Annotated in this window: 99 protein-coding genes (2 of these 99 only partly in view); 50 read left to right on the top strand and 49 right to left on the bottom strand. The window is 66.7% G+C overall.

All coding sequences use genetic code 11. The annotated features are described in order from the left end of the window. Positions 1–248 carry the 5' portion of a gluconokinase gene (locus AB8808_RS19430; protein ID WP_369931154.1) on the bottom strand. It extends 268 nt beyond the left edge of the window, so 248 of the gene's 516 nt are visible here — the first part of the coding sequence; its start codon is at positions 246–248; its stop codon lies off the left edge, out of view. An 87-nt stretch (positions 249–335) separates the two neighbouring features. On the opposite strand from AB8808_RS19430, the gene ltaE reads away from it, so the two are divergent. After that, complete coding sequence (gene ltaE / locus AB8808_RS19425; RefSeq protein ID WP_369931293.1) at positions 336–1,349, top strand: low-specificity L-threonine aldolase; 1,014 nt, start codon at positions 336–338, stop codon at positions 1,347–1,349. On the opposite strand, the gene AB8808_RS19420 is transcribed toward ltaE, so the two are convergent. From AB8808_RS19420 to AB8808_RS19405, 4 genes are all read right to left on the bottom strand, one after another. Beyond that, on the bottom strand, positions 1,343–2,122 hold the full coding sequence (locus AB8808_RS19420) for an N-acetylmuramoyl-L-alanine amidase (RefSeq protein WP_369931153.1): 780 nt from the start codon (positions 2,120–2,122) through the stop codon (positions 1,343–1,345). The two genes, ltaE and AB8808_RS19420, sit on opposite strands and share 7 nt — an antisense overlap. After that, positions 2,119–2,559, bottom strand: coding sequence for a hypothetical protein (locus AB8808_RS19415; protein ID WP_369931152.1), 441 nt, complete (start codon positions 2,557–2,559; stop codon positions 2,119–2,121). Before AB8808_RS19415 ends, AB8808_RS19420 begins: the two co-directional genes overlap by 4 nt. A gap of 90 nt (positions 2,560–2,649) precedes the next feature. Then, entirely contained in the window at positions 2,650–3,765 is a 1,116-nt protein-coding gene (gene zapE, locus AB8808_RS19410) for a cell division protein ZapE (protein ID WP_369931151.1), read from the bottom strand. Then, a complete protein-coding gene (locus AB8808_RS19405) occupies positions 3,762–4,460 on the bottom strand; it encodes an alpha/beta hydrolase (protein ID WP_369931150.1) in 699 nt (232 codons plus the stop codon). Before AB8808_RS19405 ends, zapE begins: the two co-directional genes overlap by 4 nt. 48 nt (positions 4,461–4,508) lie before the next feature. On the opposite strand from AB8808_RS19405, the gene AB8808_RS19400 reads away from it, so the two are divergent. After that, positions 4,509–5,144 (top strand): acyl carrier protein phosphodiesterase, encoded by a 636-nt coding sequence (locus AB8808_RS19400; RefSeq protein ID WP_369931149.1) that lies wholly within the window; start codon positions 4,509–4,511, stop codon positions 5,142–5,144. Here the strand turns inward: AB8808_RS19400 and AB8808_RS19395 are convergent. Next, the gene (locus AB8808_RS19395; RefSeq protein ID WP_369931292.1) at positions 5,116–5,613 is read right to left on the bottom strand and encodes a c-type cytochrome; all 498 of its coding nucleotides are present in this window, start codon (positions 5,611–5,613) and stop codon (positions 5,116–5,118) included. The two genes, AB8808_RS19400 and AB8808_RS19395, sit on opposite strands and share 29 nt — an antisense overlap. A gap of 348 nt (positions 5,614–5,961) precedes the next feature. Here AB8808_RS19395 and AB8808_RS19390 point away from each other — a divergent pair, with 348 nt between their 5' ends. The 4 genes from AB8808_RS19390 (at position 5,962) to AB8808_RS19375 (ending at position 16,284) form a co-directional block, all read left to right on the top strand. Beyond that, positions 5,962–7,221 carry an efflux RND transporter periplasmic adaptor subunit gene (locus tag AB8808_RS19390; RefSeq protein WP_369931148.1) on the top strand — a complete coding sequence of 420 codons (1,260 nt, stop codon included), beginning with the start codon at positions 5,962–5,964 and terminating at the stop codon, positions 7,219–7,221. Between the two features lie 69 nt (positions 7,222–7,290). Further along, positions 7,291–10,539, top strand: coding sequence for an efflux RND transporter permease subunit (locus AB8808_RS19385; RefSeq protein WP_369931147.1), 3,249 nt, complete (start codon positions 7,291–7,293; stop codon positions 10,537–10,539). Positions 10,540–10,672: 133 nt separating this feature from the next. Further along, positions 10,673–13,798: an efflux RND transporter permease subunit gene (locus AB8808_RS19380; protein WP_036139221.1), complete on the top strand. Its 3,126-nt coding sequence runs from the start codon at positions 10,673–10,675 to the stop codon at positions 13,796–13,798. Between the two features lie 248 nt (positions 13,799–14,046). After that, positions 14,047–16,284: an NADP-dependent isocitrate dehydrogenase gene (locus AB8808_RS19375; RefSeq protein ID WP_369931146.1), complete on the top strand. Its 2,238-nt coding sequence runs from the start codon at positions 14,047–14,049 to the stop codon at positions 16,282–16,284. 37 nt (positions 16,285–16,321) lie between these two features. Here the strand turns inward: AB8808_RS19375 and AB8808_RS19370 are convergent, their stop codons facing one another. The 3 genes from AB8808_RS19370 to AB8808_RS19360 form a co-directional block, all read right to left on the bottom strand. Then, positions 16,322–17,563, bottom strand: a complete 1,242-nt coding sequence (locus AB8808_RS19370; protein WP_369931145.1) for an SGNH/GDSL hydrolase family protein — start codon at positions 17,561–17,563, stop codon at positions 16,322–16,324. Between the two features lie 112 nt (positions 17,564–17,675). Then, positions 17,676–18,881, bottom strand: a complete 1,206-nt coding sequence (locus AB8808_RS19365; RefSeq protein WP_369931144.1) for an SGNH/GDSL hydrolase family protein — start codon at positions 18,879–18,881, stop codon at positions 17,676–17,678. 186 nt (positions 18,882–19,067) lie between these two features. Continuing rightward, entirely contained in the window at positions 19,068–20,015 is a 948-nt protein-coding gene (locus AB8808_RS19360) for an aldo/keto reductase (protein WP_369931143.1), read from the bottom strand. A 270-nt stretch (positions 20,016–20,285) separates the two neighbouring features. On the opposite strand from AB8808_RS19360, the gene AB8808_RS19355 reads away from it, so the two are divergent. The 5 genes from AB8808_RS19355 (at position 20,286) to AB8808_RS19335 (ending at position 26,326) form a co-directional block, all read left to right on the top strand. Next, a complete protein-coding gene (locus AB8808_RS19355; RefSeq protein ID WP_369931142.1) occupies positions 20,286–21,194 on the top strand; it encodes a LysR substrate-binding domain-containing protein in 909 nt (302 codons plus the stop codon). Positions 21,195–21,451: 257 nt separating this feature from the next. Continuing rightward, entirely contained in the window at positions 21,452–21,625 is a 174-nt protein-coding gene (locus AB8808_RS19350; protein WP_369931141.1) for a hypothetical protein, read from the top strand. Between the two features lie 159 nt (positions 21,626–21,784). Then, on the top strand, positions 21,785–24,409 hold the full coding sequence (mgtA, locus tag AB8808_RS19345; RefSeq protein ID WP_369931140.1) for a magnesium-translocating P-type ATPase: 2,625 nt from the start codon (positions 21,785–21,787) through the stop codon (positions 24,407–24,409). Positions 24,410–24,550: 141 nt separating this feature from the next. Further along, positions 24,551–25,030 (top strand): hypothetical protein, encoded by a 480-nt coding sequence (locus tag AB8808_RS19340; protein WP_369931139.1) that lies wholly within the window; start codon positions 24,551–24,553, stop codon positions 25,028–25,030. 171 nt (positions 25,031–25,201) lie between these two features. After that, positions 25,202–26,326 (top strand): acyltransferase family protein, encoded by a 1,125-nt coding sequence (locus AB8808_RS19335; RefSeq protein WP_369931138.1) that lies wholly within the window; start codon positions 25,202–25,204, stop codon positions 26,324–26,326. Here AB8808_RS19335 and AB8808_RS19330 read toward each other — a convergent pair. Continuing rightward, positions 26,291–27,316: an MBL fold metallo-hydrolase gene (locus AB8808_RS19330; protein WP_369931137.1), complete on the bottom strand. Its 1,026-nt coding sequence runs from the start codon at positions 27,314–27,316 to the stop codon at positions 26,291–26,293. The genes AB8808_RS19335 and AB8808_RS19330 overlap by 36 nt on opposite strands. Positions 27,317–28,980: 1,664 nt before the next feature. Here AB8808_RS19330 and AB8808_RS19325 point away from each other — a divergent pair. Together AB8808_RS19325 and AB8808_RS19320 are read left to right on the top strand one after the other, a co-directional pair. Beyond that, positions 28,981–33,471 (top strand): RHS repeat-associated core domain-containing protein, encoded by a 4,491-nt coding sequence (locus tag AB8808_RS19325; RefSeq protein ID WP_369931136.1) that lies wholly within the window; start codon positions 28,981–28,983, stop codon positions 33,469–33,471. An 83-nt stretch (positions 33,472–33,554) separates the two neighbouring features. Continuing rightward, a complete protein-coding gene (locus AB8808_RS19320; RefSeq protein ID WP_369931135.1) occupies positions 33,555–33,842 on the top strand; it encodes a hypothetical protein in 288 nt (95 codons plus the stop codon). 1,112 nt (positions 33,843–34,954) lie between these two features. Here the strand turns inward: AB8808_RS19320 and grxD are convergent. The 4 genes from grxD to AB8808_RS19300 all read right to left on the bottom strand — a co-directional run bounded on the left by grxD (position 34,955) and on the right by AB8808_RS19300 (position 38,816). Further along, positions 34,955–35,878, bottom strand: a complete 924-nt coding sequence (gene grxD, locus AB8808_RS19315; RefSeq protein WP_369931134.1) for a Grx4 family monothiol glutaredoxin — start codon at positions 35,876–35,878, stop codon at positions 34,955–34,957. Positions 35,879–35,950: 72 nt separating this feature from the next. Next, on the bottom strand, positions 35,951–36,820 hold the full coding sequence (locus tag AB8808_RS19310; RefSeq protein ID WP_369931133.1) for a UDP-2,3-diacylglucosamine diphosphatase: 870 nt from the start codon (positions 36,818–36,820) through the stop codon (positions 35,951–35,953). A 118-nt stretch (positions 36,821–36,938) separates the two neighbouring features. Then, on the bottom strand, positions 36,939–37,562 hold the full coding sequence (locus AB8808_RS19305) for an SGNH/GDSL hydrolase family protein (RefSeq protein WP_354516163.1): 624 nt from the start codon (positions 37,560–37,562) through the stop codon (positions 36,939–36,941). 3 nt (positions 37,563–37,565) lie between these two features. After that, positions 37,566–38,816, bottom strand: coding sequence for an aminotransferase class I/II-fold pyridoxal phosphate-dependent enzyme (locus AB8808_RS19300; protein WP_369931132.1), 1,251 nt, complete (start codon positions 38,814–38,816; stop codon positions 37,566–37,568). Positions 38,817–38,933: 117 nt separating this feature from the next. Here AB8808_RS19300 and rsgA point away from each other — a divergent pair, with 117 nt between their 5' ends. Beyond that, positions 38,934–39,989: a ribosome small subunit-dependent GTPase A gene (rsgA, locus tag AB8808_RS19295; RefSeq protein ID WP_369931131.1), complete on the top strand. Its 1,056-nt coding sequence runs from the start codon at positions 38,934–38,936 to the stop codon at positions 39,987–39,989. 89 nt (positions 39,990–40,078) lie between these two features. Next, a complete protein-coding gene (locus tag AB8808_RS19290; RefSeq protein WP_369931130.1) occupies positions 40,079–42,538 on the top strand; it encodes an autotransporter outer membrane beta-barrel domain-containing protein in 2,460 nt (819 codons plus the stop codon). A gap of 18 nt (positions 42,539–42,556) precedes the next feature. Here AB8808_RS19290 and AB8808_RS19285 read toward each other — a convergent pair whose 3' ends face one another. The 4 genes from AB8808_RS19285 to AB8808_RS19270 are packed head-to-tail and all read right to left on the bottom strand — an operon-like array spanning position 42,557 to position 47,121. Continuing rightward, positions 42,557–43,573: a Csu type fimbrial protein gene (locus AB8808_RS19285; protein ID WP_369931129.1), complete on the bottom strand. Its 1,017-nt coding sequence runs from the start codon at positions 43,571–43,573 to the stop codon at positions 42,557–42,559. Further along, on the bottom strand, positions 43,570–45,882 hold the full coding sequence (locus AB8808_RS19280; protein ID WP_369931128.1) for a fimbria/pilus outer membrane usher protein: 2,313 nt from the start codon (positions 45,880–45,882) through the stop codon (positions 43,570–43,572). Before AB8808_RS19280 ends, AB8808_RS19285 begins: the two co-directional genes overlap by 4 nt. Before the next feature lies 1 nt (position 45,883). After that, on the bottom strand, positions 45,884–46,612 hold the full coding sequence (locus AB8808_RS19275) for a fimbrial biogenesis chaperone (RefSeq protein ID WP_369931127.1): 729 nt from the start codon (positions 46,610–46,612) through the stop codon (positions 45,884–45,886). A gap of 2 nt (positions 46,613–46,614) precedes the next feature. After that, complete coding sequence (locus tag AB8808_RS19270) at positions 46,615–47,121, bottom strand: Csu type fimbrial protein (protein WP_369931126.1); 507 nt, start codon at positions 47,119–47,121, stop codon at positions 46,615–46,617. A gap of 247 nt (positions 47,122–47,368) precedes the next feature. On the opposite strand from AB8808_RS19270, the gene AB8808_RS19265 reads away from it, so the two are divergent. Genes AB8808_RS19265 through AB8808_RS19240 form a run of 6 tightly spaced genes read left to right on the top strand, consistent with a single transcriptional unit; the run spans position 47,369 to position 52,448 of the window. Next, positions 47,369–48,346 carry an alpha/beta fold hydrolase gene (locus AB8808_RS19265; RefSeq protein WP_369931125.1) on the top strand — a complete coding sequence of 326 codons (978 nt, stop codon included), beginning with the start codon at positions 47,369–47,371 and terminating at the stop codon, positions 48,344–48,346. A 19-nt stretch (positions 48,347–48,365) separates the two neighbouring features. Next, positions 48,366–48,770, top strand: a complete 405-nt coding sequence (locus AB8808_RS19260; protein WP_369931124.1) for a hypothetical protein — start codon at positions 48,366–48,368, stop codon at positions 48,768–48,770. Then, on the top strand, positions 48,763–48,957 hold the full coding sequence (locus AB8808_RS19255) for a helix-turn-helix transcriptional regulator (RefSeq protein WP_285402762.1): 195 nt from the start codon (positions 48,763–48,765) through the stop codon (positions 48,955–48,957). The genes AB8808_RS19260 and AB8808_RS19255 overlap by 8 nt, the downstream gene beginning before the upstream one ends. A 4-nt stretch (positions 48,958–48,961) precedes the next feature. Beyond that, entirely contained in the window at positions 48,962–50,545 is a 1,584-nt protein-coding gene (locus AB8808_RS19250) for an alpha/beta hydrolase (RefSeq protein WP_369931123.1), read from the top strand. Beyond that, the gene (locus AB8808_RS19245) at positions 50,542–51,276 is read left to right on the top strand and encodes an ABC transporter ATP-binding protein (RefSeq protein ID WP_369931122.1); all 735 of its coding nucleotides are present in this window, start codon (positions 50,542–50,544) and stop codon (positions 51,274–51,276) included. Before AB8808_RS19250 ends, AB8808_RS19245 begins: the two co-directional genes overlap by 4 nt. After that, positions 51,273–52,448 carry an ABC transporter permease gene (locus AB8808_RS19240; protein ID WP_369931121.1) on the top strand — a complete coding sequence of 392 codons (1,176 nt, stop codon included), beginning with the start codon at positions 51,273–51,275 and terminating at the stop codon, positions 52,446–52,448. The genes AB8808_RS19245 and AB8808_RS19240 overlap by 4 nt, the downstream gene beginning before the upstream one ends. On the opposite strand, the gene AB8808_RS19235 is transcribed toward AB8808_RS19240, so the two are convergent. Further along, complete coding sequence (locus AB8808_RS19235) at positions 52,445–54,556, bottom strand: TonB-dependent receptor family protein (RefSeq protein WP_369931120.1); 2,112 nt, start codon at positions 54,554–54,556, stop codon at positions 52,445–52,447. The two genes, AB8808_RS19240 and AB8808_RS19235, sit on opposite strands and share 4 nt — an antisense overlap. A gap of 119 nt (positions 54,557–54,675) precedes the next feature. Between AB8808_RS19235 and AB8808_RS19230 the strand changes: the two genes are divergently transcribed. Together AB8808_RS19230 and AB8808_RS19225 are read left to right on the top strand one after the other, a co-directional pair. Beyond that, positions 54,676–55,524 (top strand): class I SAM-dependent methyltransferase, encoded by an 849-nt coding sequence (locus tag AB8808_RS19230; protein ID WP_369931119.1) that lies wholly within the window; start codon positions 54,676–54,678, stop codon positions 55,522–55,524. A gap of 1 nt (position 55,525) precedes the next feature. Further along, positions 55,526–56,080: a pseudouridine synthase gene (locus tag AB8808_RS19225; protein WP_369931118.1), complete on the top strand. Its 555-nt coding sequence runs from the start codon at positions 55,526–55,528 to the stop codon at positions 56,078–56,080. On the opposite strand, the gene AB8808_RS19220 is transcribed toward AB8808_RS19225, so the two are convergent. The 8 genes from AB8808_RS19220 to rpsU form a co-directional block, all read right to left on the bottom strand. Further along, a complete protein-coding gene (locus tag AB8808_RS19220; RefSeq protein WP_369931117.1) occupies positions 56,065–56,676 on the bottom strand; it encodes a 2-dehydro-3-deoxy-6-phosphogalactonate aldolase in 612 nt (203 codons plus the stop codon). The genes AB8808_RS19225 and AB8808_RS19220 overlap by 16 nt on opposite strands. After that, a complete protein-coding gene (locus AB8808_RS19215) occupies positions 56,673–57,566 on the bottom strand; it encodes an SMP-30/gluconolactonase/LRE family protein (protein ID WP_369931116.1) in 894 nt (297 codons plus the stop codon). Before AB8808_RS19215 ends, AB8808_RS19220 begins: the two co-directional genes overlap by 4 nt. Positions 57,567–57,600: 34 nt before the next feature. Continuing rightward, the gene (locus AB8808_RS19210) at positions 57,601–58,599 is read right to left on the bottom strand and encodes a 2-dehydro-3-deoxygalactonokinase (RefSeq protein ID WP_369931114.1); all 999 of its coding nucleotides are present in this window, start codon (positions 58,597–58,599) and stop codon (positions 57,601–57,603) included. 52 nt (positions 58,600–58,651) lie between these two features. Next, positions 58,652–59,266 (bottom strand): DedA family protein, encoded by a 615-nt coding sequence (locus tag AB8808_RS19205; protein WP_036139282.1) that lies wholly within the window; start codon positions 59,264–59,266, stop codon positions 58,652–58,654. 91 nt (positions 59,267–59,357) lie between these two features. Next, positions 59,358–61,100 (bottom strand): DNA primase, encoded by a 1,743-nt coding sequence (dnaG, locus tag AB8808_RS19200; RefSeq protein WP_369931113.1) that lies wholly within the window; start codon positions 61,098–61,100, stop codon positions 59,358–59,360. A 61-nt stretch (positions 61,101–61,161) separates the two neighbouring features. Continuing rightward, a complete protein-coding gene (locus tag AB8808_RS19195; protein ID WP_036139288.1) occupies positions 61,162–61,335 on the bottom strand; it encodes a DUF1328 domain-containing protein in 174 nt (57 codons plus the stop codon). Positions 61,336–61,654: 319 nt separating this feature from the next. Then, complete coding sequence (locus tag AB8808_RS19190) at positions 61,655–62,098, bottom strand: GatB/YqeY domain-containing protein (protein WP_369931112.1); 444 nt, start codon at positions 62,096–62,098, stop codon at positions 61,655–61,657. Between the two features lie 135 nt (positions 62,099–62,233). Next, positions 62,234–62,449 (bottom strand): 30S ribosomal protein S21, encoded by a 216-nt coding sequence (rpsU, locus tag AB8808_RS19185; protein ID WP_029213735.1) that lies wholly within the window; start codon positions 62,447–62,449, stop codon positions 62,234–62,236. A gap of 83 nt (positions 62,450–62,532) precedes the next feature. Between rpsU and tsaD the strand changes: the two genes are divergently transcribed. The 5 genes from tsaD to AB8808_RS19160 all read left to right on the top strand — a co-directional run bounded on the left by tsaD (position 62,533) and on the right by AB8808_RS19160 (position 66,720). After that, positions 62,533–63,555: a tRNA (adenosine(37)-N6)-threonylcarbamoyltransferase complex transferase subunit TsaD gene (gene tsaD, locus AB8808_RS19180; protein ID WP_369931291.1), complete on the top strand. Its 1,023-nt coding sequence runs from the start codon at positions 62,533–62,535 to the stop codon at positions 63,553–63,555. A 75-nt stretch (positions 63,556–63,630) separates the two neighbouring features. Beyond that, on the top strand, positions 63,631–63,990 hold the full coding sequence (folB, locus tag AB8808_RS19175; protein ID WP_036139290.1) for a dihydroneopterin aldolase: 360 nt from the start codon (positions 63,631–63,633) through the stop codon (positions 63,988–63,990). 26 nt (positions 63,991–64,016) lie between these two features. After that, positions 64,017–65,270: a mechanosensitive ion channel family protein gene (locus AB8808_RS19170; protein ID WP_369931111.1), complete on the top strand. Its 1,254-nt coding sequence runs from the start codon at positions 64,017–64,019 to the stop codon at positions 65,268–65,270. Continuing rightward, positions 65,270–65,794, top strand: a complete 525-nt coding sequence (folK, locus tag AB8808_RS19165; protein WP_369931110.1) for a 2-amino-4-hydroxy-6-hydroxymethyldihydropteridine diphosphokinase — start codon at positions 65,270–65,272, stop codon at positions 65,792–65,794. The genes AB8808_RS19170 and folK overlap by 1 nt, the downstream gene beginning before the upstream one ends. Positions 65,795–65,865: 71 nt before the next feature. After that, on the top strand, positions 65,866–66,720 hold the full coding sequence (locus AB8808_RS19160; RefSeq protein ID WP_369931109.1) for a DUF6159 family protein: 855 nt from the start codon (positions 65,866–65,868) through the stop codon (positions 66,718–66,720). Between the two features lie 16 nt (positions 66,721–66,736). On the opposite strand, the gene AB8808_RS19155 is transcribed toward AB8808_RS19160, so the two are convergent. Together AB8808_RS19155 and AB8808_RS19150 are read right to left on the bottom strand one after the other, a co-directional pair. Next, complete coding sequence (locus tag AB8808_RS19155) at positions 66,737–67,474, bottom strand: pteridine reductase (RefSeq protein ID WP_369931108.1); 738 nt, start codon at positions 67,472–67,474, stop codon at positions 66,737–66,739. 52 nt (positions 67,475–67,526) lie between these two features. Further along, positions 67,527–68,201: a hypothetical protein gene (locus AB8808_RS19150; protein WP_369931107.1), complete on the bottom strand. Its 675-nt coding sequence runs from the start codon at positions 68,199–68,201 to the stop codon at positions 67,527–67,529. Between the two features lie 203 nt (positions 68,202–68,404). Between AB8808_RS19150 and AB8808_RS19145 the strand changes: the two genes are divergently transcribed. After that, on the top strand, positions 68,405–70,513 hold the full coding sequence (locus AB8808_RS19145) for a TonB-dependent receptor (protein ID WP_369931106.1): 2,109 nt from the start codon (positions 68,405–68,407) through the stop codon (positions 70,511–70,513). Positions 70,514–70,563: 50 nt separating this feature from the next. Then, the gene (locus tag AB8808_RS19140) at positions 70,564–71,757 is read left to right on the top strand and encodes a class I SAM-dependent methyltransferase (protein WP_369931105.1); all 1,194 of its coding nucleotides are present in this window, start codon (positions 70,564–70,566) and stop codon (positions 71,755–71,757) included. 29 nt (positions 71,758–71,786) lie between these two features. Here the strand turns inward: AB8808_RS19140 and AB8808_RS19135 are convergent, their stop codons facing one another. Genes AB8808_RS19135 through AB8808_RS19125 form a run of 3 tightly spaced genes read right to left on the bottom strand, consistent with a single transcriptional unit; the run spans position 71,787 to position 76,111 of the window. Further along, entirely contained in the window at positions 71,787–73,016 is a 1,230-nt protein-coding gene (locus AB8808_RS19135) for a multifunctional CCA addition/repair protein (RefSeq protein WP_369931104.1), read from the bottom strand. Positions 73,017–73,023: 7 nt separating this feature from the next. After that, positions 73,024–73,965, bottom strand: coding sequence for a complex I NDUFA9 subunit family protein (locus AB8808_RS19130; protein WP_369931103.1), 942 nt, complete (start codon positions 73,963–73,965; stop codon positions 73,024–73,026). A gap of 40 nt (positions 73,966–74,005) precedes the next feature. Then, the gene (locus tag AB8808_RS19125; RefSeq protein ID WP_369931102.1) at positions 74,006–76,111 is read right to left on the bottom strand and encodes a transglycosylase SLT domain-containing protein; all 2,106 of its coding nucleotides are present in this window, start codon (positions 76,109–76,111) and stop codon (positions 74,006–74,008) included. Between the two features lie 151 nt (positions 76,112–76,262). Here AB8808_RS19125 and AB8808_RS19120 point away from each other — a divergent pair, with 151 nt between their 5' ends. After that, positions 76,263–77,915, top strand: coding sequence for a glycoside hydrolase family 17 protein (locus AB8808_RS19120; protein ID WP_369931101.1), 1,653 nt, complete (start codon positions 76,263–76,265; stop codon positions 77,913–77,915). A gap of 72 nt (positions 77,916–77,987) precedes the next feature. Here the strand turns inward: AB8808_RS19120 and AB8808_RS19115 are convergent, their stop codons facing one another. The 5 genes from AB8808_RS19115 to AB8808_RS19095 form a co-directional block, all read right to left on the bottom strand. After that, complete coding sequence (locus AB8808_RS19115) at positions 77,988–78,377, bottom strand: hypothetical protein (RefSeq protein WP_369931100.1); 390 nt, start codon at positions 78,375–78,377, stop codon at positions 77,988–77,990. A 7-nt stretch (positions 78,378–78,384) separates the two neighbouring features. Then, positions 78,385–79,197 carry an endonuclease/exonuclease/phosphatase family protein gene (locus tag AB8808_RS19110; protein WP_369931099.1) on the bottom strand — a complete coding sequence of 271 codons (813 nt, stop codon included), beginning with the start codon at positions 79,195–79,197 and terminating at the stop codon, positions 78,385–78,387. Positions 79,198–79,284: 87 nt separating this feature from the next. Continuing rightward, complete coding sequence (locus tag AB8808_RS19105; protein ID WP_036139321.1) at positions 79,285–79,938, bottom strand: thiol:disulfide interchange protein DsbA/DsbL; 654 nt, start codon at positions 79,936–79,938, stop codon at positions 79,285–79,287. 30 nt (positions 79,939–79,968) lie between these two features. Beyond that, positions 79,969–80,853 (bottom strand): thiol:disulfide interchange protein DsbA/DsbL, encoded by an 885-nt coding sequence (locus AB8808_RS19100; RefSeq protein WP_369931098.1) that lies wholly within the window; start codon positions 80,851–80,853, stop codon positions 79,969–79,971. Between the two features lie 75 nt (positions 80,854–80,928). Continuing rightward, entirely contained in the window at positions 80,929–81,732 is an 804-nt protein-coding gene (locus tag AB8808_RS19095; RefSeq protein ID WP_369931097.1) for a c-type cytochrome, read from the bottom strand. A 169-nt stretch (positions 81,733–81,901) separates the two neighbouring features. Here AB8808_RS19095 and yihA point away from each other — a divergent pair, with 169 nt between their 5' ends. Beyond that, positions 81,902–82,549, top strand: a complete 648-nt coding sequence (yihA, locus tag AB8808_RS19090) for a ribosome biogenesis GTP-binding protein YihA/YsxC (RefSeq protein ID WP_369931096.1) — start codon at positions 81,902–81,904, stop codon at positions 82,547–82,549. Between the two features lie 19 nt (positions 82,550–82,568). Here yihA and msrC read toward each other — a convergent pair whose 3' ends face one another. Next, entirely contained in the window at positions 82,569–83,057 is a 489-nt protein-coding gene (gene msrC, locus AB8808_RS19085; RefSeq protein ID WP_369931095.1) for a free L-methionine (R)-S-oxide reductase MsrC, read from the bottom strand. 74 nt (positions 83,058–83,131) lie between these two features. Here msrC and bioD point away from each other — a divergent pair, with 74 nt between their 5' ends. From bioD to dcp, 3 genes are all read left to right on the top strand, one after another. Next, positions 83,132–83,803, top strand: coding sequence for a dethiobiotin synthase (gene bioD, locus AB8808_RS19080; RefSeq protein WP_369931094.1), 672 nt, complete (start codon positions 83,132–83,134; stop codon positions 83,801–83,803). Between the two features lie 35 nt (positions 83,804–83,838). Then, a complete protein-coding gene (locus AB8808_RS19075) occupies positions 83,839–84,174 on the top strand; it encodes a hypothetical protein (protein WP_369931093.1) in 336 nt (111 codons plus the stop codon). Between the two features lie 84 nt (positions 84,175–84,258). Further along, on the top strand, positions 84,259–86,457 hold the full coding sequence (gene dcp, locus AB8808_RS19070) for a peptidyl-dipeptidase Dcp (RefSeq protein WP_369931092.1): 2,199 nt from the start codon (positions 84,259–84,261) through the stop codon (positions 86,455–86,457). A 324-nt stretch (positions 86,458–86,781) separates the two neighbouring features. Here the strand turns inward: dcp and AB8808_RS19065 are convergent, their stop codons facing one another. The 4 genes from AB8808_RS19065 to AB8808_RS19050 all read right to left on the bottom strand — a co-directional run bounded on the left by AB8808_RS19065 (position 86,782) and on the right by AB8808_RS19050 (position 93,601). After that, positions 86,782–87,450: a hypothetical protein gene (locus AB8808_RS19065; protein WP_369931091.1), complete on the bottom strand. Its 669-nt coding sequence runs from the start codon at positions 87,448–87,450 to the stop codon at positions 86,782–86,784. A 134-nt stretch (positions 87,451–87,584) separates the two neighbouring features. After that, on the bottom strand, positions 87,585–90,770 hold the full coding sequence (gene putA, locus AB8808_RS19060; RefSeq protein WP_369931090.1) for a bifunctional proline dehydrogenase/L-glutamate gamma-semialdehyde dehydrogenase PutA: 3,186 nt from the start codon (positions 90,768–90,770) through the stop codon (positions 87,585–87,587). 78 nt (positions 90,771–90,848) lie between these two features. Further along, positions 90,849–93,185, bottom strand: coding sequence for a zeta toxin family protein (locus tag AB8808_RS19055; RefSeq protein WP_369931089.1), 2,337 nt, complete (start codon positions 93,183–93,185; stop codon positions 90,849–90,851). A gap of 8 nt (positions 93,186–93,193) precedes the next feature. Next, on the bottom strand, positions 93,194–93,601 hold the full coding sequence (locus AB8808_RS19050) for a hypothetical protein (RefSeq protein ID WP_369931088.1): 408 nt from the start codon (positions 93,599–93,601) through the stop codon (positions 93,194–93,196). A 148-nt stretch (positions 93,602–93,749) separates the two neighbouring features. Between AB8808_RS19050 and AB8808_RS19045 the strand changes: the two genes are divergently transcribed. The 6 genes from AB8808_RS19045 to AB8808_RS19020 all read left to right on the top strand — a co-directional run bounded on the left by AB8808_RS19045 (position 93,750) and on the right by AB8808_RS19020 (position 99,454). After that, positions 93,750–94,232, top strand: a complete 483-nt coding sequence (locus AB8808_RS19045; protein WP_369931087.1) for a DUF2244 domain-containing protein — start codon at positions 93,750–93,752, stop codon at positions 94,230–94,232. A 20-nt stretch (positions 94,233–94,252) separates the two neighbouring features. Further along, positions 94,253–95,152 (top strand): cytochrome c oxidase subunit II, encoded by a 900-nt coding sequence (gene coxB, locus AB8808_RS19040; protein ID WP_369931086.1) that lies wholly within the window; start codon positions 94,253–94,255, stop codon positions 95,150–95,152. A gap of 32 nt (positions 95,153–95,184) precedes the next feature. Beyond that, positions 95,185–96,798, top strand: a complete 1,614-nt coding sequence (gene ctaD / locus AB8808_RS19035; RefSeq protein ID WP_369931085.1) for a cytochrome c oxidase subunit I — start codon at positions 95,185–95,187, stop codon at positions 96,796–96,798. A 3-nt stretch (positions 96,799–96,801) separates the two neighbouring features. Next, positions 96,802–96,927: a hypothetical protein gene (locus AB8808_RS19030; protein WP_255349634.1), complete on the top strand. Its 126-nt coding sequence runs from the start codon at positions 96,802–96,804 to the stop codon at positions 96,925–96,927. Between the two features lie 33 nt (positions 96,928–96,960). Continuing rightward, positions 96,961–97,854 carry a cytochrome c oxidase subunit 3 gene (locus tag AB8808_RS19025; RefSeq protein WP_285402848.1) on the top strand — a complete coding sequence of 298 codons (894 nt, stop codon included), beginning with the start codon at positions 96,961–96,963 and terminating at the stop codon, positions 97,852–97,854. Between the two features lie 115 nt (positions 97,855–97,969). Next, a complete protein-coding gene (locus AB8808_RS19020) occupies positions 97,970–99,454 on the top strand; it encodes a trypsin-like serine peptidase (RefSeq protein WP_369931084.1) in 1,485 nt (494 codons plus the stop codon). A 9-nt stretch (positions 99,455–99,463) separates the two neighbouring features. Here AB8808_RS19020 and ilvA read toward each other — a convergent pair whose 3' ends face one another. Then, the gene (ilvA, locus tag AB8808_RS19015; RefSeq protein WP_369931083.1) at positions 99,464–101,044 is read right to left on the bottom strand and encodes a threonine ammonia-lyase, biosynthetic; all 1,581 of its coding nucleotides are present in this window, start codon (positions 101,042–101,044) and stop codon (positions 99,464–99,466) included. A 278-nt stretch (positions 101,045–101,322) separates the two neighbouring features. Here ilvA and AB8808_RS19010 point away from each other — a divergent pair, with 278 nt between their 5' ends. Next, positions 101,323–101,607, top strand: a complete 285-nt coding sequence (locus AB8808_RS19010; RefSeq protein WP_369931082.1) for a helix-turn-helix domain-containing protein — start codon at positions 101,323–101,325, stop codon at positions 101,605–101,607. A 54-nt stretch (positions 101,608–101,661) separates the two neighbouring features. Here the strand turns inward: AB8808_RS19010 and AB8808_RS19005 are convergent, their stop codons facing one another. Further along, the gene (locus tag AB8808_RS19005) at positions 101,662–101,880 is read right to left on the bottom strand and encodes a twin transmembrane helix small protein (protein WP_036139356.1); all 219 of its coding nucleotides are present in this window, start codon (positions 101,878–101,880) and stop codon (positions 101,662–101,664) included. Positions 101,881–101,939: 59 nt separating this feature from the next. Between AB8808_RS19005 and AB8808_RS19000 the strand changes: the two genes are divergently transcribed. From AB8808_RS19000 to cyoE, 4 genes are read left to right on the top strand one after another with little or no spacing between them, the layout of a single operon-like run. Next, positions 101,940–102,671: an SURF1 family protein gene (locus tag AB8808_RS19000; protein ID WP_369931081.1), complete on the top strand. Its 732-nt coding sequence runs from the start codon at positions 101,940–101,942 to the stop codon at positions 102,669–102,671. Continuing rightward, a complete protein-coding gene (locus AB8808_RS18995; RefSeq protein ID WP_369931080.1) occupies positions 102,668–103,234 on the top strand; it encodes a redox-active disulfide-containing membrane protein in 567 nt (188 codons plus the stop codon). The genes AB8808_RS19000 and AB8808_RS18995 overlap by 4 nt, the downstream gene beginning before the upstream one ends. Continuing rightward, positions 103,234–104,385 carry a COX15/CtaA family protein gene (locus tag AB8808_RS18990; RefSeq protein ID WP_369931079.1) on the top strand — a complete coding sequence of 384 codons (1,152 nt, stop codon included), beginning with the start codon at positions 103,234–103,236 and terminating at the stop codon, positions 104,383–104,385. The genes AB8808_RS18995 and AB8808_RS18990 overlap by 1 nt, the downstream gene beginning before the upstream one ends. Positions 104,386–104,432: 47 nt before the next feature. Further along, positions 104,433–105,299, top strand: a complete 867-nt coding sequence (gene cyoE, locus AB8808_RS18985; protein ID WP_506193278.1) for a heme o synthase — start codon at positions 104,433–104,435, stop codon at positions 105,297–105,299. 14 nt (positions 105,300–105,313) lie between these two features. Here the strand turns inward: cyoE and panS are convergent, their stop codons facing one another. Genes panS through hemH form a run of 3 tightly spaced genes read right to left on the bottom strand, consistent with a single transcriptional unit; the run spans position 105,314 to position 108,202 of the window. Continuing rightward, positions 105,314–106,255: a ketopantoate/pantoate/pantothenate transporter PanS gene (gene panS / locus AB8808_RS18980; RefSeq protein ID WP_369931077.1), complete on the bottom strand. Its 942-nt coding sequence runs from the start codon at positions 106,253–106,255 to the stop codon at positions 105,314–105,316. Beyond that, positions 106,252–107,088 (bottom strand): alpha/beta fold hydrolase, encoded by an 837-nt coding sequence (locus AB8808_RS18975; RefSeq protein ID WP_369931076.1) that lies wholly within the window; start codon positions 107,086–107,088, stop codon positions 106,252–106,254. Before AB8808_RS18975 ends, panS begins: the two co-directional genes overlap by 4 nt. Further along, positions 107,081–108,202 carry a ferrochelatase gene (gene hemH, locus AB8808_RS18970; protein WP_369931075.1) on the bottom strand — a complete coding sequence of 374 codons (1,122 nt, stop codon included), beginning with the start codon at positions 108,200–108,202 and terminating at the stop codon, positions 107,081–107,083. Before hemH ends, AB8808_RS18975 begins: the two co-directional genes overlap by 8 nt. A 110-nt stretch (positions 108,203–108,312) precedes the next feature. On the opposite strand from hemH, the gene AB8808_RS18965 reads away from it, so the two are divergent. From AB8808_RS18965 to tatC, 4 genes are all read left to right on the top strand, one after another. After that, on the top strand, positions 108,313–109,002 hold the full coding sequence (locus AB8808_RS18965) for a lipid-binding SYLF domain-containing protein (protein WP_369931074.1): 690 nt from the start codon (positions 108,313–108,315) through the stop codon (positions 109,000–109,002). 78 nt (positions 109,003–109,080) lie between these two features. Then, the gene (gene tatA / locus AB8808_RS18960) at positions 109,081–109,326 is read left to right on the top strand and encodes a twin-arginine translocase TatA/TatE family subunit (protein WP_036139371.1); all 246 of its coding nucleotides are present in this window, start codon (positions 109,081–109,083) and stop codon (positions 109,324–109,326) included. Positions 109,327–109,339: 13 nt separating this feature from the next. Next, positions 109,340–109,786 carry a Sec-independent protein translocase protein TatB gene (tatB, locus tag AB8808_RS18955; protein WP_369931073.1) on the top strand — a complete coding sequence of 149 codons (447 nt, stop codon included), beginning with the start codon at positions 109,340–109,342 and terminating at the stop codon, positions 109,784–109,786. Beyond that, a complete protein-coding gene (gene tatC, locus AB8808_RS18950) occupies positions 109,773–110,540 on the top strand; it encodes a twin-arginine translocase subunit TatC (RefSeq protein WP_369931072.1) in 768 nt (255 codons plus the stop codon). The genes tatB and tatC overlap by 14 nt, the downstream gene beginning before the upstream one ends. A gap of 63 nt (positions 110,541–110,603) precedes the next feature. On the opposite strand, the gene AB8808_RS18945 is transcribed toward tatC, so the two are convergent. Together AB8808_RS18945 and AB8808_RS18940 are read right to left on the bottom strand one after the other, a co-directional pair. Next, complete coding sequence (locus tag AB8808_RS18945; RefSeq protein ID WP_369931071.1) at positions 110,604–111,971, bottom strand: S41 family peptidase; 1,368 nt, start codon at positions 111,969–111,971, stop codon at positions 110,604–110,606. 14 nt (positions 111,972–111,985) lie between these two features. Then, positions 111,986–112,858, bottom strand: partial view of a murein hydrolase activator EnvC family protein gene (locus AB8808_RS18940; RefSeq protein WP_369931070.1) — the 3' portion only. The gene runs 300 nt beyond the window's last position; 873 of the gene's 1,173 nt are visible here — the last part of the coding sequence; the start codon falls outside the window, past its right edge — the gene reads right to left on this strand; the stop codon is at positions 111,986–111,988.

Raw genomic sequence — 112,858 nt, 5'->3', positions numbered from 1 at the left:
TTCAGGGCCGAGCACGCCAGCACCATCGACTCGCCGCTGGCCCGGTGCCGGTCCATCACGGCGACGATCGCTTCCAGCCACGGTTTTCGGTCGGCATCGTCGAGGGGAATGCCGCGTGCCATCTTGCCGCGATTGGCCTGCGGGTGAAGCGCATCGGCATCGACGAACGGTTGGCCCAGCCGCATGGCCAGGCCCTCGCCGATCGTGCTCTTGCCGCTGCCGGAGACGCCCATGACGATGGTGATCATGCCTCCATGATGCCGCGGCCCCGGCTACGGATTCGTGAACGGCTCGCGTACCATCGGGAGACCGATATCTCCTTGCGTGCCTTGCTCATGAAAACCGTCGACCTGCGCAGCGATACCGTTACCCAGCCCTCCGAGGCCATGCGCGAGGCCATGTGGCGCGCACCGGTCGGCGACGACGTCTACGGCGAAGACCCCACCGTGAATGCGCTGCAGGAACGCCTCGCCGGCGAGTTGGGTTTTGCCGCCGCGCTGTTCGTGCCGACCGGAACGCAGAGCAACCTGCTCGCGCTGATGAGCCACTGCGAGCGCGGCGACGAGTACATCGTCGGCGCCGACGCCCACACCTATCGTTTCGAAGGTGGCGGCGCGGCCGTGCTGGGGTCGATCCAGCCGCAGCCCATTCCCCAGGCCGACGACGGCACGCTGCCGCTGGACCGGGTCGAGGCCGCGATCAAGCCAGTGGACCCGCACTTCGCCCGTTCACGCCTGCTGGCGCTGGAAAACACCTGGCATGGTCGCGCCTTGCCCTTCGACTACCTGGCGCAGGCGCGTGAGGTGGCCACTCGCCGAAACCTCGGCCTGCACCTCGACGGTGCACGCCTCTACAACGCGGCGATCGCCTATGGTCGGCCGGCCCGCGAGGTCACGGCGGGCTTCGACAGCGTATCCGTCTGCCTGTCCAAGGGGCTGGGGGCGCCGGTGGGTTCGGTGTTGCTCGGCGACGCCGCGTTGATCGAGCGCGCCAGGCGCTGGCGTAAGGTCGCGGGCGGCGGCTGGCGCCAGGCCGGCATGCTGGCTGCCGCGTGCATGTACGCGCTCGACCACCACGTGGCCCGCCTGGCGGAGGATCACACGCGTGCCGTCCGTCTTGCCGATGGGCTGCGTGCCGTCGACGGGCTTGTCGTCACGGGCTGCCATACCAACATGGTGTTCGTCGACGTTCCGGCGGATCGGTTGAAGGATCTCGCCGCGCACATGGCCAGAGCGGGTATACGGCTGAGCATCGGTTACCTGCCTTCGGTCCGGCTGGTGACCCATCGGGACGTCGACGACGAAGGCGTCGAGCGGGCCATTGGCGCGTTCGCGGACTTCGCCTACTGACGCGGAGCCATCAGCTTGCGTTGCAGCGAGTAGAGGATGGCCGCATCGGTGGCGTCAAGCGCGGGCGACTCCATGCCGCGGTAGTGGCGATGGAAGGCGATGATGGCGTTGCGGGGATTGGACACGTCGTAGCCCACGAGCCGGATGGCGGCGAGGCTGTCGAAGCCCGGGGGCGCCGGCAGGAGGGTGGCATCGGGCCACAGGCCGAACCCGTAGCGTGCCAGCGTGGCCCAGGGGAACAGCGCGCTGGGATCGTTCTTGCGACCGGGCGCAATATCGCCATGGCCGACCACGGCCTGGCGGGGAATGCCCAGTCGTGAGGTGATGTCGCCGAGCAGGGCGATCAGTGCCTGGATCTGGGCCGGTGTGAAGGGGGATACGCCGTCGTTGTCGATCTCGATACCGATGGACGACGAGTTGATATCCGTCATGTCGCCCCAGCGGGCCGCCCCCGCATGCCAGGCACGCCGGCTCTCGTCGACGAGCTGGTCGATACGCCCGTCCATCTCCACCAGGTAGTGGGCGCTGACCGGACCTTCGCTGTTGCGGGTGCGCAACACACGCAACGCCGCACCGGCATCACCGATGGACGTGTGGTGAAGGACGATCAGCTGCGCCTTGCGCACGTTGAAGTTCGGAGAAGGTGTCCAGTGGGCAAGCGCACTGCGTTGCGGCGCGACGGTCGGTGCACCGGCACAGGCGGTGAGCAGCAGGGCAAGCGAAACGCCCGCTAGAGTGCGGGCGTGCCTCGCGAGGCGGCTGCCCTGGATCATTCGGTACGGAAATCGCTGCTGGTGATGACCCATTCGATCTCGTCGCCCACATCGCCCACGTCGTTCTTCGAGGCGACGACGATGTGCAGGTCGACGCAGTCATGACCTTCGGAAAGCCATTCTGTTTTTTCCAGGTCCATGTGCGCTTCTTTCAAGGCGGTGCGAAGCGTGGGCATGTCGGTGGGAAAAAGAGTGATGCCTTCGTGGATGAGCGTGCCGCCGATGACCTCGATGTCGCAGAGTTTGTCGTCGAGGAACCGGAGGCGGACCCATTCGGTGCCGCCGGTATCGGTGTATTCGTCTTCGTCGTCCCAGAGGGACTCGCCGCCGGCCTTCCAGCCGAGGGCCTCGCGGAGCTTCTTGCGTGGCATGCCGAAGAAGATATCGATGTTGCCGCGGCGAATGCCGCGACCCGGAATCAGTTCGCAATGGTCCATGGCGTTCCTCGTCAGGTGGCGCGGGATGCCCGCCCGTAAAGCATGAAGCTGCAAGCATGCGGCCTTCCAGCCGTCACTGTCCACGACATATCAGGGCTTATGGTCACGCCCGAGGTAGTCCTCGCTCTGCATCTCGATCAGCCGTGACTCGGTGCGCCCGAATTCCGCGCGCAGCTTCGTGCCGTCGTAGATATCGGTGATCGGCGCGGCGGCCGAGATCACCAGCTTGACGTGGCGGTCGTAGAACTCGTCGACCAGCAGCACGAAACGCTTGGCCTCGTTTTCGGTGAACATGGTGAATTGCGGCACACCGGACAGGATGACGGTGGGGTACGCCTTCGCCAGTTCGATGTAGTCGGCGACGGCGCGAGGGCCCTCGCACAAGGCGGCAAAATCGAACCAGACGACGGTATCGGCGCGCTTGCGTACGGGAATGTCGCGTCCGTTGATGGCGATAGCGCCTCCGTCCACCGTGTCGCCTTGCGCCTGCGTGGAAAAGATCCGCGCCAGCGAAAGCTCGGCCTCGACGCCCGGGGGCACCAGGTAGACCGAGGCCTGGCTGAGCGCGCGCAGGCGCCAGTCGCGCGGGGAGACCATTTCGTGCACGACGCAGTGCGCCTCGATCGCCGCGATGGCGGGCAGGAAGCGGGCGCGTTGCAAGCCGTCGCGGTACAGGCCGGGCGGCGGCGTGTTGGAGGTGGTGACCAGGGCGACCCCGCGCGCGAACAGGCCGTCGAGCAGGCCGGCGAGGATCATCGCGTCGCCGATATCCGAGACGAGGAACTCGTCGAGGCAAAGCACACGGCACTTCAGCGCGATCCGTTCGGCCACTTCGTCCAGCGGATTCTGGCGCTCGCCCAGGTCGCGCAGCATGCCGTGCACTTCCAGCATGAAACGGTGGAAGTGGCGACGAAGCGCCAGGCCGGGTGCGAGGCTGGAAACGAACAGGTCCATCAGGAAGGTCTTGCCACGGCCCACGCTGCCCCACAGGTACAGCCCCGGCACCGCCTGCCGCGGTTCGCTGGCCAGCAGGGTGCGCAGGCGACCGAACAGACCGCCGCCGGTAGAGGGCGCTGGCGTGCACAGGGCGGCATGCAGGCGATCGAACTGGGCAATCACCGGCAACTGGGCAGGGTCCGATTCCCAGCGATGGCCCGCGATGCCGTCCCGGTATCGTTCGCCGGGTGTCGGTTCCGTACAGTTCATGCGGCGTCGGGCTCCGGTGGCCACTGTTTCACCGCATTCTTGATCGCGCCGCGCAGGTCCATCAGGCGCCGATGGAAGAAGTGGCTGGTGTCTTCCATCCGCACGAGGTGCGGCCGCCGGCTTTCGGGCAAGGTCTCGATCCAGTCGAAGACGGCCTGCGGCTCGACGATCTCGTCCGCGTCGCCCATCACCACCAGCCACGGGCAGGCCGGCAGTTCCACCTGCGAGAAGTCCCAGCCGCGGCCCGCGGCGGGTGGGGCCACGCTGATCAGCGCGCCGGCCTGCAGACGAACCGCGTTGCGCAGGGTGACGTAGCTGCCGAAGGAAAACCCCGCCAGCCACAGCGTGGCGTCCGGACGCGCCCGGCGTACCCAGCCGACGACCGCCGCGAGATCCTCGCTTTCACCGATGCCTTGGTCGAACAGGCCTTCGGAGGCACCGACGCTGCGGAAATTGAAGATCACCGTATCCACGCCCGACTCACGCAGCGACCGTTCGATCATGGTCACCACCTTGTTGTGCATGCTGCCCCCGTCGGTGGACAGCGGGTGGCAGATGACGGCGACGGCCTGGCGGCGGTGCTCCGCGTCGCTGGGTTTGGCCTCGCATTCGAGCTTGCCTGCGGGGCCGGCCAGCGCGAAGCTCAGGGTCTCGTCCGGAAAATGCTCCGGCGCTGTAGGTAGATGTGCGCTCATGCCCTCCATGATAACCGGTGACCGTTCACGACGCGGCGGGGCACGCCCGTGAACGTGCTTGCGCACGCGCTGCTGGCGGGGAACGACGCCTCGCTGCGCCTGGGCGGCGCCATGGGCGACTTCGTGCACGGTATGCCGGGCGACCACCTGCCGCCGCGAGTGCGGCAGGGCATCTACCTGCACCGGGCCATCGACAGCTTCACCGACTCGCACGCCGAGGTGCGCGCTGCCCGTGAGCGCATGCCGCCGCCGTTCCGGCGCTATGCCGGCATCCTGCTGGACATGTGGTTCGATCACTGCCTTGCACGCGATTTCGACCGCTGGTCCGACCAGCCGCTGGACCGATATGCCGTGGGCCTGCGCAAGGAGCTTCACGACGCGGCACCGATGCTGCCTGACGCCCTTAAGCGTTTCCTGGGATACATGGACGCCAACGACCTGCCGGCGGGCTACCGGGATGCGGCCGCCATCGGCAAGGCGCTGCGTGGTATCTCGCAGCGGCTGTCCCGGGCCAACCCCCTGGCCGAGGCGATGCCGCTGATGCTGGCCGAGGACGACGCCCTGAAGGCCACCTTTGATCGGTTCTTCCCGCAGTTGCAGGCCTTTGCCGCGCACTGGGTGGCCGAGCGCATGGCGGGGCCACCGGCGGACGCCCTTACTTGGCCTGGTCGGCCATCCACTTGACGGTGTTGGTGACCTGCTCGTCCGTCAGCGACGGATTGCCGCCCTTGGCGGGCATGTGGTTGCCGTCGGGGCCGGTGTAGCCCTCGATCGCGTGCTTGGTCAGCGTGGCGATGCCTTCGGCCAGGCGGGCCGACCACGCGGCCTTGTCGCCCAGCTTCGGCGCGCCGGCCACACCGGCGGTGTGGCAGCTGTGGCAGAGGTTGTCGTAGATGGTCTTGCCGTCGGTGCTGCCGCCGTAGGCCACCTGTGCGGCGGCGGCCTTGGCGGCGGCATCCTGCGCGGCCTGCATGGCGGCACGACCGGTATCGCCCGCGTAGACCGCGCCGATGGGCGCGATGCGTGCTTCGGTGCGCTTGGCGACCGCCGGGTCCTGGTCCTTGGGGATGTGGCTATAGATGATATAGGCCACCACCATCAGGACGAGGGCCAGGACGCTCAGGCCGGCCGTCAGCAGCGAAAACTGACGCATGAAGTTCTGGTCGGACTTGCTTGGAGAACCGCTCACGCATTCACTCCACTGGATTTGGGTGTGCCGTCCCCCTCCCCGGGCTCCGGCGTGCCTGCAAGCCGCGTTGCGGCGCTAACCGGGCGAGTATAACGGAACCTCCGCACGTGTCAGCGGTCCCGGATACGCCCTTTCACGGGCCGACGGCCACGGCCCCGAGGGGCAAACCGTGCCGTCAGTCATGCTGTACCCCTGTCAACCGGCATTGTTCAATGCCGTTCCCGTAACCCTATATTGTCGTCGTCGAACCTTTATCTTCGCGCGAACGGACGGCAACGACCCGTCGTCCGGTTATCCACCTGGGAGTGTTTCATGTCGCGTTTCTGGAAAATCGCGCTGGCCGTCGTTGTCGTCGTGCTGATCGCGGGCTTCTTCATCGCTCGCCACCACCGGGCCAAGGGGAGCGATTCCTCGGCCACCGCCAGTGCACAGGCCAACGGCGAGGGGCAGGGCAAGGACCAGCCGCCGGTGCCGGTCACGGTCGTTCCCGTGGCCAGCCAGGATGTACCGGTCTACCTGACCGCGCTGGGCACCGTCCAGGCGCGCAACACGGTGACGGTGCGCCCGCAGGTCGGCGGCCAGCTGATGAAGCTGAACTTCCAGGAAGGCCAGGAAGTGAAGAAGGGCGACGTGATCGCCGAGATCGATCCCCGCACCATCCAGTCGAACTACGACCAGGCGGTGGCGAGGCTCAAGCAGGACCAGGCCCTCGCGGCCACGGCGAAGAACAACCTCGACCGTTCGCAGAACCTGGTCAGCAAGGGCGGCCAGCAATACGTGTCCAAGCAGGACCTGGACAACCTGAAGAACAGCCTCGACCAGGCCGCGGCCACCGCCAACGCCGACCAGGCCGCCATTCGTGCCGCCCAGGTGCAGTTGGGCTTTACCAAGGTCATCGCGCCGATCGACGGCCTGGCGGGCATCCGCTCGGTGGATGCGGGCAACATCGTGTCCACCACGGACGCCATCGTCACCCTGACCGAGCTGCATCCCATCTACGTGATGTTCTACCTGCCCGAGAAAAACCTCGACATGGTGCGCAGCTCCGTCGGTGGCGAGGGTCTGTCGCAGCTTGAGGTCTCCGCGCTGGATCGCGTCGATGCCCATCCCATCGCCACCGGCCACCTGGACGTCATCGACAACACCATCGACACGACCACGGGCACCTTCCGCCTGCGCTCGCTGTTCGACAACGAGAAGACCCAGCTGTGGCCCGGCCAGTTCGTCAACGTGCAGCTGAAGGTGCGCACGGTGAAGGACGGTCTCGTGGTGCCGTCGCAGGCCGTGCAGCGCGGGCCGGACGGCGACTATGTCTACCTGGTGCAGGGTGACAACACGGTGCGGATGCAGGCGGTGGAAACCGCCAGCGAGGTAGGCGACAGCCACGTGCTGCTGAGCAAGGGCGTGAAGCTGGGCGACAAGATCGTCACCGAGGGCCAGTTCCGTCTCAAGCCCGGCTCCAAGGTGCAGCCGCTGGCCCCGGGCCAGGTGCCCGCCGCGCCCACGGCGGACGAACTGCAGAAATCCAAGACCGGTCAGCAGGGTCGCCAGGGCGGCGGTCGCCGCGGCTGACAAGGCGTGGCGCGCCCACGACGGGCGCGCCGCCACCGGACCGCAAGGTCCCGACACCAGGACTTACCCGTGGGTTTTTCGACACTCTTCATTCGCCGACCGATCGCGACCTCGCTGCTGATGGTGGCGGTGCTGTTGCTCGGCATCCTCGGCTACCGCCAGCTGCCGGTGTCGGCCCTGCCGGAAATCGATGCCCCCAGCCTGGTCGTCACCACGCAGTATCCCGGTGCCAGCGCCTCCACCATGGCGGCCCTGGTCACCACGCCCCTGGAACGCAATTTCGGGCAGATTTCCGGCCTGGGCTCGATGAGTTCGGATTCCTCGGCGGGCCTGTCCACGATCGTCCTGCAGTTCAACATGGACCGGGACATCGACATCGCCGCGCAGGACGTGCAGGCGGCGATCAACCAGGCGCGCGGCACGCTGCCCAACAACCTGCCTTACCCGCCCGTGTACAACCGGGTGAACCCGGCCGACGCGCCGATCATGACCCTGATGCTCACCTCCGACAGCCTGCCGCTGCGTGACGTGAACAACTACGCCGATTCGATCATCGCCCAGAAGCTGGCGCAGGTGCAGGGCGTCGGCCTGGTCTCGATCGCCGGCAACGTGCGCCCCGCCGTGCGCATCCAGGTCAATCCCGCGCAGCTGGCCAACCTCGGCCTGACCATGGAAGACGTGCGCAGCTCGCTCACGCAGGCCAACGTCAACGCGCCCAAGGGCACGCTCAACGGCAAGACCCAGTCCTACAGCATCGGCACCAACGACCAGCTGTCCGATGCCGCGGAATACAAGGGCACGATCATCAGCTACAAGAATGGCGCTCCCGTGCGCCTGTCCGACGTGGCCAACGTGATCGACGGCGTGGAAAACGACCAGCTGGCCGCCTGGGCCAACGGCAAGCCGGCCGTGCTGCTGGATATCCGTCGCCAGCCAGGCGCTAACATCGTGCAGACGGTGCAGCAGATCCGGCAGACCATTCCCGACCTGCAGAAGGTGCTGCCGGCGGATGTGCACCTGAAAATCTTCTCCGACCGCACCATCACCATCCGCGCGTCGGTGGAGGACGTCCAGTTCACGCTGATCCTCACCATCTGCCTGGTGGTGGCGGTGATCTTCGTCTTCCTGCGCCGCCTGTGGGCCACGGTGATCCCGTCGGTCGCGGTGCCGCTGTCGCTGATGGGCACGTTCGGCGTCATGGCGTTCGCCGGCATGTCGCTGGACAACCTCTCGCTGATGGCGCTGGCGGTGGCCACCGGTTTCGTGGTCGACGATGCCATCGTGATGATCGAGAACATCGTCCGCTACATCGAGCAGGGCCAGGACGCCAAGACCGCGGCCGAGGTGGGCGCGAAGGAAATCGGCTTCACGGTGCTGTCGCTGACCGTCTCACTGGTGGCCGTGTTCCTGCCGCTGCTGCTGATGCCGGGCGTCACCGGACGCCTGTTCCACGAGTTCGCCTGGGTGCTGACCATCGCCGTCATCATCTCGATGCTGATCTCGTTGACGCTCACGCCGATGATGTGCGCCTACCTGCTCAAGGCCGACCAGCTGCCGGAAGCGGAGGATGCCCACGAGCACGCCACGGCGTCCGGCAAGCACACGGCCTGGTCGCGCCTGGTCGACGGCTACGGTCGCAGCCTGGACTGGGTGCTCGACCATCGCCCGCTGACGATGATCGTCGCGGCGCTCACCGTGGCGCTGACGGTCGTGCTCTACATCGTGATCCCGAAGGGCCTGTTGCCCGAGCAGGACACCGGGATGATCACGGCCGTGGTGCAGGCCGACCAGAACGTGGCTTTCCCGCAGATGGAAGACCGCACCAAGGCCGTCGCCGATGCGTTGGCGAAGGACCCGGCGGTGGCCGGTGTCGCCGCCTTCATCGGTGCCGGCTCGATCAACCCCACGCTCAACCAGGGCCAGCTGTCGCTGGTGCTGAAGGATCGCGGCGATCGCGATGACCTCGACACCGTGCTGCCGCGCCTGCAGAAGGCCGTCGCCAACATCGCCGGCGTGGCGCTTTACCTCAAGCCCGTGCAGGACGTGACGCTGGATACCCAGGTGTCCGCCACCGAATACCAGTACTCGATGTCCGACGTGAACTCGACCGAGCTGGCCGGCTACGCGCAGCAGATGACGTCCGCGTTGCGCAAGCGCAAGGAACTGGCCGACGTCGACAACAACCTGGCCGACCAGGGCACCGCGCTGAAGCTGACCATCGACCGCGACAGCGCCAGCCGCCTCGGCGTGCCGGTGCAGACCATCGACGACACCCTCTACGACGCCTACGGGCAGCGGCAGATCTCCACCATCTTCACCCAGCTCAACCAGTACCGCGTGGTGCTGGAAGTGGCGCCGGAGTTCCGCAATAGTGCCGACCTGCTCAACAAGCTGACGGTGCGCGGCAACGGCAACGGTGCGCTGACCGGCTCCAACGCCACCAGCTTCGGCCAGCTGGCGTCGAGCAATTCGGCCACGCCCTCGGGCATCGGCAACAGCGGCAACGTCGGCTTCCAGGTCGGTGGCGGCGGCAACATTCCCATCGCCGCGCTGGCCAGCGCCGTGGTCACCACGGCGCCGCTGGTGGTCACCCACCTGCAGCAGCTGCCGGCGGTCACCGTGTCGTTCAACCTCGCGCCGGGTGAGTCGCTGTCCTCGGCCGTGGAAGCGATCCACGAAGTGGAGAAGCAACTCAACTTCCCGCCGCAGGTGCGCGGCCAGTTCATCGGCAAGGCGGCGGAATTCTCCTCCTCGGTCGGCGACGAAGTGCTCCTTCTGCTGGCATCCATCATCGTGATCTACATCGTGCTGGGCGTGCTCTACGAGAGCTACATCCATCCGCTGACGATCATCTCCACCCTGCCGCCCGCGGGCGTGGGCGCCCTGCTTGCGCTGATCCTGTGCGGCATGACCCTGTCGGTCGACGGCATCGTGGGCATCGTGCTGCTGATCGGCATCGTGAAGAAGAACGCGATCATGATGATCGACTTCGCCATCGAGGCGAAGCGCACCGGCCTGAATGCGCACGACGCCATCCGCCGGGCCTGCCTGCTGCGCTTCCGCCCGATCATGATGACCACGGCCGCGGCCTTGCTGGGCGCGTTGCCGCTCGCGCTGGGCAACGGCATCGGTTCGGAGCTGCGCAAGCCGCTGGGCGTCTCCATCGTGGGCGGCCTGCTGCTGTCGCAGCTGGTCACGCTGTACACCACGCCGGTGATCTACCTCTACATGGAGCGGTTCTCCGACTGGCTGGCGGAACGCAAACGGCAGCGCGCCCTGGCCCACGAGGCGGCGTTGCCCCGGCCCACCGGTCGATGACGCCAGTCGCGGGCATGCCTGGAACCACCCCTTTTCGCCGGACGGCACCCCGTCCGGCGAAACCTTTTTCCGGATGGCGCGTTAGGACGGAACCATTCCGCGCCGATCCGAGCACGATGCAGCGTTCTTCGACATGAATATCTCCGGTCCGTTCATCCGCCGTCCGATCGGCACGTCGCTGCTGGCCATCGGCATCTTCGTGATCGGCGTGATCTGCTACTCGTTGCTCGGCGTAGCGGCGTTGCCGGCCATCCAGTTCCCGGCCATCTTCGTGCAGGCGCAGCAGTCCGGCGCGGATGCCAGCACCATGGCCTCCACGGTGGCCGCCCCGCTGGAACGCCACCTGGGTCAGGTGCCCGGCGTCGAGTCCATGCGCTCGAACAGCTCGGAGGGCAGCGCCTTCGTCCTGCTGTTCTTCCAGAACGGCACCAATATCGACGCGGCGGCGCGCGACGTGCAGTCGGCGATCAACGCGGCGCAGCCCGATCTGCCTAGCGGCCTGCTCAACGCCCCGTCCTACGAGAAGGCCAACCCGAACGACGATCCGGTGATCGTGCTGGCGCTCACCTCCGACACGGTGGCACCCACGGCGTTGTACAACGTGGCCGATTCCATCCTCGCGCAGCGGCTGCGCCAGCAGGAAGGCATCGCCTCGGTGGACATCGCCGGTAGCGCGACGCCGGCCATCCGCGTCGACGTCAACCTGCGCGCGCTGAACGCGATGGGCCTGTCGCCGGACCAGCTGCGCAATGCGCTCACCGCCGCCAATGTCACCTCGCCGCAGGGGTTCCTCTCCGACGGCAAGACGACCATGGCGGTGACGGCCACGGATTCGCTGCACACGGCGGACGAATTCGCCAAGCTGATCATCGGCGTGAACAACAGCGTGCCGATCCGCCTGTCCGATGTGGCCAAGGTGTACGACGGCCAGCAGGACGCGTTCCAGGCAGCCTGGTTCAACGGTAAGCCCGGCATCCTGATGTACGTGTTCCGCAAGTCGGACGCCAACGTCATCGATACGGTGGACCGGATCAAGGCGCAGATTCCCACCATGCAGACCTGGCTGCCGGCCGGTGTGCAGCTGCACTCGTTCTTCGACGGCACGCCGACCATCCGGGCGTCGCTGCACGAGGTGCAGGCCACGCTGCTGATCAGCCTGGCGATGGTGATCATGACGATGGCGCTGTTCCTGCGCCGCCTCGCCCCCACGGTGATCGCAGGCCTGACGGTGCCGCTGTCGCTGGCCGGCGCGTTCACGGTCATGTATGCCTTCGGCTACACCCTGAACAACCTGACGCTGCTGGCGCTGGTGATCGCCATCGGCTTCGTGGTGGACGATGCGATCGTGGTGATCGAAAACGTCATCCGCCACATGGACGAGGGCATCCCGCGGTTCGAGGCGGCCTTGCTGGGTGCGCGTGAGATCGGTTTCACCATCGTCTCGATCACCGGTTCGCTGGTGGCGGTGTTCATTCCGCTGTTGCTCGCGCCCGGCGTCATCGGCATGTTCTTCAAGGAATTCACCGTCACACTGGTGGCGGCCATCCTGGTCTCGGCAGTGATCTCGCTGACCCTCACCCCGTCGTTGTGCGCGCATTTCCTTACCGCGCACGCCAACGACGAACCTGAATCGAAGTTCGGTCGCGCGCTGGAGCGCATGCACGAGCGCATGGTCGGTGTCTATCGCCGCGCGCTCGACTGGACCCTGCGCCATGCCCTGTTGATGGCGCTCACGCCGCTGGTGCTGGTCGGCATCACCATCGTGTTGTTCGGCATGATCAAGGCGGGTTTCTTCCCTCCGCAGGACACCGGCCTGATCGGCGCTCGCGCCACGTCCAGTTCCACCGTGTCGTTCGACGAGATGCAGGCGCGCCAGACCCGGCTCACCGACATGCTGCTGGCCGATCCGGCGGTGAAGGCCGTCGGCTCGCGCCTGGGTACCAGCCGCACCGGCTCCACCGGGCAGTTCAACATCGAACTGAAGACGGTGGCGGAAGGGCGCAAGGGCACCACGTTCGACGTGCTGGATCGCCTTTCGGCGGCGGCCAACAAGTACCCCGACCTCAACCTGCGCCTGCGTCCCATCCAGGATCTGCCGACGGGCGGTGGCGGCGGCTCGTCGCAGGGTGGCCAGTATTCGGTGTCGCTCAAGGGCAACGACATCGTCGAGCTGCAGACGTGGCTGCCGAAGCTCGTGGACGCGCTGAAGAAGAACAAGATGCTGACCGATGTCGGCAGCGATATCGACGCGCAGGGCCTGCGCCAGAACATGGTGATCGACCGCGACACGGCCGCACGCCTGGGCGTGTCCATCGGCAACATCGACGGCGCCTTGTACAACGCGTTCGGCCAGCGTGCGGTGTCCACCATCTATTCGGACATCAACCAGTACCGCGTCATCGTCAACGCGCTGCCGCAGATGGCCGCCACGCCGGAATCGCTCAACCAGATCTACGTGCGCTCCGACAGCGGCGCCATGGTGCCCATGTCCGCGGTGGCACGCCAGGAGCCCGGCCTGGCGCCCAGCCAGATCGTGCATGAGGACCAGTACACGAGCATGGGCGTCAGCTTCAACCTCGCTCCCAACGTGAGCATGGGCGAGGCCATGGTCATCATCCAGAAGACCATCGACGGCATGCGCATGCCCGGTGACATCCGCCTGGATGCGGGCAGCGATTTCCGTCGCTTCCAGCAGTCGCAGAGCGACATGCCGCTGCTGATCCTCGCCGCCATCGTCGTGGTCTACCTGCTGATGGGCATGCTGTACGAGAGCCTGATCCATCCCGTGACCATCATCTCGACCCTGCCTGCCGCCGGCGTGGGCGCGCTGGCGGCGCTGGTCATCACCGATACCGAGTTGTCGGTGGTGGCGATGATCGCGCTGGTGCTGCTCATCGGCATCGTCAAGAAGAACGCGATCATGATGATCGACTTCGCGCTGGTGGCGGAGCGCGAGCATCACCTCACCTCGAAGGAAGCGATCCGCGAGGCCTGCCTGGTGCGCTTTCGCCCGATCATGATGACCACCATGGTGGCCATCCTGGCAGCGCTGCCGCTGGCGATCGGCCTCGGCGAAGGTTCCGAGCTGCGACGCCCGCTGGGTATCGCGATGATCGGCGGCCTGCTGATCTCGCAGAGCCTCACCCTGCTGTCGACTCCGGCGCTGTACGTGATCTTCGCCTGCCTTTCCGAGCGCTGGAAGACGCGCAAGGCACGCCGCGCCGAAAAACGCGCACTCCGCCTGAACAAACCCGCGTAACGGTGACCATCACGGCGCAAACTGCAAACGACGCTGTGTAGGAGCGCACGATGTGCGCGATGGGGCTTGCCGTGATGGGGGGTATCGCGTCGCCGCCCTGTTGGTTTTTCGCGCACATCGTGCGCTCCTACCCCTCGGGGGGCAATCGGGCGACAATGGGCGGGTTTCCTGCCCGCCGGTGCGCCCCTTGCGGCCTGCGCCGGCCAGCCCCATGACCTGGCCCACTCAAGCATAAGGCTCGCCGAATCATGTCCAGCACCCCCAAGATCATCTATACGCTCACCGACGAAGCGCCGTTCCTGGCCACCGCCTCCTTCCTGCCCATCGTCGAGGCCTTCGCCGGCACGGCGGGCGTCGCGGTGGAGACCCGCGACATCTCGCTGGCCGGGCGCATCCTGGCCCAGTTCCCGGACCGCCTCACCGAGTCCCAGAAGATCGGCGATCACCTGGCCGAACTGGGCGAGCTGGCCACGCGGCCCGAAGCCAACATCATCAAGCTGCCCAACATCAGCGCCTCCGTGCCGCAGATGAAGGCCGCCATCCGCGAGTTGCAGGCGCAGGGCTACGCCATCCCCGACTATGTGGATGCACCCGCCAGCGATGCGGACAAGGACAGCAACGCCCGCTATGGCAAGGCCATGGGCAGCGCCGTGAATCCGGTGCTGCGCGAGGGCAACTCCGATCGTCGCGCACCGCTCTCGGTCAAGAACTACGCACGCAAGCATCCGCACCGTATGGGCAAGTGGTCGGCGGAATCGAAATCCCACGTGTCGCACATGGACGGCGGCGATTTCTACGGCAGCGAAACCTCGGCAACGATCGCCGCGGCAGGCAGCCTGCGCATCGAGTTCACCGGCAAGGATGGCGGCACCACCGTGCTGAAGGACAAGGTGGCGGTGAAGGTCGGCGAGATCGTCGACGCCGCCGTCATGAGCCGCAAGGCGCTGGCCACGTTCATCGACGTCCAGCTGGCCGATGCGAAGGCGAAGGGCGTGTTGTTCTCGCTGCACCTCAAGGCCACCATGATGAAGGTGTCCGACCCGATCATGTTCGGCATCGCGGTACGCGAGTTCTACAAGAACACGCTCACCCGGCATGCGGATGCCCTGAAGCGGATCGGTTTCGACGCCAACAACGGCATCGGCGACCTGTACGCGCGCCTGGACAAGCTCGACGACGCCACGCGTGCTGCCGTCGAGGCCGATCTCACTGCCGAATACGCGCAGCGTCCCGCCCTGGCCATGGTCAATTCCGACAAGGGCATCACCAACCTGCACGTGCCCAGCGATGTGATCGTCGATGCATCGATGCCGGCGATGATCCGCGACTCCGGTGGTATGTGGAATGCCGAGGGCAAGCTGCAGGATGCCAAGGCGGTCATTCCCGATCGCTCGTACGCGGGCGTATACCAGGTCGTGATCGAGGATTGCATCGCTCACGGTGCGTTCGATCCGTCCACCATGGGCAGCGTGCCCAACGTCGGCCTGATGGCGCAGAAGGCCGAGGAGTACGGCTCGCACGACAAGACGTTCCAGATCGTCGCGGACGGCACGGTACGTGTCGTCGCCGACGACGGTGCCGTGGTGTTCGAGCACGCGGTGGAGCAGGGCGATATCTGGCGCATGTGCCAGACCAAGGATGCGCCGATCCAGGATTGGGTGAAGCTTGCGGTGCAGCGGGCGCGCCTGTCGGACACCCCCGCCGTGTTCTGGCTCGATCGCCAGCGTGCGCACGATGCGCAGGTGATCGCCAAGGTGGAGCGCTACCTCGAGGACCACGACACCGCCGGCCTCGATATCCGTGTACTCGACCCGGTCGCCGCCACACGGCTGTCACTGGAGCGCATCCGCCAGGGCAAGGACACCATCTCCGTCACCGGCAACGTGCTGCGCGACTACCTCACCGATCTCTTCCCCATCATGGAACTGGGCACGTCGGCAAAGATGCTCTCCGTCGTGCCGTTGATGGCCGGTGGCGGGCTGTTCGAGACCGGAGCCGGTGGCTCCGCACCCAAACACGTGCAGCAGTTCGTCGAAGAGGGCTATCTGCGCTGGGATTCGCTGGGCGAATTCCTCGCGCTGGCCGCATCGCTCGAACACCTGGGCGAACGCTACGACAACGCGCATGCGCGCGTGCTGGCGAAGACACTGGACCAGGCCAACGGCCGCTTCCTGGACAGCAACAAGTCGCCGGCGCGCAAGGTCGGTGAGATCGACAACCGCGGCAGCCATTTCTACCTGGCGATGTACTGGGCCGAAGCGCTCGCCGCGCAGCAGGACGATGCCGACCTGAGGGCGAAGTTCGCCGTGGTGGCGAAGACGCTGGCGGACAACGAGGCGACGATCATCGCCGAGTTGAACGGTGCGCAGGGTAAGCCGGTCGAGATCGGCGGCTACTACCACCCCGACATGAAGCGGATCAGTGCCGCCATGCGGCCGAGCGCCACCTTCAATGCGGCGCTGGATGTGCTGAACGCGTCGCGCTGAGCAAAAAGGGGCCGCCTGCGTGCGGCCCCTTCTTCCGTCAGCGCAGCCCCCATCCGTAAGGCATTTCGTCCAGCACCCAGCGGGAAATCAGTTCGTGCGTCCGCGTGGTCGGATGCATCATGTCCCAGAAGACGTGTGTATGGGGATCGCAGTCGCGCCGTACGCCCTGCGGCACGGCATACACCCCCGAGCCCTGTGAGCGCAGATCGAGGCAGGCCGTATCCGTTCCGGTCATGCCGAAACGACCCGGATCGGCCATCAGCTCCCTGAGTTTCGCTTCGGCATCGACGAACACGAACTGCGCGCCGGTGCGCAGCGACATGTCGTGGATCATCCCCGGTATGGCGCGGTTGAACTCACGCACGCTGGCATGCACGGCCTCGCCGTCGGAGCGGCCGCCTTCGCCGGTCCCCGGTATGACGCGGAACGTCGGCACCTGGCTCAGGTCGGGCTGGCCGAGCACGACGATCTTGCGGGCCCCGTCGTCCACCAGGGCATCCAGGGCGTACTTGAGATCGGCCAGCACCTCGGCAGGCTTGCGCGCCGCGGTGACGAAGTCGTTGGCGCCGATCCAGACGGTGAACAAGGTGCGCGAGACATCGTAGGTGTTCCTGTTTTTCTTCCGGTAGCGAAGGAAGGAATCCACCTGGGCCTTCAGGCCGTTGATGATCAGGTAGGCATTGTTCGTCTGCGCACCGCCGGTGGCCCATGTGTTGAGCGGAAGCCCGGTTCGTCTGGCCAGGTATTCCGTCCACACCGGACCGTTGCTGAAACGACCGAGAAACCACGACGTATGGATTGGGAAGGTCTGCCGACTCTCGCCATAAACGTTGCCGGTGTCGCTGAGGCTGTCGCCAAAGGCCACGATCCGTTCGACAGGCATGCCCCGTCGTGACGCGATGTCACCGTCGTACCAGATCTCATGGTTCTGGCCGATATCCGTGCTGGCGGCCGAGGCCTGCACCACCGGAGCGGCACGGCGCTTCGTCAACGTCGTGCGACAGGCCTCATGGATATCCTCCGGCTCCTGGAGCGTGAAGAACATCGAGCCAAGGTAAACGTTGTTTACCGTGCGCCAGTGACCCGTCAGCGTGAAGTCGTCGGCTTCGACCCAGCTCGTGCGCAGGTCACTGGGATCGGCGTACGTTTTGTACCAGCAGCGCAGCTTGGCCTGCGTCGGGCGGTCGAAGACGTTTTCGTGCTGCTGGGCAGGAACGGTACCGGCGGCGATAGCCGCGATAGCCAGGGCGGCCAATCGCCAGCGAGTGGTGCATGTCATGGAGATATCCTTATGGAGTCGTCGGCATCCTGCCGACGACTCGTATCCTCATGGCAATCGCCCAACCGTCGGTATCAGATAAGTCGGATGCCCGTGTCGGCAATGCCCTGGCTCATCGACGAAGACCCCACGAAGCCGGCGTGGCTTCGATCGCCCATTCCGCCATCAACGCATGCGTGCGCGTGGTCGGGTGCAGCGTGTCCCAGAACACGTAGGCGGACGGATCGCAGCCGGCGCGGAGCTTCTGCTTCTTCAGGTAGTTCGTTGAGCTGGGGCTGTCGATCTGCAGGCACGACTCATGGGTGTTGATGAAGCCGAAGCGTTTCGGGTCGCGGATGACCTCGTCGAAGGCGGCGCGTGCGTTGACCACCCTGACCTCCGCGCCCGTGGTGGCGGACAGGCGCTCGGCGATCAGGCCGATCTGCTGGTTGTAGTGCGCCACCTTGCCCTGCACGGTGTGAATATCGCCGGGGCGATGCTTGAAGACCGGCGCGACCGAGACGTCCGGCAGATTCACGATGAGGATCTTGCGCGCACCCTTGTCGATGAGCTTCTTCAGCGAGGCCTCCTGCAGAGCCACGATGGCGGGACCGGTCTTGGTGTCGTTGACGAAGTCGTTGCCGCTGGCGAGGAAGGTGAACAGCGTGCGCGACGGATCGTAGCCCTTGGCATGCCCCATGTAGTTGAAGAAACCATCGATCTGCTTGTCCACGCCGTGGATCAGGCCCAGGTGCGCGTCGCGCGTCTGCGCGCCGCCGATCGCCCAGTTGTTGAGGGTCAGGCCGGTACGCGAGGCGAGGTGCTCGATCCAGGTCGGGCCATTGCTGAAACGGCCCAGGAACCACGACGAGCCCGGCAGTTGCCATTGCGAGGCGTTGTGCATGTTGCCCGTGTCGCTCAGGCTGTCGCCGAAGGACACGATGCGCTCGACCGGCTTGCCGGGGGCCAGGTCGCCGTTGTACCAGATCTCGTAGTTGTAGCTGCGATCGCTATCGGCGGCGCCTACCGCGACCAGTCCGCTGGCGCCCTTGATCGTGGCGACCTTGGACTCGCATGCCTGTCGGGTCTTGGCCGGGCTGGTGTCCGTGAAGAACAGGCTTCGCGAGGGCAGGACACTGGAGCTGCGCCAGTAACCACGCAGCGGCACATCCGCCCTGGTGAAGGCGGTCGCGGTGCCGTGGGGATCGGAACCCAGGCGGTAGTGGCAGCGCAGTCCGGTCGTGCTTTCGCCGAAGGGCGCGGCCTGCGCGGGCAGGGTCAGCGTGGCGGCAAGCGCCGCGAGCGAGGCGAGGATGAGTGGGCGTCCGGTCGTGGACATGGGTAACTCCTGTGAGGGGAAAGGATGTCGGGCTGGCTGCCCGACACCTCACATATTTCCCGCCCAGCACCCACACGACTGCCGGAGTAAGCCGACACATCATGCAGGGCAAGTCCTGCACGATGTGTCTTACGCCTTAGGTATGTCGCCCACGACGGTCGCGACCGAAACCACCCGCCGCAGGGGTCATTCGCCGCTGGCGCTATCCAGTCGGCTCAGGTCGTCCGTCGTCAGTTGCAGCGTCGCCGCCTTGGCCAGCTCGCTCAACTGTTCCACCGTGGTGGCGCTGGCGATGGCTGCGGCGATGGCCGGCTGCGCCATCACCCACGCCAGGGCCACCTGGGCCGGCGTGGCGCCGTGGGCCTCCGCTGTCTGGTCCAGCGCCGCCAGCACACGGTAGCCGCGGTCGGTGAGATACGCCTTGACCTTGCCGCCGCGCGCCTTGCTCTTGGCCAGGTCGGCTTCGCGGCGGTACTTGCCGCTGAGGAAGCCGCTGGCCAGCGAGTAGTAACTGATCACGCCCACGTCCTCCCTCACGCACAGCGGCTGCAGCTCCTTCTCGAAGCCCGCGCGATCCATCAGGTTGTATTCCGGCTGCAGGGATTCGTAACGCGCGATGCCGGCGGACCGACTGGTCTTCAGTGCGTCGTCCAGCCGCGTGGCCTCGAAGTTGGACGCGCCGATGACGCGCACCTTACCCGCCTGCACCAGGTCGTCGAACGCACGCAGCGTCTCTTCCAGCGGCACCTTGGGGTCGTCCTCGTGGGCCTGGTAGAGGTCGATATGGTCGGTCTGCAGGCGGCGGAGGGAATCCTCCACGGCCTCCTTGATGTTCGTCGGCGACAGGCCCGGGTAACGGTCCCACTTGGCCACCTTGGTGGCGATCAGCACCCGGTCGCGTTTACCGGACTGTTTCAGCCAGCGCCCGATGATGGCCTCGGACTCGCCGCCCTCGTTACCTTCCACCCAGCGCGAATAGACGTCAGCCGTGTCGATGAGGTTGAGGCCGTGATCGACGAAGGCATCCAGCAACGCGAACGAGCGGGATTCGTCCGCGCTCCAGCCGAACACGTTACCGCCGAACGCCAGCGGCGCGACCTGCAGGGACGAGCGTCCCAGTTGACGAAGCATCATGCGTGTCTCCGATGAGGGCGAGAGGCGCAGGATGGCCGATGCCAGGTCCAGACGGCGTGTGGGTCGGCAGGCGGCCCAGGCGCAGGACGAGCTCACGGTCGACGATATGGCCGTGCATGAAGGCGAGGCCGGTAAGGATCGATGCCATGGCGGTGCTCCGGTAAAAAAGCGTGTCGCAAAGGCTTGCGACTGTGGGTGAGCTAAAGGGTGTGTGTTCCGCCAAGGCTTAAAAAGCGATATGTTTGCAAGACCGCCTTGAGGTGAATTCACATGTCACGTCTACCGCTCGGCCAGCTTCAAGGGTTTGTCCTGGTCGCCCGCACGGGCAAGCTCTCGCGTGCTGCAGAGCAGCTCAACCTGACCGTGAGCGCGCTCAGCCACCAGGTGCGCAACCTGGAGGAGCGCCTGGGTCGGTCGCTGTTCGATCGCGGGCCGCGTGGCGTGACCCTCACGGCGGAAGGCACTCACCTGCTCGATGCGATCGGGCACCACTTCGAGGGCATCGAGCACGCCCTGAACCGCTATGCCTGCCGGCACCATGACACCGTGACGCTGAGCGTCCTTCCCTCGGTGGCGTCCAGCTGGCTGGTACCGCGGCTGCCCAGGCTGGTCGGTGCCCACCCGGAGCTGGAACTCAGCCTCTCCTCATCGGTGTCGGTGGTCGACTTCGATCGCGAGCCGACCATCGACGTCGCCTTCCGCTATGGCCTGGGTTCGTGGCCGCGTACGAAGGCCGACCGGTTGTTCGGCGAATACATCGTGCCCATCGCCAGTCCCTCGCTGGTACGCAAGATGGGTGGCCTGCCCGATACCTCACTGGCCGGCTGGCCGCTGCTGGGCGATCCGTCCGGCCGCTGGAACGACTGGGCAGAGGCCTTCGGGATGCCCTTGCCCTCGCGCTACGTGGCCCGCTTCGACAACACCGAGCACCTGCAACGCGCCGTGCTCGAAGGCATGGGCGTGGCCCTGGGCCGGCTGGTCATGGCGCGCTCCCTGATCGAGTGCGGCGCACTCACCGTCTTGTGCCAGGAACGCCTGCGGGTGGCCGAGGCGTATTACCTCGTTTACCCCAAGCGCTCGGAGACCCATGCCGGTGTGGGCCGTGTCCGCGAATGGCTACTGAACGAGGCCCGCGAATACGAGGCCGGCATTGCCGACGGATCGTCGCTTTCCCCTTGACCGATTCTCGCTGCGGCGCGACAATCCGCGCGCTACCGAACCGCTTCCGGTCCGGCTGGCACCCTTCTTAGCTTACCCAGGCATATGGACGTCTACCCTAGTCGACGCGCCGGCTCCCGCACGCATCGGGTCCCGGCGCTGGCAAACATCAACGCCTACGGCGACCGTTCCCGGTCGGCCGGCGCTTTCCTCCGCTAGGGAAAGTCCGGCTCTCCCGGCCCGGAAGCCGTGCGCTTCCGCTACCCGAGGATTGAGCCATGAATCTGCAGCTCGAAAAGACCGGTCCCCGCATGTTCGGCCGCCGTCTGGCGTTCGCCATCGTTCGTCGCCGCGCCGTGTCCACCGTTCCCGCCAAGCGCACCATCACCGTTCCCCGTCCGCTGGATGCGCAGGAAAGCCAGGGGAAACCGGCCGTCGTCAAACTCCCGTAACGATGAACAGCGACATAGACACTACGGCGCGGCATCCGCCGTCCGTTACGTCCACCCGGAACACCGAACGTCGGCTCCGCGCCGGCGCGCACGCTTTCAGCTGACGGCTGAGAGCCGCCCGCGCCCTACCGGACGTCACGTCCGGAAAGGCAGCGAGCCATGAAGAAACAGACCTCCCAGGCGGCCGTTGCCGCCAAGACCTTCCAGCAGGTGGCCGCGGACGCGTTCCGTCCGGCCGACGAACTGCTGCACGCTCTCGATACACGGGCGGACGGCCTGGACGAGGAGGCCATCGCGGAGCGGCTCGATCGCGACGGCATCAACGAGGTGGGGCACGAGAAGCCGCCGCACTGGTCCGTGCAACTGCTGCATGCCTTCCGCAACCCGTTCATCATCGTGCTGCTGGTGCTGGCGGTGGTGCAGCTGTTCACCGACGACGACTTCACCGGGCCGATCATCATCGGCGTGATGGTCGGCATCAGTGTGCTGCTTTCGTTCACCCAGGAGTTCCGTTCGTCGCAGGCGGCCGGTCGTCTCAAGGCGATGGTCCGCAACACGTCCACGGTGACCCGCCGTGCCGAGGACGGACACGCCGAGCGCATCGAGGTGCCGGTGGAAGAGCTGGTGGTCGGCGACATCGTGCACCTCGGCGCCGGCGACATGGTGCCCGCGGACCTGCGCCTGCTCGCCACCAAGGACCTGTTCATCAGCCAGGCGATCCTCACCGGCGAATCCCTCCCGGTGGAGAAAATGGCGCCCAACGGCACGCTGACCCTCGGCGACGCCAACGGCCCGCTCGACCTGCCCACCATCTGCTACATGGGCACCAACGTGGTGTCGGGCACCGCCACGGCCGTGGTGATGACCACCGGCGCCCGCACTTACCTCGGCTCGCTGGCGCATACGCTCTCGGGCGAACGCGTGCAGACCAGCTTCGACCGAGGCATCTCCTCGGTGAGCTGGCTGCTGATCCGCTTCATGGCGGTGATGGTGCCGGTGGTGTTCCTGATCAATGGCTTCGACAAGCACGACTGGCTGGGCGCCTTCATGTTCGGCCTGTCGGTGGCCGTGGGCCTGACGCCGGAGATGCTGCCGCTGATCGTCACCGCCAACCTCGGCAAGGGCGCTATCGCCATGTCGAAGCGCAAGGTGGTGGTGAAGCGGCTGAACGCGATCCAGAACTTCGGCGCGATGGACGTGCTGTGCACGGACAAGACCGGCACGCTGACGCTGGACAAGATCGTGCTCGAGCGCCACGTGGATCTCAACGGCGACGATTCCGATGACGCCCTGGAATACGGCTATCTCAACAGCCGTTTCCAGACCGGCCTGCGCAACCTGATGGACAAGGCCGTGCTGGCCCATCGCGACATGGAGCCGGTCGCGCGGCGCTTCCACGTCGTCGACGAGATTCCCTTCGACTTCCAGCGTCGCCGCATGTCGGTGGTGGTGGCGGACGGGCAGGGCGAGCAGCTGCTGGTCTGCAAGGGCGCCGTCGAAGAAATGCTGACCATCTGCACCGAGGCGCGCATCGGCGACGTGGTGGAACCGCTCACGCCGGAGAAGCGTGCGGAGATCCGCGCCATGACCGGCCGCCTCAATGAGGACGGCCTGCGCGTGCTGATCGTGGCGATGCGTCGCGATCCGACGGGAGATCGTGCCTACGGCGTGGCCGATGAGGCCGGCCTGACCGCCGTGGGTTGCCTGGCCTTCCTCGATCCGCCGAAGGATTCCGCCGCCACCGCCATTCGCGCGCTGAACCACCACGGCGTTGCGGTGAAGGTCATCACCGGCGATAACGAGGCGGTCACGCGCAAGATCTGCACCGAGGTCGGCCTGGACGTGCAGGAATCCGTGCTCGGTCGCGACATCGAGCAGATGGACGATGCCGCGCTCGACGCCATGGTCGAGCGCACCACGGTGTTTGCGAAGATGTCGCCGGTGCAGAAGGCCCGCGTGGTCAAGGCATTGCAGCGGCGCGGTCACACCGTGGGCTTCCTCGGTGACGGCATCAACGATGCGCCGGCGCTGCGCGACGCGGACGTGGGCATCTCGGTGGACACGGCCACGGATATCGCCAAGGAGTCGGCCGACATCATCCTGCTCGAGAAGAACCTGATGGTGCTGGAAGAGGGCGTGCTCGAAGGGCGCGTCACCTTCGGCAACATCATGAAGTACATCAAGATGACCGCCAGCTCCAACTTCGGCAACGTGTTCAGCGTACTGGTGGCCAGTGCGTTCCTGCCGTTCCTGCCCATGCTGCCATTGCAGATCCTGGTGCAGAACCTTTTGTACGACCTGTCGCAGCTGTCCATCCCGTTCGATCGCATGGACGAGGAATACCTGCGCCAGCCGCGCAAGTGGGATGCCGGCGACATCGGTCGCTTCATGGTCTGTATCGGCCCGGTCAGCTCCGTGTTCGACATCACCACGTTCTGGCTGATGTGGCATTACTTCGGTGCGCACGACGTGGCCCACCAGTCGCTGTTCCAGTCGGGCTGGTTCATCGAGGGCCTGCTGTCGCAGACGCTGGTGGTGCACATGATCCGCACGCGGCGCATCCCGTTCCTGCAGAGCGTGGCCTCGGCGCCGGTGCTGGCGCTCACGGGCCTGATCATGGTGGTGGGCATGCTGGTGCCGTACTCGGCCATCGGCTCGCGCATCGGCATGCAGCCGCTGCCGGGCATCTACTTCGCCTGGCTGGCGCTGACGCTGGCGTGCTACTGCGTGCTGACCCAGGTGGTGAAGACGATCTACATCCGCCGCTATGGCCACTGGCTGTAGCTGGTGTTGCCGTCCGCTGCCGGGAGAGGGTTCCCACAGCGGACGGCACCCAGCGGCTACGGTGCGGCATGGGCGCGACGGGACAGACCCGCCGCGGCGAAACCGGTGTCATGTGACCTCCCCAACCAAGGAGTCACCACGATGCTTCGAATCACCTCCGTCGCCGCCCTGCTGGTCCTGCCGCTGGCCGCGTTCGCGCAGACGCCGCCCGCCACCGATCGCTACGTCGACATCGCCCACTGGCCCACCGCCGAAGCCGGCCTCGACCGTTTCGTCGGTGCCGAGGCCGCGCTCAACGCCGGCTTCGACAAGATCTGCGGCGATACCTTCTGCGAAGGCGAATACCACAACCTCCGCCCGATGCAGCTCACCTGCTCGGTCGACATGACCAAGAGCACCATGAAGCAGTGCCTGTGGACCTTCGCCGGCACCCGCGCCACGGTGGTTACCAAGTCCGGTGCGGTGCAGGCGGCCGGCAAGCTCTACAAGTGCAAGCTGCTGCTGGCCAAGGACACGCCGGTCGAGGCGTTCTACGAAGCCATGAAGGGCGACGACCCGCTCAACGCCAAGCTGCCCGGGTCGCGTTACTCCGCGTATGACGGCCTGGTCGGCTGCCTCTGATCCATCGCCCACGCTAAGCGTCGTCACGTGCTCCGCCGCTACCTGCGAGGTAGCGGCGGAGTCGTCGTTTACAGCCTTCGGCCCCGATCCTCGCCCGCGAATTGCCATATCCCGGTCGTGCATCGGCCCGCTGGCTCCGGCACAGTCCCGGTATCCAGGGGAATGACGACCATGCACCACACACCCGGCCTCGACACACTGCGCGCGATCGCCATCGTGTGGGTGATGCTGTTCCACAGCTACCTCGTCGGCGGACTGGGCGACGGCTTCGGCAAACTCGAAGCCTCGGGGTGGATGGGCGTGGACCTGTTCTTCGTCCTCAGCGGGTACCTGATCGGCACGCAGGTGCTGTCGGCGTTGAAGACCACGGGCACGCTGGATGCCCGCGACTTCTACCTGCGTCGTGCCGTGCGCATCCTGCCGGCGTTCCTCGTGGTGCTGGCGCTGTATGCCTGCGTGCCGGCATGGCGGGAGACCTCCGGCATGCAGCCGCTATGGCAGTTCCCCACCTTCACCTTCAACCTGTTGTTCGACAATCCGGACAACTACGCTTTCTCGCACGTGTGGTCGCTATGCGTGGAAGAGCATTTCTACCTCGTCTTTCCCTGGCTGGCCTGGTTGCTGACGCGGCGGCCGTCCGTGCGCACCGGTGCGATCGTCGGCGTGGCGCTCGTGCTGGGCGGGATACTGCTGCGCGCGTGGCTGTGGTCGGATCGCATTGGGCCGGCGCTGGACACGGGTACCCGGCCCGGGCTGGTTTACCTGCACAACCTCTACTACCCGACGTGGTCGCGGCTGGATGGCCTGGTGGCGGGCGTGGCGCTGGCCGCCTGTGCCGTGCATCGCCCCGCCTGGATGGCGTGGCTGCACCGGCGCGCGGGCCGGGTTCTCGTGTTGTCGTTCGTGCTGCTGTGCGTATGCCTTGGCCTGTTCGACGAGGCGCGCATGCAGTTCTGGCCGTGCGTGGTCGGGTTCCCGTTGCTTGCGCTGACCATGGCCGGCTTCGTCGTCGCCTTCAGCGGGCCGACGTTCCTGGCGCGCCTGCGCCTGCCCGGCGCACGCTGGCTGGCGGCGGCGTCATACAGTCTCTACCTGAGCCACAAGGGCATGGCCCACCTTACCCAGGGTTTGCTGGGCGACAGCCTCGCCGCGCATCCCCTGCTGCGTTTCGCGATCTTTGCCGCCGCCACGTTGCTCGGCGGTGCGCTGTTGCACGACCTGGTGGAACGCCCATGCCTGCGCTGGCGCGATCGCTACCGCCTACGCGCGCCACCACGGGGTCATGCCGTCGGGTGAGTCCATGGCCACCCGCTCGCCCATCATCGGTGTCGTCAGCGGCACCTGCGCGGCGGCGGCCAGGGCGACGATGCGCTCGAAGGGTTCTTCCCAGGGGTGCAGGGCCAGGTCGAACGTGCCGTTGTGGATCGGCAGCAGCCAGCGGCCGCGGAGGTCCAGGTGCGCCTGCAGCGTTTCTTCCGGCTGCATGTGCACGAAGGCCCATCGTTTGTCGTAGGCGCCGGTTTCCAGCAGCGTGAGGTCGAACGGACCGCAGGCATCGCCGATCGCCTTGAAGCCGTCGAAGTAGCCGCTGTCGCCGCTGAAGAAAACGCGCAGGTCGTCGTCCTGGATCACCCAGGACACCCACAGGCTGCGATCGCTGTCGCGCAACCCGCGTCCGGAGAAGTGCTGCGCGGGCGTGGCGGTCAGGCGCAGGCCCTCCACCTCGGTGGACTGCCACCAGTCCAGTTGCTCGACCTTCGACGCGTCGATGCCCCAGGCGACCAGCTGGTCGCCCACGCCCAGCGGTGCGATGAAGCGGGCGGTCTTGCCGGCCAGCTTCAACACCGCGGCCCGGTCCAGGTGGTCATAGTGGTTGTGCGAGAGGATCACGCCCGCGATGGGCGGCAGGTCGTCGATACCGATCGGGGGTGCGTGGAAGCGTGCCGGCCCGGCCCACATGACCGGCGATGCCCGCTTGGAAAACACCGGGTCGGTCAGCCAGAACCGTCCACGCAATTTCATCAGCATCGTGGAGTGGCCCAGGCGATACAGGCTGCGGTCGGGCGCGGCGTCCAGCGCGGCACGAACGATCACACGCACCGGTATCTCCCAGTCCGGCACGGTGCCCTTCGGTTTGCCACGAACGAACAGCGACATGAGCTTCAGCCCTTCCCACAGGCCCATGGCGGGGCGCGGCCTCGGGTTGCTGAAGCGACCCTCGCGGAACTGCGGGGAATGCTCGTAGCGCGCTTTTTGGCGTGATGGATCGGAGGTGGCGGTGGTCACGGGAGGTCCTGGCGCTGACGATGAGATTCCTTATAACTATACCATTGGGTTTAGTTAATGGATGGCGTGGACGGATGGTGGGGCGATATCGATGAGCGGCTCGGCTCGGCGCGGCGTCGGCGGGCTCGGACGGGTTGGGCTCCGGGGCCTTCGGCGCGGGCCTTCGGCGCGGGCTGTAGCGCCGTTGCCGCGAAAATCGGTGACTGGGCAGCCCTCAGCTCAGGCGGCCCCGGAGCCCAACCCGTCCGAGCCTTCGGCAAGGTGAGGTTGGTGCGGTAAGAGCTCGGGTCGGGAGCGTAGTGGCCGAGGCAACGACACGCTGCATCTGGCGGACTTTATGCCTTTGCCGCCGCGAACCTCAGTGTAAGGGGCGTGGCCGAGTGGGGCCTTGGGGCCGCCTGAGCTGAGCTGCCCAGTCCGCGATCTTCGCGATAACGGTGCTACAGCCCGCACCGAAGGTCCCAGGGGCCACCCGGTGACAGCGCCAGCGCTCCACTACCCATCCGGCGCGCCCCGGCCTTAGGCTGCTTTCCGTCAGCCATTCCAATGACCAAGCGCTATTTATGTGCAAACGCCCGCGACTAAGCGCCATGCCATTCATAGCCTTACTGCATGACATGTAGCGCCCGTTCATCACTTAAGTGTTTGACCGTAAGCCGATCCCGCATTTCACGGCTGATCGACAAGCTGACCGACGAGGAAGCGTCTCCGACAGCTCGCCTTGAGCATGTCAGCGGCCTCCTTCGTGAATTGAGCTATCCGGCGCCGACCGGGAGATTTTATGCGCGACTGGCGGATCGAGCGGCTCCTGGATAAAGCTCGTCACCATGACAGCGCCTCCGAGGCGCTTTGGCGTATTGAGAAGGGCGATGTAAGCCTTGTACGTCGAAAGCCTGGACGGCCACGCCGCCATCAGCCTGAGTAAGCGACGGTCGATAGATTTCGCCAGAAATCAGAATGAGAGCGCGTGTACGTTTCATACGCCTCGCTCACCTGCACAGCATTCGGCTCCAAGTAGGCTGCGCGGTAATTTCGATGATGCAGTCTATGTTGGGCGAGTATCGAAGCATCGATTCCTCATTACCATCGCAACCTTGAGATTGATCATCGGTCGAAAGCGCGAGGCGGCATATCGAGGAGATGACGCGCGGTCGGTGAAGTGAGCGCCGAGGCGGGGGGGCGCGTGGCGCCGGTCTAAGGGAGTGGCGCCAAGCTCTCCGTCGATCCTGCTGATCAGATCACAAGACGCGCGCCGTGTTTAGGATTATCCCTACATACGAATCGGCTTGAACTTGCTAAGTTTCCCCCGGAATCGGAAGGGGGATCCTAATGTCACCAGAGCTCAATCGCGCCGCGCAACGCATGGACATCTGCTCGCGTTCATCATGGCGGACCATTGGTAGTTACATCATTGTTCTCTGGGCACTACTGACGTCATTTTGTGTGACCGCACAGGATCATCTTGTGTGTCCGGGAAACCAGATCAAGATTTACGGTTGGGGAGGCGCGCTATGGGCAGCAGCAAGTCCGAACTGTCCCGGCGGAGGAGTTTTCGAGTATCCCTCAATAGGCGTGTGGGAGACGACCGTGCGATCCACCTGCCTCGCATCGGAGGGTGCCGCCAACCTCGCATGGGGGGCTGTGCGCCCCTGCTCCGACCCGACGTGGGCGGCTGCGGTTTAGGCCCGAATGGCTTCGCCATTGAGCTCTCTTTTGACCATCCCATGGGTTATCGCGCGGACGTTCTTGATGGTGCGGGGGTATTGCCTCAATGCAAGCGCGGTTACTACGTAGCCGTTCCACCGGCCGACCCGAACCCAAAACCAGGCAACCCTTGTGATCGATGCCAAGCGTCAAAAGGCGCTTCGGCATCGGTCGGAGATCCGGCAGATGCACTCTCCGGAAACGAATACCAAAAAAGCACGGACTTCGTCTCTGCTAACAGCCGCTTTACATTCGAACGCAACTACAACAGCGGCTCCAATCAAACGACGAGCATAGGCATTCGATGGCAGACCGAATATGACGCTCGAATAGAGACCACTTGGAACAGCAGTGACTCGGAAACGTACGCATCTATTATCTATGACGCTCCTCAGCAGGCTTGTGAAGAGGGTTGGCTTACGATAGCTGCGGCGGCCAAGACTGTTTGGCCCGACACAGACGGCGCGACAGCGACCTTTCATAGCGATACCACTGCTTGCATGCTTTCGTCTGGGCGGCAGCTCCCACTTGCATTTACGGGTAACAGTGCGGACTACGTCGCGCTCGCCAGCACAGCACCGAACTACATCGGCGGCTACGGCGCCGCTACCGTAGCCTTGATGACAGTACGCCGCCCCGATGGCCGGCTCTACAGGTTCACTTGCCAGGATGCCATATGCGAAGGCGAAAGCAATGCGCCTTTGAAGCTGATTCTGCTCCCTACCGCCTATCGGCTAGATCTCGAAAACGGCACCGTCGAGAACTACGACAATGCCGGGCACCTGATCAGCATTGTTGATCGAGACGGCTATACGCGGACTATTGCCTGGGACGGCGAGCACATGGTTAGCGTGACAGATTCCTCCGGACGAGCTATCGGGCTCACCTATACCAACGACCTCGTGTCAGATGCCGCTTTCCCAGATGGTTCGTCTGCCCATTACACCTATACGAACCGCTACGAACTCCAGTCTGTCACGAGATCAGACGGAACGACACTGACCTACGGATACGACAGCGGCATCACCGCGGGCCTTCTCACGTCCATCACGGATGAGTTGGGTAAGCCGTACTTGACGATTCACTACGATGAGCAGAACCGCGCAGCCGGCGACGCTCGCGCCGGCAACACCAATGCGACGTCGATCACGTACCCCAATGCCGACAGCTCAGCGGTGACCGACCGGTTTGGCGCTCAGCGCACCTACCGATTCACGAGGGTGAACGGCCTTCGTCTCCTGTCCAGCATTGATGGGCCATGGTGCGAGGGCTGCTTGGGATCCAGCGTTTCGTACGACGCAAATGGCTACCCGAGCTCCATCACGGATTTCAAGGGGACCGTGAAGAAGACGATCTATGGATCCGATGGACTTCTCAACCAGCAGGTTGATGCGTTTGGCCTGCCTGAGGAACGCACCATCCAGTTGTCCTGGGACACCGCACATCGAGTCCCGCTGACTCGCACGATAAGCAATCACCAAGGTACCCTCTTAGAAAAGTGGGGGTGGGCGTACGACGACGGCGGTAAGGTGACGGCCAGCTGTCGGGTCGATTTCTCGGCGGCGCCCAACTACGTTTGCGCCGCTACGGGCGCCGCCCCTGCCGGCGTTGCCCGAACAATCTATACGTACTGCACCGCTGTCGACCGGAACACGTGCCCCAGGTCGGGCCTTCTGCTCACGATCGACGGGCCACGTTCCGACGTTGCAGACACTACCTCCTATGTTTATTACGTCGACACCGATGAGTCGGGCTGCGCGACAATCGGTGGGGCATGCCATCGCCCAGGCGACCTTACTTCGGAAACAGAGGGCGGCGTCTTAACGACACGCTATCTGTCTTATGACAAAGCGGGTCGGCTGACTCGTCTGAAAGACCCGTCGGGCGTCATCAAGGACTACGGATACAACGCGCGTGGCTGGCTCGCGAGCATCGCGGTACGAGCCACGGCGAGCGGTCAGCCCAGCACAAACGATGCGATCACTACCATCGAATACGACTCCACGGGTACTGTCCATAAGATGACCGACCCCGATGGCGTAGCGACGACCTTCACCTACGACGATGCACACCGCTTGACTGACGTGGTGGATATGTCGGGTAGCCGAATCCACTACACCTTGGACTCCGCTGGCCAACGAATCGGCGAAACGGTCATGGATAGCACAGGGAAAGTGGCGAGAGGCTTCAGCCGCACATTCAACCGCCTGGGCAATGTCGCAACGCTAACGGATGGCCTGGGGCATGCGCGATTCTCGGCGACGTTTGCCGACAGCTACGACGGTGAGGGCAATCTCGTACATAGTCAAGACGCGATGGCTATTCAGTACAAGCAGGCGTACGACGGGCTCAATCGTTTGGTGAGCAGTCTTCGCGACTACAACGGGGCCAACGCCGCGACCGCCAACACCTCGACGGTAGTCGCCTTCGATGCGCTCGGCAGGGTGAGGAGCGTCACCGATCCCGATGGTTTGTCGACGACCTATGATTTCGACGCCATTGGCAACGGGACTGGTCTGCACAGCCCGGACACCGGCACGACGACGTTTGGCTTCGACGCCGCGGATCATCCGATCAGTTCAAAGGATGCCGCCAACGTCACGACGGCCTCAACGTACGACAATGTTGGACGCATCCTGAGCACTTCATATCCTAATTCGTCTTTCGACATTCAGTACAACTACGACGAGAGCGATGCCGTCACGGGCTGCACAGGCACTTATAGCGGGGGGCGACTGACTCTTGTTAGGGAAAACGTTGCCTCGCTCACGTATTGCTACGATCAGCGAGGCAACGTCGTCACGAAGCGTCAAACTGTGGGGTCGGTTACGACCACAACGCGCTATGCGTGGACACGCGGCGACCGGCTCGCGTCGATTACAACCCCTAATGGGACTTTCATTGCCTATGTTCGGAATAGCAACGGGCAGGTCAGTACCGTAACTGCCACGCCTGCTGGCGGCACGACTGCAACCATAGCGGACTACATCACCTACCGCTCGTTCGGTCCCGTTACCTCCTACACCCTCGGAAATGGCCAAGCGGTAGTGCGGACATTCGACGCCAATGGTCAGATAAGCGACATCAGTAGCCCCGCTTTTTCGCTGCATGTACGACGGGACGCAGCTGGAAACATTGTAGCCCTTGGCAACGCGGCCGGCGTGGCGCAATCGACTGAAACTTACGATTACGACCCGCTGTACCGGCTCGTGGACGTCAAGGACGGTACGGGCGCCGCCATCGAAACCTACACCTACAACAAGACAGGTGACCGTCTATCAAAAACAGCGCCTGGGCTTCTCACCGGTATCTACGGCTACAAGAGCGGAACGCATCAACTGATTGGTGTCGGAACCACGACGCGCGAGATCGATGCTCGCGGCAACACGACGGCCAACGTCATGGTCTGCAGTACGCTGGGATTTGGCTACAACGAGAGGAATCGGTTAACCGTCGTGCAGCGAGACGGCACCACGGTGGGCAGCTATGTCTTAAACCACCTCGGCCAGCGCGTCATGAAGACCGCTGGAGGCAATATATATCGCTTCGACTACACTGAGGCTGGCCAGCTGCTCTCCGAGTCAACCACCGGCGTATCGCGCGACTACGTGTGGCTCGACGATCTGCCACTCGGCATCGTTGACAGGCAAGGTGCTGCTACGTCTGCGGCATATGTCGTCGCGGACGCTTTGCAAACGCCCCGCGCAGTGACCGATGCGTCCGGTGCGACGCTATGGGCGTGGGACTATGTTAGCAATCCATTCGGCGAGAAAGCGCCCATCTCGACTAGCAGGTATGCGTTGAATCTCCGTTTCCCTGGTCAGTACTTCGATGCCGAGAGCGGGCTGAACTACAACGTTAACCGCGACTATGAGACCGCGACGGGGCGGTATATCCAGAGTGACCCGATTGGTCTGTTGGGCGGGGTTGGCACGTTTGGATACGCATTTTCCAGTCCACATAACATCATCGATCCGCTTGGATTGTCTGGCATTCTCGTGATCAATTCGAGCGGTGCTGGCGATGGGATATTGGGAAGCGGCGGGGTTTCTGGGCATAGCTGGGTTTCTTACACGCCCGACGGCCGCCAGACGGCTACGTATGGCACCTGGGGGAACAATCCGCAGGGTCTTCCCAACGGACTTGAGCACAATCTTGAACTTGGGCGAATCGGAGACGCCACGCGCGCAGCAAAATTGACCGACGAAGAAGAAGTTGCCTTTTACGGTGTCGTGAAAAAATATGAAGGGGACGGCGAGAGTGCTTGGGGATATTTGCATCCATGCTCCAGCTTCGCTGCCGATGCGTGGAACTCCTCCACAGGTGAATCGCTAAGTCCCAACGGACCGTACAGCAATCCGTCCTCTTTGAAGCAATCGATCATTGACGCCAATGGGGGAGTGGATCATGGCAGTATTGGACCAACCCCACCGAGCCCGTGGCTGCAATGATGCTCAAGATATCTTTACGAATCGCAACGCTCTTTATTGCTTTGGCCTCAATCGCAATAACGGCTTGCGCCGGAGGAGCACCCATGAACCTTGAGGCAAAGGATGTTCAATTCTTCAAGGTTTCGGCGACGGAGGCCAACTCCCAGATGACGCTTCACTTATCTGGGCTCGCTTTCCACAGCGCATTAGCAGTCGATAAACTTACACAAGCTCAGGATGGAGACACGCTTAGACTAACGATATCGCTCGTTCCCGCGAGACCAGGTTTATCCGGAAGCTTTGACTACAGAGTCAAGATTTCGGCGGCCACATCGCTTGTCACATTCGGTGACGAGCAAAAGGTCATCTGGGAGAAGCACTTAGAGCGGTGAGGCTATCGAAGCACTTGCGGATTCAGTTGGTGCTCATCGGAGAGGCAGCTTAGCTAGCGGTCATTTTATCTAAAGAGTGCCGGGAAACGTGCTGTGGCGGTGGGCGTATGCCAGCAATCTGTTCGGCGAGAATGCCCTGAGGTCGCAAGGTCGATGCGGCATGGACTGGAGCCGTCCTTCGGGTTTTGGATCAGCGAGTTACGCCGGAAGTGATAGCCTCGTACGAAGCCGATGCTCTGCCCTAGCTCGCGCCTGGCACTAGCTTCCGCAATGTGTCGGCGTGTCGCTTTTGGACATGCCGCCGGCCGCCTAGCGACAAGCGCAATGAGTCGCGTATGCATGCTCCCTGCGAGACGATTGCGCAAACGCGGCAACTGTTGGTCGGCTGACCATGGCCATTAGCAGTGCTGTAGAAGTTCTGGCTTCCGTCGAATCCGGTCAGAGCGTTGAAGATCGCCGAGATCATGACTAATCATTAGGAACCATCGTCTTAAGCCGATCAGGCGCTATCGCTGCGCCGCGAGTCAGCCGCGCTGGCCGCCATCCTGAGATTGGGCTGTGGATACCGCATCTTCGAGCCGCCGCGAGCATATCCTGGTGGACGCCGCCCAAACACAACCTTGAAAACTTCGGGATGTACGTAGGCGCGACGATTGGTTCGCCGAACAATGACGTGTTCCATACAAATCAATCGATTCCCACGGTTTGACAGTCCCGCGCGGGAAGCTAGGTCGGCGTAATGCCGATGAGTGACCATGGTCAAGCCTAGATCCATCGACGCTCCATACCCTTTTCCTTGTTTTCCACCCCAGGCAATCCTTTCCGCAGGCACTTGAGCGGCCAATCGGGGTCTTGTGGATTGGGGAAAGGGGCTGCCGTGCCTTGGAGTGGCATAGAGTCCACCACCATCCGCCGCCCACGGCTTCCAAGGGCCACCGGCTCAATGAGTGCGCGCCGATTGCAAAACTAGAGGTGCCTGGGGAGGATTTGTTTTTACAAGTCATCTATTTAGGTTGTGAGCCATTTGCTGCCAAATAGCGCATGCCAAAAAAAGAGGCGCCTCCCGACGCCTCCCTTTTCTCGCGACACGCCGCGAGGACCTACGTCAAGCGTCAGTAACGCGGCACCGTCGGATCCACCTCACGCGCCCACGCATCCATGCCGCCTTCCACGTTGAACAGGTTCGTGAATCCATGGGCGGCCAGGCGCTCCGCGGCGGCCTGGCTGGAAATGCCGTGGTGGCAGATGAAGGCGATCGGCGTGTCCTTGGGCAGCGCGGCGAAAGCCTCGTAGCCTTCGTCCTCGAGGATGCGCGCACCCGGCAGCGGGGCAGCCGCGGCGCGGCCTTGCGCCGGACGCACGTCGACCAGGGTCAGGCCGCCCGCGGCGAGCTTGTCCTTCAACTGGTGCACGGTGATCGAGGCGATGTCGACGGCGCCGGGAAACTTCAGGCTGAGGCCGTCGCCCTGAACGGTGCTGACCCAGTCGATGGTGATGCCCTTGGCGCGCGCGGCGCTACCCGGATCGAAGTGCACCTCGATGCCGTTGGCCACCACCACGATGTCGAAGTCGCCGGCCGGCGCCAGCTGGAAGCCCGCACTGTGGTCCGGGCCGATTTCCAGGTGCAAGGCCATGCCCTGGGCCGTGGCCATGCCGCCACGGATGGCCTCGGCGGCCTTGTCGGTGATGGCGATCTCGGGCGGGGTGCGATCCGGAGCGCTGGCGCCGAACAGCGTGTAGAGCTCACCGCTGGTGTACATCTGGCGGATGATGTCGGATCCGCCGACCAGCTCGCCCTTCACGTACAACTGCGGAATGGTCGGCCACTGGCCGTATTCCTTGATGCCTTCGCGGATCTCGGGGTCTTCCAGCACGTTGACGGTGTGGTAGGCCGGGATGATGTCGTTGAGCGTGTTGGTGGCCGCGGCGGAAAAACCGCACATCGGCTGCTGGCGCGTTCCCTTCATGAACAGCACGACTTCGTGCTGGGCCAGGAGGGATTCGATGCGCTCGCGTGTGGGTGTTTCGAGGGCCATGGGGTCACCGCGGGTAGGAGAGGGAGCCAGTTTACCGGCATCCCTCGCAGATGGGCCCCGTGCCGCTCGCTTTCAACCGGCCAGCGAGGTTCCGGCCCGCAATTCCCCCAGGTTGGCCCGGCAATCGGCCAGCGGCGCGAAGCCGAGGACGGCTTCCGCCGAAGGCAGCACGGTCTCCCGGCTGGCCCGCCCCAGCGGCGTGCATTGCTCGGTCCAGTGGATCAGTTCCATGGCGCCACTCATGTCCTCGACCAGCGCCGTGCAGTGTTCCACCCAGTCGCCGTCGTTCATGTAGAGCACGCCTTCCACGCTGCGGATGTGTCCGAAGTGGATATGCCCGCAGATATGGCCGTCGAAACCGCGCTCGCGCGCATCGCTGGCGACGCGCTGCTCGTAGTCGCGGATATAGGCCAGTGCGGCGCCGACGTGCGATTTGAGGATGATCGACAGCGGCATGTACGGCAGTTCGAGCCGTTTGCGCACCGCGTGCACCCGGCGGTTGGCCCAGCAGATGAAGCGATGCAGCGTGTCGCCCAGCCAGTTGATCCATGCGCGGCCGATGTGTTCGGGATCGTATTCGTCGCCGTGGCTGACGCGATAGCGACGACCGTCGGCACCCTCGTGCACGGCATCCAGTTCGACGCGGATGCCGGCGATGGTGGAGCCGGCCAGGCCGCGCATCTGGTAGTCGTGGTTGCCGGGCAGGTAGATGACCTCCACACCCCGTGCGGCCATGCCCACCAGTTCGGCGATCACCGCGCTGTGCTCGGGATGCCACCACTGGCGCCGGGCCAGCGCTTCCAGGTCGACGATGTCACCGACGAGGTAGAGCTGCCGGCAATCGAGGCTTTTCAGGAAATCCAGCAGATAGCCGGCCTTGCAGTCGGGCGTGCCCAGATGCACGTCGGAGATGAAGGCGGCGCGGCAGATGAGTCTGGCCATGAGAACGGTTTCCGGGAGGGTCCCGGTTGCCCAGTCTCGGCCTGCGGCGTAACCGCGGCATGGCGATGGTATTGCAAACCTGTTGCGCGTGGATCGCGCACGGCGTGCCCAGACCCGGTCAGACCGTCGTGGCGGCCCGCTTGCCCAGCGCGGCTTCGGCCATGGGCAGGATGTGCTCGACCCACAGGGCGTACTGGGCGGCGTCGGGATGCAGGCCGTCGTCGACCAGCATGCCCGGCCGCTCGCCGGCCTGCCGGGATACGGGCGTGATGTCCACCCACCGCGCCTGCGCGTACGCGGTCGCGGTGCATGCGACGGCATTGAATGCGTCGATCTCCTGCCCGATGGCCGCACGGTCGCGGCCCTCGGCAAAGCGTGTGACACCCCAGTCGGGAATCGACACCACTACCACCCGCCGGGGACCGCCGGCCAGCGCAATGGCGCGTTCGAGCAGACGGACGAAGGGCTCGCGATAGGCGTCGACGCCGCGACCGCGATACTGGTCGTTCACGCCGATCAGCAGCGTGACCATGTCGTAGGCATCGCGCAGGGCGGTGGCGTCCATGGCGGCGAACAACTCGTCGGTCGTCCACCCGGTGGTGGCGATGGTTTCCGGCATGCCGACCGCGACGCCGCACTCGCGCAGGCGCGTCGCCAGCTGCATGGGCCAGCGCCCCGCCTCCGGCACGCCCTCGCCGATGGTGTAGGAATCGCCCAGGGCGAGGAAGCTCGCGGCGCCCATGGCTCAGGCGACGGCGGTGGCGGTGGCAGCGGGCGTGCTCTCGTTGGCCATGCGCCGCAGTACCCGATCGATACGCACGAACACCTCCTGCAACTGCGCCGGCTCGGGCAGCAGGGTGAGGCGGAGGTGCCGGCTGGCGGACAGGTTGAAACTGGTGCCCGGCACGACGAGCACGCTTTCCTGTTCGAGCAGCCGCAAAGCGAACGCGGTGTCATCGAAGTGCGCGATGGCATCGGCACGGATGTGCGGGAAGGCATAGATGGCGCCGCCAGGAGCCACCACGTCGAGGAACGGGCTGGCTGCCACGCCGTCGAGCACCACCTGTCGCGCCTGGTGCAGGCGGCCACCCGGCGCTGTGAGTTCGCCGATGGTGGGTTTGTCCAGCAGCGCGGGGCGCACGGCCCACTGCGCCGTGACATTGGCGCACAGGCGCAACGCCGCCAGCAGTTGCAGGGCGTCGCGGTACTCGTTGCTGCGCTTCGGATCGCCCGACAGGCTCATCCAGCCCACGCGGTAACCGCAGGCACGATGCACCTTGGACAGGCCGCCGAAGCTGACGCACGGGTGATCGCCCGCGACGGACGCCAGCGGCTGGAACGGCGTGCCGTCGTACAGGATCTCGTCGTAGATCTCGTCGCACAGCAGCAGCAGGCCATGGCGGCGCGCCACCTCGACGATGCGCTCGAGCAGGGCCTTGGGATAGACCGCGCCGGTGGGGTTGTTCGGGTTGATCAGGACGAGGGCACGGGTGCGCGGGCCGATCAGCGCCTCGATTTCTTCCGGGTCGGGCAGGTGGGCGTTCTCGGCCAGGCAGCGGTAATAGCGTGGGCTGCCGTCGTTGAGGATGGTGGCCGCGCTCCACAGCGGGTAATCCGGACTGGGCAGGAGCACCTCGTCGCCCGGCTGCAACAAAGCGCGCAAGGAAATATCGATCAGCTCGCTGACCCCGTTGCCGATGAAGACGCGCTCCATGTCGACGCCGATGGCCCCACGGGCGCGCTGCTGCACCACGATGGCCTCGCGTGCTTCCTCCAGGCCCTGTTCGTGGCCATAGGCCTCGCTGTCGCCCAGGTGGTTGCGGATGGCCTCGCTCAAGTGCGGCGGCGTGGCGAAGCCATAGCGACCGGGATTGCCGATATTGAGCTTGATGATCGGCTGGCCGGCCGCTTCCATGTCGCGGGCGCGCCGCGTGAGGGCGCCGCGGATTTCGTAGCGCACTTCCGCCAGGTGCGCGCTGGGCTTGATCGAGGACACTGCTGACGACTTCCGGTGCGTGCGGCGGGCCGTTTCCCGCCGTCGTCACCCGATCCTAACAGCGTCGGCACGGCGCCGCGAGGCGGACTTCGGGCCATAAGCGGGCATAATCGCGGCATGACCGACACCCCGGACCTGACCTCCCTGCGTCGCATCGGCTGGCGCGAGGCCACGCTACCCGCCGACCCGCGCCGCCTCGCCCGCGTGGTGGCCCAGCATCGTGCCGGCTACGAGATGCACGACGGCTCGTTCGCGTTCAACGCGCAGCCGGCCGGGCATTTCCTGAAACGCGGGCTGGATCCATCATTGCGCCCGGCCGTCGGCGATTTCGTTTTCCTCGACCGCGCCACGCACCCGGTGATCGAGGAGGTGCTGCCCCGTCGCTCCGTGCTCACCCGGGCCGCCGCCGGCGAGCGTTACGAGCGGCAGATCATCGCCACCAACATCGACTACGTGCTGGTACTGACCGGCCTGGACGGCGACTTCAACCCGTCGCGCATCGAGCGCTACCTCACGCTGGTGGAGGGCTCCGGCGCCCGGCCCGTGGTGCTGCTCAGCAAGGCGGACACGGGTGTGGACGTGGACGCGGCGGTGTCGGCGCTCGTCGCCCGGCTGCCGGACGATGCCTCCGTGCACGCGATCAATGCCAAGGACCCGGCTACGGTGCCCCTGCTGGCCTCTTACCTGGGGCCGGGCTCCAGCGCCGTGCTGGTCGGCTCGTCCGGCGCCGGCAAGTCCACCCTGACCAACACGTTGCTCGGCGAGCAGCGCATGGCTACCAACGCGGTGCGCTCGCACGACAGCCGCGGCCGTCATACCACCACGCATCGCGCATTGCTCAGCCTGCCCAGCGGTGGCTGCCTGATCGACACACCGGGCATGCGCGAACTGAAGCTGACCGGCGAAGAAAACCTCGACCTGTTCGCCGACATCGAAACGCTTGCCGCGCAGTGTCGTTTCGCCGACTGCGGCCACGGCAACGAACCCGGTTGCGCGATCCAGGCGGCGCTCGCGTCCGGTGAGCTTTCACCGCAGCGCTGGCGCAATTTCCTCAAGCTCCACGACGAACGCGAGGAACAGGCGGCGACGCTCGAGGCACGGCTGAAGCGCAAGGCTGCGCCCAAGCCCGCCGGCAAGCCCAAACGCGGCGAGTGGCGACGCGGCGACAACTAACGCTGACTTTCGCCGCGCGTCCACCCGACATACAGCCCTCGGCCCACTGAATAAGTTCACTTCCTCTCATCGCGAGCAAGGAAGTGCCCATGATCGTCTCCCACGGCCGGCGCCATGCGCTGGCGGCCGCGTTGCTCATCGCGTTGACCACACCCGCAGCGGCGGCGGATTTTCCGTACGGCATCCTTGTCGAGAGCGGTTCGGCCCTGTCTCTCGCATCGGGCGACACCGTGTCGGTCAGCGGGACGGCCACCGGGCGTGCCATCACGGTCGCCTCGCGGGCCTCGTTCGACGCCACGGGTGCCGCCGTCAGCAACCGCACCAGCGGCAACCCGGCCGGCTATGCCTACGGCTTGCTCGTCTTCGACGGCAGCGACTCGGACATGCAGGGCGGCACGATCGGCATGCTCGGCGATCGCGCGGTGGCCGTGCAGGTCCAGGGTGCCTCGCGCGCCGTGTTCCGCGATATCGACATCGCCACCGCCGGCAACGGCAGCCTCGGCATCGCGGCCGTCGGTGGTGCCGACATCGATGGGCAGGGCACACGCATCGAGGTGACGGGGACGGACAGCACCGCCGTACTGGTGCGTGACGGCGCTCACGTAGGCATCGGCGACGGCGACGTGCTCACGCGGCAGGCGCATGTCGGTGCCGTGGTGGTGGATGGCATGGGATCCACCTTCACCTCCCGGCGCAGCCGCATCACGGCGCAGGGCGAACAGGCATGGGCGATCACCGGTACGGGAGGCGAGGTCCGGCTCCATGCCACCCGGCTGGAGGGCGCCGGCGGCGCTTTCGGCAGCGGGGGCCCGGGCACCGACCCACTGCGCGTGCACCTGCTGGAGGGTTCCCGTGCCGTGGGGCATGTCGAGAGTGGCCATGCCACGCTGTTGCTGCGGATGGAGGACAGCGAACTGGTCGGTGACATGCACCGCCGCGGCACGGGTGAACTGGATGCCGGGCTCACACGGTCGCGCTGGACGGGTCGCGCCGCGGGTGTGAATCGCCTGCGCCTGGATGCCAGCGACTGGTTCGTCACCGGGGAGACCGATGTCGGGCAGCTGACACTGGCGGGGGCCTCCACCGTGGCCTTCGCCAATACGGGCACCGGCTTCGCCAGCCTGCGCGTCGGTCGCCTCGACAGCACCGGCGGCGAGGCGACGGTGCGCCTGCGTACACGCCTGGATGCCGGTGGCGCGACGGCCCGCCAGGGCACCGATCGCCTTCTCGTCCAGGGCGATGCACTCGGCACCACGCGACTGGCCATCGTCCCTGCCGGTGGCCGGGGCGCCGCGACCGCGCCGGGTGCGGGTGGCGGCATCAGCGTCGCGCAGGTGGGCGGTGCGGCCAGCGAGGCATCGTTCCGGCTGGCCGGCGATTACGTCGTCGTCGGGCCGTGGCGCTATGGCCTGCACGCGTACGCTCCTGGCGAGGCGGATGCCTCGCAACGGCGTGTCGAGGGCACCGGCAGCGATTACTGGGATTTTCGTCTGCAGAGTACGCGGACCGACCGGCATGGCCGTGCGCTTGGCGTCTTCAGGCGGTCGTTGCCGGCCGGCCCGGCGGATACCGCGTCGGCCGATGCATCGCCCCTGCCCGCCTCGCGCGCCGCCCTCGCGCCACAGGTGCCTGCCTACCTGGCACTGGCAGGGGCGTTGTTCGGCCATGCGCGTGCGTCCCTCGACGCAGCGCACCCGGACGATCTCGCCGCCGCGCACGATGCCGCGCTGCGCATACGCGGCTTCGTCGGTCACACGCGCTACCGGAGCACGTTGCCGTTCGACCGCTTCGGCGTCGACAGCCAGCGCAGCGACACGGGTGTGCAGTTGGCGGGCGACCTCGTCGCCATCGAATCCGATGCATCGCACACGCGTGCGGGTATCGTCGCCAGTGTCGGGCGTGCACGCATCGCACCGCGCGCCGTCGATGGCGTCACCTCGGCACGTTCGGAGAGCCGCGGTCTGGCCCTCACCTATGTGCTGCGCGGCGACGCGGGCTGGCGCGTCGATGCGGCCTATGCGGCCAGCCATCACCGCGTGGCGGTACGTAGCCAGCCGCGGGGTGAGGCCCTCGCCCGGCTGCGCGCGAACGGCAACGACGCGTTGCTGGCCGGCACGCTGCGATGGTCGCCCACGTCGTATCTGGCCGTGATGCCTGGCGCGTCGTTGCTGTGGCAGCGCCAGCGCTTCACCGCCGCGCAGGACCGCGATGGCATCGTCGTGGGCCTGGGTGCGCCGGAACGCCTGACGCTTCGTGCCGGCACGCGCGCCACACTGGCCTTCGTGTCGCACGGCCACTGGCTGTCGGCCTGGTCCGCTTACCTGGATGCGGGCTATGCGGCTACGCGCGACACCGGTACGCAGGCCGTTCTCTCCGGCATCCGCTTCGCCACGGGCGGAGGTGGCCGCCAGGTCGACCTTGCCGCTGGCGTGTCGGCGGAACTGCGCGGTGACATCACCCTCTCCGCGGACATCGATCGACGCGTCGCGATCGGCGGTGCCGGTGAGTCCGGCCTGGCGCTGCGCGTGGGACTGGCCATGACCTTCTGAATACATGCCGGTCCGCCGTCAATAGGTGATGGTGACCGTGACGGTATCGCTGTAGGTACCTGCCCGCGCCGCCGTCTGAACGGGCAGGCGGCCATACACGGTCAGTGTCTGCTCCGCACCGGTGCCGGTGCCCGTGGCGGTATCGGTGTTGAGGGCGGCGCCCCAGCGCAGCGTGCGTGCGGTGTCCCGGTAGAGTTCGTAGGTGACGAAGCGGGTTCCATCCGTCATGCGTCGCGTCGTGCCCGATGCGTTGCTGCCGTTGTCCAGGCCCACCTGGTAGGCGGCACGGTTGGTGCAGGTGGCGCGCACCAGCGAGGTCTGGTCGGTGACGGTACGCAGCAGCCCGGGCACGCTGCCGAAGTTGAGGTCGGTGGCGGTGCCGAACGTGCAGCGGGCGGCGACGTTTGCCGTGGTGGTCATGGACGGCGCGGCCACCGTCTGCGCGGCGACGGTTCCGCCAGCGCTGCACGAGGCGGGGTAGGTGCCAATGGTCAGCAAGGCTTCGTTGTAGCTCCAGGTCAGGGCGTTGCCTGTGAGCGAGCCGAGCAGGGTGCCGCTGTAGCTGCCAGGCGACAACGTGCTTTGCAGCGCCGGTACCTGCCCATAGATCGTGAGACTGCCGGTGAGCGTCGCGCCGTTGGACAGGATGCCGATCTGCCGCGTGAAGGCCTGCGGTGTGTAGGTCGCATTGTTTACCCGCCCCCAGATCGACGTGAGGCTGGCGTCCTTGAATACCTGGTACTGCATGCGATCGTTGTTGGCGTTGACGATCGTGCGGGGCGAAAAATTCGCCAGGTCGTCCGTTCCCAGGCTGACACACGCGGATATGTAGCTGCCGTACAACGATCCGAGCACGCCGGAATAGGTGCAACTGTAGTTGAGCGTCGCCGTGGTGGTCACCGTCGTGCCCGTCGGGTCCACGGGGCCGAACGCGAGGTTGCTGATGCTGGTGATGCTGCACGTCGTCGTCGCGTCGGCGCGCGGCGCGGCAAGCAGGACGCCGAAGGCCAGCAGCACAACGGCAAGCCACTTCATGGCGTGCCCGCCTTGCAGGTGAGCGGACCGAGTTGCGGCAGGTCGTGCGCCTGCGCCGGATAGGTAAGCGTCGCACGGCAACGCGCGCCGCCGGGAAGAGTCACGTCGAGCGGTGTGTCGCCGCCCTGCAGGTTGTCGAGGTACACCAGGCCGTCGTAGCCGACAACGGCGGGCGATGATGCATCGCCCGTCGCCACGCGTGCCCCCACCGGCAGCGGCTGCCCTGCCTCGTCGACGAGGATCGCCGATGCCGCGCGCACCCGCTTCACGGGGAATCGCACCACGACGCCTGCGCGATCGGAGGGCGCGACGATGGTTTCCACGCGTTGCACGCGCTGGTCGGCGGGCAGGTCGATCGGGTCGATCGCCAGCCGGTTGTCCTGGTAGGCCATGAGTCGCGATACGAGCAGCAGTCCCCGGCTGTCGGTCACGCCGGTGCGCCGGTTTTCCAGGAGCACCGGAATATCCGGGGTGCCTTCCGTCGTCACCAGGGCGAAGGCGTCGTCGATCCGGCGTGCGGCGAAGGCGTGGCCGCCCATCAACACGACGGCGCCGTTGGCGTCGGCATACGCGTAGGACGCGGCGCCGAAATTGCTGGCACCCACGGTCAGCTGACCGCGGTTGCCCAGCCAGCCCAGCTCCGCCAGGCCGCCGCCGGTCGATCCGCTGCGGCCTTGCACATGCCAGCCGAAACCACCATCGCCGTCGATCGGCCGGCTGGCATCCACGATGCCGAAGGTGCGATCACGATCGCGCTGCACCGAAGTACTCCATGTCGTGCGCTGGTCGAGCGCCATGGTCGCGCCGATGAAGAAGCTGCGGTCGGCTGCGATATCCAGGTTCTGGTTGTAGCTGGCGTTCAGCGAGATGCCGCGGCCGATGTTGCGCAGCAGGAACATGCCCGCATAGCGCGTGGCCGGCTGTCCGCCATAGCGCAGGCGTACGTAGTTGACGCCGAAACTCGATGCATTGAGGTTGAAGCCGAGCAACGCGCGATCGCTGGCGCGCGGTGGTGGCGAACCATAGCCGCCGGCGACATCGTCGTACCGCGCATCGCTGCGCAGCGTGTCCACCGAGGCGTTCACATGGCGCCCGTTCCACGACAGGCCCGCACCGTATTCAGTGCCACCGCTGCGGGACCGGGCGTAGGAGCCGTTCAACACCATGGCACCCGCAGGGTTCCACACGATGCCGGCGCCTGCCGTGCCGCGTCCGTCGCCCGCCTCGGTGTGCGACTCCAGCGTCAGCCGGTCGGTGACACCGCGCCGCCAGGTGGCACTGGCGACCGGTTCGCTCCCATAGGCGAACGAATCGATGCCGTAGGCCTCGCGCACCGTGCCCAGTTCCACCGACCAGTCCGACAGGCCGGCACGCAACAACTGACGCGCGGCGTAGAACGGAAAGGTCACCGTGCTGCTCCTGCCCAGCGCGTCGGTGAGCACCACCTGCGCCTGGCCGGCCTGGTCCACGCCGGGTACGGCGGTGAGCTGGAACGGGCCGGCGGGCACCTTGCCGTTGTACTGGCGGATGCCGTCGATGTAGAGCTCCACCGAGGACGGCGCGGTGGCCTGGCCGAAGAACTGCGGCAGCGGCGTCGTCACGCGATAGGGCTGCAAGGCGAAGTCCGTGCCGTAGGCAATGCCGCCGATCCGCGTGGCACGCGACCAGGACAGGGCGCCGGTAAAGGTGTCGCCGATGGTCAGCGTCTGCGACCGGTCGGGGAACGACAACCGCCATTGCGTATCCAGGCGCACGGTATCGCCCTGCCAGCCGACGCCGGACGTCTGGTAGCGACGACTCAGCGAGGTCGTGCTCAGCACGCCCAGGCCGTCCGTGAACGCACGCAGCTCGGCCAGGCCACTGACGTTGCTCGCGCCGCCACCGTGCGCGGCATACACGTCGTAGTTGAGCAACAGGCCGGTCCCGCTGGAGGCCCGCGTCGCACGGCGCTCGGGCACGTTGAGCACTTGCGTCGGCAGGTTCAGCTGGCCGGTGGGCACGTCGATGTTCACGCGCTGCTGGGCGACATCGTAGGTGTAGCGTACGTCGGGCATGTCCGGCAGGCAGCGTGGATCGCTGCCGGGCGGGAGCACGAAGCCCAGGCCACGCAGGTCGGCGGCCTGGGCGCAGAGTGCCTCGCCACGGCGGATGAAATGCACCAGCGCCTCGGTCCGCGTGCCGTTGAGCACCACTTCCAGGTAGAGGTCTTCGCCGACACCGCTCTCCCGCGTCGCCACGGGCGGCGGCAAGGCATCGGTCGCGGTGGGGTGCCCGTCCGCGTGCGCGCTGACGGCGGCCACGGCCAGCATGCTAGCGGCCGTCCGTATCCACCGCCAGCGTCGACTCGGACGGCTCACCGTTGATCCTCGCGCGCAGGAGGCCATCCGTGTGCCGCGCATCCGGCGGGAGCTTCCAGCGCATCGTCGAGCCGGGCAGCGCATAACCCACCAGGCCGGGCAGCAGCGGGATGCGCTGGCCCTGCCTGCCTTGCCATGCCAGGTCCGCGACCTGCGCGTGGCTGTTGCCGTCGTTGCGGATGCGCACGTGAGGGCCCTCCGTATCGCTCTCCCACGTCGCCTGCAGCGTCGCTTTCATCGTCGGGTCGCCCGCGGGTGCCAGGAACACCGGCACGGAGTAGCGCAACACGAACTTCAGCCCCGGCTTGTCGCTGGCGTCCACGGGCAGTTCGTCCACGATCACGCGGTAGGCGGTTTCCCTGCCGTCCGCCGCCGGGGCGACCTGTCTGATGACGCGCACCAGTTGGCGGTCGCCGGGGGCGATGGTCACCATCGGCGGGCTCACGACGAGGTCGCGAGAGGGCGTCAGCACATCCTTGCTGTCCGCCTGGGTCCAGCGAAACACACGCACCTGCGCATGCAGCGATTCGGTGCCTGTGTTGGTGAGCCACAGGGCTTCGGCGGGTGTCGAGGTGGCCAGCCGCAGTCCGATCGGCGATACCTGCAGGCCACTCGCGTGCGCAACGCACGCCATCGAGGCCAGCGCGCCGGCTATCGCCACGCGGAATGGCCAAGGGCGCACCGTCAATAGGTGATGGTGGCGGTGATGACGTCGGCGTAGCTGCCGGCGGGGAAGTTGCTGCTGGGCACGCGACCGTACACGGGCACGGTCTGAACCGTGCCGCTGCCGGTGCCGGCGTAGGTATTGCCGCCGGTACCCGTGGTGCTGCCCCAGACATCGGCGGACGTGCGCGTGGCCGCGCGGTACAGCTGGTAGGGTACCTGCGCCGTGCCGCTGCTCATCTTGCGGGTGTTGGCGTCGGTACCGTTCTGGCCGTTGTCCAGCGCAATGGTATAGGGCGCACTGGGCGTGCAGTTCACGTTGAGCGCACCCTGGTTGTCGGTGTTGGTCGCGGTGGAGGGCTGCGTACCGAAGTTGACGTCGGTGGGCGCCGTGGTGCTGATGTCGCACGCGGCGGTGATGGTCACACGCACGTTGAACGTGGTGGTTGCGGTGGCGGCCTGCACCGAGGCGGCGGTGACGGAAAGCGCCAGCAGGGTGGCGGTGGTGGCAATGCGGCGGAAGGACATGGCGCTCTCCTGTGGGCGGGACGACGCGTCGCTAGGTCGACGCTTGCCGGCGTGTGCTCCCGTAGGCTGCAAGGATCGGGGAAGCGAAGCCGCCGCGTGCGTGAAGACCACCATCACGTGCCGGAACGACCTGACGATGCCGAAAGCGTCCATGGATATGTAAAGGGTGCTTGACATGTCGAGTGCGCAGGCCCAGGATACATGTCAAGCGTGCTTGACACGCTCCACGTCCCACGGGAGGTTCGTCATGTCGCACCACGTCACGTTTCGCCTTGCCGCGCTCGCTATAGCCGTATTCACCGCCGGTGCCACCCAGGCCGCGACGTTCGCGCCAACCGCCACGGCAGGGTCCGCCGCCGCGAGCGCTACCGTCGCCGCCGCCCCGGTGGCCGCCGAGACCTTTACCGTGGGCCTGCTGAAGGTCGAACGCTTCGGCAGCACGGGCCGCCCCGTGGTGCTGGTCCCGGGCCTGGCCGGCGGCACCTGGGTCTGGCGTGACACCATCGCGGCGCTGGCCGGCGATCACCGGGTCTATGCCGTCACCCTCGCCGGTTTCGACGGCACGCCGCCCCCGTCGGACGACGGGGTCTGGCTCGATCGCGTGGACGCCTCATTGGCCGACCTGCTCCGCCGGCCTGGCATGGACAAAGCGATCGTGGTCGGCCACAGCGTGGGTGGTACGGTGGCCTTGCGCTTCGCCGGCAGGCATCCGCAGCTGTCGGCCGGTATCGTTGCGGTCGATGGCCTGCCGATCTTCCCCGGCATGGAACACGCCACCGCCGAGCAGCGCAGCGCCATGGCCAAGGGCATGCGCGCCCAGATCGAAGCGGCCTCGCCGGAGGCCTTCCAGGCGCAGCAACTGGCCTACATGCAGACGATCGGCACGCGCGATCCGGCCACCGCGACACGGGTGGCGCCGCTCAACGCGCGCAGCAACCAGAAGGCCGTGGCCCGCTACATGGCCGAGGACCTGTCGGCCGACTTCCGCCCGGTACTCAAAGATGCCCGGGTACCCATCCTGGAACTGGTGCCTTACGACCCCGCCTATGCGGCTACCGGGCCGACGCCGATGACCGAAGCGAACAAGACCGCGTACTACGCATCGCTGCTCGCCGATGCGCCACAGGCGAAGGTGGTCGCGATCGCGCCCTCGCGGCACTATGTGATGCTCGATCAGCCGGCGGCCTTCCAGAAGGCACTCGCCGATTTCATCCGCGCGCACTGAGGGGAGACCGGCGATGGCCATGCGTGCCGTACACAAGCGTTACCTGCGTGAGTTCTTCCCGGCGATGGCGGCCTATGTCGTGCTCCTGTTCGTCTCGGTCGCCTGGCTGAAGACACTGGAAGGCACGGCGGCCCGGGCGATCGTCACCCTGCTGCCGACCCTGCCCATCGCCTTCGTCATCCGCGCCATGGTCCGGGTGATCCGCGACCAGGACGAATTCGAGCGGCGCATCGACCTGGAGGCCATCGCCATGGCGGGTGGGATCGGCGGCTTCGGCTTCTTTACGTTCGGCATGCTGCTGCATGCGCACGTCATCGCCGCACCGCCAGCCGAAGCCATCGCCACCTGGGTGCTGCCCGTGCTGATGGGGCTGTTCGGCATCACCAAATGCGCCGTGCGCTGGCACTACCGCGGCGATGCATAACCGTGTCCGTGAACTACGCACCGCGCTGGGCTGGTCGCAGGCCGACCTGGGCGAGAAGCTGGACGTCTCGCGGCAGACCGTGAACGCGGTGGAGACCGGCAAGTACGACCCCAGCCTGCCGCTGGCCTTCAAGATCGCGCGCCTGTTCGCGTTGCCCATCGAATCCATTTTCGCCCCCGAGGAATGACGGCATGAAACGTCCCCCACGCATCGCCATCATCGTCGTTCTGCTCACCACGGCGATGGCGGGGCGGCACCTGGTGATGTCCCGGCATGACGCGTCCGCTGCCCATGCCTCCACCCCGGCGGCGACACACACCGCGGTGCCGGCGGCCACCAATCCCGCGCCGCCGCGCGTCTGGCGCCTCGGTTCCGTCGAGCTGAAGCCGTGCGAGTTGCCGCAGCCACACTCGGGCCTGTCGACCGCCGCATGGTGTGCGCCCTTCGTGGTGCCGGAAAATCGCGCCGAGCCGCACGGTCGCATGCTCACCCTGCGCCTGGCCGTGGTGCGCAGCAGCGCCCAGGTGCCGGCGGACGACATGCTGGCCTTCATCGCCGGCGGTCCCGGCCAGTCGGCGGCGGAAAGCTACTCCGGCATCGCGCCGGCCATGGCCCCGCTGCTGGCCCATCGCAACCTGCTGCTGCTCGACCAGCGCGGCACCGGTGCCTCCCATCCGCTGAGCTGCCGCGACGACGAGCCGGGCGCACCGGCAGGCGCGGCGGAGGTGCACGGGTTCGATGCCGGCGCGGTGCGGCGCGAGACGCAGCATTGCCTCGACCAGCTGTCGCAGGATGCCGACGTGCGCTTCTACACCACCACCGATGCGGTGGCCGACCTGGAGGATGTCCGCCGTGCGCTGGGCTCGCCGAGGTTCGATCTGATCGGCGTGTCCTACGGCACGCGCGTGGCACAGCAGTACGCCATGCGTCACCCCGACGGTTTGCGTACCCTCGTGCTGGACGGCATCGCCCCCAACGCGCTGGTGCTGGGCGAGGATTTCGCCGTCAACCTCGACGCGGCGCTGAAGGCGCAGTTCGCTCGTTGCGAGGCGGACGACGCCTGCCGGGCGCGTTTCAGCGATCCCTACCAGACCCTGTTCCAGTTGCGCGATGCGCTACGCGCCAACCCGCACCTGGTCAGCTTCCGCGATCCACAGAACTACGCCTCGGTGAAGCGCGTGCTGAGCGAGCACGCCCTGGCCACGGTGGTGCGCATGTTCGCCTATTCGCCGGAAACCGCCGCCTTGCTGCCCTTGTCCATCGACGCTGCCGCGCGGGGCGATGTCGGCCCCCTGCTGGGCCAGGCGAAGCTGCTCACGGGCGATCTGGGCGACACCATGGACGGCGGCATGCAGTATTCGGTGATCTGCAGCGAGGACGGCGACCTCCTGCAATCGCGTCCGCAGGACAAGGACACCATCCTGGGCGACACCATGATCGAGGCGTTTCGCGCGGCCTGTTCCGTCTGGCCGCACGGCACGATGCCGGCCGACTTCCACCAGCCGCTGAAGAGCACGGTGCCCGCCTTGCTGATGTCCGGCGAATTCGATCCGGTCACGCCACCGCGCTACGGCGACGACGTGCTCAAGGGCCTGCCCAACGGCCGCCACCTGGTGCTCCGGGGCCAGGGCCACAACGTGATCTCGCGCGGCTGCATGCCACGCGTGCTCGACCATTTCATCGACACGGCCGACGCGAAGGCGCTGGACGTGACGTGCCTGGAGCGGCTGCGACCGCTGCCGGTGTTCGTCGGATTCAACGGAGCCACGCCATGATCGAGGTAAGGGACCTGCACAAGGCCTTCGGCACGGTGCGCGCCGTGAACGGCGTGAACTTCACCGCGCGCGACGGCGAGATCACCGGCCTGCTCGGCCCCAACGGGGCGGGCAAGACCACCACGCTGCGCATGCTGTACACGCTGATGCGGCCCGATGCCGGCCAGGTGCTGGTGGATGGCGTGGATGCCTATCGCGATGCCCTCGCGGTGCGTCGTCGTCTCGGCGTGCTGCCCGATGCGCGCGGCCTGTACAAACGGTTGACCGCCGCGGAGAACATCGATTATTTCGGCCGGTTGCACGGCATGTCGTCCGACCTGCTGGCGCGACGTCGCGAGGTCCTGATCGACGCCCTGGAAATGCGCGATATCGCCGATCGCCGCACGGAAGGGTTTTCCCAGGGGCAACGGGTCAAGACGGCCATCGCCCGTGCGCTGATCCACGATCCGCGCAACGTCCTGCTCGACGAGCCGACCAACGGCCTGGACGTGATGGCCACGCGCGCCATGCGCCGCTTCATGCGGCAGTTGCGCGACGAGGGACGTTGCGTGCTGTTTTCCAGTCACATCATGCAGGAGGTGGCCGCGCTGTGCGATCGCATCGTGGTGATCGCGCAGGGGCGCGTGGTCGCCGACGAAACACCTGCCGCGCTGCTGGCGCAGACCGGCCAGGCCACGCTGGAGGACGCATTCGTGGCGATCATCGGTACCGACGAAGGACTGGCCGCATGAGCGCGTTTACCGCGGTGTACTGGAAGGAAGTGCGCGAGAACCTGCGCGACCGGCGCACGCTGGTCAGCGCCCTGGTCACCGGGCCGCTGCTGGGTCCGATCATCTTCATCATGCTGATGAACGTCATGACCAACCGCGAGCTGGCCAAGGCCGATCGCAACATCGACGTGCCGGTGATCGGCGCCGAGCTGGCGCCCAACCTGGTGGCGGCGCTGAAAGGGGCCGGCATCGACGCCGATCCCGGCATGGCCGATCCCGAGAACGCCGTGCGCGAACAGCGCGCCGATGTCGTGGTGCGCATCGCGCCGGACTACGCCAAGGCGTGGAACAAGGGCCAGAGCGTGCAGGTGGAACTGATCTACGATTCCTCGCGTCGCGACGCGTCCACGCCCGTGCTGCGCGTACGCAGCGTGGTGGAAAGCTACGGCCGCCGCGAGGGTGCGATGCGCCTGATCGCGCGCGGGCTGTCGCCGACCACGGCCTGGCCCGTGCAGGTGGCCGATCGCGACCAGGCCACATCGCAATCGCGCTCGGCGCTGATGTTCTCGTTCCTGCCGTACTTCTTCACGCTCACCGTGTTCCTCGGCGGCATGTACCTGGCCATCGACCTCACCGCCGGTGAGCGCGAGCGCCAGTCGCTGGAGCCGCTGTTCGTCAATCCGGTAGCGCGCTGGAAGATCCTCGCCGGCAAGCTGGCGGCGATCTGCACGTTCTCGCTGGTCAGCCTGTTCCTGACCATCGCCGCGTTCATGACGGCGCCGTGGTTCATCCCGACGGAAAAACTCGGTATCGCGCTCGACCTGGGCCTGCGCTTCGGCGCCCAGGTGGCCTTGCTGATGCTGCCGCTGATCCTGCTGCTGGCCGCGTTGCAGTCGCTGGTGTCGGCCCTGGCCAAGAGCTACCGCGAGGCGCAGACCTACCTGTCGATCCTGATGATGATCCCCATCGTGCCGAGCGTGCTGCTCTCGGTCGTTCCGGTGCGCGCGGAGCCCTGGATGTATGCGGTGCCGCTGCTGGGCCAGAACCTGGGCATCGTGCAGCTGCTGCGCGGCGACGGCATGCCCGCCTGGCAGATCGGCACCTGCCTGGCCGGCGGGTTTGCCGCGGCGTTGCTGGCCACGCTGGGCGCGGCCATGCTCTACCGTTCCGAGCGCCTGGCGATCTCGGCCTAGCGCCAGCGCAGGTCCACGCCCACCAGGAACGTGCGGCCAGGCGCGGGTTCGTCGTAGCGCCCGTTACCGTCGTTGACGATCACCGAGCCGACCACGTGCCGGTCGGCAAGGTTGTCCACGCGGGCGAAGGTGTTGATCCGCCACGGGCCATCGTCCACGACATAACCCGCCGACAGTCCGAACAGGGCGTAGCCCGCCACCGAGGCCGTGCCCAGGTCGTTCGCCGAGGTCGCGCCCACCGCGTTCATGTCCAGGCCCGCCTGCCAGCCTCGCTCGGCACCGTACGTCAGCGCGGCATACGCGGTGGATCGCGGCACGCCCGGAATACGCGTGCCGGCCGTCACCGGCGTATCGGGCGCGGCGCAGCCGGTGCTCGCGCAAGTGAGGAACGGCGTGCGGAAACTCGCCTGCAGGCGCGTATAGGCCGCGACGACGTGCAGGTCCGGCGCGATCTCGCTCTTGAACGAGGCCTCGATGCCCTGGCGTCGCGAGCGCGCGATGTTCTGGTAGGTGGTACGGCCGCCGAGGTTGGTCGCCACGGCCAGTTCGTCGTCGCTGTCGGCGCGGAACAAGGCCAGTCCGGCTTCGGTGTGGTCCGAGGGCTGCAGCTTCAGGCCCACCTCGCCGTTACGCGAGCGCGAGGGCCGCAGGTCGAAGGCCAGGCCGGCCCCGCCGTCGTTGCGGTAACCCAGTTCGGAGAAGGTAGGCGTCTCGAAGCCGCGACCCCAGTTCGCATAGACGTGCGCCCACGGCGCGGCGCGCCACAGTACGCCGAACACCGGCGTGGTGGCGCTGTACGTCGTGCTGCCGCTGTCGTCGGGATTGCCCGGCGCCATATAGCGATCAGTGGAACGGAAACGTACCTCGCTGTGGCGCAGGCCGCCCATCAGGCTCCAGTCGTCGGCCACGCGCCAGGTAGCCTGTGCGTACTGGTCGAAGTCGAACACGCGGTCGATCTCGTCGCGTCGCTTGTCGCCGCGCACGCCCAGCGTGCCGCCCACGAAGTTGTTGTAGCCCTGCCGGTGCTGTGTCTGGTTGTCGTAGGCGACGCCGGCGGCGATCTCGAACGGCCGTCCGGCCAGCGTGTCGCTCCAGGTCCAGCGGGCGTCGCCGCCACCGTACTCGTTGGCGAGGTCCACTACGCCGCCCGAGTTACCCGGCTGCGCCACCTGCGTGGCCTTGGGTATCGACAGGTACTGGGTCACGCCTCGTTGCCCGTAGTAGCCCATGACGCGCAGGCTGTTGGCCGCGTCGAGCCGCTGGTCCCAGATCAGCCCGGCCTGTTGCTGGTCGGCCGATTTGCGGGTGTCGTAGGTGTCGGCCACGGTGGCGACCTGGCGCGGATCGGCCTTGAACTGCGCCTTCGTCAGTCCGAGCGGGTCCTGCGCATCCGGTATGTCCACCGTGTTGACCACCAGGGTGAGCTTCGTATCGTCGTCAATCTTCCAGCCGACCTTGGCATTGCCCGATTCCCGTCGCGCCGCGCTGTGATCGCGGTAGCCGCTGGTGCGGAAATGGCTGAAATCGACGTTGTAGTCCACGGGGCCGTCGACGCCCCGCGCGTTCACGGACGTGCGCAGATTGCCATTGCTGCCACCGGCAACGCCGAAGCGCAGTTCCGGCGGCTCGGTGCCGTCGGCGGTGAACACCTGCACCACGCCGCCGGAGGCATTCCCGTACAGGGCCGAGAACGGGCCGCGCAGCACTTCCACGCGCGATGTCGAATCCAGGTTGAAATGCGACACCTGGCCCTGGCCGTCCGGCATCGTCGCTGGAATGCCGTCGGTATACAGGCGGATGCCGCGGATGCCGAAGGTGGATCGCGCGCCGAACCCACGGATGGAGACCTGGGTGTCCTGCGCGTAATTCTGACGATCCCGCGCCACGATGCCGGGAATGGACTGCACCCGTTCGGACAGGTTCACGTCCAGCGAGCCGTCGGGCGGGGTGGCCACCACGTCGATGGCCGCGGGAATATCGTAGGGTGCCTGGGCGGTGCGGGTAGCCGTCACCACCACCGGTGCGAGGGTGGCTTCCTGGGCGGAGGCGGTACCCGCCAGTGCGATGAGCACGCCCGCGGCGAGCGGACGGAGGAGGGACGGCGGCATGCGAAAATCCTGCGGGGGCGGGCGCCCTGGGAGGCCTGGCATGCTGCACTGCAACCGGTGTAGCGGTGGTGATGCCCCGTGCTAGCCTTCCGGGCCACATCCCCCAAAACGGTGTCGCCATGAAGAAACTCGCCTTTGCCTGCGCCGGCCTGCTCGGTCTCGCGCTTTCGCACGCCGCCCTGGCTGCCGGCGCCCAGCAGCCGACGCGCGCCGCATCGCCCACCGGCGTCGACGCGACCAGCGCCGCCCAGCTCGACAAGGCTGTTGCCGGTAGCTGGCGTTCGCCGGAGAACAAGGCGCGCGACATGTATCGCCACCCGCAGCAGACGCTGAGCTTCTTCGGCGTGCGCCCGGACATGACCGTCATCGAGATCTGGCCGTCCGGTGGCTGGTTCACCGAGATCCTCGCTCCCTACCTGCACGACAACGGCCACTACATCGGCGCGGTGGAAGCGGGCTCCAAGAGCACGGCGGCCCTGCAGAAGAAGTTCTCCTTCGCCCCGGCGCAGTACGGCAACGCGAAGATCATGGAGTTCAACCACAAGGCGCCGGTGCTGGGTGCGCCGGGTTCGGCCGATCGCGTGCTGACCTTCCGCAACGTGCACAACTGGGCCGCCGACGGTAGCGCCGAGGCCATGTTCAAGGCGATGTTCGCGGTGCTGAAGCCCGGCGGCGTGCTGGGCGTGGAAGACCATCGTGCCGACGCCGGCAAGAAGCTCGACGACGTGGTCAACTCCGGCTACCTGCCGACCGACTACGTGATCAAGCTGGCCACCGATGCCGGGTTCAAGCTGGACGCGCAAAGCGAGATCAACGCCAACCCGAAGGACGATCACAACCATCCCAAGGGCGTGTGGACCCTGCCGCCCTCGTTCGACATGGGCGCCACGGACAAGGCCAAGTGGCAGGCCATCGGCGAGTCCGACCGGATGACCCTGCGCTTCGTGAAGCCCGCCGCCGCGAAGTAACGTGCTGGTCGCGCTGAACAAGCCCTTCGGGGTGTTGTGCCAGTTCACCGACGACGCCGGCCGGCGCACGCTGGCCGACGTCGTGCCGCACAAGGGCGTGTACGCGGCCGGCCGGTTGGACCACGACAGCGAAGGCCTGCTGCTGCTCACCGACGACGGCAAGCTGCAGCATCGCCTGGCCGATCCGAAGCACAAGCAGCCGAAGACGTATGTGGTGCAGGTGGAGGGTGTGCCGACGGAAGACGCCCTCGACCGGCTACGCCGCGGCGTCACGCTCAACGACGGCCCCACGCTGCCGGCCGGCGTGGCGGGGATCGACCCACCCGACTGGCTGTGGCCACGCGATCCGCCCGTGCGCTTTCGCAAGACGGTGCCGGACGCGTGGCTGCGCATCGTGCTGCGCGAAGGGCGCAACCGGCAGGTGCGACGCATGACGGCGGCCGTGGGGCTGCCGACACTGCGCCTGATCCGCGAGGCCGTCGGCGATTACCGCCTCGACGGCCTGGCCCCGGGGGCCGTGCGGATCATCGACCCGACGCGTCAGACCGAACGATAAGCGGTGACGAAGGCGGCGGCGCGCTCGCGCGTGCGTGCCACGGGCTGGCCGGGTTTGTAGAGGTCGCTGCCCAGTCCGGCGCCGATGCAGCCGGCATCGAGGAACTGGCCCAGGTTCTCCGGGGTGACGCCACCCACGGCCAGCAACGGCACGTCCGGCGGCAGCACCGCGCGGATGCTCTTGATGTACGCGGGGCCGAGGTTCGACGAGGGGAACAGCTTGAGCGACTGCGCACCGGCAGCCAGCGCCGCGAAGGCTTCCGTCGGCGTCATGAAGCCGATGGCGGTGTAGAGGTTGCGCTCGCGTGCCTTGCGGATGGTGGCGGGATCGGTGTTGGGCGTGACCATCAGGTGGCCGCCCAGGTCGGCCACCTGGGCGGCCGCCTCGGGCGAAAGCACCGTGCCCGCACCGACCAGCGCGCGTGCGCCGGCCGTTTCCACCGCGAGCGGGATGCTGCGCTGCCAGTCGGGCGAATTCAGCGGGATCTCGATGGCGTCGAAGCCCTCGGCGATCAGCGCCTCGACGTGCCCGACCACCTCGTCGGGGGTGATGCCGCGCAGGATCGCGATGAGGGGCAGGGCGGTGGGCCAGCTCATGACTGCACTCCGTGGCCGTAACGTGCCTCGGGCAGGCCACGGCCCCGTGGCGGCGTGCCGATGAAGATCGCTCCGTTGAGCGGCTCGTCGCGGACCGTGGCCTCGTCGATGCCCTTGTGCGCGGAGGTGATCACCATCTGCGCCAGGTCCGTCCCCGCAAAGCTGACGCAGCTGGGTTGGCGCGCGGGCAGCGGAATGATCGTGTCGATGCGCCCGTCCGGCGCGTAGCGAACCACGCGCGACGCACCCCACTGGGCGTTCCAGAGGAACCCGTCGGCATCGATGGTGGAACCGTCCGGCTCGTGGCCCGCATCCACCTCGGCAAAACCGCGGATGCGATCCACCTCGCCGGTGTCCGAATCGTAGTCGCAGGCCATGATGCGAGCCGTCGGCGAATCGGTGAAGTACATCGTTTCCCCGTCGGGACTGAAGCAGATGCTGTTGGTGATCGCGGCCTTGGGCAGGGCCAGGCGGCCCAGCTGGCCGTTCTTCGTGTAGCGCCAGAACGAGGCGATCTGTTCGGGGCCGCGCTCGTTCAGCGTGCCGAAGATGAAGTTGCCGCCGCGGTCGCAGCGCCCGTCGTTGGTGCGTGTGCCGGGAAGGCCGGCCTCGATGTCGTCCAGGACATGCAGGCGGCCATCGCGCGTGTCGAACCGCCCCAGCTGTTTCTCCATCGCCAGCAGCAGGACGCCGGGCTCGTGGGTCAGCGCGAAGCAGCCGACGCGCGCAGGCAGCACATGCTCGCGCACCACGCCGGTGGCCGGGTCGTAGTCGTGGATCGTCGACGTGGCGATATCGGTCCAGCGGACCAGGCCCGTCAGGTCGTCCCAGATCACGCCTTCGGCATGGGCCTGGCGCTGCGGGGAAAGGGGTTTGAACGAATCGGTCATCAGCGGTGTCGCCTGTGTTCTTGGGCCTGAAGGGTTACGCGACCAGCCCGCGGCGACGGGCCACGGCGATGGCACCGGCGCCGGCCAGGTCGCACTGCATGTCGTCGCCGACCACCGTCAGCGTGCCGGAGAAGAAGCCATCGTCCTCGACCAGCCGCGCGATCGCTTCGCGCAGTATGGGCTTGCCGCTGACGACGAAGCGTGTACCCGGGTGCATCCGGATCGCGCTGGAGTGTTTCAGGGTGAGGATATCGGAGGCGAGCACGGCCCCGAGCAGGAAATTGGCCCGCGCGTTGGCGTCGTGGCCGGTGAACTGGTCGAGGATGCGCACGCTGAAGCAGGTGCGCCCCAGCCCGACCCGGTGGGCGGACGCGGCGCCGGCCCGCAGCATCTCCGCATCGATGTGCGTGGCGAAGCCGTCCTTCAGCGACCCGGCCAGGATCGTGTCGTGCGAGATCACCTGCAGCAGCTCGCCGGCCAGGGTGGTGACGCAGCCGTCGATGCGACCCTCCTGGTCGATGCTGACGAACTTGGAGTGCGAGCCGGGCAGCGCGATGACCGCCGGTTCGGTCAGTGCAAGGCGTTCGACCAGGGCCAGTGCTTCGGTTTCTTCACCGCGCATCATGTCCATGGCTTCGACGTTATGCAGGTCGATGGGCCCCACGGCGTTGCGCACGCCCGGCACGAAGGCGATGGGCGCGTGCCAGACACCCTCGATGCGCACCTCGCGCATGGCCGCCGCCAGCTCGTCGATGCCGGCCGGCGCGGGCACGTGCGGTATCTCGCACAGGCCCATGTTCGAGGTGATCATGCCCGAGGCCAGCACGGGGCCGATGTCGCTTTGGCTCATCCCGGCGGCGAAAAGCACCCCGGCGATGGCGTCGCGCAACGCCTGTTCGAGCTTGCCCGTGCTGCCGGTGATGGCGGTGTCGCGCACCCCCACCGGACGCGAGGTCAGGGCGACGGCTTCGCCGTCCTGCCAGGCGGTGACGCGGGTGTTGGTCGTACCGGTGTCGATGGTCAGGATATTCATCACGTGTCCTCTGGAGGGCATGCGTCTTGTTCGGAGGGACTGCGCCTGGGCGTCAGCAGTCGCCCGCGGATTTCTTCCGGCGCCACCAGATCACCGCCAGCGCGATCAGCGCCGCGGCGATGGCCAGCCAGATGCCGGTCTGCCCACGACGGATCCACATCGACAGCCAGGCGTGGTTGTGCGCGCCGAAGTAACCCAGGTAGACCCAGATCGGCACGCTGATGGCGGCGGCGAGGCCATCCAGCAGCAGGAAGCGGAAGAAGCCCACGCGGTGGGTGGCGCCGGCGGTGATGAACACCGCGGTACGCATGCCGGGCAGGAAGCGCGCCACGAACATCATGCGGTTGCCGTACTTCTCGAATTTTTCCTGCACCTTCGTGTAGCGCTCCGGCGTGAGCAGGCGGGACACCACACGCCAGCTCATGATCCGCGCGCCGAAATGGCGACCCAGCAGGAACATGGTGGAATCGCCCACCAGCACACCGGCCATGCCGATACCGACCATGGTGTGCACGTCGCCGTAGCCCAGGCCCGTGATGATGCCGCCGGCGACCAGGGTGATGTCCTCAGGCAGGGGCACGCCCGCCCCGCAGAGCATCAGGGCGAAGAAAACGGCGGCATAGCCATTGCGACCGAAGAAGTCGACGAGGTCGTTGAGTAGATCCATCAGTGGCGCGTGAAGCCGGCTGGGGCCGGTCCCTTGGAAGAACGAGGCGGGGATGATCCCATGGATCGTGTTACGGCGACGGTGCGCCGCATCATTCGCCGGCCGCCCGGGCCGGTGCGGCCCGCGCCGCCAGCAACACGCGCAGCTCGGCTTTTTCCGTGTCGTCGAGGATGCCCTCGCGACTGCGGGCGATCAGCTGCTCACGGCGCTGCATGGTGGCCTGGCGTTCCATCTGGGTGAGGGCGTCGTGGAACTCCACGCGCTGCATGTCGGCTTCGCCGACGACGTCCGCGGCCATCAGTTTCTGCAGCGACGCGTATTCGGGGCGCTCCATGAAATGCTCGACCAGCACGGCAGGGCGGATGCCAGGACGCGCGCGGGCCACGTCCAGCAGTTCGGAGAGGAGGCCGACGCCGGGGCGGTCCAGCCGCAGGAACGGGTAGGGCGGCTCCACCTCCGCGGCCAGCTCCGGCTGGGCCAGCAGCAGCGTGATGGCGCTGCGGACCAGGCTGCGCTGGACGTTGGCCGGACGCGCGTTGTCGGGCCGGCGGGAAGGCGGCTCCGGTTCGAGCACGGCACGGGCGCCGGTGCGCCGTTCCAGTTCCTGGCCCATCAGGTCGCGGAAGGCGCCATCGGGCAGCTTGGCGATCAGCGGCCGCGCCCTTTCGGCAAGGCGTGCCCGGCCGTCGAGGCGGCTGATGTCGACGTCGCGGCCCAGTTCCTCGAAGAAGTATTCCGACATGGGCATGGATTCCTTCATGCGTTTCTCGAAGCCGTCCTTGCCTTCCTTGCGCACCAGCGTGTCGGGGTCCTCGCCGTCGGGCAGGAACAGGAAGTGCGCCTGGCGCCCGTCGCGCATGCGCGGCAGCACCGATTCCAGTGCTCGCCAGGCCGCGGCGCGGCCCGCCCGGTCGCCGTCGAAGCAGAAATACACATCGGGTGCGGCGCGGAACAGCACCTCGGCGTGGTCGGGCGTGGTCGCCGTGCCCAGTGTGGCCACGGCGATGGGCAGGCCCGCCTGGTGCAAGGCGATGACATCCATATAGCCCTCGACCACCATGATCCGCGTGAGCTGCTGGTGCGCCTGCTTCACCTGCCACAGGGCGAACAGCTCCTTGCCCTTGTGGAAGAGCGAGGTCTCCGGGGAGTTGAGGTACTTGGGGCTCTGTTCCGACGACAGCACCCGCCCACCGAAGGCGATGACCCGCCCGCGTCGATCGAGGATGGGAAACATCACCCGCTCGCGGAAACGGTCGTAGCGGTTGCCACGCTCGTTGCTGGCGACCATGCCGGCCTCGTTCAGCAGCTGCCGGCGGCGGTCGCTGGTGCCCAGCGCCTTGAGCACGCCGTCGAAACCCGCCGGCGCCCAGCCGATGCGGAAGCGCTTGACGATCTCGTCGTCCAGCCCCCGGCCATCGACGTAGGCCTTGGCCTCGGGGCTGTCGCCCAGTTCGCGCTGGTAGAAGCTGGCCGTCTCGTCGAGGAGGGTGTAGAGGTCGCTGCGGTCTTCGCGCGGCTTGTCGTCCCGGCCACCCTCGTAGGGCACCTTGAGGCCGGCGGACTGGGCCAGTTCCTCGATGGCGTCGGGAAACTCCAACCGGTCGTAGTCCATGATGAACTTGATCGCGCTGCCATGGGCACCGCAACCGAAGCAGTGGAAGAACTGCTTCTGGGGACTTACGTAGAAAGAGGGTGTTCGTTCGTTATGGAACGGGCAGCAGGCCGTCCATTCGCGCCCGGCCTTTTTCAGCGGGACGCGCCGCTCGATCACGTCGACGATGTCGACGCGGGTCAGCAGTTCATCGATGAAGCTGTCGGGAATACGGCCACGCATGAGTCGCCTAGGATGCCATGCATCCGGCTCCGTATGGAGTCCGCATTCCCGACGGGCGCGATCAGAACGCCAGGTGGAAGACGCCGATCACGGCCAGGATCGCGATCACGAACAGGATCAGGAAGATGGCGAAGCAGATCTTGGCGATCGTGCCGGCAACGCCCGACACGCGGCTGAAGCCGAGGGCGCCGGTGACGAGGGCGATAAGACCGAAAATAATGGCGTACTTGAGCATGAGGGATTCCCGTCGAGCGCCGGAGGAGGGTCCCGCCAGCCGCGGTGCGGAGAATGCTCACAAATGTGTAGGGCTGCCGTGAATGTGTCACGCCGATGTCACCCCCACCCATCCCCTGACGGCTGGAAGGCACCGTGCGTAGGAGCGCACGATGTGCGCGAAAAGCCAACAGAGCGGTGTAGGAGCGCACGATGTGCGCGAAAAGCCAACAAAGCGAACAAGAGGCAAGCCCCATTCCCCCGGGCACCCACCATTTTCCAGCGTGGTCGCGAAAAGATGTCGCGCGCACGCGCGCGCTCCTACAAGGGGGCGTCGAGGGTCAGGTCAGGCGGGCTTTGACCTTGCCTGCCACGGCGCCCATGTCGGCACGGCCGGCGGCCTTTTCCTTCACCAGGGCCACGACCTTCCCCATGTCGCGGGCGGTGGTGGCGCCGGCCTCGGCGATGGCGTCGGCGATCACGGCGTCCAACTCGGCCTCGCTGAGCTTGGCCGGTAGGTAGCCGTCGATGATGCCCATCTCGTAGCGCTCGATGTCGGCGAGGTCCGTTCGGCCGGCCTTGTCGAACTGCTCGATGGAGTCGCGACGCTGCTTCTGCATCTTCTCCAGCGCCGCCAGCACCTGGGCGTCGTCCAGTTCGATGCGCTCGTCCACTTCACGCTGCTTGATCTGGGCCTGCATCAGGCGGATAACAGCCAGGCGGTCTTTTTCGCCACCCTTCATGGCGGCCTTCATGTCTTCGGTGATCTTTGCCTTCAGGCTCATGTCTTTTCTCCGGGACGACGAAAAGCCGGCTTCACCTTTCGGCGAAGCCGGCTCGGGATTCCGCCTGATTGCGGCGGCAGCGGGCGAACGCGCCAGCCGCGGGTCCAGCACCCGACCTGACGGCCGGGCCGGCAATCAGTACATGCGGGTCCGGCGCGTCGTGTCGCGGGACAGACGGCGCAGGTGACGCTTCACAGCAGCAGCGCGCTTACGCTTACGCTCCTGGGTGGGCTTTTCGTAAAATTCGCGCTTGCGCGTTTCGGCCAGGACGCCAGCCTTCTCGCACGTACGCTTGAAGCGGCGAAGGGCAAGCTCAAACGGCTCGTTCTCGCGGACTTTAACGCTCGGCATGGAAACTCCACTTGTTTAAACTGACCCGTCTACCCGGGTGAGCCGCGGATTATAACGTGATCGATTCGAAAAATTCAAAGCCCGTGTTGGGCGTGGAAACCTCCTGCGACGAGACGGGGGTGGCCCTGCTCCGCTGGGACCCGCAACAGCCGGGCCGTGGCCTGCTTTCGCATGCGCTGTTCAGCCAGATCGCCCTGCACGCCGAATACGGCGGCGTGGTGCCCGAACTGGCCAGCCGCGACCACGTGCGCAAGCTGGTGCCGCTGGTGCGCCAGGCCCTGAAGGATGCGGGGCTGACGCCCGCGGACCTGGGCGGCGTGGCCTACACCGCCGGCCCCGGCCTCGTCGGGGCCTTGCTGGTGGGTGCCTCGGCCGCCCGTGCCATGGCCTGGGCCCTGGGCATTCCGTCCATCGGCGTGCATCACATGGAAGGCCACCTGCTGGCGCCCTTGCTGGAAGACGACCCGCCGGAGCCGCCCTTCGTGGCCCTGCTGGTGTCGGGCGGCCATTCCATGCTGGTCGAGGTGAAGGCCATCGGCGAGTACACCATCCTGGGCGACACCCTGGACGACGCGGCGGGTGAGGCGTTCGACAAGACCGCCAAGCTGATGGGCCTGCCGTACCCAGGCGGCCCGGCACTGGCAAAGCTGGCCGAGCAGGGTACGCCTGGCCGATTCCGCTTCTCCCGGCCCATGGTCGACCGGCCGGGGCTGGACTTCAGCTTCTCCGGCCTGAAGACCCAGGTGCTGCTGGCGTGGCAGGCCTCCGACAAGACGGCACAGACTCGCGCGGACATCGCACGGGCCTTCGAGGAGGCCATCGTGGATACGCTGGCGATCAAGTGCCGGCGCGCCCTGGAAGCCAGCGGCGCCCGGCGGCTGGTGATCGCCGGTGGCGTCGGCGCCAACACGCGCCTGCGCGAGCAGCTGGCGGACGCCGCGGCGAAGGATGGTTTCCGGGTGTATTTCCCGCGCCTGGCCTTCTGCACCGACAACGGCGCCATGATCGCCCTGGCCGGTGCCATCCGCCTGGCCGCCGGCCAGCAGCAGGACGCCACCATCCAGGTGCATCCGCGCTGGAGCCTGGAGACCCTGCCCGCGGCGTGACGCGTCGTCGCGCACGGTTGCACAAATGGCATCCGTCGCCGACCCTGTAAGCCCTTCGCATCACCAGACACCCGCATGGATATCGTCTTCATCGAAGACCTGCGCATCGACGCGGTCATCGGCATCTACGACTGGGAGCGCCGTATCCGGCAGACCCTGTCGTTCGACATCGAGATGGCCTTCGACAACCGCAAGCCGGCCGCGACCGACGACATCGAGCAGACGCTCAACTACAAGTCGGTCTCCAAGCGCCTGCAGGCCTATGTCGAGGCATCCAGTTTCGGCCTCGTCGAGACCCTGGCGGAACGCTGCGCGCAGATCGTCCGCGAGGAATTCGGCGTGGCCTGGGTACGCCTGAAACTGTCCAAGCCCGGTGCCGTGCGCGGCGCCAGGGCCGTAGGTGTGCGCATCGAACGCGGCACCCGACCGGAATGATATCCAGGGAGACCCCGTTCAACGTCATGGAAGATTTCATCGCATCCCCCGAACTGAAACGGGTGGCGTTCGTCGCCGGCCTGTTCGTCGTGGCGTGGCTGGTCGGCCTGCTGGGCCGCGTGTTCCTGCACCGCGTGGTGCGCGTGGCCACCCGTCACACCGCCTGGCGCTGGGACGACGCCCTCTACGAATACGGCGCGTTCCGTTGGCTGGCGCGGATGCTTCCCGCCATCGTCGTCTATTACGGCATCGCCCTGTTCCTCTCGGTGGCCGACGACGACATGGGTGCCTTCATCCGCAACCTGGCCGTGTGCTGGATGATCGTCTGCGTGATCGCCGCGCTGGGTCGCGCCCTGATCGCGTTCGAATCGCTCTACAGCGCCACGCCCGCAGGCAAGCGGTCCATCAAGGGTGTGGTGCAGCTGATGCAGCTGGCCTTGTGGATCGTCGCGCTGGTGCTGGTCATCACCAAGCTCACCCACCAGAGCATCGGCCTGCTGCTGTCCGGCATCGGCGCCATGTCGGCCGTGCTGCTGCTGGTGTTCAAGGACACCATTCTCGGCTTCGTCGCCGGTATCCAGCTCAGCACCAACGACATGCTGCGCGTGGGCGACTGGATCACCATGGCCTCGGCCGGCGTCGATGGCGACGTCATCGACATCACACTGCACACGGTGAAGGTGCGCAATTTCGATCGCACCATCGTCACCGTGCCGACCTGGCGCCTGATCGCCGAGTCGTTCCAGAACTGGCGCGGCATGTCCGAATCGGGTGGCCGGCGGATCAAGCGCGAGCTGTTCATCGATGCCGCGGGCGTGCGCTTTCTCGAGGACGCGGAAATCGAACGCTTCGGCAAGATGCACCTGCTCACCGGTTACCTCGCACGCAAGCGCGAGGACATCGCACGCTGGAACGAGGCCCTGGGCGAGCCCGGCAAGCTGCCGGTCAATCGCCGCCGGCAGACCAATATCGGCGCCTTCCGCGCCTACGCCGACGCTTACCTCGCGGCCCATCCGGACGTGCACGACAGGATGACCCGCATGGTCCGCATGCGCGATCCGGGCGCGCTCGGCATCCCGCTGGAAATCTACGCGTTCACCAATACGGTGGTCTGGCTCGACTACGAGCGCATCCAGGCGGATATCTTCGATCACCTCATCGCCATCCTTCCCGAGTTCGGGCTGCGTCCGTTCCAGCAGCCTTCCGGTGGCGACCTGCGCGAGGGCTTCGCAGCCCTGCGGCCACCCTCCGCGGCGGCCATCGCGGAGGGTGGCGACTGATGGGCCGCGCCTACCTCAGCCTCGGTTCCAACATCGACGCCGCCCGCTGGCTGGGCGCGGCGGTGAGGGAACTGCGCCTGCGGTTCGGTCCGCTGGATGTCTCGCCCGTATACCGCAGCGCCGCCGTCGGCTTCGACGGTCCCGATTTCCTCAACCTGGCCGTGGCGATGGACAGCGACCTCGAGCCGGAAGCCCTGAACGACTGGCTGCATGCGCTGGAGGATCGCCACGGCCGCGTCCGTGGCGGCGAGCGCTACGCGGACCGCACGCTCGATGTCGACATCGTGCTCTACGACGACCGGGTGATGCGTGGCGAAGGGCACCTCGAGTTGCCGCGGGGCGAATTGCGCCACGCCTTCGTCCTCAAGCCGCTGGCCGATATCGCGCCGGCCGTGCGTCATCCGCTGGAGGGGCGCACCCTGGGCGAGTTATGGGCAGCCTTCCTGGCCGATCGCGAGCCGCTGGCGCGGGACGAGGCCTGCACGGCGGCGGTCCAGGCGGGTGCCCGATCCGTCGGGCCCTGACCATCCGCGGTGGCAGCAGGCCAGGCAAGGTGATACAACGCGTTCCACCTATGGGGCTATAAGGAACGGCAATGGGTAAGTTCGCACGCAGTTGGGCGCTGATGAAGGCGAGCGCCCGCATCCTCCGCCAGGACAAGGAACTGATGCTGTTTCCGCTGTTCGCGGGCATCGCCTCGCTGCTGGTGATCGCCACCTTCGCGTGGCCGGTCATCGCCATGATCGGCACCCACCATGCCGACTTCGAAGGGCAACGCAGGCATGTCTCGCCGCTGTTCATGCTGGTCAGCTTCGCGTTCTATTTCGTGCAGTACAGCGTGGTCATCTTCTTCAACGTGGCGCTGGCCTCCGCCGCCATGATCCGCCTCGACGGCGGCAACCCGACGCTCGGCGACGGCCTTCGCGCCGCGCGCGGCAAGCTGCCCAACATCATCGGTTACGCACTCGTCGCCGCCACGGTGGGCATGATCCTGCGCGCCTTGCAGGAGCGCCTGGGTTTTGTCGGCCGCATCGTTGCCGGCATCCTCGGCTTCGGCTGGACGGTCGCCACCTTCCTCGTCGTGCCGGTGCTGGCCGCACAGGACATCGGCCCGGTGGACGCGGTGAAGCGCAGCACCTCGCTGCTGAAGCAGACCTGGGGCGAAAACCTCATCGGCAACGCCGGCATCGGCGTGGCCGGCGGTGTGCTCACCCTCTGCCTGCTGTTTGCCAGCGGCCTGCTGTTCTTCGGCGCGTTCGCCACGCACTCGGTGGCATTGATGGTCGCCGTCGGCGTCGCCGCCGTGATCGCCCTGGTCGCGCTGACCCTGTTCCAGTCGGCGATGCACGGCGTGTACTCCGCGGCGCTGTACCGGTTCGCTACCGAAGGCGATCCGGGCCAGGGTTTCGACCGGGCGTTGCTGGAGTCGGCGTTCCGTCAGAAGAAGTGACGGAGCGCGAGTCCCGTCAGATGTTCAGCGCCCTGCCACCGTCCACACGGATCACTTGGCCGGTGGTGTAGGGCGCATCCAGCAGCAGCCAACGCACGGCGTCGGCCACATCCAGCGGCTCGCCCTTGCGGGCCATGGGTGTCTTGGCGAGTAAGGCCTCCACGGCATCCTCCACCTTGCCCGAGGCGGGCCAGAGAATGGCGCCGGGCGCCACGGCGTTCACGCGGATGTCCGGCGCCAGGTCCTTCGCCAGCGCCTGCGTCAGCATGACCAGTGCGGCCTTGGCCATCGAGTAGACCGTGTGTCCGGCCAGCGGGCGTTCCGCATAGATATCGACGATGTTGACGATCGCGCCCCCGGCCTCGCGCAACGCGGGCGCGGCGGCCTGGGCCAGGAAGAACGGCGCACGCGCATTCGACGCGAACAGGTCGTCCCAGTGGGTTGGCGTGGTCTGGCCGATCGGCGTGGGGTAGAACGCCGAGGCGTTGTTGACCAGGCCATCGAGCCGGCCGAACCGGGCCAGCACGGCATCGATCAGGGTGGCCGGGGTGGCGTCGTGTTCCAGGGCGCCGGCGAACGTGGCGGCGCTGTCCGCGCGCACGTCGTTCAGGGCCGCCGCCAGCGCTTCCGCGTCGGCAGCGGACCGGTGGTAATGGATGGCCACGCTGCAGCCGGCGGCATGCAGGTGCCGTACGATCGCCGCGCCCACACGACGCGCGCCGCCGGTGACGAGAACAACGCTTTGCTGGTTCACATTACGCTCCTTGTAGGGTGGGTGGCGAGCTTGACGCAAACGCCACGTGGCGTCACTTCCCCTCGGTCTCCGGCTCCGTCTGCGTCATTGGCGGCTCGGCATCCTCCACGTGGATTTCGCCGCTGAACAGCTCCATGGCGCTTTTGGCCACATGGTTGGTGTCGTAGTAGGCATAGGCGCCGACGCCCATGGCGCCGACGATGGGCAGCCAGCGAGAAATACCTTTGCCCACGGCGCGCTTCGACACGCTGACACCGATGCGCCCGGCCACGCGCTGCAGCACCCCGCCCGCGGCCCGGCGGAAGACCAGACGATCGCCCACGCGCATGGCGATGTCGCGGAAAGCCTGCGCGGCGGTATGCCGGAACAGGCACCAGAGCATCTGTTCCCGGCCCAGGCTGGCCGTCTTGCCATAGGCGGCGGCGATGTCGCTGACCAGCTGCCCCTGGATGCGCCAGATGGCCACCAGTTCCGGCAGGACGGTCAGCCAGCCGACCGGGCCGGGGGGCAGGGCGAGCGACCCGGCCGTCAGGCCGGCCTTGCGGGCCGCGGCGGCGGCGAGCTGCTGGCATTTCTCCTCCACCGTGGCCGGCGAGGCGGCGGCCACATCGCTGTCCGGGATATGGCTGACGAAGCTCAGGATGGCCCGGGTGACCGGGCTTTCCGTACGGTCGGCGACCACGGCAATGATTTCTTTCGAGGTGGAGGTGGCGTCGTGCTTCGCCATCGGGGCAGTTCCATGGAATCGAGGGGACCATGGTCGCCTTGGGGGCGTGAGTCGTCCATGAAGCGGGTTCGCGGTATGCTTTGAGACAAATCTCAGGGCCGAAAGCGGTCTGAAAGGTCGAAACGCCATAGTCGCCGCACCGAAATTCCCCCTTGCTGCGCCTGTCGTCAGTAACGTTATAACATTCGTAAGAAGAGTCCCCGATGACCCCTGTTCGCCTCGCCTTCTGCATCGCGCTTGCCCTTTCCGCCGCGCCGGCCTTCGCCACCGACGAAGCGCCCCCGCAAAAAGCCACGAACCTGGGCGAGGTCGATGTCAATGCGCGCCTGGACGAGGCCCGTAACAGCCTGTCGCCGGACACGGGCAGCAGCCAGTACGTGATGACCCGCCAGACCATCCAGGCGTTGCCGCTGGGCGATTCCACTCCGCTGAACCAGGTCGTGCTCCAGGCGCCGGGTGTGGTGCAGGACTCCTACGGCCAGCTGCACGTGCGCGGCGATCACGCCAACCTGCAGTACCGGATCGACGGCGTGCTGATCCCCGAGAGCATCGGTGGTTTCGGCCAGACGCTGGACACCCGCATGATCGACAACATCAAGCTGCTCACCGGCGCGCTGCCCGCGCAGTACGGTGATCGCACCGCGGCGGTCGTGGACATCACCACGCGCACGCCGAAGGACGGCGTCGGCGGCAGCGTCGGCATCACCGGTGGCCAGTTCGGCACCGTGAACCCGAACGCCACGCTGTTCGGCAAGAAGGACGACTGGAGCTTCTTCCTGACGGCCAACTACCTCAAGAACGACGTGGGCATCGAGAACCCGACCGCCAGCCGCACCGCCATCCACGACCACACCAACCAGGTGAAGGCGTTCGGCGACGTGTCGTACCTGATCAACAACGACACGCGCGTCAGCTTCATGTTCGGTGCGACCAACAACCGCTTCGAGATCCCCAATAACCCTGGGCAGACGGCGCAGTTCGGTTACCTGGATGTCACCAACTTCGACTCCGCGCAGCTCGACGAGCGGCAGCAGGAGAAGACCCGCTTCGGCGTGCTCAGCCTGCAGGGCAAGATGGGCGACACCGCCTATCAGGTGTCGGCCGGCCAGCGTTACAGCAGCCTGGACTTCACGCCCGACGACATCGGCGACCTGATGTTCAACGGCGTGGCCTCGGATGTGCGTCGCGCCAACCGCGCGACCACGCTGCAGGCGGACTTCGCCACGCCATTGGGCGACAGCCACACCCTGCGTTACGGCGTGTACGGTGAGTTCGAGCGCGCCACGTCGACCAACAACGCCCTGGTGTTCCCGGCCGACGACGACGGCAACCAGACCTCCACTATGCCGCTGAACATCCTCGACAGCAGCCGCATCCTCGCCCGCACGTACGCGCTGTATCTGCAGGACGAGTGGAGCATCGGCGACAAGTGGACGGTGAACTATGGCGTGCGCGCCGACAAGTACGACGCGTTCAAGCCGGAAAGCCAGCTCAGCCCGCGCCTGGGCGTGGTCTACCAGCCGGTGGATGGCACCACGATCCACGCCGGCTACTCGCGTTACTTCACCCCGCCGGCCAGCGAATCGATCAGCCCCACCTCGATCGCGAAGTTCGTCGGCACGACCAACGCGCTGCCGGACAACGGCAACGACACGCCGCTGGCCGAGCGCAGCAGCTACTACGACGTGGGTATCTCGCAGAAGCTGGGCACGCAGTGGACCGTGGGCCTGGACAGCTACAGGCGCAACGTGTCGCGCATCCAGGATGAGGGCCAGTTCGGCGCCGCCGTCATCTATTCGACCTTCAATTACGACCAGGGCAAGGTCAAGGGCGATGAGCTGACCGTCAACTACGACGGTGGCGCGCTGACCGCCTACTTCAACTTCTCGTACAACCGCTCCGTCGGCAAGCGGATCATCACGGGTCAGTACAACTTCGCTCCGGACGACCTGGCCTACATCCAGGACCACTTCATCCACCTCGACCACGACCAGAAGTACACCTCGTCGGGCGGCATCAGCTATGCGTTCCCGGACAGCACGCGCATCGGTGCGAACTACCTGTTCGGCTCCGGCCTGCGTCGCGACGGTATCGTGCCCAACGGCGACACCATGCCGGCGTACTTCCAGCTCAACCTGAGCGTGGCGCACGATTTCAACGTGACCAGCGTCGGCGCGACCCACGCGCAGTTCGCCCTGGTCAACGCGCTGGATCGCACCTACCAGCTGCGTGACGGCTCGGGTATCGGCGTGGGTGCGCCGCAGTTCGGTCCGCGCCGTGGCGTGTTCCTCTCGCTGCAGCAGGACTTCTGAGTTCCGCGCCGACGTGACCATGCGGTCATGCCTTCTATTATCCTGAAGGCATGACCGCACAGCTTCCCGTTCCCGGCGCCGACGAGCGCGCCCATTCCGACCATCTGTCCGCCCTGCTCCGCGAGGAGATCGCGAGCCATGGCCCCATGCCCTTCTCACGGTTCATGGAGCGGTGCCTCTATGCGCCGGGGCTGGGCTACTACAGCGCGGGCAAGACCAAGTTCGGCGCGGATGGCGATTTCGTCACGGCACCGGAACTGGGTACGCTGTTCGCCCGCTGTGTCGTCCGTGCCGTCCAACCGGTGCTGGCTTCCCTGGGGCCCGATGCCGATGTCCTCGAGATCGGCGGCGGCAGCGGTGCCTTCGCCGAAGCGGCACTGCGCGCGCTGGATGCCGCCGGCCACGCACCGCGTCGTTTCATGATCCTGGAGCCCAGCGCGGATCTGCGCGAGCGCCAGCGCGAACGCCTGCACGCCAACCTGCCTGCCGGCCTGGCCGCGCGCGTGAGCTGGCTCGACGGCCCGCTGGAAACGGAGTGGGAGGGCGTGATCTTCGCCAACGAAGTGATCGATGCCCTGCCGACCACACGGATCACGGCCCGCGAGGGCGAAATCTACGAAGAGCACGTGGTGCTCGATGGCGAAGGTCGGTTCACGCGCAGCGACCGTCCGGCCGATGCCCTCGTCCGCGGGGCCGTGCGCCATGTGGAACGCGACCTGGGTCGCGACTTCGCCGATGGCTATCGCACCGAGATCCTGCCGCAGCTGCCGTACTGGATGCAGGCGGTGGCCGGCACACTGCGTCGCGGCGCGATGGTCTTCGTCGATTACGGCTACACCCGCGGGGAGTTCTACCTGCCCGAGCGCACCGACGGCACGCTGCGCGCGTTCTACCGCCACCGAGCCCACAACGACGTCTTCCACCTCCCGGGCCTGCAGGACCTGACCGCATCGGTGGACTTCACGGCGCTGGCGGAGGCGGGCAACAACGCGGGGTTCGGCGTGGCCGCCTACCTGTCACAGGCGCGGTTCCTGATTGCCGCCGGCTTGCAGGACGTTTTCGAGGACGACTATCTGGGTCTGACCGATGAAGCGGCGCGCTTCCGGTTGTCGCAGGAAGTGAAGAAGCTGACTTTGCCCGACCAGATGGGCGAGCGCTTCCAGGTGATGATGTTCGCCAGGGACATCGACGCGGGCGTGCTCCCGACCGAGGTGATGGCGGCGGACCAGGGCTCGCGTCTCTAGGGATCGCGCCGGGTCGACCGGACGGGGCGTCAGGCGTTGGGGCGGGGCACCGCGGCGATAGCCGCAGCCTGGGCTTTCTTCATCGCCTCGCCGATAGCGGGCCCCTGCAAGCCCCGTTCGACGAAGGGCTGCGAGGTAACGGCCGCGGCCGCTGCGCGGCAGCTGCGCAGGAAGTCGGCCTGCGGATAGGGGGCATCGGCACTGCCGGCGCGTCCACGTTTGTCGGCCATGCAGGCGAGCAGGAACGTCTCCAGGCGCTCCGGTCGGCGCAGCGCACCCAGGGCATCGAGCAGGCGAAGAAGGGTGGTCGGTTTCAGTTCGAACGCCATGTGCGCGTTGAGGTGGTGCTTGCAGACCATCTCGGCCATGAAGGCGTATTCCGCAGGCACCTTGAGCCGGGCGGACAGTTCGCGAACGGGCGCGATGCCGCGCTGCTCGTGCATGATGTGCCGGGGCAGGACATCCGCCGGCGTCAGGGCCTTGCCCAGATCGTGCGTCAGGGCGCACCAGCCGACCAGCGCATCGCCCGGGGCCAGCGCCGCCGCGGCGTCCAGCACCAGTTGCACGTGGATGCCCGTATCGACTTCCGGGTGGTACTCCGGCCGCTGGGGTACGCCGTAGAGCGCATCCACCTCGGGAAACAGCAGGCGCAGCGCGCCGGTGTCCCGCAGCACCTGCACGAATACCGACGGACGAGGTTCGGCCAGCGCCTTGCGCGTTTCGGTCCATACGCGCTCGGGCACGAGGTGATCCACCTCGCCGTCGTCCACCATGCGCCGCATCAGCGCCATCGTGTCGTCGGCGACCGTGAAACCCAGTGGGGCATATCGCGCCGCAAAGCGCGCAACACGCAACAGCCGGACCGGATCTTCCGCGAACGCGGCCGAGACGTGACGCAGCATGCGCGTGCGGATATCGTCGACCCCGCCGAACGGATCCACCAGGCTGCCGTCGTCGCGTTGGGCGATGGCGTTGATGGTCAGATCGCGGCGCTCGAGGTCCTGCTCCACGGTGACGCTGGGGTCGGCATGGAACGCAAAGCCGTGGTAACCGCGGCCCGTCTTGCGCTCCGTGCGCGCCAGCGCGTATTCCTCCTTCGTCTGCCCGTGCAGGAAGACGGGGAAATCCTTGCCGACCGGCTTGAAGCCGGCGGCCATCATGTCGTCGGGCGTGGCTCCCACGACGACCCAGTCGCGATCCACCACGGGGCGGCCGAGCAGCTGATCGCGGACGGCGCCGCCGACGAGGTAGATCTCCATGGGCGTGTCAGGGGCGGCGCTTGGTGCGCGCTTCGTCAAGCCGGCGCTGGCGTACGGGCTGGCCCAGCAGCCGCGGCAACCAGGCCGCGAACGACTGGGGTGCGATGCCGAGCTGGGCCAGGCCGTCGACCTTGCCGACGGAATCCGTGCGCAGCGAGAGGAAATTGTCCGGAGTGAACGGCTTGCCGGGAACGAACTGCGCGAACTGCGCCTGCAGGCGACCCAGGCTGTCGGGCATGGGAAGGACTACGCGATGCCGGCCTCGCGCATCGCGGATGGCGCGGACGATGTCGATCAGGGTCCAGGTCTCCGGCCCGTACAGCTCGAACGTGCGCAGCAGGCTGACGGCGGGCGTGGCGACCGAGCGGGCGATCGCCTCGGCGACATCGCCGACGTAGACCGGCGCCATTTTCGCCTGCGGCCGCGGCAGCGGAATGACCGGCGCCAGGCGCAGGAGCGCATCGAACCGGCTGACCAGGCCGTCGCCCGGCCCGAAGATGGTGCTTGGCTGGTAAAGCGTCCAGTCCAGCGTGGAGGCCTTGACCAGGGCTTCGGCCTCGCCGCGGGAGCGGAGGTATTTCGATAGTCCCTGGCCGGCCTTGAGCGAACTCATCTGGTGCAGGCGATGGACGCCGGTGGCCTGGCAGGCCTCGATGACGAGCCGCGTCAGCCCCACGTGCGCGCGTTCGAACGTGTGCCGGCCACTCTCGCTGAGGATACCGACGAGGTTGATGACGGCATCCGCGCCGGCGATGTGCCGCCGCAGGGTGGCGGGATCGTAGACATCCGCCGTGACGGTGGTGACCTGGCGTCCCACCGCGCTGTGACGGCGTGCCTCGCGATTGCGGGAGAGCAGCAGGAGGGAATGTCCGTCGGCGGCGAGCCGGGGAACCAGCGTGCCGCCGACGAAGCCGGTGCCACCGAGGATGACGATGCGTTGAGCGTTCATGAGTTCAGCCTAGGCCGCCTGGCGCTCGACGCCAAGCGGATCAGCTCTGGGGTTCCTGAGGGGCCGGGGCGGATGTCGCCTCGGCGGGTGCCGGCTGTGACACGGCCGGGGCTGTCGGTGGTGTTGGGCGAGTCACTGCGGGTGCCGGACAGGCCACCGGCTTGCGGACGGCGCCCGCCGACGGAAGCGCATACGTGGTGCCGAAGCGGGTCATGCGCGAGCCGATCGGCAGGGCGTTGCCGGTCAGGCGCCAGTCGTAGATCACGGCGAAAGCCATGACGCGGGCGACGTATTCGCGGGTTTCCTTATAAGGGATGCTGGCGACGAACAGGTCGGGGTCCAGGGTGCCGCGGGCGCTCACCCACTGGTCGACCTTGTTGGGTCCGGCGTTGTACGCGGCGCTGGCCAGCCACGGGGCGCCGTTGTAGCGCGCGGCCATCTGGGCGAGGTAGCGCGTGCCGAGGATGATGTTGGTGGTGGGCTCGTAGAGGCTGTCACCGCCGTTCCAGGCCAGTCCGTTGCGCTTGGCCACCAGCGAGGCCGTGCCGGGCAGCAGCTGCATGAGCCCGCGTGCGTCGGCGCCCGAGCGTGCGTCGGTCATCCATGCGCTCTCGGCGCGGATGATCGCGTAGGCCCAAGGCGCCTCGATGCCCGCCTGGCTGGCCTGTTCGACCACGCCGTCCTGGCGTGCCAGCGGAAAGCGCTGCTCGTAAAGGCGCAGGGCATCGCCGGACGACAGCGCGAACACCGCGCGGTCGTACCAGCCCTTGCGGAAGGCGAGGTCCACGGCAAGCCGCTGGGTATCGGCGTCGCGTCCGGCCAGCGCGGCCGTCCACTCGCGCCGGGCGTACTTCTGCAGGCCCACGGCGTAGAGTTCGAACGCGCGGTCCATGCCCGGCTCCGCCAGCAGCGAAGCCTCTCGGCGCTCGTCGGTGGCCATGGAGGCGGGGCAGATCGCATAGGACGCGTCGAGCCGGTCGGCGGCGAGGAAGCCGAAGTACGTGGCTTCCTGTGCCACGTTCTGGTAGATCGCCCGCGCTTCCGTCTGCCGGTTCAACCGGCCCAGCACCAGTGCGCGGAAATAACGCCATTCGCCGTCGTCTTTCTGCGTGGGCGACAGGGCATCGAGGGCGGTCAGCGCCGCCGGCCAGTCCTGCCTGGCCAGGGCGACGCGCACCCGCCATTCGCGTGTCGCGTCGGTCTGGGCACCCGCCGGCAGCGCAGCCAGCCGATCCAGCGCGGACTCGTCGAAGTCGGTGGCGTGGAACAGTGCGAGGGCATTGAGGACGGCGCCCTTCTGTTGTTCGCTGAGGGCGAAGTGCGGGGCCAGGGTGGTCCAGGCGCTGTCGGCCACGGTGGACTGTTTGCGGGCCATGCGTTGCAGGGCGAGCGTCACGGCCTGACGGCCGCGCGGTGTATCCGGCCATGTGGACGCGTCGCGCAGTGCGCCGTTGGGATCGTTCAGGGCCTTGGCGATGCGTTGTGCCGCCGCCGCATCGTCGGCCGGCAGCCAGCCCGCCAGCGCGGCGACGGTGCCGCCCTTGCCTGCTTCGGCCGCGGTCTGGATACGGGTCCACAGGCGATCCGGCGTCAGCAGGCCCTGGTCGTGCGCCGCGCCCAGCACCGGGTCGCAGGCGTCTGGCAGGCTGGCCTTCTTCCATAGGTCCGCCAGGTCGGTCGCGAACACCAGCGGCTCGCCACGGGACAGCTTGGCCTGGAGGGCGAAGCAACTCAGCGCGTCGCCGAGCCCCGGCTGGTACATCGCGGTGAAGGTGGGCCAGTCCTTGCGGCGGGCGAGTTCGGCGAGGAAGTCGCGGCGAAGGTCGCTTGCGGGGATCAGCCCACGATTGGCATTGAGGTAAGCCTCGACGCGTGCGCGATCCAGGGTGCGCAGGTCGTGCTCGAGGGCCGCGGCCTCGAGGTAGGGGAACAACACGTAGCGTTCGAGGCCGCCGGCCTGGGCGCGCCAGGCGTCACCGCCCTGCTGGGCGACGGCATACGCCTGGCGAAACCGTGCGCGCTCGGTGTCGGTCCCCTCGGCGGAAGCGCTCAGGGTGACGGTGAGGCCACAGGCGGCAAGGGCGAGACCGGCCATGAGGCGAAACGAGCGGGCGCTGCGTCGCAGTGCCTTCGGGGCGAAGACCATCGGGATTCCTTCACGGGTGCTTACCCGATGATTGTAAGCGAAGCCGGTGCGCAGGCTTGATGAACGCCCCGCGCGGGAGGCATCGCTCCGTCGCGCGCGGGTCCGCTAAGCTTGGGCGGTTTCCCCCTTACGCTCTGGCAACTGGAACGGCATGCCGCCCCATCTCTCCCATGCGCGCCTGGCGCGACCCCTCGCCTGGCTCATTCTTGCCCTGGCCGCCGTCTTCGGCGCGGGGTACTGGTTCGTCCTCGGCCGCCCGATCGCCTTGCCGGACTCGCCGACGGCCAAGATCGCCTGCGTGTCCTACGCGCCGTTCCGGCTGAAGGGCGAAACGCCGTTCGACATCCACGCCTTCATTCCCCCCGAGCGCATCGACGCCGACCTCAAGGCGCTGTCCACGCGTTTCGACTGCGTGCGCACGTATTCGATGGGCCAGGGCCTGGGTGCCGTTCCCGATCTTGCCGGCCGCTACGGCATGAAGGTGCTGATGGGCATCTGGCTGGGCCGCGATCCGGCCGCCAACGAGCGCGAGATCCAGCTGGGGCTGGCGGCGGCGCGGCGCGATCACGACAGCCTGCGCGGCATCGTGGTGGGCAACGAAGTGCTGCTACGCGGCGAACTGTCGGAGAAGGAACTGGCCAGCTACATCGCGCGGGTGAACAAGGCCACGGACGTTCCGGTGACCTACGCCGACGTGTGGGAGTTCTGGCAGAAGCATCCCGCACTGGCCAAGGCGACGGATTACCTCACGATCCACATCCTGCCGTACTGGGAAGACCAGCCGGTGGCGCCCGAAGACGCGGTGCGCCATGTCGCGGACGTGTACCAGAAGATGAAGCGCGAGTTTCCGGGCAAGGCCATCATGATCGGCGAGACCGGCTGGCCCAGCCAGGGCCGCACGCGTCGCGACGCCAGCGCCAGCCTGGTCAACGAGGCGCGTTACATGCGCGAGTTCCTGAACTACGCGGCGACGGTGGACATGCCGTACAACGTCATCGAGGCCTTCGACCAGCCGTGGAAGCGCGACCTGGAGGGCACGGTGGGTGGTTACTGGGGCATCTTCGACGCGGATGCCGAACCGAAGTTCGCCATGCAGGGCCCCATCGTCGAGGAGCCGCGCTGGACGTGGGCTATCGCGGCGGGCGGCCTGATGGCGCTGGTCTTCCTCGCCGCGGGCGCGGTGCGTCGCCGCTGGCGGGGTGCATCGGGCTGGGTGGCGCTCGCGCTCGCCGGCTTCGCTACGGGCACCGCACTGGCGGCGCACCTGCGGCTGCTGTCGTTCGCCGCGCGCAACGACGTGGAATGGACGGTCGGCATCGTCATCGGGTTGCTGGCGCTGGTCACCGCCGTGTCGCTGTCGCGTACCATCGCGGCGCGATTGGCCTCGCCGGTCGATCCTGCCGCGGTGGCGCCGCGTCCCGTGGAGCGGCGGCGCCTCGGCATCGCCTGGTCCGACGTGTTCACGCCGCAGCGTTTCTTCTGGATGTTCGTCCTCACGCTCTACGGCATCCTGCTGGTGTTCAACGGACGCTATCGCGATTTTCCGATCGGCCTGTTCGCGCTGCCGTGCATCGGGTTCTTCGTGCTGGGCGTGCTGCGCACGCGCAACGACACGCTGATGCCCCTGGTGGAAGAACGCCTGCTGGCCGTGTGGTTGCCGCTGCTGGCGGTCGCCGTCGTGGTCCAGGAGCAGGGCGCGAACGCCGTGTCGTGGGGCTGGCTGGTGCTCAACCTGGCCATGGCGTTGCCGGTGCTGGGCGCGTGGCGCCGCGCGCGCCTGCCCGAGCCCGATACCGACGTGTAGGAGCGCACGATGTGCGCGAAAAGCCAACGAAGCGGCGAAGAGGCAAGCCCCTATCGCGCACATCGTGCGCTCCTACATGGCCCTATTCGGCAGGGCGGGGCGGGTCTGGTCGTATTGCACGCGGACCAGGCGGAGGGCGCCGATCAGCAGGGCCAGTGCGCCGCCTTCGTAGCAGTACAGCTGCAGGGCGATGACGCCGAGCGACGCGGCTAGCACGGCGGATACCGTGTTGCGCCAGAAAAGGGCGACCAGGGCCATCAGCACGGCGGCGTAGCCGTAGGCGTAGGTCAGGAAACCCTGCACGATGAGGTTGCGCGTGGTGCACCACCAGGGGCCATCGGCACCGTCGCACGCGTGTGCCGCGTCGGCGGGTTCGATGAAGCCGTAGCGCAACACGGTGGCGGCGAGCGCGACGATGACGATGACGACCCAGGGCAGGGCGGCGCGCAGGCTGGACTTCATGACGGGCTTATCTCGTGGGCAGGGCGCCGGCGGCTTCTGCCAGCGCGAGCGGCAGGCGGATTTCGGCGGCAAGCGGCAGATGATCGGAGAAGGCGCGGGGCAATGTCCATGTCCTGTCCAGCGCGATGTCGGCGGAGGTCAGGATGTGGTCCAGCGCGCGCCGCGGTTTCCAGCTGGGGAAGGTGGGCGTGCTGACCGTCGGTGGCTGCAGCGCCGTCTTCTCGAACAGGCGGCGCATCTCGGGGGAGCTGGGCTCGGTGTTGAGGTCGCCCATGAGCACCGCGTGGGGAAACGGGGCCAGCAATTCGGCGATGAAGCCCAGTTGGCCCATGCGCGCCGCCGCGCCCAGCGACAGATGGGCGATGACCACCACCAGCGCGTCGGTGCCGGTGCCGAAACGCACGAACAGCGCGCCGCGGCCCTTGATGCGACCGGGCAGGGGGTAGTCGATGACTTCGCTGGGTTCGATCCGGCTCAGCAGGCCGTTGGCCGAATGCGCCACGCGCGCCATCGGCCGGTTGGGCTGGTGGCTCCAGTACGGCATGCCGGCGGCTTCGGCGATGTAGCGGGTCTGGTTGAGGAAGCCCGAGCGCAGGCTTCCCGCATCGGCCTCCTGCAGGCCGACCACGTCGAATTCGTGCAGCAGTTGGGCGAGCGAATCCAGGTTGTCGAGCTTGGAGCGCGCAGGCAGCACCGCGTTGACGCTGCGCGTGACGTAATCGCTATAACGCTGGACGCTGGCGCCGGCGAGGATGTTGCAGCTCAACAGGCGCAGGGTGCGCTCCGGAGCGATGACGGGTGGCGGCGTGAAGCGGGTCATGTGTGGGGGCTTTTGGTTCTCGTCCGGCGATAGCGCCAGAGGATGCCCCCCGCCGCGTGAACAGGGGGCATCGGATAGCCTCAGGGCTTACTTGCCGCCCTTGAGTTCCTTGTCGACCAGGTACTTGGTGACGCCGTTGAGCTCGTCGAAGTCTTTGATCTGTGCGCTGCGGTACTTGCCGTCCACGACGACGGTGGGCGTGCCGTCGATGCCCCACGCCTGGATCAGCTTGCCGTCGTCGAGGATGCGCTTGCGGATGGCTTCGTCGTTCGTGGCCAGCTGGATGAATTTCGCCTTGTCCACGCCGTAGTTCTGCGCGTACCAGCCGGCCAGTTCATCGATGGTGCGGATCGGGTAATGGTCCTCATGGATCGCCTTGAACAAGGCGGCATGGGCCTTCTCGGCCACGCCGAGCTGCTTGGCCGCATAGTAGGCCTGCGCATACGGCAGCCAGGCGTCGTTGAACGCCGCCGGGATGACACGGAACACCACGCCCTTGGGCAGCTGCTTCTGCAGGGCTTCCGCGTACGATTCGTAATGCGCGCAATGCACGCAGCCGTACGAGAACACCTCGACGACTTCCACCTTGCCGTCCTTCGGATCGAGGCGCTGCGGCTTGGCGATGGTGACGTACTGCGTGCCGTCGGTGTAGCTGGCCGCGGCAGCGGGGTCGGCCGGCTTGGCGCTGCACGCCGCGGTGAGGGCCAGGCCCACGAAAAGGAGCGATAGACGCTTGAACATGAAGATCTCCGTAAAGGGTCGGGAACGCGGTTACTTGCCCGCGGCTTCCTTGCTGATGAGCCACTGCACCAACTCGATCGACTGGGGATAGCCACCGGCCGTCGCGGCCGTGAAGCGGTATTTTCCGTTCACCACGATGGTCGGCGTGCTATCGACCTCGTAGGCGCGGATCAGTTCATCGGCGCGCTTCATCTTCGTGTTGATGGTGAAGGAATTGGCCGTGGCGACGAATTCCTCCGGCTTCACGCCGTACTTCGCGTAGAACTTGGCCACGTCGTCGATGGTGGGCCAGGCCGACTGCGCCTTCGGCTTGTTGGTCTGCTGGTCCATGATGCCGAGCTCACCGCTCTTGAACACGGCATCGAACATGGCGTCGTGGCTCTGCTTGTCGACGCCGAATGCCTGCGCGGTGAGATAGGCGCGCTGCAGCAGCGGCCAGTTCTCGTCCGGGCGGAACGATGCCGGTGTGTACGTCATGACCGTGCCGCGGGGCAGGTCCTTGACCATCTGGTCGACGATGCCGTGGAACTGGAAGCAGGCCGGGCAGCCGTACGAGAATACCTCGGTGACCTCGATCTTGCCGGGCGTGCTGGTCGGCTGTGCCGGGTCGATGCGGAAGTACTGCTTGCCCTCCACCCACTTGCCGTCGTCGACGAAGGGCTTGGGCGCGGGGCGCTTGTCGTCCGCTTCGGCGGCGGGAGCGGGGGCCGCCGAAGCGGTGCTGCCCGCGCCGGCAGGCGTGCTCGCCGCGGTCGAGGTGGCGCCGGCCGGCGTGGCCGCCGGTGCCGTGGTGGCGGCCGGCGCCGCGGTGGCCGCGGGGGTGGGCGACGGCGTGGAAGCCGCGTCGTGGTTACCGGAGCCGCAGGCGGCAAGGCACAGCAGGGCCACGCAGAGGAGGGGAAGGCGTATACGCATCGGGGTTCCTTTTCTTACCTTCGAGAACGAGAACGGGCCCGAAGGGGCCCGTTCGATCGTCCAACTTTAACGCCATCAGGGCGTCGCGGGTGCAGCCTGCGTCGGTTCGTTCGTGTGCAGGCCTTCGATGTAGCTGGCCACGGCGGCGATATCCTTCTCGTCCAGCTTCTGCGCGATGGTGATCATGATGCGCGCGTGGGGGTCGTCGCTCTGCGCGTTGCCGTCGTGCCATGCCTTCAGGCGCGACTCGATGTACTTCGCATGCTGGCTGGTCAGCTGCGGGTAGCGAGCGCCGGGATTGCCGCCGCCGTCCGGGCCGTGGCAGGCCATGCAGGCCGGGATGCCGCGGTTGACATCGCCCTGGCGGTAGAGGGTCTGGCCCTGGTCCACGTAGGCCTGGTCGGCCACGCCCGGCAGCGATGCCTTGGTGGCGAAGTAGGCACCGATGTCATGCATGTCCTGCTCGCTGAGCGGCTGGGCGAAGCCCATCATGATCGGGTTCATGCGCTTGCCGGATTTGAAATCGGCCAGCTGCGCGGCGATGTATTGCTCGCTCTGCCCGGCCAGACGCGGGTATTGCGGATCGGTGGAGTTGCCGTCCAGCCCGTGGCAGGCACCGCAGGCGGCCGCCTTGCCCTGGCCGGTGGCGGCATCGCCGGGCTTGACCGCGGCGGTGGTGCCGCCCACGGGCGCGGTGGTGGTTTCGGTCGCGGGCATGCCCGGGGTAGCCGGGTCCGCGGCGGGATTGGCGCCGGGCTTGGCCGCGGTGCTGGCCGGCGCCGGCGCGGTAGCCGCCTTCGCGGGCGCGGCCGTCTGGGCCGTGGCGAAATTCATGACGAGCATCGCGGTGATGGCAGCGGCGGCGTGCCGAAACTTCATACGTCTCTCCAGGAGGGATGCTTCCGAGTCGGGCGAGCTCCCCAGCGCGCCGCGATCAAAAGATTATGGGGGGCGCGGGAGAGCCCGGTCAAACCGCGTCGGCGCGCGGCTGCGCGCGGTATCGCATACACTGCCCGACCGTCGATCCCCGCCTTCCGGCCAGCCGCACATGTCCTCGAACCCCCTCAACAGTGCCCGCTTCGTGCTGGCCGCCAACGAAATCACCCAGTTGCCCTACGACCAGGGTGCCGAGGTGGCGTTCGCCGGCCGGTCCAACGCCGGCAAGTCCAGCGCGCTCAACGCGCTGACCGGCCACAACGGCCTGGCCCGCACCTCGAAGACGCCGGGTCGCACCCAGCTGATGGTGGTGTTCGACCTGGCACCGCTGAAGATCGAGGGCGAGGCGCCGGTGGACGCACGGCTGATCGATCTGCCCGGCTACGGCTACGCCAAGGTGCCCGAAGCCATGCGCATGCACTGGCGTGGCGAGATCGATGCCTATCTGAAGATGCGCCGCAGCCTGCGCGGCATCGTGCTGATCGTGGACATCCGCCACGAACTGAAGGATTTCGACCGCACCATGCTTGCGTTCTGCGCGGCCACCGACCTGCCCTGCCACGTGCTGATGACGAAGGCCGACAAGCTGTCCCGCGGACAGGCCTCGGCCGCCCTGGAGGCCCTGCGCAAGGATTTCCGGACCAACAACGTGCGTGGCACCGCGCAGGTGTTTTCGTCGCCGGCCAGGACCGGCATCGAGGAGGCGCGCGCCCGCGTCATGGAACTGCTGGCGACGCCGCGCCCGCACGAACTGGTGTAGGCGCGCCGCCAGCCGCCGGTTAGCCCAGCGTGGCCATGAAGGCGCGGCACAGCGCCTCCATGCCTTTCCTGTCCTCGTCGTCGAAACGTGCCACGCGGGGGCTGTCCACGTCCCAGACCCCGAACAGGCTGCCGTCGGCCTTCGTCAGCGGAACCACGATTTCCGAATTGGAGGCGGCATCGCAGGCGATGTGGCCATCGAAGTCGTGGACGTCGCGCACCACCTGGGTCTGCAGGGTCTGCGCGGCCGTGCCGCAGACGCCGCGCCCCAGCGCGATGCGGATGCAGGCCGGTTTGCCCTGGAAAGGCCCGACCACCAGCTCGGTGCCATCGTAGAGGTAGAACCCTGCCCAGTTGAGCTCCGGCACGGCGTCGTAGACCAGTGCGGCGAAGTTGGCGGCGTTGGCGATCGTGTTCGTCTCGCCGTGCATCAGGCCCTGGGCCTGTTGCAGCAGTTCCGCGTAAAGCGCGGCCTTGTCCTCGGTGGCGATAGCCCTGGCTTCGAACATGGCGGTTCCCGTTCATTTCATCATCGGAAGCCGTGTATGGTGCCATGCCATCGTTCCCGCAAGGCCTCCATCGTATGTCGCGACACCTCTTCGTCGCCGGAACCGACACCGGCATCGGCAAGACGCACGCCGCCCAGACCCTGGTGCACGCGTTCCGCCAGGCTGGCGAGCGGGTGGCCGGGATGAAGCCCGTGGCCAGCGGCTCCGGGCGCACGCGTGACGGCCTGCGCAACCAGGATGCCCTGGACCTGCAAGCCGCCAGTTGGCCGCCGCCGCCGTACGCCCTGGTCAATCCGCTCGCCTTCGAGGACGCCGTGGCCCCGCACCTCGCCGCGGCCCGCAGCGGTCGCCCGGTGACCTGGCCGCCGCTGGACGCCGCGTTCGAGGCACTGTGCACCGACTACGAGCGCGTGGTGGTCGAAGGCGTCGGCGGCTGGCTGGTGCCGCTCGGCGAGGGCATCTCCGCGGAGGATTTTCCCCGTCGCTGGATGCTGCCCGTGGTGCTGGTGGTCGGTATCCGGCTTGGCTGCATCAACCATGCCCGGCTCAGCGCCCGGGCCATCGCCGCGGACGGCTGCCGGCTCGCCGGGTGGATCGCCAACATCATCGAGCCGACGATGCCGTTGCGCGAGGAAAACATCGATACGCTGCGCGCCTGCCTGCCAGCGCCGTGCCTGGGCGTGCTGCCCTACCGCATCGCCCCGGTGGACGCGGCCAACCTGCTCGACCTGTCGCCGCTGGGCTGACGGCGGCTTCACGCCTGCGGACGTAACAAGACAGCATGACCACCTACTACCTTTCGGTAAAAGACATGAGCCGGGCCAAGGGCCCGGACCCCGAGCTGTCGTTCCAGGGCATCGGCCCGGACAAGCTCGCCGCCGACATCGCCGCGGCCATGCGCGGCGACGACCTGTTCCAGCGCTGGCGCGCCAGGCAGCCCGAGCCCGACGAGGTCGACCCCAGCCTCGGCGCGGTGGACGGCGCGGCCTCCGCGTCCGGCGAGCTGTCGAACGATCGTACGGATATCCAGCTGACCACCTCGCTTCCCATGCGCCTGGTGAAGCACCGGCTCAACCTGCTGATCGGCTCGAGCTGGGAGCTTCGCGACACCCGCTGAGTCGTTCGCCCTGCAAGGCGGTTGTCCCCGCCGGCCCTGCACCGCTAGAGTCGGCGTTTTGCTCACCGCAGGGGACATCCCGCCATGCCGAAGGTCCGCAGCCTCGTGATCGCCATTTCGATCGCCCTTACCGCCGCCTGTTCCTCGTCCAACGACGCCGACAAGGCGGCCACGCCGGCCCCCGCAGGCACGTCGCCGTCGAGTCCCGCCGCGGCGACGACCGCTCCGGCCGCCGCACCCGCACCCCATGAGAACCCGCTGCTGGTCGCCAGCACGCTGCCGTTCCATGCGCCTCCGTTCGACAAGATCGCCGACGGCGATTTCCAGCCGGCGATCGAAGAGGGCATGAAGCAGCAACTGGCCGAGGTGAACGCGATCGCCAATGCGACCGAAGAGCCCACGTTCGATAACACCATCGTGGCGTTCGAGAAATCCGGCGTGTTGCTGAAGCGCGCGCAGAGCGCGTTCAACGCACTGACCGGTGCCAACACCAACGACACGTTGCAGAAGGCCGAGGAAAACCTCTCGCCCGAACTGGCCGCGCACACCGATGCCATCTACCTCAACGACACCCTGTTCAAGCGGGTGCAGTCGCTGTACGACAAGCGCGCATCGCTCAAGCTCGATCCCGAATCGGCGCGCCTGCTCGAGGTGACCTACAAGGATTTCGTGCATGCGGGTGCGAAGCTGTCGGAAACCGACAAGACCCGTCTCAAGGCACTGAACAAGGAAGAATCCACCCTCGGCACGCGATTCACCAACCTGCTGCTGGCCGCCAACAAGGCCGGTGCGCTCGTGGTCGACGACAAGCAGTCGCTGGACGGCCTGTCGGACGGTGACATCGCCGCGGCAGCGGATGCCGCGAAGGATCGCAAGCTGGACGGCAAGTACGTGGTGACGCTGCAGAACACCACGCAGCAGCCGGCGTTGCAGGGCATGAACGATCGCGCCACGCGCGAGAAGCTGTTCAAGGCATCGTGGGAGCGCGCCGAACACGGCGACGCCAACGACACGCGCGATACCATCACGCGCATCGCGCAGGTGCGGGCGGAACAGGCCAAGTTGCTCGGCTTCCCCAACTATGCCGCCTGGCGCCTCGACGACCAGATGGCGAAGACGCCGGCGGCGGCCGAGAAATTCATGGAGCGCCTGGCGCCGGCCGCGGTCGCGCGCGCCCGGCTGGAGTCCAAGGACATCCAGGACGTGATCGACAAGGAAAAGGGTGATTTCCAGGTGCAGGCCTGGGACTGGGACCACTACGCCGAGAAGGTTCGCAAGGCGAAATATGACCTGGACGAAGCACAGGTCAAACCGTACTTCGAGCTGGACAACGTGCTGCAGAACGGCGTGTTCTATGCCGCCAACCAGCTCTACGGCATCACCTTCAAGGAACGCAAGGACATCCCTACCTGGCAGCCGGACATGCGCGTGTTCGAGGTATTCGACAAGGACGGCACCTCGATGGCGTTGTTCTACTGCGACTACTTCAAGCGCGACAACAAGAACGGCGGCGCGTGGATGAGCAACCTCGTCGACCAGTCCAGGCTGTTCGGCGACAAGCCCGTGGTCTACAACGTGGCCAACTTCACCAAGCCGGCGGCGGGCCAGCCGGCGCTGCTGTCGTTCGACGACGTGACCACGATGTTCCACGAGTTCGGCCACGCGCTGCACGGCATGTTCGCCAACTCGCAGTACCCGTCGCTCTCGGGTGCCAACACCCCGCGTGACTTCGTCGAGTTCCCCTCGCAGTTCAACGAGCAGTGGGCATCCGATCCCAAGGTATTCGCTAACTACGCCAAGCACTACCAGACGGGTGTACCGATGCCCGCGGAGCTGGTGGAGAAAATCGTCAAGGCCCGCAGCTTCAACCAGGGCTACGCGATGAGCGAGCTGATCTCGGCGGCGCTGCTGGACATGCAGTGGCACATGCTGCCGGCCAGCGACAAGAAGCAGGACGTGGACGCGTTCGAAGCCGCCGCGCTGAAGAAGGCGGGCTTTACGCTGGCGCAGGTGCCCCCGCGCTACCGCTCGAGCTATTTCCAGCACATCTGGGGCAACGGGTACGCGGCCGGTTACTACGCCTACCTGTGGACGCAGATGCTCGATTCGGACGCCTTCGAGTGGTTCAAGGAGCACGGCGGCCTGACCCGCGAGAATGGGCAGATATTCCGCGACAAGATTCTCTCCCGCGGCAACACCGAGGAACTGGGCAAGCTGTATCGCGACTTCCGTGGCAAGGAGCCCAGCATCGAGCCGATGCTGAAGGATCGCGGGCTGAAGTGATGGACGTACAGGGTGGACCGGCAATCGTCGGTCCACCCGTTCCCGCCTTCCGTGTAATGGTGCGTGCAGCGTCATGATCCGCTGGCGGCAGGGACACTCGGTTTTACCGTGATTCCCGTACTTTTCGCCCTTGGTTTAAACCCTTTACCCACACTCGCGCTCTTTGCTTGCCTGCTCGCCACACTCTCCATGGCGCTCGTTGCCGATCCATGGCGCTACCGCCTGCCTAGCGGCGACGCACGTGCTGGTCGTCCTGCTTTGATGGCCGGCCTGGCTGGGCCTTGCCGACGCACTTCGGGGGCCGGCGTCAGTCGCTGGTGTTCATCAAGGTATCAGCGCAAGGCCGGTGATGCTCAGCAAGCCACCCCGCCAGACAAAGCCGTGAAGCTCATCCGGGGCTTCGGCGCGGTATTCGACGATCGTGCTGAGCCTGCCATCGTGACTTTCCCGGGAAGCACGCGGTGGCGGCCGTTTGATGTCGATCGTCTGTAATTCCTTCCACGCATCGTTGCGCCACATGACGAATGCCAGGTGCGCCTCCGAACCTGCGGCGTGCACCTCGCAGCGCAGCGTGCTGTACGACTTGCGAAGCAGCAGGCGGCAATCGTTGCGTGCGCCGCGTACTCCCGTCAGCACGACGCGACCATTACTGGCTTCGATCATGGCGCCGCTGTCGCCGGTGAGGATCACGAGGTGCGCAAGGTCGAGGCGCTCATGCGGCTCGATAATGCCCTCACGTGCGCCGGCCAGTGCCTCGGTGACGGCATGGTCGCCCTGGAGGCCGATCTTCAGGCCCAGCAGATCGGGCTTCAGTAGGGATGTACTCTGGCCGGCCGATGCCGACTTGGCGACGGTCGTGGCTGCCTTGACGGCAGGCTTGCTCGGAACCTCTGACTGCAACGTCATGTTGCGGCCCTCCCGGTGTGGGTGGGCGTCGGGTTCCGGCCGACGCGATGTATCGTCACTTTGGCACTGCTCAAGGGTGGTATGCAATAGGCCGACGTGCCAGGTTGAACCGTCCCGCGGGAGGTGATATCGACGAGCCGAAAAAAAACCACGTCCCTTTCAGGACGTGGTTCTAGACGGGGCGATGCCGAAATCGCGCAACGATAAGCGCGAGCCGGCCGTTACTCGCCGATCGTCAGCAACGACGCGTTGCCGCCCGCTGCCGTGGTGTTCACCGTGAGCGTCCGCTCGCCGGCGAAGCGCAGCAGGTAGTGCGGGCCACCGGCCTTCGGACCGGTGCCGGACAGGCCTTCGCCGCCGAACGGCTGCACGCCGACCACCGCACCGATCTGGTTGCGGTTGACGTAGCAGTTGCCCACGCGGGCGTGGCTGGAGATGTAATCGATGGTGTCGTCGATACGGCTGTGGATGCCGAGCGTGAGGCCGAAGCCGGTGGCGTTGATCTGGTCCACCACCTTGGCCAGGTCGGCGCCGTGCCAGCGGATCACGTGCAGCACCGGCCCGAAGATCTCGCGGGTCAGCATGTCCAGCGACGGGATCTCGTAGGCACGCGGTGCGAAATAGGTGCCGTGCGCGGTGGACTCCGGCAGTGCCACTTCGCCGATCTTTTTCGCTTCACGGTCCATGCGTGCGGCATGGTCGACCAGGATGGTGCGAGCGTCCTCGTCGATGACCGGGCCGACGTCGGTCGAGAGCAGGCCGGGGTCGCCGACCTTCAGTTCGGCCATGGCGCCTGCCAGCATCGCGATGACCTTGTCGGCGATGTCTTCCTGCACGAACAGCACGCGCGCCGCGGAGCAGCGCTGGCCGGCGGACTGGAACGCCGAGGCGATCACGTCCTTGACGATCTGCTCGGGCAGGGCGGACGAGTCGGCGATCATCGCGTTCTGGCCGCCGGTCTCGGCGACCAGCGCGGCGATGGGCGCATTGCGTGCGGCGAGCGCGCGGTTGATCGCCCAGGCGGTGTCGGTGGAGCCGGTGAAGGCCACGCCGGCCACGCGCGGGTCGCGGGTGAGCGCGGCACCGACGGTGGCGCCATCGCCCGGGAGGTATTGCAGGACGTCGACGGGCACGCCGGCGGCGTGAAGCAGCTTCACCGCGGCATGGCCGATCAGCGAGGTCTGCTCGGCCGGCTTGGCGATGACGGCATTGCCGGCGGCAAGCGCGGCGGCCACCTGGCCCAGGAAGATCGCCAGCGGGAAGTTCCACGGGCTGATGCAGACGAACACGCCGCGCCCGTTGAGGAACAGCTGGTTGCTTTCGCCGGTGGGGCCGGGCAGCTGCTCCGGCTGGCCGAACAGGCGGCGGGCCATGGTGGCGTAGTAGCGCAGGAAGTCGGCGGCCTCGCGGATCTCTGCGATCGCATCCGGCAGGCTCTTGCCTGCTTCGCGCACGCACAGCGCGATGAACTCGGCCCGGTTGTGCTCCAGTTGCTCGGCGGCGTGCTCGAGAATGGCGGCGCGGCTGGCGGCCGGCAGGCGATCCCAGCCCGGCTGCGCCTTCACGCCCGCGGCCAGCGCCTTGTCGACCAGCGCCGGGTCGGTGTTTTCCACCGTACCGACGATGCGGCGACGGTCGGACGGGTCGGTGACCTCGGTCTTCGTGCCGGCGGCGGCGCCACCGGCGATCAGCGGGGCCGCGGCCCAGGGGCCGCTGTGGCGGTTGACGGCGTCGGCGAGCTCGTTCAGCTCGTTGTCGTTGGCGAAGTTCATGCCCATGGAATTTTTCCGGAGTTCGCCGTACAGGTTGACCGGCAGGGGAATGCGGGGGTGGGGGATGGAGCTGAAGGCGCGCACGGTTTCGCAGGGGTCGGCCACCAGGTCGCGCACCGGCACGGTTTCGTCCACCACGCGGTTGACGAAGCTGGTGTTGGCGCCGTTCTCGAGCAGGCGGCGGACCAGGTAGGGCAGCAGGTCTTCGTGGCTGCCCACCGGCGCGTAGACGCGGCAGGGCACGTTGAGCTTGTCCTTGCCGATCACCTCCGCGTAGAGGTCCGCGCCCATGCCGTGCAGGCGCTGGTTCTCGTACGGGCGACCCTTGGCGATGTGGTGGATGGCCGCGATGGTGTGCGCGTTGTGCGTGGCGAACTGCGGGTACACGGCGTCGCCGCCTGCGGCGAACAGGCGATGCGCGCAGGCCAGGTAGGAGACATCGGTGTTCGGCTTGCGCGTGTACACCGGATAGCCCGACAGGCCGTTTTCCTGCGAACGCTTGATCTCGGCATCCCAGTAGGCGCCCTTCACCAGCCGCACGAACCAGCGGCGGCCGGTGGCGCGGGCCTTCTCGGTCACCCAGTCGATCACGAACGGTGCACGCTTCTGGTAAGCCTGGATGACGATGCCCAGGCCGTTCCAGCCCTCCAGCGACGGATGAGCGAAGACGTCGCCGATGATGTCCAGCGACAGTTCCAGACGATCGGTTTCTTCCGCGTCCACGGACAGGGCGATGCCGTTCTTGAAGGCCAGCTGGGACAGCTCGAGCAGCTTGGCGCCCAGTTCGGCGCGGGCGCGTTCGCGGTTGGCCACCTCGTAGCGTGGGTGCAGCGCCGACAGCTTGACCGAGATCGACGGCGCCTCGAGGTTGCTCGGGAACGGGCCCCGGCCACCCAAGGCGTTGATCGCGTCGCGGTAGTCCTGCTGGTAGCGCTCCGCCGTGGCCTGGGTGAGGGCCGACTCGCCGAGCATGTCGTAGGAGTAACGGTAGACCGCGTGCTCTTTTTCGGCGGAGCGGTCCAGGGCTTCCTTGATGGTGCGCCCCATCACGAACTGGTGCCCCATGATCCGCATGGCCTGGCGCACGGCCAGGCGCACCACGGGCTCGCCGGCGCGACCGACCAGGCGGCGCAGCGCGGAAGTGAAGTCGTGGCGGGTGTCTTCCGCCAGGTTGACCAGGTGACCCGTGAGCATCAGGCCCCAGGTGGAGGCGTTGACGAACACGGATTCGCTCTGGCCCAGGTGTTTCTTCCAGTTCGCGTCGCCCAGCTTGTCGCGGATCAGCTTGTCGGCCGTGGCCTTGTCGGGGATGCGCAGCAGCGCCTCGGCCACGCACATCAGCAGCACGCCTTCCTCCGAGGAAAGATCGTACTGGCGCATGAAGGACTCGACGGCGCTCTGGTCCTTGGCGCGGGCGCGCACCCGGGTCACCAGGCCGGCGGCCACGTCGATGACGTGCTCGCGCTCGGTCGGCGGCAGGGTAGCCTGCGCCAGCAGGTCGTTCACGGCCTCGGTTTCGTCGCGCAGCCAGGCGGACGTGATACGCGCGCGTGCCGGCTCGGCGCCGGTGGGGAGTTCGGGACGGAGGATCTGTGGGTTCACTTGAGGTGGGTCGGCGCGGGGGAGACCGCTCATTGTAGGGCAGGCCGGTAAGCCATGTGTGCTGCTCTGCGGTATGCGCCCGGTCTGCCCTCCGTCTGCCTGTGGCGCGGTCTAGCGGCTCATGCCAGGCACATGCGGACCCTGCTGCTGGACCTGCGCCTGGCTTTGTGCCTGGGTCTGTTGTTGGCTCTCCTGGAACTGCTGCATGGCCTGAGGCCATTGGGCCGCACTTTGTTCCATGGGCACGTTGGCGGACGCGGTCGGCACGCTGCTCCGCTGGTCGAAAAGATGGTCGGTACGACCGGGCGGCGTTTGTACCGCCCACAGCTTTTCGCCGCCGACGCCGAGGGCTACTTTATCGATCCGATGCAATCCATCGGCGCGCGCCTGCACCGTCAGTGCGGACGAAATCTGGTCGGTATGGTGGTCGGGCGTTCGCCCCAGTTCCCGGTCCAGCTGCTGCACCTTCTCCCTGGTTTGCAAGTAGAAGGAGTGGTCAGGATGGTTCGGATCGTCCAGGCGCTTCGGCGGCAGCGACGCCGTCGGCTCTTGCTTCGCCACAGCCGGAGCATGGTTTTCGTAGCGACGTGTCGCATTGAGTTCGTCTCGCACATTGCCTTCGGCAGCATTGCGTCCGTACACCATGCCGGGTGTGCTCCACTGGCCGTCAGCCGCCCGGGAGTAAGTGTGGCCATCCGAGGCACGCACCGTCCGATCGGCCTCCCGCAACGTAGAGGTCACGGCCTCGGGCATCGGCCCCAGGCTTTTCCAGCCGCGCTGTTCGTACATGGCTTGATAGGCAGCGGCCACGCCTTGCGGTGAGTTCGTCCGATTCTGCGCAACGGCCTGATCGGCCGCTTTATTCAGTTCGGTCGCGCGGGAAGGCGATGCGGTCTCGGTCTCACGCAGTACCACATGGTCGACGACATTAGTGATGACCTCGCGCGTCCATGCATGCGTTTGCGAATCACGGGTCCAGGGCTCGGCATGCATGCGCGGCGGATCGTGCGGACCGGCTGGCTGTTTGTAAGGGTCGGGCAACTCGCCAGGTTGCGCCATGCGCAATTCGGTGGCCTTGCCCGAAGCCTGATAGTCGAGCCGGTTCTGCAGGGCTGCATCGGCGGAAGGCGCCTTGAACCCTCCCGGCAGGGCTGGCAGCTCGGATACCCAGCCCTTCTGGGGTTGCTCCGGATCGTAGCGCCAGGGCAACCCTTGTGGATCTTTCTGGTGATAGACGCGGTACTGGTCGATAGCGTCGGCCACTCTATCGCCGCCCAGGCCACCTAAGACGGTGCCCACGGCACCAGTCACAAGCATCCCGGGCCCCGTCTCAACACCCGCCGCTGCGCCAGCGCTACCTACGATGGCGGCACCGGCGGCCATGCCCAACGTCCTGCTGCCGAAATGCAGCACGCCCGACTGCGCGCCAGTCACATTGCCCTGCTGCAGTAGTTCCGTCGTTTGACGCCCTGTTTGTGCGGCATCGTACGCCGTGGCGGCCACGCCCGCGATCCCCAGCCCCTTGATGGCCAGCCCACGTGTCACTGCGTGATAGCCCTGCTCGGCGTGGAGCGCATCGCGGCTCAGGTTTTTAACGACTTGCAGGCCTTCGCGCTCTTGCAGCAAAGGTGAGCGGGTTTCGGGGGCGAGCGCCGAGCGCTCCTCCAGAGAACCGGGCAGGTCGTTGTGCCAGGCGAGTTGTTTGCGATATGAGTCGCGAACTTCCCGGACGTGGTTCAAGTCGCTTAACGGCAGTTCGCGGGCTGCGCTCAACGCCTGACCGGCCGAGCGGGCAGCACTGCGGCTGTCGAAGAATTCATGGCCTTGGCGGTTGAAGATGCGAATCGGCGCGTCGGTTTGCGCTTGAACCTTGTCGAGGCTGGCAGGGAGGGATTGGTAGACGTGTTCGCGCACCGATGCTGGGACGTAGCGGCCGTAGCCAAAATCATCCAGCGAGCGCGTAAAACGTTCATCGACTCCTGCTTCACTCTGCAGGCGGTGGGTCGCTATCGCTCGAATCTCTACTTGGTAACCCTTGTCCTGCAGGTTTCTGATCATGGAGACAGCGGCATCCCCGTTGCCCAGCGTGGTATCGATGATCAGGTTTTTCTTTTGGGCTATCGCGGATTCTCGCAACTCCGTAGCCCATTGGCTTGCATCGGGGTGCGTCTGCGTGGGCCAGGTATAGGGGTGCTCGGAGCGAAAGACGTCGACGCTAGGATGGTACTGGCGCAACTCATCGGGATCGACCTTGACGACATCGTGGAGCAGATCGTCAACTGCCCGTTTTGCCATGCCGCCTTTCCCGGCGCCTGGTTGACCGGCAAGGATGATTGCCTTGGGCTGCTCCTGGGACCTGGCTTCGAAGAGTCCGCTCTCGGGCGCGATTCTTTCGGCAAAGATGCGTTCGTGTGAAGCAGGATCCAAGCGGCCTTCTTCGCTGTTCATGCGGGCATTCACTTGAACGCCCTCTCATTTTCCTCAAAGTATCGCGAAAGTTCGCTGAGGTCGCGCATGCCGCCGCCACTGGCGCGAGCAAAGGATGTTGCGCGTTCTTTCTGGTCGGCCAGAGCGATAGCCTCTGCGTCGTCGGCTGCTCTGGCCTCTCTTAGCTCTTTCTTCGCATTCGAGTTGAAACTCTCTAAGCCGTCCTCGAGTGCCCAGATTGCGACCTCAAGCGGCGGCGTCATCGGCGAGGGCTTGAGAATGACGTTGTTAAGGCTCCCCTGAAGCTTCTCGATCAGCTCCGGGTAGTCCTTTAACAACTCCCTGATTCGTTGCGGGACAGGTGGAGGTGGGAGGGGACTTAACGGCCACATACAGCTTTCCTTGGCAGAGGACGGTGCCCCGATCTTACCGGTCATAGGCAATTGTCGCCGTGACCCGGCCTACCTCCTGGGGCCACCTGCCCCCGTGGCGTCAATTGCCCCTGCGGCATCACGCCGCTTCCCAACCTTGCCGCATTCTGGCCGCCGCCCTATCATCGGTCCGTTGAGAGTGCGCGGGGTCCGCATGATCGTGCTTCGACCGACCGCCGCGGGTCAGCCGCGCGTGTTGTGGCTCCGGCCCAACCGTGCGCTGGACAAACGCGGTCTACGTCGGCTGATCCTCGGCCTGGCGGCCCTGGCGCTGGCAACGGCGTCGCTTGGCGCGTGGCAGGGGAATGTGTTCGCTCCCGTGTTCGCCCTTGCGGAGTCGTTCGTGGTCGGGTTCGCGCTTGGCGCGGCCTGGCGGGCCGGTGGCAAGGGCGAGCGCATCGTGGTGGGGACCGACACGCTCGAAGTGCGTGCGGTGCCGGGTCGTCGGGTCGTCCGTTTCCAGACACACTGGGTACGGGTAGGGTTGGCATCGGGAAACGGGCGGCAGCGCCTGTTCCTCACGTCACATGGGAACGAGCTCGAAATCGGCGCCTTCCTGGGGGAAGAGGAAAGGGTCGAGGTGTCCAGGAAACTCATGGTGCTGCTGTCCGAAGTCTCAGGCCAGACGCGCAGGTAGGTTCACTAAAGGTGCAAGAAATGACATCTGGCGGCATCGGACGATGGAAGGCGGCGTGCGTGGCGAGTGCCCTCGCCCTGTTCGGCGGGGCGGCATGGGCCAACCCGGAACCGAACCAGCTCAACATGACCAAGGGGGTCAGCGAGTGGTCGCCCTACGCCATGCACATGGTGGCCCTTTGGGTGTGCGTGGTCATCGGCGTCATCGTCTTCGGCGCGATGTTCGTGGCGATGTTCCGCTTCCGCAAGTCGCGCGGTGCCGTGGCCGAGAAGTGGTCGCACAGCACCCGGCTTGAGATCGTCTGGACGGTCATCCCCGTCATCATCCTGGTCTTCCTGGCCAACCTCGCCACGGGAGGGCTGACCTCGTTCGCCGACACCACCGGCGCCGAGATGACCATCAAGATCACCGGTTACCAGTGGAAGTGGCGCTACGACTACGTCGACTACAAGGGCAAGGGCGTCGACAAGGTGGGTTTCATCTCCAAGCTGGAAGAAACCTCCGACCGCACCCGCCAGCTTCGCTCCAACCTCGATCCGGGCAAGATCCAGGTCGACGGCTACCAGACCTACCTGCTCGACGTGGACAAGCCGCTGGTGGTCCCCGTGCACACCAAGATCCGCTTCATCATCGTCGGCGGCGACGTCATCCACTCCTGGTGGGTGCCGGCTCTCGGCTGGAAGATGGACGCCATTCCGGGCATCGCCAACGCCGCCTGGACCAACATCAAGGAGCCGGGTGTGTACCGCGGCCAGTGCGCCGAACTGTGCGGCCAGGATCACGGCTTCATGCCGATCGTGGTCAAGGCCGTGCCCAAGGCGGAATTCGAACAATGGCTGGCGACGCAGGAAGACGAGGCACGGGTCCGCAAGGCCGCCGCGACCGCCCAGAACGCCCCCGCCCCGGTTCCCCAGGGTTAACCCGCTCAAGCATTCGGTAGAGGTTCAAGGTTATGGCCCACGCAGCCACCCACGACCACCACGATCACCACGGGGCCCCGAAGGGGTTCTTCCAGCGATGGGTGATGTCCACCAACCACAAGGACATCGGCACGCTGTACCTGATCTTCTCGCTGACGATGTTCTTCATCGGCGGCGCCTTCGCGATGGTCATCCGCGCGGAGCTGTTCAAGCCAGGCATGCAGCTGGTGCAGCCGTATTTCTTCAATGAAATGACGACCATGCACGCCCTGGTGATGATCTTCGGCGCGATCATGCCGTCGTTCGTGGGCCTGGCCAACTGGATGATCCCGCTGATGGTGGGCGCGCCGGACATGGCCCTGCCGCGCATGAACAACCTCTCGTTCTGGATCATGCCCTTCGCGTTCATCCTGCTGCTGTCCACCCTGTTCATGCCGGGTGGCGGCCCTGCCGGCGGCTGGACGATGTACCCGCCTCTGTCGCTGCAGGGCGAGTCCATCGCGTACACCATCTTCGCCATCCACCTGATGGGCATCAGTTCGATCATGGGTGCGATCAACATCATCGCCACCATCCTCAACATGCGCGCACCCGGCATGGATCTGCTGAAGATGCCGGTGTTCGTGTGGAGCTGGCTGATCACGGCGTTCCTGCTGATCGCGGTGATGCCGGTGCTGGCCGGCGCGGTCACCATGCTGCTGACCGACAAGTATTTCCATACCAACTTCTTCAACGCCGCCGGCGGCGGCGACCCGGTGCTGTTCCAGCACATCTTCTGGTTCTTCGGGCATCCCGAGGTCTACATCATGATCCTGCCGGCGTTCGGGATCATCTCGGAGATCATCCCCACCTTCGCCCGCAAGCCGATCTTCGGCTACCGCGCCATGGTGTTCGCCATCGCCTCCATCGCCTTCCTCTCGTTCATCGTCTGGGCGCACCACATGTTCGCCGTGGGCCTGCCGATGGGCGCGGAGATCTTCTTCATGTACGCCACGATGCTCATCGCGGTGCCCACGGGGGTGAAGGTCTTCAACTGGGTGTCGACGATGTGGGGCGGCTCGATGACCTTCGAGACGCCGATGCTGTTCGCCATCGCGTTCGTCATCCTGTTCACCATCGGCGGTTTCTCCGGCCTGATGCTGGCCCTGGCGCCGGCGGACTTCCAGTACCACGACACCTACTTCGTGGTGGCCCACTTCCACTACGTGCTGGTGACCGGCGCCGCATTCTCGATCATGGCTGCCGCCTATTACTGGCTGCCGAAGTGGTCGGGCAACATGTACAGCGAGACCTGGGGCAAGATCCATTTCTGGTCCAGCGTCATCTCGGTCAACGTGCTGTTCTTCCCGCAGCACTTCCTCGGCCTGGCCGGCATGCCTCGACGCATCCCCGATTACAACGTGGCCTTCGCCAACTTCAACATGATCAGCTCCATCGGCGGCTTCTGGTTCGGCGCCTCGCAGCTGATCTTCCTGGGCGTCGTGGTGCATTGCGTGTTCTTCTCGAAGAAGCGCGCGGCCGACCGTTCGTGGGAAGGGGCCCGTGGCCTGGAGTGGACCGTGCCGTCGCCGGCGCCGTTCCACACCTTCGACGTGCCGCCGGTGATCCACGACGAAGAACTCGCCCACGGCAACACGGAACACTGATCGATGCAGGGCGTCACGGACATCGCCATGGAGGCGCGCCGCCGGCGCGCACGCCGCACGGCCCTGATCGCGGGCGGTTTCGCGATCGCGGTCTTCCTCCTTTCGATCGTACAGATGCTCCGGGTCTGATCGGCTAACACGCGACATCCACGGGAAACCACCATGGGTCACCAGCAACAAGACGTCTACTTCGTACCGAGCAAGAGCTACTGGCCGATCGTGGCCGCGGTGTCCATGTTCGTGACGGTGTTCGGTGCCGCGCACTGGCTGAACGCGCAACCCGGTGAGGGCAGCACGTTCGGCAAGCCGCTGTTCTGGATCGGCATCGTGATGATCCTGGGCATGTTCTTCGGCTGGTTCCGCTCGGTGATCCGCGAGTCGCTGGCGGGCAACTACAACAGCCAGGTGGATCGTTCGTTCCGCATGGGCATGATGTGGTTCATCTTCTCCGAAGTGATGTTCTTCGGCGCGTTCTTCGGCGCCCTGTTCTACGCGCGCATCTTCTCGGTGCCCTGGCTGGGCGGCGAAGGCCATGGCGTGCTCACCCACCAGTTCGTCTGGCAGGGTTATGAAGCCTCGTGGGGCGCCAACGGCGGTGGCGGCCCGCAGAAGATCGGCGGCTCGTTCCAGACCATCGCCGCCTGGGGCCTGCCGCTGCTCAACACGCTGATCCTGCTCTCATCGGGCGTCACCATCACCATCGCGCACCACGCGCTGAAGGCCGGTCATCGCAAGCCGCTGCTGATCGGGCTGGGCGCCACCGTGCTGCTGGGCTGCCTGTTCCTGTGGTTCCAGGCGCACGAGTACGCGGAAGCGTACGAACACTTCAACCTCACGCTGGGCAGCGGTGTCTACGGCGCCACCTTCTTCATGCTCACCGGTTTCCACGGCATGCACGTGACGCTGGGCACGATCATGCTGGCGATCATCTGGCTGCGCTGCGCCAAGGGTCACTTCAGCAAGGACGACCACTTCGGCTTTGAGGCCGTGGCCTGGTACTGGCATTTCGTGGACGTGGTGTGGCTGGCGCTCTTCCTGTTCGTCTACGTGCTCTAAGAAGACGCTGACACGTCTGTCGGTGCCGCCCTGACGGCCTCGGCGCAAGCCTCGCTCTAAACTCTCCGTGCGCCTTCATGACGAAGGCCGCCTCAAGCACTCACGGAGAGTACCCATGACACGGAAAGTCACCGCGCGCCTGTCGCGCTGGTCCCTGCTGCTGCTTTCGCTGGGCGTCGCCTCGGGCGTCGCCGCTACCGAGGCGCCCCTGCTGTCATCGGCCAGCGACGCGCGCTTTCGCGCCGTCGGCCTGATCGACGCGCCCGATGGCGGTACCTGCACCGGCTCCATCGTTGCGGGGTCTATGTCTCCCGATGACAGTCGTCCGGCGCTGCTGCTCACCTCCGGCCACTGCGTGCTCGGCAAGGCGCCGGTTCCCAACCAGGTGCGGGTCGACGAAGCTGCCCCGTCGGGTTACCGCTTCACCCCGGCGTACTTCCAGGACGCGCAGGCCGTGCACCGGTCCCTGGCCGTCGAGCGCATCCTGTACGCCACCACGAAAGGCATGGACATCGCGGTACTTCGCCTGGCGGCGTCCTACGGCGACCTGGCCGTGCTCGGCATATCCCCGCTGGCGCCCGCCGCACCCGGCATCGTCGGCACGCTGCCGGTGGATCTGCCGCAGATTCCCGCCAACGACGTACCGCTGCACGAACGGTTCCTGCGCCTCTCCACCTGCCAGGCCAGCGAGCCGGTGCGACTGTTCGAGGGCGAACGCCTGTTCCTGCGCGAATCGGCCACCGACTGTACGGGCATCGCAGGCGGATCGTCCGGTTCTCCGGTGCTGCGCCGTGGCACGTCGCAGGTCGTGGGCGTGCTCGGCACGATGGTCGATCCACGTCTGGACGGCTGCGGGTTCGATCGTCCGTGCGAGTTGACCGGCAGGCAGCCGTTCTCGCGTACCGGTGCGAGCTACCACAGCCTGGCAGCACCCCTGCTGGCCGCTTTCCAGGCCGATGGCGGCTGGGATGCGCGATCGCTGGATGCCGGCAACGGCGTGGGCCTGCAACGCACCGTCGGCCAGTACACGCGCAGCCAGGTCGTCGAGGAGGGCGAGGTCACGCCCGCGCGCTGGGGCATCGTCGTCAGTGACGACACGCGCTGGATTCGTTACAAACACGGCGACGCGGCCACCACGGACTGCGCCAGTATCGACGGCTACAGTGCCCCGACGCTGGCGCGCGAGCAGCCGATGGACCGGCTTCCTTTGGGGCCGGACGAAGGTGCCTACGCCATGTGCGTCGTCGGCCAGTTGGCTATCGACAACGACTGGCAATCGCCGGAGCATGCCAGCGTCATGCTGCGCGTGATCGACGACACCGCGCCGACCGAGGCGCCACGGCCGGCTATCCTCGAGGAGAGCGACGCTGCCTGGATCGTCGAGATCCGCAGCCCCTACGTCTCGCCGCCGATCGTCAAGGTGGGGCGGCGCGAGGCGACGGACTGTGCAGACGAGGGCAAATACCGTGAACTTGCCTCGCCGTTTATCAGCCTGCCGAAGAGCAAGGGCCCGCTGCGTGTCTGCGCGAAGGGCTCCGACGAAGCGGGCAACCTGTCGCCGCTCGGAACGCTGGATCTGCTGCCGCCCGGCTCGGGCTGAGGCAGCGCATTACCGCAGGAACAGGCGGTACGCCGGATTGTCCGTTTCTTCGCGGTAGGGGTAGCCGAGGCGATCGAGGAAGCGTGTCAGCTCCCGATCGTCCACGGCGCCCGACTGGATGCCGACCAGGGTCGAACTGTAGTCCGCACCCTGGTTCCGGTAGTGGAACAGGCTGATGTTCCAGCCGGGCGACATGGAGCGCAGGAAACGCATCAAGGCGCCGGGGCGCTCGGGGAAGGCGAAACGGAACAGTCGCTCGTCGTGCGCCGCGGCGGACCGGCCGCCCACCATGTGGCGGATGTGCTGCGTGGAAAGCTCGTCGTTCCCTAGGCCGACCACGGCGAATCCCGCCGCTTCGAATACGGCGGCCAGCGCCGCTTCTTCGGCGGGCTCGTCGATCTCGACGCCGACGAAGATGCGCGCGCGGTCGTGGCTGTCCATCCGGTAGTTGAACTCGGTGACGTTTCGGTTGCCGACCAGTTCGCAGAAATGCAGGAAACTGCCTCGCTCCTCGGGGATGCTCACCGCAAACAGGGCCTCGCGCGATTCGCCCACCGCCGCACGCTCGGCGATGAAGCGTATCCGGTCGATATTGAGGTTGGCCCCGGACACGATGGCCACCAGCGTCAGCCTTGCAGGAGTTGCATCGGCGGCATGGCGCGCCGCGTAACGACGCGCCCCGGCGACCGCCAGGGCACCCGCGGGCTCTACGAAACGCCGTGTGTCCTGGTAAATGTCCTTGATGGCGCGGCACACCTCGTCCGTGTCGACCAGGATCACCTCGTCCAGGTAGGCCTTGCACAGGCGGAAGGTTTCCTCACCCACCAGTTTCACGGCCGTGCCGTCCGAGAACAGCCCGACGTCGGACAGCTCCAGCCGGTGGCCGGCGTCGATCGAGCGCGCCATGGCGCAGGAATCGTGCGTCTGCACACCGACGACGCGGATGTCGGGGCGTAGCGCCTTCACGTAGGTGGCGATGCCGGCGGCAAGACTGCCGCCACCGATCGGAACGAAGATCGCGTCGATGGGGCCCTGGTGCTCGCTCAGGATTTCCATCGCCACCGTGCCCTGTCCGGCGATGACGTCGGCATCGTCGAAGGCGGGTATGAAGGTCATCCCCCGTTCGCGTTGAAGCAGCAGTGCATGGGCGTAGGCGTCGTTGTACGACTCGCCGGCCTTCACCACCTCGACGGTGGGGCCGCCGAAGCGGCGCGTGGCGGCTACCTTCACCCGCGGCGCGGTTTCGGGAACGACGATGACGGCGGGAATGCCCAGCTTCGCCGCCGACCATGCCACGCCCTGCGCATGGTTGCCCGCCGAGGCGGTGATGATGCCGCGGGCCCGCAACGCAGGGTCCAGGCGGCTTATCCGGTTGTAGGCCCCGCGTAGCTTGAACGAGGACACCGGTTGGGTGTCCTCGCGCTTGAGCAGGATGTCGTGTCCCAGTTGCTCGGACAGCACCGTGGCGTGCTGCAGCTCCGTGCGCCGAGCCACGTCGTAGACGCGCGCGGTGAGGATCAGGCGGAGGTAATCCGAGGCATCGCGAAGCGGTTCGTCCTGGCTGGCCTGGCGTGGAGCGGGTAGGGACATGCGGTACGTCTCCGGACGATGCGTTTTTTCCGGAGGCGGTCATGAAAAACCCGCCTCGGTAGGGCGGGTTGTCGGTCACCTTGCGCGCGTGATTCAACCCACCATCAGGGGATGGCGATGCTAATCAGCGTAATGAGGGCCACGGCGCGGTTCATGGTTCGATCCTCGCGCGCAGTTGCCGACCTGTCAACCAACACCCTCGGGAGCCTTGGGTATTCGTCATTGACGTATGTACGCCATTGACGCACGATTCCATCATCGCGTCAGGGAGCTTTGCCATGAACACCTTCTATGAAGACCTGCTGGAAAGCGTCCAGGAAATGGATGGCATCCTCCGTGGCGAGCGGAAGGCGTCGCGCGTGGTCCATGTCGATCCGGCCGCCATCCGGCAGCTGCGCGAAACCACGGGTCTGTCCCAGGCGAAGTTCGCGCTGCTGCTGGATGTCGACGTGGGTACGCTGCGTAACTGGGAGCAGGGGCGGCGTGCGCCTACCGGCCCGGCCCGGGCGCTGTTGCGCGCCATCGGCAAGGACCCCCACAACGTCCTGGCCGCCCTGGCCTGATCGCCCTTGCGGCACCGATTGCCGCACCGCGCCTTGGCCCCCCGGCCACGCGCGTTAGAATTGACCGACCCCGTGGGGGTGCAGCCACCCCATGAAGATGCCCAGCGCCACCATGGCGATGAGCAGCAACGAAAGTCCGATCCGGCGGGTGAGCGCCCATACGGTGCGCTTGCTCTGGCCCTTGTCGGTCATCATGAAGAACAGGGCCTGCCCGAGGTTGAACAACACCACGAGCAGCAGGATCACCAGCGCATATTTGTAGATGGTTTCCACGTGACGGCTCCGCGCCCTATCGACAATCCGAGTATAGCCGTGGCCGCGGGGCGTCTTGCATGACTTTCCTGCGGCGCCCGACGTGGTTCGCTGTCGCACTCACGCTGGTGGGTGTGCTCGCTTTCGTGCGTCTGGGCATGTGGCAGCTGCACCGCGCGGACGAGAAGGACGAACTGCTGCGGCGCTACGCCGCATCCGCCTCGGCGGGCGTGGAGGCCTTCGGTCCCGTCGCCGCACAGCCGCCGGTGGATCGTTATCCCCGGTATGCGGTGAGCGGCAGCTTCCTGCCCGGTCACTATTACCTGCTGGACGACCAGACCCATGCGGGCCGGGTCGGCGTGCATGTGTACGCGCCCTTCGCTCCCCAGGGCAGCGTGCCGTGGCTGCTGGTCGATCTCGGTTTCCTGCCGAAGGAGGCCGGGGCCAATCCGCGGTTGCCGCCGCTTCCCGCCGGTTCCACCACGCTGCGCGGGCTTTATGTACCGTCGCCCGGTGTCGGGGTAAGGCTTGGGGGCGACCGCCTGCCGGAGCAGCACGGCGCCGAAAAGACCATGGTCTATGTCGACCTCGCCGAGATAGGCCACGACCTGGGGCGCGCGCTGTATCCTCGTGTCCTCCTCCTGGACGCCGATCCGGCCAGCATCTACGCACGCGACTGGACGCCGGGCTTCATGCCGCCCGCCCGCCATCGCGCCTATGCCTTCCAGTGGTTCACCTTCGCCCTTGCGGCGGTGGTGATCTTCGTCCTCCTGCATCGCAAGCGACGCCCGAACCGGCCCCCGTCTTCATGACCGATCCGAACGTATCCCCTCGCACGCCCGGCACCGGCCGGTTCAAGCTCGTGCTGATCATGCTGGTGTTCCTGGCGCCGATCGCCGCCGCCGGCCTGCTGACGCTCAGCGGCTGGCAGCCGGAAGGCAAGGGCAACGGACGCCCGATCGTTCCGCAGCGCAGCGTCGCCGATGTCCATATCGATGTCGCCGGGCGACCGTGGGCCTGGCGCGACAGCGAGCCGCGCCTCACGCTGGTCGCGTTGCCCGGCCCCGGGTGCGCCGCGCAATGCCTGCAGACGCTGGCCCTGATGCGCAACGCCCGCATCGTGCTGAACCGCAACGCCGATCGCCTGCGCCTGCTCTACATCGGTACGCCACCCACGGCGCCCGGCGCGGACGGCGTCATGCCGGCCTGGACGATCGGCACCGACGCCGCGAAGGCCTTCGACAGCTTCCGTCCCACCGAACCGGACACGGTCGCCGCCGTGCTGGTCGAATCCAATGCCACCGCCCTGTCCTGGTATCCCGCGGGCTTCGACCCGAGCGGCCTGCGCAAGGACATGCAGAAGGTGATCCGCTGATGTCTTCCCGTGCCCTGAAAACCCTGCGCATGCTGGCCCTGCTGGCGGCCTTGTTCGCGTTCTGCATCGTGATGTTCGGTGCCTTCGTGCGCCTGTCCAACGCTGGCCTGTCCTGCCCCGACTGGCCCACCTGCTATGGCAAGGCCACCTGGCCCGGTCATGCCCAGGACATCGCCCGTGCCAACGAGGCCTTCCCGGACCGGCCCTACGAGACGCACAAGGCATGGCGCGAGCAGGTGCATCGTTTCCTCGCCGGCAGCCTCGGTTTCATGGTGCTGGCCATCGCGGTGATGTCGGCCTGGCGCCGGCGCATGGCGGTGGTCGCCGTGCTGGCCTCGGCGGTGTTTGCCGCCGCCGGCGTGGCCATGTACATGCGCGGCGCGTACATGGTGTCCTCGCTGCTGTCCGCGCTGGCCATCGCGTTGCCGCTGGTTGCCGCAGCCACGCTGAAGCGGCCCGGCGCCTGGCGCATCGGCGTGGCGGCGCTGGCGGTCATCATCTTCCAGGCCATGCTGGGCATGTGGACGGTCACCCTGCTGCTCAAGCCGATCGTGGTGATGGGCCACCTGCTCGGCGGCCTTGCCACGTTCGCGCTGCTGGCCTGGGCTGCCCTGCGCTGGTGGCGTGTCGGCACGCCGGACGACCGCTTCGCCGCGCTGCGCACGCTGGTCGCCGTGGGCATCGTGGTGCTGGTCTGCCAGATCGCGTTGGGTGGCTGGACCAGTTCCAACTACGCGGCGCTGGCCTGCGGCACGGACTTCCCGCAGTGCCTCGGGCAGTGGTGGCCGCAGACCGACTTCCCGCAGGCGTTCGTCCTGTGGCGCGGCATCGGCGTGAACTACGAGGGCGGCGTGCTCGACATGGCCGCGCGCAGTGCGATCCAGATGGCGCACCGCATCGGTGCGCTGGTCACCTTCCTCTACCTGGGCTGGTTGTCGCACCGGCTGGCGCGGGGTGGCCTGCGCAGGGCGGGCATCGCCCTGGCGGTGGTGCTGGTGGCCCAGGTGTTGCTGGGTATCGGTAACGTGCACCTGGGCCTGCCGTTGCCGGTGGCCACGGCGCACAATGGCGTGGCCGCGCTGCTGCTGTTCACGCTGCTGGCCGCGCTGGCCCGCACGCAGCGACTGCCTGCCACCCCGGAGTTCCCGTGAGCAAAGCCGCGCAATATTTCGAACTGACCAAGCCGCGTGTCGTCGCGATGCTGGTCTTCTGCGCCGTCATCGGCATGTTCCTGGCCGTGGATGCGGAAGGCCGTCGTGTGCTGCCGACGTGGCATGCGGCGTTGTTCGGCACGCTGGGCATCTGGCTGGCGTCCGCATCGGCGGCCGCGTTCAATCACCTGATCGACCAGCGCATCGACAAGCTGATGGCGCGCACCTCGCACCGCCCGCTCGCGACCGGCCAGCTCACCCCGATGCAGGTGTTCGTCTTCGCCATGACACTGGGCATCGTATCGATGCTGGTGCTGGTGTTCCTGGTGAACATGCTGACGGCGGTGCTGACCTTCTTCTCGCTGATCGGCTATGCGGTGGTGTACACCGCCTACCTCAAGCGCGCGACACCGCAGAACATCGTGATCGGCGGGCTGGCCGGCGCCGCGCCGCCGATGCTCGGCTGGACGGCGGTCACCGGATCGCTGCATCCCTTCGCGCTGCAGTTGCTGCTGATCATCTTCGTATGGACGCCGCCGCATTTCTGGGCCCTGGCGATCTTCCGCGTCGACGATTACTCGCGCGCGCAGGTGCCGATGCTGCCGGTGACCCACGGTGTGGTGTTCACGCGCTGGCACATCCTGTTCTACACGATCCTGTTGTTCGTCGTGACCATGCTGCCGTTCTTCACCGGCATGAGCGGCCTGATCTACCTGTTCGGCGCGGTGATCCTGGGCGTGGGCTTCCTCTGGTATGCCGCGCGCATGTTCAATCCGCCGGATGAACTGTTCGCCATGAAGATGTTCAACTATTCCATCATCTACCTGATGGTGTTGTTCGCCTTCCTGCTGGCCGACCACTGGCTGGTCGATCCGATCGTGCAGCCCGGTTTCCGCCTCGAGCCCGTGGTGTGACGGGGTGGGCCGCGTCACCCGGCCTTGCGCGTCGGCTTGCCCGACCAGTATCCCGCCAGCATCGATCCGGACAGGTTGTGCCAGACCGAGAACAATGCGCCGGGCAGCGCGGCCAGGGGCGAAAAATAGATCTTGCCCAGCGTCGCCGCCAGGCCGGAATTCTGCATGCCCACTTCGATAGCCAGGGTGCGGCACGTCGATTCGTCGAAGCCGAACAGCCGACCGCCCCAGTAACCGCCCAGTAGCCCCATGGCGTTGTGCAGGATTACGGCAACGACGGTGATCGCGCCCACCGTGGCGATGGACGGCTGGCTGGCGGCGACCACGGCCCCGATCAGGATCAGTACGCACGTCATCGAGAACAGGGGAAGGCCCGGTTCGATCCGCCGCACGACACCGCGCAGCGTGTGGTGGACAAGCAGCCCCAGTCCGATCGGCAGCGCCACGATCTGCACGATGCTCACCAGCATCGCCCATGTGTCCGGTGCTACCCGCGTATCGACATACAACCGCGTGAGCAGCGGCGTGGCGACCACGCCGACCAGTGCCGATACCGACGACAGCGTGACCGACAGCGCGACGTCGCCCTTGGCGAGGTAGATGATGACGTTGGAGGCGGTGCCGCTGGCGACGCTGCCCACCAGGATCATGCCCGCGGCGAGGTCCGGCGGCATGGCGAACGCACGGGTCAGCGCCCAGGCGGCCAGCGGCATCACCAGGTAATGCAGGAAAGTGCCGGCGAGCACCGGCAGCGGGCGTAGCAGCACGCGCCTGAAATCGTCGAGACTCAAGGTCACGCCCATGCCGAACATCACCAGCATGAGCAGCGGGACGATCCATGCGCCCGCCGGCAGGAACACTCCGGGGCGCAGGTAGGCCACCATTGCGACGACGATCGCCCAGAGCGGGAAGAGACGGGTGACCCACGCGAGCCAGGAACGATGGCAACCGGTCATGGCATCCCGTGCATCCAGTTCGCCACGGCGTCGGGGTGTTCCAGGTGCAGGTGGTGGCCGCCGTCCATGTGCGTTACCTCGATCCGGTCGACGCAGTCGATACGCACCTGCAGGGCCTCGGGCTCGAGGTAGGGCGGATGCGGGCGGGCCAGCAGCAGCGAGGTCGGCGCGGCAAGACCCAGCAGCAGCGACATGATCTGCGTCTCGGCGAGGCGGATGGCCGTAGGCCGCGACAGGCGCGGATCGCTGCGCCAGCTATAGCCGCCATCCACCGCGCGCAGGCCGCGCTCGACGATCGGGCGCGCCAGTTCGGCATCGAGGCCGCTCGCGAGCGCGCGGGCGCGGGTCGCATCGTCGATGGCGGGAAAGACGCGCAGCGATCGCGGGCCTTCGGGTCTCGGCGCCATCGCTTCACGGAACCGATCCAGGGTGCGCGAGCCGTCGTCGCCCAGGGGCCCCAGGCCTTCGATCAACGCCAGTGCCCGTACGCGCTCCGGGGCCGCGATGGCGACCATGGTGGCCACGCCCGCGCCCAGCGAATGGCCGAGCAGGTGGAAGCGGGGCAGGGCCAGCGCATCGACGGCGAGCAGCACCGCGCGCGCGTAGTCGTGATGGGTATAGGTGGCGCTCTCGGGCAGGTGATCCGCATGCCCATGGCCAGGAAGGTCCAGGGCGATCACGTGGAAACGATCCGCGAGTAACGGCCCAAGCCGCGCGAAGCTTGCCGCGTTGTCGAGCCAGCCATGGAGTAAGACCAGCGGGGCCGCATCCGGCTCGCCCCAGCTCATGCCGCCCAGTTCCATCCCGGGAAGGGCGATACGCAACTCACGCATCGGCGCGAGCCTTGCGGGCGCGTTCGCGCGAGGCCGCCAGGCGCGCGGCCACGGCCGCCGCGTCGTAGTCCTCGGCGAACTCCGGCCAGCCCTGCGTGTGCCGCAGCACCAGGTCCGCGATGGCGCCCACATGGTCGGGGCGCGCGTTGAGGCAGGGGATGTAGTGGAGTGTCTCGCCACCCGCTTCGCGGAAGAAATCGGCGTTCTGCATGGCGATTTCCTCCAGCGTTTCCAGGCAGTCCACGGCGAAGCCCGGGCTGATCGCGTCGATCCGCTTCACGCCCTGGGCGCCCAGCGACTTCACCATCTCGTCGGTGTACGGGTGCAGCCAGCGCTCGCGTCCCACACGCGACTGGAAGCTCATCGGTGCCTGCTCGGGCGTGAGCCCGAGCGCTTCGCGCAGCAGGCGCGCCGTGGCATGCGCCTGGCAGAAGTAGGGATCGCCATTGCGCACGTAGCGCTCGGGAATGCCGTGGAAACTCATCAGCAGGCGCTCGCCCTGCCCGTGGCGTTGCCAGTGTTCGCGCACGCTGGCAGCCAGGGCGGCGATGTAGGCCGGCTCGTCGTGGTAATCGTTGACCTGGCGCAGTTCCGGCGGCCAGCGCAGGCCCTTGACCGTATCGGCCACGGCATCGAACACGCTGCCCGTGGAGGTCGCGGAATACTGCGGATACAGCGGCAGCACCAGCAGCCGACGCACGCCCTCGCGCTGCAACTGCGCGATGGTGGCGGCCACGCCGGGCCGACCGTAGCGCATGGCCAGCGCCACGCGGATGGGCCCACTGCGACGGCGGCCCAGTTCGGCCTGCAGGGCGGCGGCCAGTGCCTCGCTGCCCGTGCGCAGGGGCGAGCCCTCGGGAGTCCACACACGCGAATAGGCGTGGGCGGAGCGCTTCGGGCGCACCCGCAGGATCACGCCGTGCAGGATCGCCTTCCACAGCAGCCGCGGGTACTCGATCACCCGCGGATCGCCAAGGAACTCGGCCAGGTAGGGACGCACGGCGGCCGCGGTGGGCGCTTCAGGTGTACCGAGATTAACCAGCAGCACACCGGCCTGGGGCACGGTGTCGTGGGAATAGCCGGCAAGGCCGGTATAGTTTGGTGAACCAGGCATCGGTGTCCGGCATTCGCGAGGATCGTCGCAGTCTGCCATATGCCGGGGTGCCGAGGCCTGTAGTCCCTGTCGCACCCGCTGCCATTCCGCGTCACGAAAGGAGCCACCCGATGTCATCTCGTCCGTTTCGCCTGCTCGCCCTGGGCCTGCTCGCCCTGCTGCCGTCGCTGGCCGTGCAGGCCGCCGATCCGCCGCGCAAACAGGCGCGCGAGGCCGTGCGGGTGCTGTCCGAGATGATGGACGACGCGCCGGACAAATCGCTGCCGGCCGATCTGCTCAGGAATGCGCGCGCCATCGCGATCATCCCCGGCATGGTCAAGGGTGGCTTCGTGTTCTCCGGCTCGAAGGGCGAAGGCCTGATCTCGATCAAGACGCACGACGGTACCTGGTCCAACCCCAACTTCATCTCGGTGGGTGGCGCTGGCGTCGGCTTCCAGGTCGGTATCCAGTCCACCGACGTGATCCTCGTGTTCCGCACCGATCGCGGCATCGACGGCATCATCAACGGCAAGTTCACCATGGGTGCCAACGCCTCCGCGGCCGCCGGTCCGGTCGGTCGCTCCGCGACGGCGGCCACCGACGGCCAGATGAAGGCCGAGATCTACACCTATTCGCGCGCCAAGGGCCTGTTCGCCGGTGTGGCGCTGGATGGCAGCCGCATCGCCATCGACGAGGACACCAACGAGCAGATCTACGGCCCGGGCATCACGCCGCGTCGCATCTTCGAGGGTGGCGTGACCAACGTCCCCAGCGAAGTGGTCGATTTCAGGGATAAACTGGAGGAGTACACTAACCGCTGATCGTCGTCCCAACCCGTTGCGTCGCGTGGCGCGCGGACCGTCCCACCGGCTCCCAGAGCGGGGCCTGAGAGGTTTTCCATGAGCATTACCCACATCGTCCTCCTGCTGCTCGTCGTCGTGCTCATCTTCGGCACGCGCAAGCTGCGCAACATCGGCTCGGACCTGGGCGGCGCCATGCGCGACTTCAAGAAGGGCCTGGACGGCGACGAAGAAGCACGGGCGGCCCGCGAGCGCGAAGACAAACTGCGCGCCGATCCGCCGCCGGTCACCCCCGTGCCGCCGACCCATAGCGAAACCGTCGAGCCGCGCGACCGCACTCCGTGATCCCGGCGGCGCCATGATCGAGATCAGCTTCGGTAAATTGCTGCTGCTCGCGGTAGTGGCGCTCATCGTGCTCGGCCCCGAGCGCCTGCCCCATGCCGCGCGCACGGCGGGCGCCCTGCTGCGGCGCATGCGCAATGGCTGGGACAGCGTGAAGTCCGAAGTCGAGCGGGAGATCCAGGCCGAGGAAATCAAGCGCACCCTGCGCGAGACGGCCGAGAACGCCCGTGCCACCCACGACAGCGTGCGCGACGACATTCGTGCCGCCGGCAGTAGTGTCCGCGAGGATTTCCGCGCCGCGGCGGGCGAGGCACGGCAGGCCGGCGAGCAGGCCCGCGACGCTTACGCCGATGCGCCGGTAGCCCACACCGAGGGCCGCGTGCCCGATCCAGCGCGCGACATGCTCCCGCTGGCCTACGGCGAATCCACGCCGCCCCGGAACGAACCGCATGAGCCCCGTTGATTCCGGCCCCTCCAGCGACGACGTCGTCGAAGAAGGCCTGTTCTCCCACCTGATCGAACTGCGCTCCCGCCTGCTGCGCGCCATCGTGGTCCTGCTGGTGGTGTTGCTGGCACTCGTACCCGTGGCCAACCACCTCTACGCCGAACTGGCCAAGCCGCTGGTCGAGCGCATGCCGCAGGGCGCGCACCTGATCGCCACGGAGGTTGCCAGCCCGTTCGTCACCCCGTTGAAACTGGCGTTCTTCTGCGCGCTGTTCATCAGCATGCCGATGATTCTCTACCAGCTGTGGGCCTTCGTCAGCCCCGGGCTGTACCGGCATGAAAAGCGCCTGGCCCGGCCGTTGCTGGTGGCGTCGCTGGTGCTGTTCTACTCAGGCTGCGCGTTCGCCTATTTCGTCGTGTTGCCGGCGGCGTTCAAGTTCCTCAATGCGGTCACGCCCGACGGCGTGGCGATGATGACCGACATCACGCATTACCTCGATTTCGTCATGCTGATGTTCTTCGCCTTCGGCCTGTGCTTCGAAGTGCCGGTGGCGGTGGTCATCCTGGCCGCGGTCGGCATCGTGGATGCGGAAAAACTCAGCAAGGGCCGGGGCTACGCCATCGTCGGCGCGTTCGCCATCGCGGCGTTCATCACGCCGCCCGACCTGCTTTCCATGGTGATGCTGGCGGTGCCCATGTGCATCCTCTACGAACTCGGGCTGCTTGCCGTGAAGTTCCTGCTCAAGCCCGCGCCGGCGGACCCCGTCGCCTAAACCCAGGGGCCGCGTCGCGCGCGGCTGCGGCGCCGTGCGCGTCATGGCCTGCGGGGCGCCGGCCTACGGGGTGTGCGTGGCCGCGCGACCCAACGCCAGGCCCTTCAGTACGTTCAGTGCCTGCGACAGCGCGTAATCCTGGGTGGCCAGCTTGCCGTCGTCATCGGCGGCGCCCTTGTTATCGGCCGAAGCCTTTTCGTTGACCAGGTGGTTGGGCAAGTCGGCCTCCGAGCCGATCAGCTGGGGCGATGTCTCGCTCCTGGTCACGGCGAGGTCGGCCAGCGCGATATCCGGCTTGATCCCCTCGGCCTGGATGGAGGTGCCATTGGGCGTGTAATACCGTGCCGTGGTGATCTTCACCGCGTGTTCCGCGTCCAGCGGCAGCACGGTCTGCACCACGCCCTTGCCGAACGTGCGTCGGCCCATGATCAGCGCGCGGTGGTTGTCCTTGAGTGCGCCGGAGACGATCTCCGCCGCGGACGCCGTGCCGTTGTCGGCCAGGATGATCATCGGTGCGCTCTTCAGCAGGTCGCCCGGGTGCGCGTCGAAGCGCAGGTTGGCGTCCTGCAGGCGGCCCTTGGTCGTGACGATGGTGCCTGCGTCGAGGAAGGTGTCGGCCACGCCCACGGCCGTGGTCAGCAGGCCGCCGGGGTTGGAGCGCAGATCCAGTACCGCGCCCTTGGGTGCGCCGTTCTTCGCGATCCATGCCGCCAGCTTCGTGTCCAGGTCGGTCGAGGTGTCTTCCTGGAACTGGCTGATGCGGATGTAGACATATCCCGGATCGAGCTGGCGGAGCTTGACGCTGGTGACCGCGATGCGTTCGCGCACCAGCGGCACGTCGATCGGTTTGTCCGATTTCTCGTGCAGGATCGTGAGGGTGACCTTGCTGCCGGGATCGCCGCGTAATTTCTTGAAGGCGTCGTCGATGTTCTGGCTGTCGACCACCGTGCCGTCCACCTTGAGGATGGTGTCGCCGGCCTTGATGCCGCCGCGCGAGGCGGGCGTGTCGTCGATCGGCGAGACGATCTTCAGCATGCCGTCCACCTGCATCACTTCGATGCCCAGGCCGCCGTACTGGCCCGTGGTGTCTTCGTCGAGTTCGGCCAGGCCTTCCTTGTCGAGGTATTCGCTGTGCGGATCGAGGTTCTGCAGCATGCCGCCGATGGCGGCCTTCATGATCGTCTTGTTGTCCAGCTTCTCGACATAGGCCTGCTGGACGATGTGATACACCCGCGTGAAATTGCGAATGTCGTCGAGGTCGACCGTGTCGTCCGCCTGGCTGGCCACCTTGGCGGCCGACGTGGACGACGAGGCGGGCGCATCGGGCTGCCGGATGGGCGTCGGCTTCGCCTGCTGAGCGTCGGCGGCAGGAACCGCCACCGCGCCGGCAAGGGCCAGTGCGAGGGCGAGACGAAGGGGGTGCTGGCGCATGCGTGTCTCCGGGATCAATGCTTCTTGCTCAACCAGCCGCGCGCATCGATGGGCTTGCCGCCCTGGCGCAGCTCGAAGTAAGCGCCGTTGTCACCGGCGGGCGCGGCAGCGGTGCCGACGGCTTCGCCGGCCTCCACCATGTCACCCACGCCGTGCAGCAGCGTCTCGTTGTTGCCGTACATGCTCATGAATCCGTTGCCGTGGTTGACGATGATCATCATGCCGTAGCCGCGCAGGAAGTTGGCGAACACCACCCGGCCGCGTGCCACCGCTTTTACCTCGCTGCCGCGCGGCGCGACGATGATCACGCCGCTGCCGAACGCGTGCACCGGCCCGTTGGTCGGCCACGGCAGGCTGCCGCGCAGGTTGCCCACCGGTGCGGTGGCGGGCGTGCCCTTGGGCGCCGGTGCGGGCTCGGCCGCCTTGGCCGCCTCGTCGATCACTTTCTGCAGGCGCGAGACCAGCGCGTTCATGTCCTGCTCGTTCTGCTTGAGGGCGGCGATGCGCTGGGCCTGGTCCTTGTATTTCGAATCCGCCTCGGCCACCAGTTTCGCCTGGCTGGTCCGCTGCTTCTCCAGCTCGGCGGCGCGCGCCTCGCGTTCCGCCCGGGTGGCCTCGAGCTTCTGCTGTTCGGCCGTGATGGCAGCTTCGACCTCCTGCAGGCGGGAAAGATCCGCCAGCAGCCCATGGATCTTCTCCACCCGGTTGTCCTGGAAGTAGCGCGAGTAAGCCAGGGCGCGGGATATCCGGTTGACGTCCTCGTCGCCCAGCAGCAGTTGCAGGTCGGAGCCACGGCCCAGCGTGTAGGTGGCGCGCAGCAGGTCGCCGAGGGCATCCTTCTGCTTCGAGAGCCCGGCTTCCATGCCGGCGCGCTGCGCGTTCAGCTG

The sequence above is a fragment of the Xanthomonas sp. NCPPB 2632 genome (assembly GCF_041228075.2).
Classification (GTDB): Bacteria; Pseudomonadota; Gammaproteobacteria; order Xanthomonadales; family Rhodanobacteraceae; genus Luteibacter.
This window is presented reverse-complemented; position numbering and strand designations above follow the sequence as displayed.

What these genes read in the sequence shown, in the direction of transcription:
- grxD (WP_369931134.1), bottom strand. Translation starts at nt 35,878, where the DNA reads ATGGCCCTCGAAACACCCACACGCGAGCGCATCGAATCCCTCCTGGCC.
- ctaD (WP_369931085.1), top strand. Translation starts at nt 95,185, where the DNA reads ATGGCCCACGCAGCCACCCACGACCACCACGATCACCACGGGGCCCCG.
- msrC (WP_369931095.1), bottom strand. Translation starts at nt 83,057, where the DNA reads ATGTTCGAAGCCAGGGCTATCGCCACCGAGGACAAGGCCGCGCTTTAC.
- AB8808_RS19145 (WP_369931106.1), top strand. Translation starts at nt 68,405, where the DNA reads ATGACCCCTGTTCGCCTCGCCTTCTGCATCGCGCTTGCCCTTTCCGCC.
- AB8808_RS19380 (WP_036139221.1), top strand. Translation starts at nt 10,673, where the DNA reads ATGAATATCTCCGGTCCGTTCATCCGCCGTCCGATCGGCACGTCGCTG.
- AB8808_RS18975 (WP_369931076.1), bottom strand. Translation starts at nt 107,088, where the DNA reads ATGCGTGAGTTGCGTATCGCCCTTCCCGGGATGGAACTGGGCGGCATG.
- AB8808_RS19310 (WP_369931133.1), bottom strand. Translation starts at nt 36,820, where the DNA reads ATGGCCAGACTCATCTGCCGCGCCGCCTTCATCTCCGACGTGCATCTG.
- AB8808_RS19075 (WP_369931093.1), top strand. Translation starts at nt 83,839, where the DNA reads ATGACCACCTACTACCTTTCGGTAAAAGACATGAGCCGGGCCAAGGGC.
- AB8808_RS19340 (WP_369931139.1), top strand. Translation starts at nt 24,551, where the DNA reads ATGCTTCGAATCACCTCCGTCGCCGCCCTGCTGGTCCTGCCGCTGGCC.
- AB8808_RS19100 (WP_369931098.1), bottom strand. Translation starts at nt 80,853, where the DNA reads ATGCGTATACGCCTTCCCCTCCTCTGCGTGGCCCTGCTGTGCCTTGCC.
- AB8808_RS19125 (WP_369931102.1), bottom strand. Translation starts at nt 76,111, where the DNA reads ATGGTCTTCGCCCCGAAGGCACTGCGACGCAGCGCCCGCTCGTTTCGC.
- AB8808_RS19245 (WP_369931122.1), top strand. Translation starts at nt 50,542, where the DNA reads ATGATCGAGGTAAGGGACCTGCACAAGGCCTTCGGCACGGTGCGCGCC.
- AB8808_RS19355 (WP_369931142.1), top strand. Translation starts at nt 20,286, where the DNA reads ATGTCACGTCTACCGCTCGGCCAGCTTCAAGGGTTTGTCCTGGTCGCC.
- AB8808_RS19170 (WP_369931111.1), top strand. Translation starts at nt 64,017, where the DNA reads ATGGAAGATTTCATCGCATCCCCCGAACTGAAACGGGTGGCGTTCGTC.
- AB8808_RS19095 (WP_369931097.1), bottom strand. Translation starts at nt 81,732, where the DNA reads ATGAAGTTTCGGCACGCCGCCGCTGCCATCACCGCGATGCTCGTCATG.
- putA (WP_369931090.1), bottom strand. Translation starts at nt 90,770, where the DNA reads ATGAGCGGTCTCCCCCGCGCCGACCCACCTCAAGTGAACCCACAGATC.
- AB8808_RS19375 (WP_369931146.1), top strand. Translation starts at nt 14,047, where the DNA reads ATGTCCAGCACCCCCAAGATCATCTATACGCTCACCGACGAAGCGCCG.
- AB8808_RS19320 (WP_369931135.1), top strand. Translation starts at nt 33,555, where the DNA reads ATGAACCTTGAGGCAAAGGATGTTCAATTCTTCAAGGTTTCGGCGACG.
- AB8808_RS19025 (WP_285402848.1), top strand. Translation starts at nt 96,961, where the DNA reads ATGGGTCACCAGCAACAAGACGTCTACTTCGTACCGAGCAAGAGCTAC.
- mgtA (WP_369931140.1), top strand. Translation starts at nt 21,785, where the DNA reads ATGAAGAAACAGACCTCCCAGGCGGCCGTTGCCGCCAAGACCTTCCAG.
- AB8808_RS18990 (WP_369931079.1), top strand. Translation starts at nt 103,234, where the DNA reads ATGTCTTCCCGTGCCCTGAAAACCCTGCGCATGCTGGCCCTGCTGGCG.
- folB (WP_036139290.1), top strand. Translation starts at nt 63,631, where the DNA reads ATGGATATCGTCTTCATCGAAGACCTGCGCATCGACGCGGTCATCGGC.
- AB8808_RS19270 (WP_369931126.1), bottom strand. Translation starts at nt 47,121, where the DNA reads ATGTCCTTCCGCCGCATTGCCACCACCGCCACCCTGCTGGCGCTTTCC.
- ltaE (WP_369931293.1), top strand. Translation starts at nt 336, where the DNA reads ATGAAAACCGTCGACCTGCGCAGCGATACCGTTACCCAGCCCTCCGAG.
- AB8808_RS19160 (WP_369931109.1), top strand. Translation starts at nt 65,866, where the DNA reads ATGGGTAAGTTCGCACGCAGTTGGGCGCTGATGAAGGCGAGCGCCCGC.
- zapE (WP_369931151.1), bottom strand. Translation starts at nt 3,765, where the DNA reads ATGAACTGTACGGAACCGACACCCGGCGAACGATACCGGGACGGCATC.
- AB8808_RS19265 (WP_369931125.1), top strand. Translation starts at nt 47,369, where the DNA reads ATGTCGCACCACGTCACGTTTCGCCTTGCCGCGCTCGCTATAGCCGTA.
- AB8808_RS19280 (WP_369931128.1), bottom strand. Translation starts at nt 45,882, where the DNA reads ATGCTGGCCGTGGCCGCCGTCAGCGCGCACGCGGACGGGCACCCCACC.
- AB8808_RS19390 (WP_369931148.1), top strand. Translation starts at nt 5,962, where the DNA reads ATGTCGCGTTTCTGGAAAATCGCGCTGGCCGTCGTTGTCGTCGTGCTG.
- AB8808_RS19110 (WP_369931099.1), bottom strand. Translation starts at nt 79,197, where the DNA reads ATGACCCGCTTCACGCCGCCACCCGTCATCGCTCCGGAGCGCACCCTG.
- AB8808_RS19140 (WP_369931105.1), top strand. Translation starts at nt 70,564, where the DNA reads ATGACCGCACAGCTTCCCGTTCCCGGCGCCGACGAGCGCGCCCATTCC.
- yihA (WP_369931096.1), top strand. Translation starts at nt 81,902, where the DNA reads ATGTCCTCGAACCCCCTCAACAGTGCCCGCTTCGTGCTGGCCGCCAAC.
- AB8808_RS19050 (WP_369931088.1), bottom strand. Translation starts at nt 93,601, where the DNA reads ATGACCGGTAAGATCGGGGCACCGTCCTCTGCCAAGGAAAGCTGTATG.
- AB8808_RS19000 (WP_369931081.1), top strand. Translation starts at nt 101,940, where the DNA reads ATGACTTTCCTGCGGCGCCCGACGTGGTTCGCTGTCGCACTCACGCTG.
- AB8808_RS19335 (WP_369931138.1), top strand. Translation starts at nt 25,202, where the DNA reads ATGCACCACACACCCGGCCTCGACACACTGCGCGCGATCGCCATCGTG.
- rsgA (WP_369931131.1), top strand. Translation starts at nt 38,934, where the DNA reads ATGACCGACACCCCGGACCTGACCTCCCTGCGTCGCATCGGCTGGCGC.
- AB8808_RS19135 (WP_369931104.1), bottom strand. Translation starts at nt 73,016, where the DNA reads ATGGAGATCTACCTCGTCGGCGGCGCCGTCCGCGATCAGCTGCTCGGC.
- AB8808_RS19360 (WP_369931143.1), bottom strand. Translation starts at nt 20,015, where the DNA reads ATGATGCTTCGTCAACTGGGACGCTCGTCCCTGCAGGTCGCGCCGCTG.
- AB8808_RS19120 (WP_369931101.1), top strand. Translation starts at nt 76,263, where the DNA reads ATGCCGCCCCATCTCTCCCATGCGCGCCTGGCGCGACCCCTCGCCTGG.
- AB8808_RS19045 (WP_369931087.1), top strand. Translation starts at nt 93,750, where the DNA reads ATGATCGTGCTTCGACCGACCGCCGCGGGTCAGCCGCGCGTGTTGTGG.
- AB8808_RS19195 (WP_036139288.1), bottom strand. Translation starts at nt 61,335, where the DNA reads ATGCTCAAGTACGCCATTATTTTCGGTCTTATCGCCCTCGTCACCGGC.
- AB8808_RS19055 (WP_369931089.1), bottom strand. Translation starts at nt 93,185, where the DNA reads ATGAACAGCGAAGAAGGCCGCTTGGATCCTGCTTCACACGAACGCATC.
- AB8808_RS19285 (WP_369931129.1), bottom strand. Translation starts at nt 43,573, where the DNA reads ATGAAGTGGCTTGCCGTTGTGCTGCTGGCCTTCGGCGTCCTGCTTGCC.
- AB8808_RS19350 (WP_369931141.1), top strand. Translation starts at nt 21,452, where the DNA reads ATGAATCTGCAGCTCGAAAAGACCGGTCCCCGCATGTTCGGCCGCCGT.
- AB8808_RS19130 (WP_369931103.1), bottom strand. Translation starts at nt 73,965, where the DNA reads ATGAACGCTCAACGCATCGTCATCCTCGGTGGCACCGGCTTCGTCGGC.
- AB8808_RS19240 (WP_369931121.1), top strand. Translation starts at nt 51,273, where the DNA reads ATGAGCGCGTTTACCGCGGTGTACTGGAAGGAAGTGCGCGAGAACCTG.
- AB8808_RS19420 (WP_369931153.1), bottom strand. Translation starts at nt 2,122, where the DNA reads ATGATCCAGGGCAGCCGCCTCGCGAGGCACGCCCGCACTCTAGCGGGC.
- coxB (WP_369931086.1), top strand. Translation starts at nt 94,253, where the DNA reads ATGACATCTGGCGGCATCGGACGATGGAAGGCGGCGTGCGTGGCGAGT.
- AB8808_RS19255 (WP_285402762.1), top strand. Translation starts at nt 48,763, where the DNA reads ATGCATAACCGTGTCCGTGAACTACGCACCGCGCTGGGCTGGTCGCAG.
- AB8808_RS18945 (WP_369931071.1), bottom strand. Translation starts at nt 111,971, where the DNA reads ATGCGCCAGCACCCCCTTCGTCTCGCCCTCGCACTGGCCCTTGCCGGC.
- AB8808_RS19010 (WP_369931082.1), top strand. Translation starts at nt 101,323, where the DNA reads ATGAACACCTTCTATGAAGACCTGCTGGAAAGCGTCCAGGAAATGGAT.
- AB8808_RS19150 (WP_369931107.1), bottom strand. Translation starts at nt 68,201, where the DNA reads ATGGCGAAGCACGACGCCACCTCCACCTCGAAAGAAATCATTGCCGTG.
- dcp (WP_369931092.1), top strand. Translation starts at nt 84,259, where the DNA reads ATGCCGAAGGTCCGCAGCCTCGTGATCGCCATTTCGATCGCCCTTACC.
- AB8808_RS19230 (WP_369931119.1), top strand. Translation starts at nt 54,676, where the DNA reads ATGAAGAAACTCGCCTTTGCCTGCGCCGGCCTGCTCGGTCTCGCGCTT.
- AB8808_RS19210 (WP_369931114.1), bottom strand. Translation starts at nt 58,599, where the DNA reads ATGAATATCCTGACCATCGACACCGGTACGACCAACACCCGCGTCACC.
- AB8808_RS19030 (WP_255349634.1), top strand. Translation starts at nt 96,802, where the DNA reads ATGCAGGGCGTCACGGACATCGCCATGGAGGCGCGCCGCCGGCGCGCA.
- AB8808_RS19105 (WP_036139321.1), bottom strand. Translation starts at nt 79,938, where the DNA reads ATGTTCAAGCGTCTATCGCTCCTTTTCGTGGGCCTGGCCCTCACCGCG.
- AB8808_RS19405 (WP_369931150.1), bottom strand. Translation starts at nt 4,460, where the DNA reads ATGAGCGCACATCTACCTACAGCGCCGGAGCATTTTCCGGACGAGACC.
- AB8808_RS19250 (WP_369931123.1), top strand. Translation starts at nt 48,962, where the DNA reads ATGAAACGTCCCCCACGCATCGCCATCATCGTCGTTCTGCTCACCACG.
- AB8808_RS19370 (WP_369931145.1), bottom strand. Translation starts at nt 17,563, where the DNA reads ATGACATGCACCACTCGCTGGCGATTGGCCGCCCTGGCTATCGCGGCT.
- panS (WP_369931077.1), bottom strand. Translation starts at nt 106,255, where the DNA reads ATGACCGGTTGCCATCGTTCCTGGCTCGCGTGGGTCACCCGTCTCTTC.
- hemH (WP_369931075.1), bottom strand. Translation starts at nt 108,202, where the DNA reads ATGCCTGGTTCACCAAACTATACCGGCCTTGCCGGCTATTCCCACGAC.
- dnaG (WP_369931113.1), bottom strand. Translation starts at nt 61,100, where the DNA reads ATGCGTGGCCGTATTCCCGACAGCTTCATCGATGAACTGCTGACCCGC.
- AB8808_RS19235 (WP_369931120.1), bottom strand. Translation starts at nt 54,556, where the DNA reads ATGCCGCCGTCCCTCCTCCGTCCGCTCGCCGCGGGCGTGCTCATCGCA.
- AB8808_RS19205 (WP_036139282.1), bottom strand. Translation starts at nt 59,266, where the DNA reads ATGGATCTACTCAACGACCTCGTCGACTTCTTCGGTCGCAATGGCTAT.
- AB8808_RS19020 (WP_369931084.1), top strand. Translation starts at nt 97,970, where the DNA reads ATGACACGGAAAGTCACCGCGCGCCTGTCGCGCTGGTCCCTGCTGCTG.
- AB8808_RS19305 (WP_354516163.1), bottom strand. Translation starts at nt 37,562, where the DNA reads ATGGGCGCCGCGAGCTTCCTCGCCCTGGGCGATTCCTACACCATCGGC.
- AB8808_RS19215 (WP_369931116.1), bottom strand. Translation starts at nt 57,566, where the DNA reads ATGACCGATTCGTTCAAACCCCTTTCCCCGCAGCGCCAGGCCCATGCC.
- AB8808_RS19115 (WP_369931100.1), bottom strand. Translation starts at nt 78,377, where the DNA reads ATGAAGTCCAGCCTGCGCGCCGCCCTGCCCTGGGTCGTCATCGTCATC.
- folK (WP_369931110.1), top strand. Translation starts at nt 65,270, where the DNA reads ATGGGCCGCGCCTACCTCAGCCTCGGTTCCAACATCGACGCCGCCCGC.
- rpsU (WP_029213735.1), bottom strand. Translation starts at nt 62,449, where the DNA reads ATGCCGAGCGTTAAAGTCCGCGAGAACGAGCCGTTTGAGCTTGCCCTT.
- AB8808_RS19220 (WP_369931117.1), bottom strand. Translation starts at nt 56,676, where the DNA reads ATGAGCTGGCCCACCGCCCTGCCCCTCATCGCGATCCTGCGCGGCATC.
- AB8808_RS18965 (WP_369931074.1), top strand. Translation starts at nt 108,313, where the DNA reads ATGTCATCTCGTCCGTTTCGCCTGCTCGCCCTGGGCCTGCTCGCCCTG.
- tatB (WP_369931073.1), top strand. Translation starts at nt 109,340, where the DNA reads ATGATCGAGATCAGCTTCGGTAAATTGCTGCTGCTCGCGGTAGTGGCG.
- bioD (WP_369931094.1), top strand. Translation starts at nt 83,132, where the DNA reads ATGTCGCGACACCTCTTCGTCGCCGGAACCGACACCGGCATCGGCAAG.
- AB8808_RS19290 (WP_369931130.1), top strand. Translation starts at nt 40,079, where the DNA reads ATGATCGTCTCCCACGGCCGGCGCCATGCGCTGGCGGCCGCGTTGCTC.
- AB8808_RS18995 (WP_369931080.1), top strand. Translation starts at nt 102,668, where the DNA reads ATGACCGATCCGAACGTATCCCCTCGCACGCCCGGCACCGGCCGGTTC.
- AB8808_RS19190 (WP_369931112.1), bottom strand. Translation starts at nt 62,098, where the DNA reads ATGAGCCTGAAGGCAAAGATCACCGAAGACATGAAGGCCGCCATGAAG.
- AB8808_RS19415 (WP_369931152.1), bottom strand. Translation starts at nt 2,559, where the DNA reads ATGGACCATTGCGAACTGATTCCGGGTCGCGGCATTCGCCGCGGCAAC.
- AB8808_RS19260 (WP_369931124.1), top strand. Translation starts at nt 48,366, where the DNA reads ATGCGTGCCGTACACAAGCGTTACCTGCGTGAGTTCTTCCCGGCGATG.
- tatA (WP_036139371.1), top strand. Translation starts at nt 109,081, where the DNA reads ATGAGCATTACCCACATCGTCCTCCTGCTGCTCGTCGTCGTGCTCATC.
- cyoE (WP_506193278.1), top strand. Translation starts at nt 104,433, where the DNA reads ATGCTGGTCTTCTGCGCCGTCATCGGCATGTTCCTGGCCGTGGATGCG.
- ilvA (WP_369931083.1), bottom strand. Translation starts at nt 101,044, where the DNA reads ATGTCCCTACCCGCTCCACGCCAGGCCAGCCAGGACGAACCGCTTCGC.
- tatC (WP_369931072.1), top strand. Translation starts at nt 109,773, where the DNA reads ATGAGCCCCGTTGATTCCGGCCCCTCCAGCGACGACGTCGTCGAAGAA.
- AB8808_RS19395 (WP_369931292.1), bottom strand. Translation starts at nt 5,613, where the DNA reads ATGCGTCAGTTTTCGCTGCTGACGGCCGGCCTGAGCGTCCTGGCCCTC.
- AB8808_RS19365 (WP_369931144.1), bottom strand. Translation starts at nt 18,881, where the DNA reads ATGTCCACGACCGGACGCCCACTCATCCTCGCCTCGCTCGCGGCGCTT.